This is a genomic window from Nocardia sp. NPDC023852, assembly GCF_040639505.1.
In the GTDB taxonomy this organism is placed as follows: domain Bacteria; phylum Actinomycetota; class Actinomycetes; order Mycobacteriales; family Mycobacteriaceae; genus Nocardia.
Window position 1 is genome coordinate 1 of record NZ_JBFAAB010000001.1, and the last position, 115,343, is coordinate 115,343.

Here is a 115,343-nt window from a genome sequence, read left to right on the forward strand (position 1 = left end):
ACACCGACCGCCACCGGTTTGGCTTTCATCCGCACCTGCGTGCCATACAACCGGCGCGGGATCTCGATCTCGTCCGCGACAGCGAGAGCCACCTCATCCTGAGGGCCTCGTCGGACCAGTTGTTCCAAGCGTGGATGCCGTAGGGCGGGAAGGAGTAGACGGCGTTGCCGCCACCCAACGTCGCCATCCGAACTTGGAACGCGCGGGTGTTCGCCAGCGCCAGCGCCTCCAACTCCATTCCGTTGAGGGTGTTGAAGCTCGGCCCGTCGGTGGCCGAGGGCAGACCGGACGCCGCGGCGATCCACAGGCGCGTGCCGTTGCGGACCAGGTTGGGCGCGAAGACGAACGGGTCCATGTGTAGCCACTGCGGACCCCAGGGCGGCGCCATCGAGTCGACGTTATAGCCGCCGGCGTCCATCATGGCCACGCGAATGGCCTCACGCATGCCCGGCGCGGAGTTGTTCAGGTAGCCGGAGAAAGAACCGGCGAAGCTGAACTGGTCCGGATGGTAGGCGGCCAGCGTCAGCGCGGCGCTGCCGCCCATGGACAAGCCGAAGGCGCCGTTGCGGTTCGGGTTGAACCCGAGCCGGTCGCGCAGGGCCCAGCGCAGATTGTTGGTCAGGAATGTTTCCCACTGGTACCGATAGCTCTTGCCCGGTCCGCCGGCGAACCCGTCGAGCCCGCCGGAGCCGGTGCTCGAGCCGGAGCCTGCCGGCACGCCGAAGAACTCGCTCGGCGCGTTCCAGTCGGCGTAGAAGCTCGACATGCCACCGACGGGCATGACCACGTTGATGTTCTGGCGGGCCAGCACCTCGGGGATGTTGGTCTCGATCTCCCAGCCGTTCAGGTTCTCCGGGGCCCGCAGGCCATCCAGTACATAGACAACGCGGTTGGTGTTGCCATCCGCGGCACGCAGGACCCGGGACTTGATCGGGCCCATGCCGGAATCGACCCAGAAGTCGAAGGCCGCCGGGTTGAACGCCGCCGATGCGGTGGCGCCGGTGCCCATGACGGTGGCGCCGAACGGCAGCAGCATCGCCGCTGCGATACCGACAGCCGACCGTCGCAGCCACGAACCTCTTGACCTATCGAGCCCGCGTCTCCCGCGCGCACTGTGCATCACACTCGACCCTTTCGCTCAGGCGGCCGGGTCGGCAAATTTCTAGCGATCCCCACCGGCCCCCTCATCGGACACCGAGATCTCGACGTCCACCAGGAACGGACGAAACGACCTCTGTGCATGTGCTTCGTGTATCAATCGGAAACGGATGCCTACATGTTGCTGGATAGTGATCCATGCCACAACTACCGACAGGTTTTCCGCTTCATATTCGTTGTAAACGGAGTCGCGGACGACTGCGGAATACGAAAACCGTCCGATACACAAGACACACCGGACGATCTTTCGCCAACCACCGACCGCCCCACACCGTCGGGTGCGCATCTTACGAGCACGTTGTCGGTCCGATTGTCGATCCCTCGACCACAAGCCGAAAGGGCTCCGGAACATAGGCCGGCGGTGCTGCGAAACCAGCACAGCGTCCTACGGCAGGTTCGCGGCCTGTCTGGGGCCGAGTGACGAAGCGCATGCACCGCAGGCGTAAGTCTCAGCGGCTCGACCAAGCCATAAAGGCCGGAACAACTGCGGATATACGAAAGACCGCCCCAGCCCACAAGGGCACAGGGCGGTCTTCACGGACGGCGCCGAACAACTCAGCCGATGTTGGCCGACAGATCCGGGATCATCCGGTACACCTCGTCGGCCCAGTAGTTCCAGTTGTGCACTCCGACGGCTGGGAAGTCGTAGGTGATGTTGCCCGCGCCAAGTGTCAGCATGCGGACCTGGAACGCACGGGTATTGGCCAGCGCCAGCGCCTCCAGACCCATCGCGTTGACCGTATTGAAGCTCAGGCCGTCCGCCGCGGTCGGCAGACCGCTACCCGCGGAGACCCACAGCCGGGTGTTGTTGGCCTTCAGCTGCGGCGCGAACACGAACGGATCCATCCGCAGCCACTGCGGACCCCACGGTGGCGCCATGGCGTCGATGTTGTAGCCACCCGCGTCCAGCATCGCCACGCGTAGCGCCTCGCGCATGCCCGGCGCGGAGATGTTCAGGTAGCCGGAGTACGAACCGGCATAACGGAATTGGTCGGGGTGGTAGGCGGCCAGCGTCAGTGCGGCGCTGCCGCCCATGGACAGGCCGAACACGCCGTTGCGGTTCGGGTTGAACCCGAGCCGGTCGCGCAGCGCCGAGCGCAGGTTGGTGGTGAGGAACGTCTCCCACTTGTAGGTACTGGCCTTGCCCGGCCCACCCACGGAACCGGTCAGCAGACCGGAGCCGGAGTTCGCCGAACCGGTCGACGAGGATCCCGCGCTGCCCAGACCGAAGAAGTCGCTCGGAGCGTTCCAGTCGGCGTAGAAACTGGAGGGGCCGCCGACCGGCATGACGACGTTGATGTTCCATTTGGTCAGCTCGCGTGCGACTTCGGTGTCGATCTCCCAGCCGCTGAGGTCGTTGCGCGCGCGCATGCCGTCCAGCGCGTACACGACGCGCCCGGTATTGCCGTCGGCCGCGCGGAAGATACGCGACTTGATCGGCCCCATCTCGGAATCGACCCAGAAGTCGAAGCCGTCCGGATTGAAGGCAGCGGACGCCGGAGCGGCAGGGCCTGCCACCGACACCCCGAGCGGTAGCAGAACAGCCAGGGACACCAGCATCGAACGCTTGAGCCAGGCCCCTGTTCTTCGAGTATTCAGACGTCCGATCACGCCTCGCATCAGTTTCGACCTTTCGTTATACGGCGACCGTGGCAGCCGTCCGCACGATGACCCGCCGATGCCCACGATCAGCGGACACCACAGCTAGGCGTACGCGCCACAGCCTATCGCGGCATCGATGCCTGGACGTTATCAAAACGAGATAAAGCGGCGCACACCACTTTATCGGATTCGTCCAATGGAACCGCCGGACCCACCGTGAATGGTGAGACTGTGTGGTCGGGATCAGCGTGGCGCGACGGGTTGGGGAAACGGATCGACCAGCCCACAGCGCTGAATCTCGTACTTCGGCACCCGGTCCATCCGGTATTCGGCAAATCGCACCGCATTGCGGAAATTGTGCCGGAAGCGCTCGAACGTGAGCGGGTCGCGGTAGGAGATCATCAGCGCCTGGGTGCCTGGGCAGCCCATCGCAGTGCGCGCCTGGGTCACCCACTTCTCGTCCAGATACCAGGGCATCCACGGCTTCCTGTCCACCATGCCGGTGTCCACGATGACCCAGTCCGGGTACAGGCTCTTGTCGTGCCCGATCCGGCCGTCGGTGAGCCGATCGGTGTGCGCGGCCAGCGGGTAGGCCAGGCCCATCGGATCGATCACCTGGACGTTCAGTGGGACGTTCATGCTGGTCATCCCGAGATTCAAGAAGTAGACCGAGTGGCCGACGCCGCCGACGGGGATGGGCTGCGGCGGTGGAGCGACATACCAGAACATGAAGGACGGCGAATTGAGCAGCAGCCCGCCGTTCGGGGTGGCCGCGATGTCGTCGACCATCGCGCGGATGCGTGGGTAATCCAGGTAATCCTCCGCCAGGATCGGATGGTCGTGACCGGTGTTGAGCACGTAGTAGACGCGCTCGTCGACGATGCCGGTCGAGGTGATCTTCGTGCCGGTCTTGATCGCGGTGGTGTTGGCGGCGAACAGCGCCCAGCCCGCGGTGCCCACGAGCGCGAACAGGACCACCGCGAAGGACCAGTCGGCGGCCGTCGCCGCGCGCAAGCCGCCTTCGGGCAGCCGGATGGGAATCACCGCGACCGGAAGCAACAGCAGGAACAGCTGCGGAAGCAGCATACGGCCGTGCATGAAGTCACCACCGACGCGCAGCGCGTAGAGGGTCAAGATGAATCCGCTGAACAGCACAAGAGTGACCACCGCGCCCGGCGAACGCAGCCGTTCCCTCACCCGCTGTACCGACCAACCACGCTCTTCGTCCGCGGCGTGCTCGGACGACGCCTTGATCCGCTGGGAACGGGCGCGCGCCGCGACCACCCCGCCGATCAGCAGCACCAGCAGCGGCATCCACAAGAAGTAAGGACCGACCAAATTCCAAAGATAGGTGAAGCCCTGACCCCACTTGGCGCCGCCCGCGTCCTTCGCGACCGCGGTGTTCGGATAGGGCAGGCCGTAGTAACCCATCCGCCAGATCTGGTAGCCCAGCGGAACCAGCCCGGCCACCGCGACGATCACCGCGCGCAGCATGATCGGGCGAATCCTGCTCTCCGGCATGGGCGCCAGGAAGATCATCAGCAACGCCAGCGCGCCGACGAGCGTCATCTCGGGACGGATCAGCGGCGCGAGCCCGGCGAGGAAGACCAGGCCGAGCAAACCTGGCAACCGAACCGATTTCGCCTGGCTCCACCGCATCAGCTGCCACCAGAGCAGGCCGATCCAGCAGATCACCAGGCCGCTCTCCAGGCCGGAGGTGACGTAGTCCCTGGCCGGGGGAAGCGCGATGTAGACGAGCACCCCCGCGGGCAGCAGCAAGCCGGAACCGGCCCCGCCCCACAAGCGGGACGACCCGACCATGGCGAACACCACCGCGGCCAGCGAGACCGTCAGTGCGACGCCGAGCACCACATACTCGAGTCGCGCCTGGGTCAGCCAGCTGAAGAACCAGACGAGGTAGGTCCATGCGGTACTGGTATTGGTTTCGACGCGCTCGCCCGCGTTGAAGACGGGGCCGTTGCCCGCGAGCAGATTGCGTACGGTCCGCAACACGATGAGACCGTCATCGGCGATCCAGCGCCGCTGCCAGCCGCCGACCGCGAAAAGGACAACGGTGAGGGCGATCCCACCGACGAACGTGAGCTTGGATAGACGTGCGAACCGCGATGCGGAGGGAGCGAGCTCATCGGCCGGCCCCTCCCCTGCGTATTCCGTTCGCTCCGCGACCAGCATCTCGTCAGGTGAGATAGACAGCGACACCTACCGCTCCGATCCAGGCGATTGCGAGGAACTGGAGGATACGGTCCCCCAGCGCGATCTCTTCGGGCTCACCGGCCTCGCCACCATCGACGTCGACCGCGTAACGCAGGATTGCGATGGTAAACGGAATCATCGAGATGGCGAACCATTCGGTGTGATTCTTGCCGTCCTGCTCGAACGCCCACAGCCCGTAGAACACCACCACCGCCGTCGCGGCCAGCGTCCAAATGAAGCGCAGATAGGTGGGGGTGTAGTACTCGAGCGACTTGCGGATCTTCGCGCCGGTGCCCAGCGCGATCTGCAGTTCGGCGTAGCGCTTGCCCGCCGCCATGAAGAGCGAACCGAAGGCCATGATCAGCAGGAACCACTGCGAGAGCGGGATGCTCGCCGCCGCGCCGCCGGCCACCGCGCGCAGCAGGAAGCCCGAGGACACGATGCAGATGTCCAGCACAGCTTGGTGCTTGAGGCCGAAGCAGTAGGCCAACTGGATCGCGATGTAAATAGTCATCACCACGGCCAGGTGCCACGAAGCCAGGAACGACCCCGCGATCGACCCGGCCAACAGCACCGCCGAGAGCAGGTAGGCCAGGTTCACCGGGACGATGCCCGCAGCGATCGGCCGGAACCGCTTGGTCGGGTGCGCCCGGTCGGCTTCCACGTCGAGCGCGTCGTTGACCAGATAGATGCCCGAGGCCGCCATACAGAACACCACGAAGGCGATGCCGACATGCGCGAGCACCTCCACCTCGGTAGCCGTGCCGGCGGCCAGCGGCGCGGCGAGCACCAGGACGTTCTTCACCCACTGCCGCGGCCGGACAGCCTTGAACAGACCACCGGCCAGCGTCTTGGGCGGACCCTTGACGACGGCCTCGGCTAGGTCGGCGCCGGTCGGCTCTTCACTCATGTCAACCAAAGCTCTTTCTTGTGCGGTCACTATCAAGTCTCTTTTCGGCGGCAAGCAGGGCAGCGGCAGACGCGGCACCAAGCGCGGAACCGGCGAGCACGTCGGAGGGATAGTGCACCCCGAGAACCACCCGGGACAGCAGCATCGGGGGGACGAGCACCGCAGGCAAGGGTAGCCCGGTCAATCGGCCGAGCAACACGGCCGCCGCCGTGGTTGAGGTCGCGTGCGAGGACGGGAAGCTCAGTTTGCTCGGAGTCCCCACGTTGACCTGCACCGACGGATCGTTCGGGCGAGGCCGCCGGACGATGCGCTTGATGACGATCGAGGCCGCGTGCGCACCGACCGCACCGACCGCGACCCCGGCCCACTGCCTACGCCGCGGCTTGTCCACCAGCCAGCCCGCGGCGGCGATGCCGACCCAACCGAGCGCGTGCTCACCGAAGTGCGACATGCCACGCGCTGCGGCAACCACCGCGGGCTTGCTGCCGAGGGTGGCCTGCACGGCGTTGATGACCGCGACCTCCGGCGGCGCCGGCTTGTCCGCCGCCGGTTCCGCGGAGATCGGGCCGCCGTGGCCGTTCGCACTCTGCTGTGGCCGGACCACCGCCGCGCCGTCGGCTGCGTTCGCTCCGAAGCTCACCGCTGTCCACCCTTCGTGTCGTCGCCGATGCCGAAGACCTTCTCCCAGGCCGCCGTGCTGGTCAGCTGCGGGTGTGCGGCACGGTAGCGCTGCTGCATCTCCGGGAAGCGAGCGGCCAGCTCTTTGCGCAGGCGCATTGCCTCCTTGAACAGGCCGAGCGCTTGGCGCGGATCGCGCTTGCGGTAGACCACGCCCCGGCCGTCCGCCGTGGTGACAGTGACGCCGTCGACCTGCGAGAGCAGGAACCAGCGCGCGTCCAGCGTCGGCACGTTCAGCTGCGGGGTCTCATGGTGTTCGGTGTGCGCCGAGCGGAAGTTGTGCACCACGCCTTTGGCCAGCCGGACCACCTTGGCGATCGGGTTGGCCGGCTCGCCGACCGCACCGACGCCGATGTGGCTGGCCAGTGGCAGTTCGGTGGAGGAAGGCAGGATCACCGCATCCGGGTACTGCTTGCGTAGTTCGTGCACCGCGCCGAGCGCGCTCGGCAGCAGCTGGAACAGCCGTTCAGGGCCCGCGAGGAAGTCGCGGATGGCCAGGTTCTGGATCGCAACCGTCGAATACTCCAGGCACAGTAAGTGTTTCAAGGTCGCCTTGATCGTGTTGACGACCATCCCGCGCCCGTTGCCAGGCAGATGCAACGAGGCGACCACCAACCGGTTACGCAGGTGGAAGTACGCCTGCCAGTCGATGGCGTCATCCTTGTCGCTCCAGGCCATGTGCCAGACGGCGGCGCCGGGCAGGGTGACGGTCGGGTACCCGGCGGCGCGGGCGCGCAGGCCGTACTCGGCGTCATCCCATTTCAGGAACAGCGGAAGGGGCTGGCCGAGTTCCTCCGCGACCCGGCGTGGGATGACGCAGGTCCACCAGCCGTTGAAGTCGACGTCGATGCGCCGGTGCAGCAGCTTGGAGTTGTCCCGGTCCTTGAGCGGGTACTTCGAGAAGTCGTGGTCGTACTCGACATTCGGCGCGGCGGTCCACATGAAGATGCCGCGGTCGACGACCTCGCCCATGACGTGCAGGTGCGAACGCTCCTGCAGGTTGAGCATCTGTCCGCCGACCAGCAACGGCGACTTCGCGAACCGGGCGAAGGCCAGTGCGCGCAGGATCGAGTCCGGCTCGATCTCGATGTCGTCGTCCATGTAGACGATGTACTCGGCGTCGGTGATCTTCAGTGCCTCGTACATGACCCTGCTGTAGCCCCCGGAACCGCCGAGGTTGGGCTGGTTGCAGATCGCCAGCCGATCACCGAGCGCCGCGGACGATTCCGCGAAGCCGGGCTCGTCGACCACCTTTTTGGTGCCCTGGTCCGGGATGATCACGGCCTTGATCTTCTCCAGCACCAGCGGGTCCGAGCCAAGGGCGGCAAGGGTTTTCACCGCGTCGGTGGGCCGGTTGAAGGTGGGCATGCCGACCGCGATGCTGCCTTCGCCTGGCGCCTCGACCGGCGCGTACCAGCCGCCGGACAGCAGCGTGACCGCCGTGTCGGTGGTGATGTCGAACCAGATCCAGCCGCCGTCCTCGAATGGGCCGAGGTCGGCCTCGAACTCGACGACAACCGAGTCGGTGCCCGCCTCGACCGCGAACTCCTTGCCCTGCACGTGGATTCGCGAGCCGTCGGCCTTGGACCGGTACACGTCCACGCGTCCGTGTCCGGCCAGTTCCAGCCGGAGCACGACCGAATCGAGGATGCTCCAGCGCCGCCAATAGCTCGCGGGCAGCGCGTTGAAGTAGGTGCAGAACGAGACCTCGGATTCCGCACCGATCGACAGCGATGTGCGGGTGGTGGCATGCGCGCGCCGGGCGTTGGTCGCCGACTCCTCGACGTAGAGGGTTCGCACGTCCAGCGGCTCACCCGGCCGGGGCAGGATGATGCGCTGCAGCAGCGAGGCCGCGCGGGTTTCGATGGTCATGTCTTCCAAGATGGATTGGGAGGTCATTCTGCTCCTGCATTGTTGCGGGATGCCCGCACCCGGACGGCTTCGGTGCGCAGGGATCGGTGCGTGCGGCTCATCGTCCGGTGACTCATCTGGCCTCCTGGTCGTCCACGAGCGGCGCTCCATCTTCCAGGTGCGGCCGCAGCACATTGTCGAACGTGCTCAGCGCGCTGCCGATCGCCATGTGCATGTCCAGGTACTGGTACGTGCCGAGGCGACCGCCGAAAACGACCTTCGCCGTCGCGGTCTCGTTCTTGGCCAGGTCGCGGTAAGCCAGCAGCTTGGCCCGGTCCTCAGGGGTGTTGATCGGGTAGTACGGTTCGTCACCGGTCTGCGCGAACCGCGAGTACTCCCGCATGATCACTGTCTTGTCGGTCGGGTAGTCGCGTTCGGGGTGGAAGTGGCGCGGCTCGATGACGCGGGTGTAGGGCACGTCCGCGTCGTTGTAGTTCATCACCGAGGTGCCCTGGAAGTCGCCGGTCGGCAGCACCTCGGTCTCGAAATCGATGGTGCGCCAGCCCAGCTCGCCCTCGCTGTAGTCGAAGTAGCGATCCAGCGGGCCGGTGTAGACGACCGGTGCCTCCGGGCTCTCGGCGCGCAACTGGTCACGCACCTCGAACCAGTCGGTATTCAGCCGCACCTCGATCAGCTCGGAGGCGGCCATGTTCTCCAGCCACTTCGTGTAACCCTCGCGGGGCAGGCCCTCGTAGCTGTCGTTGAAGTAGCGGTTGTCGAAGGTGTAGCGCACCGGGAGGCGGGTGATGTTGCCCGCGGGCAGTTCCTTCGGATCGGTCTGCCACTGCTTGGCGGTGTAGTCGCGCACGAACGCCTCGTACAGCGGGCGGCCGATGAGCGAGATGGCCTTCTCCTCGAGGTTCTGCGCGTCCTTGGTCTCGATCTCCGAGGCCTGCTCGGCGATCAGCTTGCGCGCCTCTTCCGGTGAGAAGTAGCGGCCGAAGAACTGGGAGACCAGACCGAGCCCCATCGGGAACTGGTAGGCCTGCCCCTTGTGCATCGCGAAGACGCGATGCTGGTACCCGGTGAACTCGGTGAACTGGGTGACGTAATCCCACACGCGCTTGTTGGAGGTGTGGAACAGGTGTGCGCCGTACTTGTGGATCTCGATCCCGGTTTCCGGATCCGGCTCGGAATACGCGTTACCGCCGATGTGATGGCGACGATCGATCACTAACACCCGTTTACCCAGCACCGTGGCGGCGCGTTCGGCAACGGTCAGCCCGAAGAATCCGGAGCCGACGACGATCAGATCGAACTGTGAGGCGGAATTGACGGAGTTACCCGGGGACGATGCGACGGTCACGGGAGCCCAGAGTATCGGAAGTCTCCGCCGCGTCCGGGTGGAGTCGGGTGCGGCACTGGGCTGCGCTGCTCCGGCGGACGGTTTCGCGCCGGGGACATCCGAACTTCGCCGGATGTTTGCCCAAACGGTACCAACCCGCCAGTGAGCGGCGGTTTACTACTCGCCCCAACTGATCGCACGTCGAGTTCGCTGCCGGTCCCGGATTCGAGCAGGGGCGCGATCATGCCACCAGCGCCGACCGGATCGCTATGGTCGGTTACGGGTGCGGATCGCGAAATTCGGCTCGCACGCCGCCACCGGACCGTAGGCCGGTGTGGGCAGCGGTGCCCGAAGACCCGGGGAATCGCGCTGACCAGGGCACGGACGACTGACCCAACCGTTCGTCGGTATCCACGGGCTGCGGTTCAGCGGACGGGTTCAGTCCGGGAAGCCGACGTCGAGCTCGACGTGGTCCCGCTCGGTGTACATCCGCCAGTAGTAGTCGCCCAGCTCGTCATGGCCCATCCTGGCGATCTCGACTGCTCCGGGAATCAGTTCCGGGTGCTCGTCGACGATCCGCTCCGCCTTGCTACCGCCGATCAGCACGCCGATATTGAGCAGCCCGACGTAGACGCCGGTGCCACGTAGTTCGACCTCGAGCTGGCGAATGTAGCCGCGCTGCGCGGCGAGGGCGATGCCGAAGTTGGACAGGTAAGGCAGCGGGCGGCGATCGGACACACCTGAGGAGAACAGGAGTGAACCCTGGCCCCTTTCGATCATGCTCGGGGCGAGCGCCCTGGTCATGAGGATCGGCGAGTGCAGCTTCAGCGCGATGGGAACAGCGAGATCGGGGACGTCCACGTCCAGCGTGGACGGGATGCGGTCGGTCATCTCGCCCGCCGCGCCGTGCATCGCGACCTCGATCGGGCCGAAGCTTGCCTCGATCTTCTCGATCGCGCATGCGATCTGCGCCGCGTCGGTGACGTCGGCGGGAAAGGCGGCGGCCTCGATACCCTCGGCTGTCAGCCTGTCCGCATGCCGCCGCGCCCGGTCGGGGTCGCGCCCGATGACGGCCACCCGGAACCCTTCGCGCCCGAATCTCCGCCCCGTACCGACGCCGAGACCGGGACCGCATCCGAAGATCGCAATGGTTTTGGACATTTCCACTCCCGATTAAGTTGAGACATAGTTCAAGTTTCCGAGCCACGGTAGCATTAACTTGAACGTATGCTCAACATATTTCGAGCAGCCGATTTGTAGGATCGGCCCGTGGACAAGCCGTTACGCAGCGACGCCCAGCGCAACCGGGACGCGCTCGTGACCGCCGCCCGCGCCGTCTTCGAGGAACGCGGCCTGGATGCGCCCCTGAAGGAGATCGCCGCCCGCGCGGGCGTCGCCATCGGCACGCTCTACAACCGTTTTCCCACCCGCGACGACCTCATCGCGGCCGCGGTGGAGGACCGGATCGAAGCCGGAAGCCGCATCGCCGAGGCGGCGTTGGCCATCGACGACCCGTGGGATTCGTTCGCCTACCTCGTCGAGCAGGTCTGCGCGCTGCAGGCGGACGACCGCCTGCTCGGCGAGCTCGCCGTTCGCGCTGCCCCCAGCCGCGCCATCGCAAAGGCGCAGGAACACGGCCACGGCCTGATGCGCCGGATCATCACCCGGGCACAGGAAGCCGGCGCACTACGCGCCGACTGGGTGCTCGAGGACATCGCCTTCATCACCTGGTCGCACACCCGAATCGTCGAGGCCACCACCCATATCGCTCCCGGGGCCTGGCGCCGCAACCTCGCCCTGATCCTCGATGGACTGCGCGCGGAAGCCGCCCACCCGCTGCCGGTCCCCCCGATCACGGAAGGCCAACTGATGCACGCGCTCGGACACGACCCCACCGGCGATGACCGATCGTAACGGCGGCCACGGTCGGGCACCGGTCGAAGCGGATGAGTCTGCCTGCGAGATGTCACCGATGCGGGCGAGGCCATGGCGGCGGCGGATGGTAGCTGCACTGCGGCGGGAAGCGAGGGCGCTTGCGGGGCGGCCGAGTTCGTCGCGAGCTCGCCGAAAGCGAGCCGATCCGGGTGCGGAATGGCCGACGGCCGGTACGCATCCTCTGCGTACCGGCCGTCGGCCAGGTGCGTTCTAGAGTTGCCGCTCGGCGTAGACCTTCATCGCGTCTCGCACGAACTCCGTGGTGCCTGCCCCGTGCACGTCGTAGTTGGCCGCGAATCGCGGGTCGGCGACGTACATCTCGCCGAGGCCGACGAAGGCCTCCTTGACCACCGGGCGACCCTGCCAGCCGATCCCGATCCAGTCGTGGTGGCGCTGGGCAATGGCTTGCACCTCGTCGCTGTCGGGCGCGAGCCCGGCGGCGTGCGCCCGGCCGTAGTCGGCGGCGATGTCGAGATGGGCCTGCTGGAACGCCTTCTTGTCCGTGTCGGAGATCGAGCGCCACCAGCGGTCTCCGCTCTCGTAGGCTTCCTTGCCCCAGCGTTCGATCACCTCGTCCTTGTATTCGGTGTGATCGAAGCCGTCGAAAACTTCTGCTGCCATGAGTTGTTCACCTCTTTCTGTCTTCTGCAGCGTGATGTGGACCGACTCGATCCGACGCCGGATCCGATCCTGTTCCTGCCGAAGCAGTTCCAGGTGTGTGCGCAACGCGGCAGCGGTATCCTGTTCGCCGGCAAGGACTTCGGCGATGACCGGAAGGCCGAGGCCGAGTTCCCGCAGCAGCAGGATGCGTTGCAACCGCACGAGGGAGCCCTGGTCGTAGTAGCGGTAGCCGTTGGCGCCGACCCGGCTGGGCGGCAGCAGCCCGAGCTGCCCGTAGTGGCGCAGCGTGCGACTCGTGGTACCGGCCGCCTTCGCCAAATCCTGAATGGACCATTCTCCGGTGTCCGTCGCCATGACCGTGTTCTCCCTTCTGCTCTCGTCGGTGCAATCAGCATGCAAGTTGACGCTACGTCAAGGTCAACCTCTATTCTTCGGATGTCAGCGATCACCCCGACCGGAAAGGCGCGGGTGTGGGCCGGCACCTTCAGGGCCCCGACTGTCTGGCCGAGCACGGTGTCGGCTAGCCGAACAAGTCCCCAGGCTTCGCAAGTTCGCTGGGAATTCGACGTGCTGCCCACGCGCCGCGGTGCTCCGGCGGCGCCGACGGGCACACCGCGGGCGCGCTGCTCGAGGTCGCCATGGTGACCTCGAGCGCGATCACCACCGGATCGACCGGCTCGAGGCCGAAGGCCCCGTCGAGCGCAGGCCGTGCACGCGGGACCGCAGGACAATCCGAGTCCCGCTCACCGACGCCGCCCGCAGCACTGGCGGACCCGCTGCGCACCCTCGCCTGCCGCTGGGGCAACACGCCGCCCTGACTTTCTTGCGATGAGTGGCACATCGCTGCGGCAAACGTCGAGAGACGCCTCCGTGATGTGCCACTCGTCCGCCAGGTGTCAGGGGTGGTGGGCGGGTCCGATGGAACTGGCGGGCGTCGGCCGCGCGGTACTCGGCGAAGCCGTGCCGTCAGGCGGAATCGCGCCACCTCGAATAACCGGACCACCGGGCTGGACCGGACCAGCAGGGGGCGAACCAGCAGGCGGCATCGAAGGAGTAGGTGGGACCGCACCAACCGGCGGAACCGCACCAACCGGCGGCACCCCACCAACCGGCGAACCCACGCCGTCGGGCGGCATCGCGGCACCTTGCGTAACCGAACCACCAGGCGGGGCCGAACCAGCAGGGGGCACACCGGCAGGCGACACCCGCCCAGCGGGTGGAACCGCACCAACCGGCGGAACCGCACCAACCGGCGGGACCGCACCGGTCGACGGCACCCCACCGGTCGGTGGAACCGAACCAGCAGGTGACGCAAGGGAGCCGGGCGGAACTTGGGTCCCGTCCGGGTCCGGCACCATCTGCAGCAATGTCGTGAAGTCGACCACCCGCGCGCCGAGCGTCGGCGTCGCGATGATGACGCCGTTGGTGTAGTGCCGGTAGGTTCCCGCCTGCTGCGGCAGGATCATCTCCGGTCCGATCGGCTGCCCGACCGCACTGTTCGCGCCGCCGATCCGCCGGTACTCGGCATCGATCATCGACTCGATGATCGGCGCTTGCGTGCGCGGCTCCTCGGGCGCGGCGGTGGCGAACAGGTCACTGGGCGCTGGGCCCACATCGAAGGTGGAGATGTCCGCGGGCTTCCCGCCATCGGGTGCGGCGGAGTACTCCGATCGAAGGATCCGCCCGTCGCGCAGCAGGACCATGCCCGCGGTGGCGGCCACTGCCGCGGTCGCCCGCGGATCCTCCTTCGCGGTGCCTGGATAGACCTGACAGTCGGTGGTGTCGCAGGTCTGCGCGTACGGATACCGCCGCTCGGCGAGGGTGTACGAGCGCGCCGCGATCGCCTGCGCCCGCAGCGCCTCGGCCGCGCCCTTGTCCGCCCAATCGGCCTGCACCTCGGCCGGGACAACGCCGAGCACATAGTCCTCGACATCCACCTGGTTGATCGTGCGGGCTTCGCCGTCCTCGGTGGCCACGCCGAGCGCGCCCCGATAGGCCGGCCCGCCACACAGCGTGAGATGTTCCGCGGCCGGGCGATTCGGACCGGCATCGACCGGATATGCCCACGGGTCGGCGGTCGCGGTCTGCCACAGCACGTCGCCGTCGCAGCCCATCGTCACGACCACGTTCGCGCGGCCGTCGGGCAGCGGGGTCAGATGCGCGGCCTGATCCGGCGCGAGTTCGCGGCCCGCCACCCGGAGACCGGCGTCGGCATAGACATCCAGCGAGGAGTCGTCCTGCTCCACTAGACGGACCCGGACGGCGTTGGGCGGTATGGCGCCCAGAGCGGCGCCGGGGTAGTAGTGCGCGAGGATTCTTTCCGCGCCCCACCCCTCGCGTGCGCTCTCGAAGGCGCCGACCTGGCTCATACCGCGTCCGTGGCCCGGTCCGGCCACGGTGCGGTAGGGCTCGTCGCCCCACCAGCCCCACAGGACGGACGCGATGCCCACCAGCACGGTCGCATTGGCGACCAACACAGGGCGCAGCGAGGAAATCTGTTGGGCACGGGCCCGCCGCCGTTGCCTCGATAGCGGGCGTTCGGCTTGCTCATTCCGGTTCCACGTTCGTCGCATCGGTGCACTCCCACTTTCCGGGACCGGTCGATTCGGCACCTGTCGGCATGTCGAACTAGCCGGTCGCAACACGAGAGCTACATTCGAGCAATCATAATCCTCAACCAGAGGTTTAGCGATGTGACAATTGTGGCTATTGTGATTGTTGATACGTCAGGAAGCAACTCTGATTCTGCTCATGATCATTGGTTCGACCTGATTGGAGACGCTCGTGCGGTACCGCAAACCGAAACGCTCCTACGTGCTCCCGGTTGTCACCACCCTGGCGGTAGCAGCGCCGCTCGGCGCGCTCACGCTCGGTGATTCGACCGAGTACCGCACCGCCACCGACGAGAACCTGGCCGCCGTGCCCGCCCAACTCGCCGAGGTCGTGCTCAACAACACGCCCGACATCGTGCTGCCGCTGCGCGAACTGACCGGACTCGACCTGCCTGATCTACATCTTTCCGATCTGCGCATGCTGCCGATTCCGTCGTCCATCCCGGTTCCGCAAGGACTCCCGCTACCGCCCGGCGTGCAGTTACCCGAAGAAATTCCACTACCCCATCTGAATTTCGGCCAAGCCTCCGGCCGGAATATTCCTTCGCGTCCGATGCCCAACAGTCAGAATTCGATTCCCGAACAGGCCCGGGAAGGCGTTCGTTTCATCGCCGATCCCAGCCAGCTGGAGCCGGGCACCACCCCTGACACCCCCGCGCTGTCACCCGGCGCCGTGCCGCCCGAACTGATGACTCAGCTCGGCGCTCAGGTGAAAGAACTTTCCAGAGACATCCCGTTCAGCATGGTCGCGCTCACCGCCAAAGAGTTGGGCAACACCAAGGCGACGATCCGCGCTCGGCAACCCGACGGCACCTGGGGCCCCTGGTACGACACCGAGCCGGTCGACACCCACCGCACCGACCGCTCCGGTAAGGGCGCCGTCGGCGGCACCGAGCCGATCTACGTGGGCAATACGAACGCTGTGCAGGTTCTGGTGACCCGCAAGCCGACCGAGCGGCAGACCCCCACACCCCTCACGCAGCCGGCCCGGCGTTCGGACGACTCGGCGCAGCAGTCCGCCGACGCGCTGACCGCCGTGCTCATAGATCCGGGGCGCGGCGCCATCGACAGCTCGCTCGACAATGTGTCCGCAGCGCTGCCCGGCAGCGGGCCGAACGTGATCACCCGTGCCCAATGGGGCGCCGACGAATCGATCCGCTGCGACGAGCCGACCTACGACGATGATCTCGGCGGCGTCACCGTCCACCACACCGCCGGTCGCAACGACTACAGCAAATCCGAGTCCGCGGGCATCGTCCGCGCGATCTACACCTACCACGCGAAAACGCTCGGCTGGTGCGACATCGGCTACAACGCGCTCATCGACAGGTACGGCCAGATCTTCGAGGGCCGCTTCGGTGGGCTCGACCGCCCAGTGCAAGGCGCACACGCGGGCGGGTTCAACGAGAACACCTCCGGTGTCGCGCTGATGGGCAACTACGAATCCGAGCAGCCCACGAACGAATCGCTCACTGCGATCGGCCAGTTCATCGGCTGGCGCACCAAAGTCGCGGGGCTGGATCCCAAGGGCTACACCACGATGTACTCGGAGGGCACCCAGTTCACCCCCTACGCGCAGGGTGAGGCCGTGCGGCTGCCGGTCGTCTTCGCGCACCGCGACGTGGGCAACACCAGCTGCCCCGGCGACGCGGCATACGCACTGATGGACCGGATCCGCGACCTCGCGGCCGGCACCCCGGGTACGTCCGGGCCGAACAACCAGATCCCGCCGCACAGCCACACCGATCTGGCGGCCCTCACCGCGCTGACCACCAAGTTGCTGAACATGGTGCAGGAGAACATCATCGCCAGGCACTGGTCGGCGACCGGTGGCCCGGACGGTCCGCTCGGCGTCGCGCAGTCGGACGTGCTCCCCGCGGCGCAGGGCCAGCAATACGCCAAATTCACCAACGGCTATGTCTACACCGCACCGAACGGGCGTGTCGTCGAGGTGCTCGGCGCCATCCTGGACCGTTTCCTCCAGCTCGGCGCCGACGCGGGCATCCTCGGTCTCCCGACGACGAACGCCTACCCGGTCCCGGACGGTCAGCGCGCCGACTTCCAGTACGGCTCACTGATTCTCAACCAGCCCACCGGCATCGTCACCACGGTCTGGAAGACCTACAACGACACCTACCAGCAGGAGATGAGCCGCAGCCGGAACGGTGCGGTGGCAGGTCCCGCTCCCGCAGGCATTCCGGCCGCGGACGTGGCCCGAGCCCGCACTGCCGCCGGGGGCGACCCTGCCTCCACAGTCGACGCAGCTCCGGATGGCAACGCGACTACGGGCGGTGGCCAGTCATTCGCCGGCCCCGCGTCGGCGCACGCAGGCACACCCGCCCCCAACCGTGCCGAAGCACCTGCCGGCTCAGTCCCGGACAACCAGGCCTCCGACAGCGCCCAGTCACCCGCAGGCCCCCCGCAGGCGCACGCGGGCACCCCCGCGCAGAACCGTGCCGAAGCACCCGTCGGCTCAACCCGGGATGTCCAGACACCCGCAGGCCCTGCGCCCGCTGCTATCGCCTCGGTGGGTACCCCGGCACCCGCTGGTGAGCACGCCCCGTCCTCATCCCCGGAGGGCTGAATACCGAACCCGTACAGCGCCACCCTCTTCGGAGCCCGCCGCCAACCAAGCGCGCGGGCTCCGAACACTTCTGCCACAACATCGACCGACCTCGAGAAGACCGTCCAGGTTCCGTCCCGCACGCCGACCATCGGAATATTCAGACCCACCAACGTTCGAGCACCCGGGCCACACCGTCGTCGGAGTTGGATTCGGCGACCTCGTCGGCGGCGGCGAGAGCTTCGGGGTGGGCGTTGCGCATCGCGACGCCGTGGCCCGCCATGGTGAGCATGGGGACGTCGTTGGGCATATCGCCGAATGCGATGATGGTGTCCGCCGCCACGCCGAGCCGCTGCGCGACCACCGCGAGACCCGAAGCCTTGCTGATGCCTGGTGCGGAGAGTTCGATGAGCCCGTGCTCGGTCGAGTAAGTGATGTCGGCGCGCTCCCCGATCAGCGGCGCGAGCACGGTACGCATGTCGGAGCTACGCGCACCCGGTAGGCGGACCAGCATCTTGATGGCGGGAGCGTCGATGACTTCCTCGCGGGCGACAGAAGTGTCGTCGGGATTGAGCCAGGCGTGCTCGTATTGCGGCGAGCTGACGAACTGCGGCGTCACCGCGTCGTGCGCGCTCGCACCGACCCGTTCGGCCGCGAGACCACAGCCGGGCAACGCCCGTTCGGCCAGGTCCGCCAGCCAGCCGAGCGTCGCCACGTCCAGTGTCATGCTGGCCAGCACCCGATCGGCGGCGCTGTCGTAGATCACCGCGCCGTTGCCGCACACGCACAGCGGCGCGTACCCCAGCCCGTCGACCACCGGGTCGATCCAGCGCGGCGGACGCCCGGTGGCGAGCACGAAAGGCACCCCGTCGGTGATCAGCGCGTCCACGGCCGCCCTGGTCCGCGCGGTGACCCGCTCATCGTGATCGATGAGCGTCCCGTCCACATCGGTGGCCACCATCTTCGGCTTGGGCAGGTGCAAGAGCGTCACCTATTCCATCCTGCCGGACGGCCCGGCCGCCCGGCTCACCGCCGGACCGATGCGGACATGCCCGAACACCGCGTGCCACACGCGTACGCACCCGCATCCTTATGATCGGGGGGCAATACCGACGCTGGCCCGCCAGCCGAAAGACCAGAGGACTGATGACCGGCTTCCTGCTACGACGCGCGCTCAACTATGTCGTGCTGTTGCTGCTGGCTTCGTTCCTGACGTTCAGCCTGGCGTCACTGACGTTCCGGCCCCTGGACAGTCTCGAACAACGCAACCCGCGACCGCCACAGGCAGTGATCGACGCCAAGGCCGAGGAGTTGCACCTCGACGATCCCATCCCGCAGCGCTACCTCACCTGGATCAAAGGCATCCCACACGGCGATTTCGGCAACACGCTGGCGGGCCAACCGGTGAGCGAGGAGCTGCCGCGGCGGGTCGCGGTGAGTCTGCGACTGCTGATCGTCGGTTCGCTGGTCGGCACGGTGCTCGGCGTCTTGATCGGCGCGGCGGGGGCGATCCGGCAATACAAGTTCAGCGACTACTTCACGACGGTGGTGTCGCTGCTCGTGCTGAGCACGCCGGTGTTCTTGCTCGCTACGCTGCTGAAATACGGTGCGCTGGAGATCAATTCGCTCACCGGCTCGCAGATCTTCCTCTATACCGGCGAGACATCGGCGAGCAGGATCGACGGTTTCTGGCCGCAGCTGCTCGACCGCGTCCAGCACCTGATTCTGCCCACGGCGGGCCTCGCCCTCGGCGGCATGGCCGGCTACAGCCGCTACCAGCGCAACGCCATGCTCGACGTACTGCAGAGCGATTTCATCCGCACCGCCCGCGCAAAGGGCCTGACCCGCAGCAAGGCGTTGTACAAGCACGGCCTGCGCACCGCCCTGATCCCGATGGCGACGCTGTTCGCCTACAGCCTCGGCGGCTTGATCACCGGCGCCACGTTCACCGAGAAGATCTTCGGCTGGCACGGCGTCGGCGAATGGCTGGTCGACTCGATCAATGCCCAGGACCTGTACGTAGTGGTGACGGTGACTGCGTTCGCCGGCCTGGTTGTGCTGGTGTCGGGCCTGCTCTCCGACATCGTGTACGCGATTCTCGACCCCAGGGTGCGTGTGTCGTGAGCGAGCGAACCATCAACACAGCACCGCCGGTCACGGTGGAGCCGAGCGCTAGCGAGGCGGAGTCGTGAGTGAGCGCAGCGAGCGAACCATCAACACAGCACCGCCGGTCACGGTGGAGCCGAGCGCTAGCGAGGCGGAGTCGTGACCGAAGCCGAAATCATCGTCCAAGGTGCGCCCGAGGTCACCGGTACCGGGCGGCGCAAGCTGGTCTGGCGACGTTTCCTGCGCAACAAGTCCGCCATCGCCGGCGCGTTGATACTGATCGCGCTGTTCGTCGCGAGCTTCGCGCTCCCGCCGTTCCTGACCTACGACTACCAGCAGTTGGACTACACAGCGCTGCTGAAACCGCCGAGCCTCGAGCACCCCTTCGGCACCACCCAGATCGGCCAGGACGTGCTCGCGCAGACCTTGCGTGGCCTGCAGAAGTCGCTGGTCATCGGTGTCTGCGTCGCCCTGTTCTCCACCGCCATCGCGGCCACCGCCGGCTCGGTGGCCGGGCTGCTCGGCGGCTGGACCGACCGCGCCATCATGTGGCTGGTCGACCTGCTGCTCGTGGTGCCGAGCTTCATCATCATCGCGCTGTTCGCGCCGCGCACCAAGGGCAGCGGATCCATTCTGCTGCTGATCGTCCTGTTGGCCTGCTTCGGCTGGATGATTTCCGCGCGCATCGTGCGCGGGCTGACGCTCAGCTTGCGTGACCGCGAATTCGTCAGGGCCGCACGGTACATGGGCGCACCGACCCGCACGGTGATCCTGAGCCACATCATCCCGAACATCGCCTCGATCCTGATCATCGACACCACGCTCACCGTCGGCTCGGCGATCATGGCCGAAACCGGGCTGAGCTTCCTCGGTTTCGGTGTGCAGCCGCCGGATGTGTCGCTCGGCTCGCTGATCGCGGCGGGCACCAAGTCGGCGCTGACCTATCCGTGGCTGTTCCTGTTCGCGGGTGGCCTGCTGATCGTCACGGTGCTGTGCGCGAACCTGGTCGGCGACGGCCTGCGCGACGCGTTCGATCCCGGAGCCAAGCGGGCTCGGTCGAAGAAGAAGGCGCACGCATGACCCATGCGAGAAAGGACACCGCATGACGGGCGCAGGCGCAACCGAGAAAGTCATGGGCGAGAAGAACTCGACGACACCGCTGCTGGAGATCACGGATCTGCACGTCTCCTTTCCCAGCGAGGAGGGCCGGATCGACGCGGTCCGCGGCGTCACCTACAACGTGTCCGACGGCGAGGTGCTGGCCGTCGTCGGTGAATCCGGTTCAGGTAAGTCGGTGTCCTCGCTGGCGGTGATGGGCCTGCTGCCTGAGCAGGCTCGCGTCAACGGCTCTATCCGGTTCCAGGGTCGCGAGCTGCTCGGGCTCGGCGACCGCCCGTTGTCCAAGCTGCGTGGTAGTGCCATCAGCATGGTTTTCCAGGACCCGCTGTCCGCGCTCACGCCGGTCTACCGGGTGGGAGATCAGATCGCGGAAGCTCTGCTGGCGCACGGCGCGATGGGCAAGGCCGAGGCCGCGAAGCGGGCGGTGGAGCTGCTCGACTTGGTCGGCATCCCCGACCCGGAGATGCGGGCAAAGGCATTCCCGCACGAGTTCTCCGGCGGCCAGCGCCAGCGCGTGGTCATCGCCATGGCGATCGCCAATGATCCGGCGCTGATCATCTGTGACGAGCCGACCACAGCGCTCGACGTGACGGTGCAGAAGCAGATCCTGAACCTGCTGCGCAAGGCGCGCGACATCACCGGAGCGGGCGTCATCATGATCACCCATGACATGGGTATCGCCGCCACCCTCGCCGACCGCGTCGCGGTGATGTACGCGGGCAAGATCGTCGAAACCGCCGCCACCACAGAGCTGTTCAGCGCACCACGGATGCCGTACACCGTGGGGCTGCTCGGCTCGATCCCACGCATGGATGGTCCCCCGCGCCGACCGCTGATTCCGATCGTCGGCGCGCCGCCCGCTATGCACGCGCTGCCGCCTGGCTGCTCGTTCGCGCCGCGCTGCCCGATCGCGATCGACGACTGCCTGGCCGCCGAACCGCCGCTGGAGAAGACCGACCCTGGGCATGCGGCCGCCTGCATCCGCACCGCCGAGGTCGGCACGGACGCGTTGTTCGAGGCCTACCGCAGTGAGGTCACCGAACCGGAGGCCGAGCCGGAGGCGGAATCGGAGGTGGTGCTGCGGGTTTCCAACCTGGTGAAGACCTTCCCGATCACCTCGGGCGTGGTGCTGCGCCGCCGCAAGGGCGAGATCAGGGCGGTCGATGGGATCAGCTTCGAAGTGCGGGCCGGTCGCACCCTTGCGCTGGTGGGTGAGTCCGGCTCCGGCAAATCCACCACACTCACCCAGATTCTCGATCTGATCCGCCCGCAGTCCGGGGCCATCGAGATCATGGGCAGCGACGTCGCGACGCTGAGCAAGGCGCGCAGGCGCGAGATCCGGAGGAAGATGCAGATCGTCTTCCAGGACCCCACCGCCTCGCTGGACCCACGCCTGCCGATCTTCGACGCCGTCGCCGAACCGTTGCGCATCGACGGCCGCCCGCGCACCGAGATCGCCCGCCGGGTACCGCAATTGCTGGAACAGGTCGGCCTGCGTTCCGAACATGCCGACCGCTACCCCGCCGACTTCTCCGGTGGGCAGAAGCAGCGCATCAGCATCGCCCGCGCCCTCGCGCTGGATCCGGAGCTGCTCGTGCTGGACGAGCCGGTGTCCTCGCTGGACGTGTCGATCCAGGCCGGTGTGCTGAACCTGTTGCGCGACTTGCAAGCCGAGCGCGCGTTGTCGTACCTGTTCGTCTCCCACGACCTGTCCGTGGTGCGCAACCTCGCGCACGAGATCGCCGTCATGTACCGCGGTCAGATCGTCGAATACGGCGCCGCGGAACAGATCTTCGCGAAGCCGAAGCACGAGTACACGCGGGCGCTGATCGACGCCGTGCCGGTTCCGGCCGTCAGCCGTTAGGGAGGAGAGCGCGATGCGGATCCGAACGAGCCGAGGCCGCACCCGGTCACGCGCGGTGCGCTGGGCGGTTCCCGTCGTCGCGTTCGGGCTCGTAGTCGCGGGCTGTGGCTCCGATAGCGGCGATTCGTCCGAGGGCCTTTCCGACGCGCTGGGCGCCACCAGCGACATCAATCCCCGGAACCCGGACGAGGTGCGCGAGGGCGGCAACCTACGGCTTACCATCACCACGTTCCCAGCGAACTGGAACACGCTGTCCAACGACGGGAACGACGGCGAGATCGCCGATATCGAGCGGCCTTTGGTTCCCCGCGCGTTCAGCACCGATGCCGCAGGGCAGCTGGCCGTCAACACCGACTACTTCACCGACGTCCAGCTGACCAGCACCGACCCGCAGCAAATCACCTACACCATCAACCCGAAGGCCGTGTGGTCCGACGGGACCCCGATCACCTGGGAGGACATCCGCTCCCAGGCCAGCGCGCTCAGCGGCGCCGACAAGCGCTTTCTGATCGCCATCACCAGCGGCTTCGACCGGGTCGAAAAAGTGGAACGCGGCATCGACGACCGGCAGGCGATCATCACCTTCAAGCAGCACTACGCGGAATGGCGCGGGCAATTCGCCGGAAACATGTCGCTGTTCCCCAAGTCGGTGACCGCCGACCCCGAGGCGTTCAACCACAGCCTGGTCGACAGTATGGGGCCGACCGCAGGCCCGTTCGTGATCCAGTCCACCGATCGGGCACAGGGCCGAATCGTGCTGGGCCGCAACCCGAAGTGGTGGGGCGACAAGCCGAAGCTCGACACCATCACCTACAGCGTGCTCGACCACGCGGCGTGGGTGGGCGCGCTGCAGAACAACGAACTCGACGCGGTGCGCCTGGCCACGATCGATGACGTGAAAACCGTCCGCAACACCTCGGGGCTGGCCATCCGCCGGGCACCGGGTAATCGCTGGCGCCACATCACATTCAACGGCGCTCCCGGCTCCATCCTCGCCGATCCGAAACTGCGCGTGGCGATCTCGAAGGCCATCGACCGCCAAGGCATCGCAATCGCCACCCAGAACGGGCTGGTGGAGAACCCCAAGCCGCTGAACAACCACATCTTCCTGCAGGGACAGGAGGGTTACCGAGACAACAGCCTCGGCTACGATCCGGCCGCGGCGGCGCGCGAGCTCGACGCCCTCGGCTGGAAACTCGACGGGGACGTCCGGGAGAAGGACGGCCGCAAGCTGGTCATCCGTGACGTCATGTACAACGACCCGACCTGGGTGCAGATCGCGCAGATCATCCAGCAGAACCTGGCCGGGATCGGGGTCGAGCTGGTGATCGACACCAAGCCCGGCGCCGGCTATTTCACCGATGTCATCCAGCCCGGCGACTTCGACGCCGCCCAGTTCGTCTTCATGGGCGACGCATTCCCACTGAGCAGCATCCCGCAGATCTACGGCTATCACCCCGACGACCTACAGGGCAATTACGGTCGCATCGGCTCGCCCGAACTGAACGCTTTGATCGACCGCACCCTCTCGGAGCTGGACCAGGCGCAGGCCATCCACCTGGCCAACCAGGTAGATCGGGCGGTCTTCGAGGAAGGTCACTCGCTACCGCTGACTCAATCCGAGGGAAACTTCGGCATCCGCGCCGACATCGCCAACTACGGGTCCCCGGGGCTCGCGTCCTACGACTACACCAAGATCGGTTTCCTGAAGTAGATACGCAGCAGCGCTGCGGGAAGGAGCGAACCATGCGGATTCGTTCACTGACGACACGGCTGGCGGTTGCCGTCGTCGCGGTCGGACTGGTGGCTGCCGGGTGTGGCTCGGATGACGAGGACGCACCCGCGGGCTCCTCCGCCTCGCTCGGCACCACGAACGACATCAACCCACGAGATGTCGGCGAGCTGCGCGACGGCGGCAATCTGCGACTGGCCATCACCTCGTTTCCCGCGAACTGGAACACCTTGTCCAACGACGGGAACGACGCCGAGATCGGCGGACTCGAGCGGCCGATGATGCCGCGCTCGTTCACCACCGATGCGGCGGGTGAGCTCTCGGTCAACACCGACTACTTCACCGACATCCAGCTGACCAACACGAATCCCCAACAGGTCACCTACACCATCAACCCGAAGGCCGTGTGGTCCGACGGCACTCCGATCACCTGGGAAGACATCCAGTCCCAGGCCAACGCACTCAGCGGCGTCGACAAGGCGTTCCTGATCGCCAACAACAGCGGCTTCGACCGGGTCGAAAAGGTGGAGCGCGGCGTCGACGACCGGCAGGCGATCATCACGTTCAAGCAGCACTTCGCCGAATGGCGCGGGCAATTCGCGGGCAATACGTTCCTTTTCCCCAAGTCCGTCACGGCTACGCCCGAAGCGTTCAACAAGAGCCTCGTCGACGGCATCACGTTGACCGCGGGACCGTTCCTCGTCCAGTCCACGGACCGGGCACAGGGACGAATCGTGCTGGGCCGCAACCCCAAGTGGTGGGGTGCGACCCCTAAGCTCGACACGATCACCTTCAGCGTGCTCGATTCCTCCGCTCAGCTCCCAGCACTGCAGAACAACGAGATCGACGCGGTCGGCCTCGGTACCCGCGACGACCTGAAGACCGCGAAGAACACGCCCGGCGTCGCGATCCGGCGGGCACCGGGCAACGCCTGGAACCACTTCACCTTCAACGGCGCACCGGGATCGATCCTGGCCGATCAGAAACTTCGCGTGGCCATTTCGAAGGCGATCGACCGGCAAGGCATCGTCACCGCCATCCAGAACGGCCTGGTCGAGAACCCGAAACCGCTGAACAACCATATCTACCTCCAGGGGCAGGTCGGATACCAGGACAACAGCCTCGGGTACGACCCGGCCGCAGCCGCCACGGAACTCGACGAATTGGGCTGGAAGCTCAATGGCGACGTCCGGGAGAAGGACGGCCGCAAGCTGGAGATTCGCGACGTCATGTACCAGGACGACACCTGGGTGCAGGTCGCGCAGATCATCCAGCAGAACCTCGCCGCGATCGGCGTCAAGCTGAATATCGAAACCAAGCCGAGCAAGGGTTACTTCACCGATGTGATCCAGCCCGGCAACTTCGACGTCGCGCAGTGGACCTGGGTGGGTGACCCGTTCCCGCTCGGAAGCCTCAACCAGATCTACGGATACAACCCGAACGATTTGCAGGGCAACTACGGCCGGATCGGATCGCCGGAACTGAACGCGCTGATCGAGCAGACGATGTCGGAACTCGACCCGAAGAAGGCGATCGAGCTAGCGAACCAGCTCGATCGCCGAGTGTTCGAGGAAGGTCACTCCCTGCCGCTGATGCAGTCGGCGGGCAACATCGGGGTGCGCGCCGACTTGGCGAACTACGGTGCGCCTGGCCTGGCGTCCTACGACTACACGAAAATCGGGTTCCTCGAATGATTCCTCGAACCACAGCTTTCGGTACACGCTTCGCTATCTCATGCATGGCGGCCGGATTGCTCCTGTCGGGCTGCTCCGACGACGGTGGTGTGCAACAAGCTTCGAGCGCGATCGGTGCGACCAACGACATCAACCCGAAGGACCGGGACGAGATTCGTGACGGCGGAAATCTCCGCCTCGCATTGACCGCCTTTCCGGCCACGTTCAACGCCCTGCACGTCGACGCGGATGGCGACGTGTCGGAGGTCGTCGGCTGGACTATGCCGGGAACGATCACGGCCGACGCCGCGGGCGAGCTCGAGGTTGATCACAACTACTTCACCGATGTCCAGCTCACCAACACCAGTCCGCAGCAGGTCACCTACACCATCAACCCGAAGGCGGTCTGGTCCGACGGGAGCCCGATCACCTGGGAAGACCTGCGCTCCCAAGCGGAAGCGCTGAGCGGTCGCGACAACGACTTCCAGGTTGCCGCGACCCAGGGCTACAGCCGCGTCGACAAAGTCGAGCGCGGCGTCGACGACCGACAGGCGGTTGTCACGTTCGGCAAGCACTATGCGGAATGGCAGGGTCTGTTCAATCCGCTGTATCCGAAGGCGTCGACGCAGTCGCCCAACGCCTTCGACACTGTCGACCGCGCTGGGCTTCCGGTGTCGTCAGGTCCGTTCGTGATCACGTCGGTCGACCGTGCGCAGCAGCGAATCGTGCTGAGCCGCAATCCGAAGTGGTGGGGTGACCCGCCCAAGCTGGATACCGTCACCTACAGCGTGCTCGACTACTCGGCGCGCTTGAACGCCTTGCAGAACAACGAGTTGGACGCCGTGTCGGTGTCGGGCATCGACGAGGTGAAGACCGCGACCAACTCGCCGGGAATCACGGTGCGGCGCTCGTCGGCCCCCAGGTTCTCGCATTTCACGTTCAACGGCGCACCAGGATCGATCCTGGCCGACCCCAAGCTCCGCATCGCGATCTCCAAAGCCATCGACCGGCAGGGCATCGCTACCGCAACTCAGAACGGGATCGTGCAGAATCCGAAGCCGCTGAACAACCACATCTACCTGGAAGGCCAGAAGGGCTACCAGGACAACGCCGAATCGGTGGCCTACGACCCGGACGAGGCCGCGCGCATGCTGGACGAACTCGGCTGGAAGCTCAACGGCGACGTCCGGGAGAAGGACGGCCGCAAGCTGCAGATCCGCGACGCTATGTACCAGCAGGACAGTTGGGTGCAGATGGCCCAGATCGCCCAGCAGAACCTGGCACAGGTCGGTGTCGAGCTGGTCGTACAGACCTACCCGGGCAACGGGCTGTTCACCGATGTCATTGATCCGGGCAATTTCGATATCGCCCAGTTCACCTGGTCCAAGAGCATCTTCCCGCTCGGTGCGCTGCCACAGATCTATGCCTACGATCCGGCGAACCCGCTGAGCAACAAGGGCCGGATCGGCACGCCCGAACTGAACGCGCTGATCGAGGAGATCATCTCCGAGCTCGATCCGGCGAAGGCCATCGAGCTGGCGAACAAGGCGGACCGGATGATCTTCCAGGAGGGGTTCTCGCTGCCCATCGTGCAATCCGCGGGCACCGAGGCAGTGCGGACCGGTCTCGCCAACTACGGCGCGTTCGGCCTCGCCTCCGCGGACTACACGAAAATCGGTTTCGTGAAGTGAGTTTCGGATCCGGCCACCCGTTGGCCTATCCGATCTCGGTGACGATCGGCGCTCTGGTGGTCTGTGCCGCCTGGGCGCCGTTCGCCACTCTGGACCAAGTGGCGGCGATCTCTTCCGTGGTTCTCGGCGTTATCGGATACACGGGGTACCGGCTCGGCGTCGCTCGGGGCCTGGTTCCGTTCTGGCGTTCGGGAACCGCACGAACTGTGCGAGTTACCCGCATCCGCCAGCAGCACCGCTTGCTCAGCCGGTCGTGGTTGCAGGTCGGGGGCACTGGTCGGCCACGCTGGCTCCCGGTCTACTTCGACCCGGCGCTGATCACCCTCACCGAAACCCAGGCCGAACTCACCGACCGCACGATTCACGTCGCCGAGCACCGCCTCTATCCCTCCGGGCGCATCCGTGATGTGGAACCACCCGGCCGCCTGATCGACAATCCCAGCCGTCCCGACCCCGAGGCACCTGCACTGGCCTCGGCCGCCACCCGGCTGCGCCGTCGCCTCTTGCTCGACGCGCAATCCACCGTCGCTGCCCCGTTCGCCGCACTCCTGTGGGTCTACCTCGACAATGGCGGCTTTCCCGCGTTCCTGGGCGCCACCGCGATAGCAGCCGCCACCACCATATGGCTGTCGGCTATCCGCGGCTCCGACCCCACGTGAGAGCCGGTACCACCGCGCAGCGTTCGTTCAGCAAGGCTAGCGGGCGGCCGAAATCGGCGGGGGCACGATTCCGTCTGTCGACTCGACGGTGACGTAACTGTCTTCATGTCCGGAAAACCACCCGCGCGAGCCGATGACCTCGCCCGACGAAGCGGAGCGGAAGCGGCGATTCATCGATTGGTGGCGGCGATGATGGAGTCCAGGGCGTGCTGTGCGCTGTTGAGCTCGTCGATGGCAGCGGAGATCCTGTCGCGTTCTCGGTGCAGATCGGCGAGCAGGTCCGGGCAGGCCGCGGCCAGCCCGTCGTCGGTGTCGATGGTGCAGGGCAGGACATGGGCGATGGTGGCAGTGTTGAGGCCTGCGGCCAGCAGAGTGCGGATGCGGTGGACCCGGTTGATATCGCTGGCGCGATAGCTTCGGTAACCGCTCGGCTCGCGAAGGGGGGCTAAAAGGCCCTGCTCCTCGTAGTACCGCAGCAGCCGTTGGCTGACGTTCGTTCGTTCCGACAATTCACCGATGCGCATCGTGGTTCTCCGACTTGACTCTCACATCCATGTGAAGGATTAGCGTAGCCGCATCAAGCCCTTCGCCGACGTCTCGGTGGGCAGCGATGAGGAGAGAAGACATCATGCGTGCACCTACGGGGATACCCGTGACCGTGGTAGGACGCGGCGTCCGAGCAGCGGCGCTGGCCGAAGCTCTGGCTATGGACAACGCGGTCACGTTCTGGGACGAGCACGAGGACGCCGCTCATCCGCGCTCGATTCTACGAGCGGATTCACTGCATGCAGCTCTCGACGGCGCGTCCCTGGTCGTCGTGTGCGTCGATGACTACGACGCTGCTGCTCGGATCCTCGGACGAGCCGAGCAGCACATCACATCCCGCGACTTGGTGAACGTGACCTCGGGCACCGGTGTGCAGGCCCGGCAACTGGCCGCCTGGGTGGGAGAACGTGGCGGCCGGTACCTCGACGGTGCACTGATGGCGCATCCCGAACATGTCGGCAAGCCGGAGACAGTGCTGGTGTACAGCGGTTCCGAAGAACTGTTCGCGCATCACGAACGACTGCTCGGGCAGCTGGGTAGCGCGACCTACCTGGGACCGGACCCCAGCACGGCGGCGCTCTACGACGTCGCGATGCTGAACTTCGCGTGGGCCACCCTGATCGGATACCTGTACAGCGCAGCATTGCTGCGCACGGCCGAGGTCCGTGCGACAACGACGACCCCACTGCTGAATCACTGGATGTCGACCACGATCGCGTCGGTCATCGCCGACTACGCCCAACAGATAGACAACGGTCGATATCCCGGCGACGAGGAATGGCTCGAACTCGACGCGCCCCTTATGGACCACCTCCTCCAAGCCGCCCAAGAGCGCGGCATCAACACTGAACTGCCCCAACTCATCAGGTCCCTCACGCACAGAGGCATCAAAGCCGGCCACGGCAAAGAAAGCTTCGCAAGCCTGATAGAGACCATCGCCAGCTCCTGAGAACCCGACGCGGCGAATTCCCACCCGCAGGCCTTGCCGACGCCCGATTACCGCTCGGAATTGGTCTGACCACTTGACCTCCTGACCAATAATGGCGCACAGTAGACGCATGGCGTTGCAACCTGTGGTCAAGCGGTCGGTGTCGGCGGATGTGTTCGAGCAGATCGCGGCCGATGTGCTCAGTGGGGAGTTGACGCCCGGTACGACGCTGCCCGGCGAGCGGCAGTTGGCGGAGTCGCTGGGGGTGTCGCGGCCCGCCGTGCGGGAGGCGCTGCAACGGCTGGCGGCGGCCGGTCTGGTGGTCGTGCGGCAGGGAGACGCTACGACCGTGCTGGATTATCGACGCGGGGCGGGGCTCGAGGTCCTGCCCCGGCTGCTTGTGCAGGCCGGCGAACTCGACCCCTCCGTAGCGCGGAGCATTCTGGAGGCTCGGCTGCATAACGGACCGAAGGTGGCGGAGTTGGCCGCGCGGCAGGCCGCCGTGACCGGGGCCGACGAGGTCGGGGCGCTCCTGAACGCTTCCGCCGAAGCACTTGCCGCCGAAGACGATCCGATCGCCCAGCAGCGGTATGCGATGGAGTTCTGGGATCACGTCGTGGACGCGGCGGATTCGATCGTGTTCCGGCTGATGTTCAACATGTTGCGCGCCGCCTATGAACCGGCGCTCGCGGCGCTGGCTCCGATCATGTCCGCCGAGGTGGGCAACGTCGAGGCATACCGCGAACTGGCCGTCGCCATCGTGGCGGGACGGCCGCAGAAGGCCGCCACCACTGCTCGCGCCCTGCTCGAGCCGGCGACCACCGCTCTGATCGAAGTCCTCGGCGGACCCTGATCACGCCCCACCTAGGAAGAACCATGACCAAATCCACAGCATCCGAACCGGATTCGGTGAACGAAGACGCGCGGGCGCAGGCGCGCCGGGACGAGCGGGCCCTGCGCCGCGGGCTCCCCCTCGGCGAAGCCTTCCGCGAATTTCTCCGCCATACCTCACCGTGGATGATCGGGACAGTCCTGGTCGGCGCCGTGATCGGCCGGATCGTCGTCGGCGACCGGCAGCCGACCGACCTGCTCGTGCCCGCGGTGATGCTGGCGGTCTTCCCGGTCTTCGAGTGGATCGTGCATGTCACCGTCTTGCATTGGCGACCGAGGCAGCTCGGCCCGATCCCGATCGATAGCGAGCTCGCCCGCAAACACCGCGAGCACCATGTCGATCCGCGTAATATTCCGCTGACATTCATTCCGACGAAGACACTGTCAGTACTGGTCATCGTGCTGATCGCCCTGGCCGCGTTCGCCTTCCCACGTCTGAGCCTGGGCCTGACCTTCCTGATCACCATCACACTGCTCGGCCTCGGTTACGAGTGGACGCACTACCTCATCCACACCGACTACAAGCCGAAAGGCTCGCTGTACCGGGCGGTATGGCGCAACCACCGCCACCACCACTACAAGAACGAGCACTACTGGTTCACGGTCACCACCTCCGGCACCGCCGACCGGTTGTTCGGCACCCACCCCGATCCATCCACCACCGAAACCTCCCCTACCGCCCGACATTTGCACTCTGCCTGACCCGGCCGATGTCCGCACTGCCCCGGACTGCGGTCGGCCCCTGACCGGCAGGGCACCGCGCCGAGCAGGTCCGGCTGATCATCGGGTCGGACATCCTGATCAGCGGCCACGTCGCGGGCCGACAAGGCGCGCTCGTCACCTACCCCGCACACCCCAGCCGACATCACCGGCCACGCCCCAGGGCAGCGTCCGGCCAGGAACGCCGCCAGCCGGCATCGGAACTTCAAGCCAGCAACGCGTCAGCGATGCCATTCGACAGGTGCTGAGCAAGATCGGCCGCACCGATACCACCGTCGGAAGCGAACCGTCGACTATGCCCAGATCGCGATCGAGGGCGGCTTCCTCCATGTCGAGCTATCGGAGTCGGCCCCGCAGGTCGTCTCGGCGCTTTTCGGTCGCCGCGGTCACCTACTGCTGACCGAGCCTGGTCCGCACGAACCCCCTCGTCGCGGACCGAACTTTTCGTTTGGACATCTCCCCTTGACAGACATATACCCTAGGGGGGTACCGTAGAAATAGCGGGGTAACGGCAACGACGAGGAGAACCACTGTGAGCACAACCACCCTGACCGTCACCGGGATGACGCATGGCCGCCGCGCCACCTCCGTCCCCGCCGAGATCGGCCGTATGCCCGCCGTCGCCGTGGGTCTCGCCGACAGCCGGGTGACCGTCGAGGGCACCAGTCCGGTCGAGCGCGGCGACCTCACCGCCGCCGTCCAGGCCGGCCACCCGGTCGCCGATTGAGCCCCGAACGGAGCATTCGATGAACGCAACCACGAAATTCGCCGGTTTCGCCCTCGGCCTTGCCGCGGTCTTCGGTATCGCCCTGGCGACCGGCGCGGCGATCGGCCCGGAGCCTGCCGAGCCCGCCCACGATTCGACCGCACATGAGGACGGGGCCGCGCCCCTCGGATCTCGCTCCGACGACGTACCTGGAGGAATGATGGCCACCGACCGCGGATACACCTTGCGGCTCGACACCACGCAGACCGCCGCGGCGCCGAATGTCCCGCTGCGCTTCCGCATTCTGAACCGGGACGGCGCACCCGTCACCCGCTACGTGCGAAGCCACGACAAAGACCTGCATCTGATCGTGGTCCGCAGGGACATGGTGGCCTTCCAGCATGTGCACCCCGTGCTCGACGGCAATGGAACCTGGAGCGTTCCCCTCGACCTCACCCGATCGGGCGACTACCGGGTGTTCGCGGACTTCACCCCGGAGGGCGGTGACAACCTGACCCTCGGCGCCGACCTGCGCGTCGCCGGCGGATACGACCCGCAACCGCTGCCCCCGGCGGCCATGACCAGCACGGTCGGCGGCTACACCGGGACGCTGGGCGGCAGCGTCATCCCCGGGCAGGCCTCGAAAGTCACCGTGTCGATGCACCGCGACGGCAAGCCGGTCACCGACCTGCAGCCCTATCTCGGGGCCTATGGCCACCTGGTAGCGCTGCGCGCCGCGGATCTCGCCTACCTGCATGTCCACCCCGACGGCCACCCTGGCGACAGCGTGACCGCGCCCGGGCCGACCATCACCTTCTCTGTCACGGCGCCGAGCGCGGGCGACTACCGACTGTTTCTAGACTTTCAACACGAGGATGTGGTCCGTACCGCCGAATTCACGCTGACCGTCGCGCCGCACGCCACCGCTCCGGCCGGCGAACCGGCGCACACCGGGCAGACCAACCCGCAGCCCGTACCGAGCGACCACGGCCACTGATGGGCACCACCTCACGTCACACAGAATGGAGCGCCCGATGACCACCGCGACACAACTACCCGCCACCGGGAGGGTCGAATTGGTGATCGGTGGCATGACCTGCGCGTCCTGCGCCAATCGCATCGAGAAGAAGCTGAACAAGCTCGACGGTGTCACCGCGACTGTGAACTACGCCACCGAGAAGGCGCGGGTCGATTTCACCGGCGATGTTGCGCCGGGCGACCTCATCGCTACCGTCGAGCAGGCCGGCTACACCGCGGCCCTACCCGCCGCGCCCGAACTGCGGGAAATCGCTGCCGAGGATGAACCCACCACAATGCTGCGCACTCGCCTGCTGGTCTCGCTGGCGCTGACGGTACCGGTGATCGCCATGGCGATGATCCCCGCGCTGCAGTTCACCAACTGGCAGTGGCTCTCGTTGACCCTCGCCGCGCCGGTCGTGGCATGGGGAGCGCTGCCGTTCCATCGCGCGGCGTGGACCAACCTGCGTCACGGCACCTCGACCATGGACACCCTTGTGTCGATGGGAACTCTCGCGGCGCTGGGCTGGTCGCTGTATGCGCTGTTCTGGGGCACGGCCGGAACTCCGGGCATGAGGCACCCGTTCGAATTCACCATCTCCCGCATGGACGGCACCGGGAGCATTTATCTGGAGGCCGCGGCGGGCGTCACCACCTTCATTCTGGCCGGACGTTTCTTCGAGGCACGCTCCAAGCGGCGCGCCGGTGCGGCGCTGCGCGCCCTGCTCGAGCTCGGCGCGAAAGAGGTCTCGGTGCTGCGCCGTGCGAGCGACGGGCCCACAGGAGGCAGCGAGCGCAACCACGCAGGGCCCCGGGAGCACGGCGACGGATACGCCGAGCAACGAATTCCGGTGGAACAGTTGGCCGTCGGCGATCGGTTCGTGGTCCGGCCCGGCGAGAAGATAGCCACCGATGGCGTCGTGCTGGAGGGGTCCTCGGCCGTGGACGCCTCGATGCTCACCGGTGAGTCGGTGCCGGTGGAGGTCGGTCTCGACGACGCCGTAGTCGGCGGCACCGTGAACGTCGGAGGGCGGCTGGTGGTACGCGCCAGCCGGATCGGCGGCGACACCCAACTCGCGCAGATGGCGAAGCTGGTCGAGGACGCCCAGACCGGAAAGGCACAGGCGCAGCGACTGGCCGACCGGATCTCCGGGATCTTCGTGCCGATCGTGATCGCGCTGTCGGTCGCGACACTCGGATTCTGGCTCGGCACCGGCGGTTCCGTAGCCGCGGCGTTCACCGCGGCGGTGGCCGTGCTGATCATCGCCTGCCCGTGCGCACTCGGGCTGGCCACCCCAACCGCGCTGATGGTCGGCACCGGACGCGGCGCGCAACTCGGCATCCTGATCAAAGGCCCCGAGGTGCTGGAATCGACCCGGCGGGTGGACACGGTGGTGCTGGACAAGACCGGCACCGTCACCACCGGCAAGATGACGCTGCTCGACGTCGTCACCGCCGAGGGCGAAAACCCCAACCGTGTCCTGGCATTGGCCGGGGCACTGGAGGATTCGTCCGAGCACCCCATCGCGCTCGCGATCGCCAAGGGCGCCCGCGAGCGCGTGGGCGAGCTGAAACCGGTCGAAGGCTTCGCCAACGTCGAGGGCCTCGGCGTGCAGGGGGTGGTGGACGGCCACGCCGTGGTCGTCGGCCGCACCCGCCTGCTGGCGGACTGGTCGATGCGGCTGGACGCCGACCTGGAACAGGCCATACGGGACGCCGAAGCCGCGGGCAAGACCGCCGTCGCGGTCGGCTGGGACGGTGCGGCGCGCGGTGTGCTCGTGGTCGCCGACGCGGTGAAACCGACCTCCGCGCAGGCGATCACCCAGCTGCGCGCGCTCGGCCTGACCCCGATCATGCTGACCGGCGACAACAAGGCAGCCGCCGAGGCCATCGCCGAACAGGTGGGCATCGACGAGGTGATCGCGGAGGTGCTGCCGCAAGACAAAGTGGATGCCGTCAAGCGGTTGCAAGCCGAGGGCAAGGTAGTCGCCATGGTCGGCGACGGCGTCAACGACGCCGCCGCCCTCGCCCAAGCCGATCTCGGTCTGGCCATGGGCACCGGCACCGACGTCGCCATCGAGGCGAGTGACCTGACCCTGGTCCGCGGCGACCTGCGCGCCGCCGCCGACGCGATTCGCCTCTCCCGGCGCACCCTCGGCACGATCAAGGGCAACCTGTTCTGGGCCTTCGCCTACAACGTGGCAGCGATCCCGCTGGCCATGGCGGGCCTGCTGAACCCGATGCTCGCCGGCGCCGCGATGGCGTTCTCCTCGGTCTTCGTCGTCAGCAACAGCCTGCGACTGCGGGCGTTCCGCTCCACCGCCCAGTAGCGAAAACACCGGACGGGACGGCACACGCAATGCCATCCCGTCCGGGCAGTCGCCAGAAGGTCTGCACGTCGGCGCACATCTACATGCGCATAACACCATGGGCCACAGTACCCGACGATCAGCCGGGGACGGTGGTCACCGCGACGAGCGAGGGCTGAAAGAGCAGCCCGTACACCTCGATCGACACGGCGCCGTTCGGCGTCTCGGTGGCCGACTGGGCGTGCTCGGTAATTCCTTGCCCGAGATAAGCTTTCGCCCCAGGCGACCAGGCCACCGCCATCTGACCGAGTGCGGGGCCGAGGTTCAGGCTCGCGATCGCGGTCGACTCGCCGTGGTCGAGATATACCTCGGTCCCACCGGGAAACGGATTCAATGCCACCGCGGAGGCGGTCGCGCCGCCGAACGCCGCGGCCGAACATCCCGCGGCCAGCGCGACCAAGACCGACATGATCCGACGATTCATCCGAATCCCCTTTGGCGTAAGCACACGACATCGGCCGTCCGGCCGGTCATGCCACCCTTGCCCAGCGCCATGCATTCAGCAATTCGATGTGACAACGGTCACAGCGATTGGCCTGAGTTCCCCACCGCGGTCACCTCCGCGCCGAACGCGCTCGCATGGTCGGTAGCCCATTCGGCGTACGTGCGGGCGCGACCAAGGATCTGGCGCACATCGTCGGTGACGATCGCGTTGCGTCCCGCGCGGACGTAGGCCTGACCCGCCAAGGCTCCGTCCGCGAATTCGGCGGACATTCCAGCCGTGAGCATGTGCTCGCGCGCCTCGGCCTCCGGTATATCGACGACCCGCACCGGATGTCCGACGACGGCGGCCAGAGTCGCGGCCAGGTCATGCGTGCTGCGCAGCTCCGGGCCGGTGAGCGTATAGACACGGCCCGCGTGTTCGGCGGACAGCAGCGCCTCGACGGCTACCCCGGCGACGTCGCGTGGGTCGATGAAGCCCTGTGTGGCCCGGCCGGTCATGTTCGGCACCGGGTTTCCGGAACGGATGGCTTGTGCCCAGCTCAGCGTGTTGGAGGCGAAAGAACTGGGGCGCAGAATGGTCCAGTCCACGCCGCTCTCGCGCGCGGCCTGCTCACCGGGCAGATGCCAGGTTCCGACTCGGCCGAGGCTCACATCGCCGGTGCCGATGGCGGAGAGCTTGACGATGCGGCCGATCCCCGCTTCGCGGGCCGTGGTGATCAAGGCGCGGTCGGCCTCGACGTACTCCGGGCCGAGCACTCCGACGACGAACGCGGCGTCGGCGCCTGTCATGGCCGTCGCGATGGACGCGAGGTCGGTGTAGTCGCCGCGCACGACCTCGACGCCCGCAGGGACCTCGGCGCGACCTGGGTCCCTGGTCACTGCTCGGACCTGCTCGCCACGGTCCGCCAGCTGGCGGATGATTTCACTGCCGATAGTGCCTGTCGCACCGGTGATCACGATCATGCGAACAACCGTGCTCCGCATACGCCCAGGTCTCTAGGAAATTTCGGCACACCCGGCCGGGTAGCGGACTGCTTAGAGTGGATTCGGTGACCGCCATGCCGCATCCGCCGCCCGTCGTGACGGCCGACCTCGTCGAGACGTTCGAGCTCGCGCCGGAGTCGTTGCGGCCATGGCTTACCGAACTCGCGTGGATGCCGACGGTGCTCGCCCTGTCCGAGCCGTTGGCGCACATTCCGCAGACGGCGACCACGATAGTGCTGTCCGCCGAGCACGACGGTCCGCGCGACGCGCTCGTCGTCGGGCCGCAGACCAAGGCGACCTACTGGCGGCCGAACAAGCCTGCGGGATGCGTCCGTCTGCGTCTGGCGCCCGGCGCCATTCGTTCGCTGCTCGGCGTGCCCGCCGCGGAACTTACCGATCGGACGATGCGGCTGGAAGATCTGCCCGGCCCCGCCGCCGACCTCTCCGCCGAACTGATCGAACTAGCGCCTGAGGAGGTTCTCCCGTACCTCGAGGACGAGTTGCCGCGCCGCATCGCCGACGACCCGGCACAGCGCGACCACCGCCATCTCCTAGCCGCCGCCGTGGCCTGGATCTCGGCCGACCAACCCGTCCCGGTGCCCGAGCTCGCCGCTCGGCTGTCGGTCAGCGAACGCCAACTCCGCAACCTGTTCGCCAGCGGAATCGGCGTCTCCCCCAAGCACTTCGCCCGCATCGATCGGGTACGTAAGGTCCTGTCCCATGCTGGAACTATCCCGTGGGCCGAATTGGCCGCCGCCAACGGTTACTACGACCAATCCCATATGTCAGCGGATTTCCGAACCCTGATGGGCGTCCCACCCACCATGTTCTTCCGCGGTTGCCTGCCCGCCCCGAGCCCATGCAGGCCACTGACGAAGCTCACGTAGAGCCCTGTCTTGGACGGAGCGGAAGAGTTACCTCGACTGCCGTGCGAGCACCTCTATTCAGAGCCATAGGCCTAGGATCACCAGCGGGTCGCGAGAAATCGACCCGAGCTCCGTGCGGACCCGGCTCAGCGGATGTCGTAAACCGGTTCCCGCGCCACCTCAGCTGACCTTACTACTGGGCCGCGTCCTTGCGCGCGGCCTTGGCTTCCGCTTCCGCGGCATCCATGGCGTCCGCCGCCTCCAGGCTAGGGGCGCTGCCGCCGAGCCGGGCCGGGACCCAGTACGCGCCCGGTTCGTGGATGTAGTCCTTCTGCAGATCCAGCAGCATGTCCTGCATGGTCGAGCGCAGCTCGGCGGTGAGTTCGGCGGCGGGCTCGTACGGCTGGATCGGCTCGCCCACCGTGATCGAGATGGGAGTGTTGGTGCGCCCGAGACGTTTTGGAAAACCTTTGGTCCAGACCCGTTGCGCGCCCCAGATGACGATCGGGATGATCGGCACCTCCGCCTCGATCGCCATGCGCGCCGCGCCGGACTTCAATTCCTTGATCTCGAAGCTGCGGCTGATGGTCGCCTCGGGATACACGCCGACCAGCTCGCCGCGGCGCAGATACTCGACCGCGGCCTGGTAGGAATCGGCGCCCGCGGATCGGTCCACCGGAATATGGTTGAGCGCCCGCATGATCGGACCGGAGATCTTGTTGTCGAAGACCTCCTTCTTCGCCATGAACCGGACGTAACGCTTGGGGGTGCGCGCCGGTAGGCCCGCATAGGTGAAGTCCAAGTAGCCGGTGTGGTTCACCGCCAGCACGGCACCGCCCCGCGCAGGGATGTGTTCATCCCCCTTGACGGTGAACTTCAGACCTTCGAGGAAGAAGACGGTTCGGGCCAGCCCGACGATCGTCCGGTAGACGGGTTCCACCATTCCGCTAGCGTAGTCGCTGCCTGTCCCCTCCGGCAGCGTGCCGCCACCGCGCGCCAGAGCGGAGACTGCGCGATCACCCAGACCACCCGCCTAGAGAAGAGGATCTTCGCAGTGGAACGTGCCCGACCGAAACCGCTTGCACACGAGTGGAAAACGCGGGATCGAGATCGGGCGGCAACGTCGCGACCCCGCTGCTCGGACGGGGTGGCCGCGACGTCGATCCAGTGCACGCAAGCCCGACCTCGGATGGCGCCTGCGCGCGGGGTACTGCTCGGCTGCTTGGCGCTGACCGGCGCTGTCCTGCTGACCGGCTGCGACTCGGCCGTCGGAATTCCGGACGACAGCGCGCCGAGGGTGACCGCGCACGGCACGACGCCGCCGGCCGTCGTTCCGATCGGCGCGCCACCGAGCACCTCGACACTGCCCCCGGTTCCCGCCGACGCTCCGCCCGTCGGCGCGGTCCCCGGACTGCCCGCCGCCGCGGCCGCCGTGCAGCGTTGGGCAGCCGACCTGACATCCGACACCATTGCCGAAACGCAAGCGAAATGCTGGACCATCGCGCCGCGGAACGTGGCCGATATGTACGAGAACCAGCAGGCCATCTTGACCGCCCTTGCCCAGCCCGGCACGTCGACCCAGGACATGGCCGTGTGGAAGAGCCCGACCACCACGGTCGCGGTGGACCGCACCGCTGTCGAGACCGGGTACGCCTGCCCCAGGGTCGCCATCGCGGGCGCGGACATCGAGTACAACGACGCCGATGCCAGGCACACCGTGCGCCGCTACCTGGCCAGGTTCGCCGGCGCCCCGCTCGACCCGGCCGACAAGGAAGGCGCCTACCCACTGATCTGCGCTGCGGCCCCGGCCACCTGGGATCCCACGGGCACCGGGCGCCCGGTCTCCGCGCCGCTGGCCGACAATCAGGGCAGGCTCACCGGGACCACCAAGTTCTCCGACCAGGAGATTCGCTCGGAGCAGTTGCGCACGAACTACATCGCGGTGCTGGTTCCGGTGACCGACTCCTCCGGCGTGACGCAGACCCGCACCTTCACTCTGCTGTCCGGTCCGGACGGCTACTGCATCGGCGACGTTTCGCCGTAACCACTACCCTGGTTGGCTGGTAACGGTCAGGAGGAGCAGCTAGTGCAGATCACCAGCGTCGGACACGCCGGATTCCACATCCGCACCGCAGCAGGGTCGATCCTTTGCGATCCCTGGGTCAACCCCGCGTACTTCGGTTCGTGGTTCCCGTTCCCCGACAACACCGAGCTGGACTGGGACGAGCTGGGCAATTGCGACTTCCTGTATGTCTCGCACCTGCACCGTGACCACTTCGACGCGGGGCACCTGGCGAAGTACGTCAACAAGGACGCGACCGTGTTGCTGCCGGACTACCCGGTGCCGGACCTGCGGCGGGAACTGGAGAAGCTCGGCTTTCACGAGTTCGTCGAGACCGAGGACTCGGTCAAGCACACGGTGGCCGGGCCGGGCGGCGAGCTGGACGTCATGATCATCGCGCTGCGCGCGCCGGCCGACGGGCCGATCGGCGATTCCGGACTTGTCGTCTCCGACGGCGAGACCACCTGCTTCAACATGAACGACGCCCGCCCCGTCGACATGGACGTACTACACGACGCGTTCGGTCACATCGATATCCACCTGCTGCAGTACTCGGGCGCCATCTGGTACCCGATGGTCTACGACATCCCCGCCCGCACCAAGTCGAACTTCGGCAAGCAGAAACGTCAGCGCGGCATGGACCGGGCGCGCAGCTACGTCGAACAGGTCGGCGCCACCTGGGTGGTGCCCTCGGCCGGCCCACCGGTGTTCCTGGACGACGAATTGCGCTACCTCAACGACGACCGCGGCGACGAGGGCAACATCTTCCCCGATCAGGTGGTCTTCCTGGAGCAGATGCGCATCCACGGCAACTCCGGGGGCATCCTGATGATCCCCGGTTCGGTCGCCGACGTGCACGGCGCCGAGCTGACGCTGACCCACCCGAGCGATCCCGCCGACATCTATGACAACAAAGCCGAATACATCGAGCGGATGGCGCAGCGGCATGCGTCGGACCTGGTGGTCGAGAAGGCGACCTGGGCCACCGGGGAGGGCCCGCTGCTGGAACCGCTGAAGAAGCTGTTCGAACCGATCATGGCGCAGAGCGATCTGATCTGCGACGGCATCGGCTACCCGGTTGGCTTGGTGATGGGCGAGGAAACCGTGGTGCTCGACTTCCCGAAGCGGGTGGTGCGCGGCCCGATCGAAGGCGAGGGCAAGTACCGCTACGGCTTCCGTATCGCACCGGAACTGGTGCATACGGTGCTGCGCGACAACGAGCCGGACTGGGTGAACACCATCTTCCTGTCCACCCGCTTCCAGGCCTGGCGCATCGGCGGATACAACGAATTCCTCTACACCTTCTTCAAATGCCTCACCGACGAGCGGATCGCCTACGCCGACGGCTGGTTCGCCGAAGCCCACGACGATTCCGCCTCCACCGAACTCGACGGCTGGGAAATCCAGCGACGCTGCCCGCATTTGAAGGCGGACCTGTCGAAATTCGGTGTGGTGGAGGGGAACACCCTGACCTGCAACCTGCACGGCTGGCAGTGGGATCTGGAGTCGGGACGGTGTAAGACGTCCAAGGGGCACGAACTGCGGTCGCGCAAACTGGCCTGAGCACACGGCGTGTCCGCCAGTTCCTCCGCACAACGCCTGCTCATCGTCCCTACCGCGCAGCCGCCCGCCCGCCGCAACGGCACGATCACCGGTACGGCGACCTCAGCACCACTGATCAGGATGTCGACCGAGTGGCGATGCCCACCGCGACGAGGGTCAGCGCGCAACCGATGATCGCGGTGACCGACAGTCCCGCGCTGGTCGGAGTGAGGACGTCGAGGACAAGTGAGGCCATCAGCTGCCCCGCCACGGAGGTGAGGCCGAGGAGCAGGACACCGATCCAGCGAACGGTCGACGCGGCAAGGGCGATGAAGGCGACGCCGATGAACCCACCGAGGTAAAGCCATGGCTGGGTGGGGAATTCGGCCGGACCGCTGGAGGTCGAGACCTCTGCGGCCTCGAGGATGAGCAGGGCGATCAGACCGACACAGAAGTTGACGATAGTCGCCGAGAACGGCCCACCGATCGCACCCACCTTGCCGTTTACTGCCTGCTGCCAGGCCAGACCGATCCCCGCGAGCGCGGGCAGCACGATCAGCAGCGCGGTCGGTGCGCCGCGCAGCGCATCGGGGACAGAGAGACCACCGGTGGCTCTGGTGTGGCCGAACCCGGCCACCAGCACCGCGAGCACGCCGAGCGACGCACCGACCAGGCGCACCGCCGTAACCGGCGTGCGGCCGCTCGGGCCGAGTCCGAGCCTGTCGACCACCAGGCTGCTGAGCAACTGCCCCGCGACGGTCGCCACGGTGAACGCGGTGACGCCGATGGCCGCGACAGTCAGACCCTGACACGCGACGAAGAACGCACCACACAAACCGCCGAGCAGCTGCCACGGCCGCAGCGCGCCGTCGGACAACGCCCGCCGCACCTGCCGCGCGCCGTCGCGCAGCCGTCCACTGAACGCGAATGCCACCGCGAGCACCAAGAACCCGATGCCGAAACTGAGGGTGGCTGCGGCAATCCCGTCGTGCAGCCGCGCACCGAGCGCACCGTTGATCCGTCCCTGCACCGCGACACCGGCGCCGATACCGAACCCGAAGAGCAGCCCGAGTCTCACCTGCGCGGTCATGCCCCGCACGCTACCGGGCGGATCCCCCGCTACGCCTGGCACACGACTGCGGCAAAACACGAGTAGCCGCTCGTAGCCGTAGAGGAGCAAACGCATGTTGCAGCATGTATCGGCGACAAAGGAAGCGAGCCACTGGCCTCGAGGGAATCAGCGAGGCAACGCCAACAGAATCAAGGCATCGGCACCCAGCCGTTGGCGCGAACCGAGTCGCCGTCGCCGAGTTCTCGGTCCGCGACGCCGGGGCCGACCCGGCCCTGGTGCTCGTTGAGGTCGCTGATCAGCTCGGACACCGGATGCGAGTCGCTGTAGTGGTAGCCCTGGGCGAGCGCGAAACCCAGCTCGGTGAGCACCGCGGCCTGGTATTCGGTCTCCACGCCCTCGGCGATCACCTGCAGGTCGAGCGCGCTGGACAGGGCAGCGATCACGCCGAGCAGTGGCGGCGCGGGCGAGTCCGAACGGATCGCGGCGACGAAGGACTGGTCGACCTTGAGGATGTCGCTGGGCAGGGTTGCCAGCCTGCTCAGCGAGGAGTATCCGGTGCCGAAGTCGTCGATGGCGATGCGCACGCCCCGCTCGCGCAAAGTATGCAGATTGGCGATCGCGGTTTGAGATTCGGCGGCCAGCTCGCTCTCGGTTACCTCGAGCACCAGCTGATCGGCGGGCCAGCCGGTGCCGGCGAGGATGTTCGCCACCCGGTCGGCGTAATCGGACTCGGCCAACTCGAGCCCGCTGACGTTCACATTCAGGGTCAGATCGAGCTGGGCGAAGGTCTCCTGCAGCCGCGCCGCGTCCGCGCATGCCCTGCGCAGCACCAGTTCGTCCAGGTCGGCGATAAGGTCATATTCCTCGGCGACCCGGATCAGACCCTCGGTGGTGACGTCCGGCTGCGCACTGGATGACCAGCGCAGCAGCGCCTCGACCCCGACCGCCTTGCCGCCGCCCTCGGTCAGGCTGACGATCGGTTGGTAGTGCACGTCGAGCGCGCCTCGGTCGATCGCCTCGCGCAGTTCCACCGCCAGCGGCAGCTGCCGGGAAGACTCCAGCACCGTCCGGTTGCGACCCGCCTGCTTGGCCCGGTACAGCCCCACATCCGCCCGGCTGACCAGCAGCGATCCGGACTCCCCCGGCTGCCAGGAGGTCACGCCCGCCGAACAGCCGGTGGTCACCGCCGCGCGGAGCTGTTCGGTGAGCAGGATCGCGGCTTGCTCGGTGGTGTTCGGTAGCAGCAGCGCGAACGCGTCGCCACCGTAGCGGGCCAGGCGCTGGCCCGGGGCGAGCAGTTTGGACCAGGTATCGCCGACCCGCTGCAGGACCGCGTCGCCCGCGCGGTGACCGAGATGATCATTGATCTTCTGGAACCGGTCCAGGTCGACCAGCACGAGCGCCAGGCCGTGCCCGTTCCGGGTGGCCTGCTCGATCGCGGTGTTGAGTGCCCGATCGAAGCCTCGGCGGTTGAGCAGGCCGGTGAGCACGTCGATGTCGGCCTCCGACGCCATCCTGGTCAGCACGCCGACGACCACGCCGACGCCGACGGTCACCCCCGCTGGTATCAGGCCCGACCACCAGGGAAGCGCGGGCATCACCGGCCGCGCCGGCAGCACCCACAGGCACAGGACGACCGCGAAAGCGATGTGAGAAGCCGCCTGGGACCAGGCGAAGAACAGCGCAGCGTCGCACGCGATGAACACATAGAACGCGGCGAGGCTGATCGCACCCACCGTGTTCGGGAACGAATGCACCGCGATCGTCACCAGCACCGTCGCGATGGCGACGTAGACGTGGTGAATCGTATGGGGCAGCCGCGGCCCCCACGCGAGCAGCGTGAGACCGAGCACCAGCGCTACCGCTGCCGCCCCACCTACCAGCGCCCGATTACCCTCGTCGCCAGGGGCGATCCCGGTGATCAGCAGACCCAGGATCCCACCCATGACGTAGAACGCCCCGGTGGTCCGAGCCATGACCATAGCTGTCGCCAGCGCAGACGCGGCCCGTACCCGGGTTCGGGTATCGCCGCGAGACCCGATTCCTCGCACAGGGAATAGCCTAGACACAACGGATCTCGGCGGTTGCCACATCCCGGGAATACGGTGCGGCGAACCGTTGGCTATTCACTGGAAGATCATTGCGCGCGCCTAGTTCGGCGGTCGCAACACATCGGTGCCGACGAACGGAACCAATGCCGCGGGAACCCGCACCGAGCCGTCGGCTTGCTGATGATTCTCCAGAATCGCCACGATCCAGCGAGTGGTCGCCAATGTACCGTTCAAAGTAGCTGCGATCTGCGGCTTTCCGTTCTCGTCGCGGTAGCGGACGGCGAGGCGGCGGGCCTGGAAGGTGGTGCAGTTGGAGGTCGAGGTGAGTTCCCGATAGGTCTGCTGGGTGGGCACCCATGCCTCGCAGTCGAACTTGCGCGCGGCCGAGCTGCCCAGATCACCGGCGGCGACGTCGATCACCCGATAGGGCACCTCGACGGCCGTGAGCATGTCCCGCTCCCACTCGAGCAGACGCTGATGCTCGGCGTCGGCCTGCTCCGGCGTGGTGAAGACGAACATCTCGACCTTGTCGAACTGGTGCACGCGGATGATGCCGCGGGTGTCCTTGCCGTAGCTGCCTGCCTCCCTCCGGAAGCATGACGACCAGCCCGCATACCGCTTGGCGCCGCCGCTCAAATCGAGGATCTCGTCGGCGTGGTAGCCGGCCAGCGGCACCTCCGAGGTACCGACGAGGTAGAGGTCCTCGTCCTCCAGGTGGTATACCTCGGCCGAATGCTTGCCGAGGAACCCCGTGCCCGCCATGATCTCCGGACGAACCAGCACCGGCGGGATCATCATGGTGAAGCCGTTGGTCACGGCCTTCCGCGCGGCCAGCTGCAGCAGCCCCAGTTGCAGCAGCGCGCCGTAGCCGGTGAGGAAGTAGAACCGCGCGCCGGAGACCTTGGCGCCGCGCTCCATGTCGATCAGGCCGAGCGACTCGCCGAGCTCCAGATGGTCCTTCGGCTCGAAGTCGAACTCCCTTGGCGTACCGACCGTTTCGAGCACGACGTAGTCGTCCTCGCCGCCCGGGGGGGCGCCCTCCTGCACCACGTTCGAGATGGCGCGGTGCGCGGCGTCCAGGTCGGCGTTGGCGGCGTGCTGCGCGGCCTCGGCCTCCTTGACCTTGACCGACATCTCCTGCGCCTGCGCGAGCAGCCCGGAGCGCTCTTCCTTACTCGCCTTCCCGATCAGCTTGCCCATCGCCTTGTGCTCGGCGCGCAGGTTGTCCGCGGTGGCCACCGCGGCGCGCCGCGCCGCGTCGGCCTCGAGCAGGGCGCCGACGAGGGCGGGGTCTTCGCCGCGGGCGCGCTGCGAGGCGCGGACCGCGTCGGGGTTGTCCCGCAGGAATCGGAGGTCGATCATGGGCCATCAGCCTAGTGGTCGCCGAGTTGCCGTTTCACGCCGATATCCCAGGATGTGAGCCAACGGCCCAGGATCGCGCGCATAGTTGGGTTGTGGGTACCCCTTTCGACGAGACAGCCATCGACAACGCGTTGGCCGACCTCTCCGCGGGCGAGAAGGCGTGGGCCGCGACCTCGCTGCGCCGTCGCCGCGAACTGCTCGACGAGATCCACGTCCGAACCGGCCGCTTCGCCGAGGACTGGGTACGTTCGGCATGCGCGATCAAGGGACTGGACGAGGACTCGCCGCTGGTCGGCGAGGAGTGGATGTCCGGCCCGCTCACCCTGTTGCAGGCCACCGCCGCGCTCTCGGCGACCCTCTCCGTGCTGGAGACCGGGAACAGCCCGCTGACCGGCATCACACTGCAGGAAGCGCCGGGTGGACGGGTCGCGGTGCCGATCCTGCCGCGGGGCGTCTACGACCGGCTCATGCTCAACGGCTTCCGCGGCGAAGTATGGCTGCGTCCCGGCGTCGACGCGGCGACCGCGCGCAAACGGGCCGGGCTCGCGCAGCTGGATCCCACCGCTACCGGCGGTATCGGCGCCGTCCTCGGCGCGGGCAACATCACCTCGATTCCGCCGCTCGACGCGCTCTACGAGTTGTACGCGCACAACCGGGTGGTCGCGCTGAAGCTGAACCCGATCACCGATCCGCTGTACACGGTGTTCGAAATGGTGTTCGCGCCGCTGCTCGAGCTGGGCGTGCTGCGGATTCTCACCGGAGGCGCGGCGGAGGGCAGCTACCTGGTACACCACGACGACGTCGCACACGTGCACATGACCGGGAGCGCGCACACACACGACGCGATCGTGTGGGGGCCGGGCCAGGAGGGGCTGGAGCGCAAGAAGGAGCACCGGCCGCTGCTGGACAAGCCGATCACCAGCGAGCTGGGCGGCGTCTCACCGACCATCGTGGTGCCCGGCGACTGGTCCGACGCCGACCTGCGCTACCAAGCCCAGCATGTAGCGACCCACCGGCTGCACAACAACGGCTACAACTGCGTCGCCGCGCAGGCGATCGTGCTCAGCGCGGACTGGGATCGCAAAGACAGGTTCCTCGCCGAGCTGCGCACCGCGATCGAGCGGGCGCCACAGCGCGCCGCGTACTACCCGGGCAGCGATGTGCGTGTCGCGGACGCGCTGGCGTCGTATCCGGATGCCAAGCGTTTCGGCCCCGGGGCGGGCCGGGTCCTGGTCGAGCAGCTACCGCACACCGACACGCCGCTGCTGCGCAACGAATACTTCTCTCCCGTGCTCGGCGTGGTCGAACTGCCTTACGCGGGCGGTGAGTTCCTGCACCGTGCGGTGGACTTCGCGAACACCGAGCTGACCGGAACGCTCGGCGCGAATGTCATCGCCCATCCGGCGACCATCCGCAGGCTCGGCATCGGTTTCGACCGCGCGATCGAGCGGCTGCGCTACGGTGCGATCGCGGTGAACACCTGGACCGGGCTTGCCTTCCTCGCGCCGCGCGCGGCATGGGGCGCCTTCCCCGGGCACACCCTGGACGACGTGCAGAGCGGAATCGGCGTGGTGCACAACGCTTTTCTCCTGGACGACGTGGAGCGCACGGTGGTGCGCGGTCCATTCCGGCCCGCGCCGCGCTCGCTGGTGCGCGGCGAGCCCAGCCTCTCGCCGAAGCCGCCGTGGTTCGTCGACAACGCCACCGCCGCGACGACCGGACGGAGGCTGACCGAGTTCTACGCGAGCGCGAACCCGGCCAGGCTGCCCGGGATCTTCCTGTCGGCGTTGCGCGGCTGACCCGACGCGCGGGCTCGTGTCGATCGGGCCAGGTCGTAGCACCAAGGCCCAGACACTGCCATGATGGATCGCGATGTCACCCGCACATGTGCCCCCGCAGAAGCTCAGGCGCGGCCCTTCGACGCGCGCCGAGGAGGTTCGCCGACTGTTCGATTCCGCGAAGGCCGCGGTGTCCGACGGCAACCTGCATCTGTCCGCGCCGACCCTGCGCTGGGGTCTGCTCGCGGTGGCTGCCGGCGCAGTGTTGGCTGCCCTGGTGACACTGTTCGTGACCGGCTTCGACAACGGGAAGGGCCTGGAGGCGCACAACCCGGGCTCGCCCGCGCAGACCGTGCTGGACAAGGAGTTCGGCACCGCCGCGACGGGTGACTGCCTGAGCTGGACCAGGAACGACCGATCCGACCTGGCCAAGGTGAACTGCTCGAGCAAGCACATGTTCGAGGTCGCGGCCGATATCGACATGAGCAGGTATCCGGGCAAGGAGTTCGGCCCCGGCTCACGGTTCCCGGACTCACTGCGGCTCACCGAACTGAAGGAAGAGCACTGTGTTCCGGCTGTGCAGGAGTACATGTCGGGGCACTTCGATCCGCGCGGCAAGTACATCGTGGGCCTGATGTATCCCAGCCCGGACGGCTGGCAGCACGGTGACCGCACGCTGCGCTGCGGACTGCAGGTAGCGGCCAGCGCGGGCACGCCACCCTCGGTCGGCCGCGCCGCCGAGCACGACCAGTCCAAGGTGTACGAGCCGGGCATGTGCCTCGGCATCAATCAGAACCTGCCGACCGATCCGGTGGATTGCGCGCAGCCACACGCCGTGGAGATCGTCTCCACCATCGACCTGGGCACGCGCTTCAACGGCGGACCACCGCCGAAGGAGGAGCAGGACAAGTTCGTCGAGGAGGAGTGCGCGCGGACCTCGACCGACTATCTCGGCGGCCCGGATGTGATCCGCAACAAGACACTGACTCTGTTCTTCGACTACATCGACGCCCGCAGCTGGATGGCGGGCAGCCGCAAGCTGGATTGCATGCTCGGAAAGGGTGCCGATCGGGAAGGCTTCGCGCCGATCACCGGTTCGGCCAAGGGAGACATCCTGATCAATGGCCAGGCACCGGTGCCGCCGCCGAACAACGGGCGCTCGACCCCCGCACCGCTGCCCGGCGCAGCTCCGCTGCCGCCGCAGTCCCAGCCGAGGTAGACCGGCGCCGATGTCGGTCTCGATGTCCGCGGACCGGTTCGAGGAACTGGTCGGTGACGCGCTCGATCTCATCCCGCCTGAGCTGACCCGCGCGATCGACAACGTGGTCGTGCTGATCGAATCGCGCGATCCGGAGGATCCACACCTGCTCGGGCTCTATCACGGCATCGCGCTCACCGAACGCGACAGCCATTACGGCGGAGCGCTTCCGGACACCGTGACGATCTACCGCGCGGCCATTCTGGACATCTGCGCCGACGAGTCGGAGGTGGTGCAACAGGTGGCGATCACTGTGATCCATGAAATCGCACACTATTTCGGGATTGACGAAGACCGTCTGCATGAGCTGGGATGGGGCTAGCCTTGACCGAGCTGGATGGCGTACCCGGAACGAGGGGTGTGTAATCAGCAGGGAGACTGGAAAGTAGGGGATTCGATGGAACCGATCGCGTTGCTGTCGCGTCCTATCACTCGTAGGGGGAATTCTCGTGGTTCCGCCCCATAACCACTAGAAGGAGTCGAGTCATGGTTGGACACGTACTGATCGCGCCCGAAGCCATTCTCGCCGCCGCAGCCGAACTCGACCTCGTTGCCGAACGACTGGCCGCAGCAGCAGCGATAACCGCGCCCGCGACACACGTGCTTCCCTCTGGCGCGGAGGAAGTCTCATTCCTCGGCGCCGGCCATTTCAACCAAGGGGCGATGTCCCACGACCGTGCGGTCGCGCAGGCCATTCTGGAATGCCACCACGCCGCGGCAACGCTGCGCATGCAGTTGGCCCAGCACCTCGCCGGTGATGTGGTGCGCGCCACAGGCATCAACGCCATCCAGGTGTAGTTCCGACACCGAGACCCGTCAGCAACACCTAGTCAGGGGAGAAGACAACATGGTTGCAGGAGTCACCGGGGTGATCTGGGCCGCCCGGCCGTCGGAGATCAATTCGGCCACCCTTCACGCGGGCGCGCACGCGATTCCGATTTCGGCGGCCGCCACCGCCTGGGGCGGGCTCACCGCCGCCTGGGTCGACGCGACAACGACCGTCGCCAGGGTAATGGCCGAGCTCGGCGTCGGTATGCAGGGCGTCAACGGTATCGCCGTGCTGAGCAAGCTCACGGGTTTCCTCGGCTGGTCCGAACAGCAGGGCGTCCAAGCTGCCGCGATGGGCGCGAAGGCAGCGGGGAATGTCATCGCATATACCGTCGCCGCGTTGGCGATGCCGAGCCCGCCGGAGATCGCGGCCGTCAACACCGCCCTGGCCGCCTCCGCGAACCCGCCGGGGGTATTGACCGGCGCCTTCGAGGCCGCGGAGGTCACCAGACACCTCATGGACATCCGTGCCGCGCTGGTCATGGAGACCTACGAGGCCGCGACAAGCGCCATGCTCGCCACCCCCGCCGAGTTCCTGCTGCCGCCGCCGATCGCCAGCGGCGCCGGAACGGCCAACCCTGGGCAGGCGGCAGACGCGGCGTTCGAGGTCCCGACTGATCCGATTCAAACCGCCATCGCCGCCACACAGGCATTCCTGAGCAACCCCGGCGTGGCGAGCGCTGCCACGCAGGCCGCCCAGGCTGTCGGTTCGATCGCCACCACCGGTGTTTCGACCGTCGGAAATGTCGCGGGCAGTGCGATAGCGGCGGCCACCAACACCGCGCCCGCCATGTCCGGCATCGCTCCGATGGCCATGGGCGCCGGTGTGGCTACCGCCGGTAGCGCCGCCGCGACACGCGCCGTATCGTTCTCCGGCACCGGGTCACCGGCGGGCATGAACAACGGCTCCCTCAAACTCCCGGAAGGCTGGGGCACGAACGGCACGATCGGCGGCGGCTCCCCCGCGCAGGAGACCGTCGCGGTCAACCGGGTCGACGCGGCGCCGGTCCGGGCGGCGAATACGGGCAACGGCAACCCCCTGCTGGGGAACCAGGCCCGTAGCGCCGAGGACGATGAGACCGAGCACAACGACCGGGACTACCTTCGGTCGACCGAGCACTTCAACGACGGTCGGTTCGCCGCCGATGGGGTCATCGGCGGCGGTGACTTCAGCGGGACGGCTAAGTGACCGTACTCGGTGCGGGCCATGGCCCATCGACGCTCGAGGCGGTCGTCCTGTCCCTCGACGAGATGCAGTTTCTCCTGGAGAAGCTGGAGATCGAGGTCCCGGTCGTGTTGAACGCGAGGGGACGCTACGACAACGTGACCGATCACAAGGCGGCGATGGACGCGGCCGCCGAGTCCCTCGTCCGGCGGGAGCTGCTCATCGATGATGTGGTGCACCTCGATCTGGAGGATCGGCTGCGCGCACTGAACCGGCCGCACTGGGTCATTGCGCTGCGGTTGATTGTCGATGGATACGTGAGCCGCTTCTGTCTGGCGAAGAGCGTCGACCTCTCGGTCGTCGCTCTTCGCGGGCAGGACTCCTACGTCATCGACGAGGCAGGGATCGATCTGCCTGGCACGGCGCTTGCGGCGCTCGGCTACGCCGAACCGCTCGAGCTCTACGGCATGAACGCTCCGACCGATCAGCTCGCCACGATCTTCGGAGACACCGGAGACGCCGCGGCCACCGCGGAACGACTGACGAAGGTCGGCAACCCTGCGCATGATGCGAGGACCTTGGCCGCCGCCCTGGTCGAGATCCACTCGTATGCCGAGATAGTCGGCGTGGTGTACGGCGACGGCACCCGGGATGTAACCGATAACCACATCGCCGTATTCAACACGCGCGCAGGACGATTCATCGCGACCGCGAGCAGGTCCGACGACGGCGTCAAATGGACCTCACTCAGCAGCGGAACCACCGCACGACTGCGCACGGCGCTGCAGGATCTGATCAACTCGCTGCCGGAACGCGAAGACTTCCCGAAGAACCCGACGCTTTCCTGACCGCGCCGTGCCTTAACCCATCGGATCGTCGGAAGTCGGCGCGACGTCGTAACCGAACGGCGGCGTGAAGCGGCCCCAGCGAATGCACTCCCACCCACCGTCGGGCATCGAGACCAGCTCGATGGTTTCGGTGTTGTCCAGGTGGTTGTTCGTCGTGAACGGTGGTTGCACACCGGCGAGTGTGCGGCCGACGAGTCGCATAGCGGCGCCGTGGCTGACCAGCAGCACATCGCCATCGCCCGATTCGGGCGTCAGATAGGTCTCCCGTAATCGCACGATCGCGGGCAGAAAGCGGTCCAGGACATCCTGGCCCGATTCCCCTCCTGGCACCCTCTGGGTGAGATCGCCGTCGTGCCAGGCACCGTAGATCCGCTGAAAGGTACGGTGCGCCTCTTCGCTGTGCTGTCCTTCCAGGTCACCGGCCTGCACCTCGTGCAGACCGTCGAGCACGGTGGCGGGCACACCGGTCGCCGCCTCGATGTAGTTCGCCGTCTGCCGTGCACGCAGCGCCGCCGAGCTGAACAGAACTTTCGGCGGATCGAGCAGCCCCTCCCCGAACGTCTTCGCCTGTGCGGCACCACGTTCGGTGAGCGGCAATCCTGGCACCCTGGTGTCGAGCAGCTTGGCGACATTCCCTTCGGTCTCTCCGTGCCGGACCAGGATCAACCTTCCGCTCATAGGTCCGCCACCCCCTTTCTCAGCTGAATCAACCACTCCGCCGCCGCTTCGTCCGATGGCGGCGGCGTGCCGGTCGTCGAGGTCGCCGCCCAGGACCCGAGGAACCGGATCAGTGCGGTGCGGTGCAACGCCTTGAGCGCCTCGGCCACCGCCGTGTCGTCGATATGCCCGACGCAGTCGAGATAGAAACGGTAGGTGCCCATGCCGGTTCGGGTCGGACGTGACTCGATTCTGGTCAGATCGATACCGCGGGTGGCGAACTCGGCGAATGCGCGCATCAGCGAACCGGGCTCGTTCGGCAGCTCGAGCACGATCGAGGTGCGGTCTGTTCCGGTGGGGGGCGGCGCCACCCTGGGTCGGGTGCACAGCACGAAACGTGTGATCGCCTGCTCGTGGTCGGCGACACCGGAGGCCAGCGCGACCAACCCTAGTCGTTTCCCCGCCAACGCCGTCGAGACGGCGGCATCCGCATTGCCCGCCACTACGTCTTCCGCGGCCGCGGCATTGGACGCCGACGTGTACAACCGGGCGTGCGGCAGGTGCCGTGCAACCCACAACCGCACCTGGGCGGCGGCCACGGGATACGCAGCGAGCGTACGCACGTCCTGTGTGGTCGTCCCCGGCTTGCCGAGAATCGTGAAGCTCACCTCGAGCTCGGTTTCGGCGATGATCTGCAGGCGCGAGCCTATCGCCAGAGAGTCGAGCGTTGCCGAGATCGAGCCCTCGACCGAGCTCTCGATCGGCACCACCGCCCCCTCGACGTCGCCGGAGCGGATCAGGTCCAGCGCGGCTCCCTGGCTGGGCGCGGCGACCCGCTCGACGGGCCCGTCGAAGGCCCCCGAGGATTCGAGTTCGGCGAGGGCCATCTCGGTGAAGGTTCCGGACGGCCCGAAGTACGCGATTCGCGGCACGGTTACGACAGTACTTGCGTGTTCGCCCGACCCTCCGCGGATTGCGCCGAGCATGCCACACGCGACAGATGTACAGCGACCGTGAGTGTGCGCTCAGCTGCCGGTCAGCACGCTCAACGCGCTGGTGACCTGGTCGGCGGCCTCGGTTTCGATGGCGAGCAGGACCGATCGGATGGCCTCGACGGCGGGCGGTTTCAGCGCGGTGAGGAATGCGACATCGGGGTTGCTCAGTGCGCCGCGGATGTCGTCACCGCACAGCGCTGCGGCCGTCGCGGCGACAATTGCCAGCGCTCGTTCGCCGGACGAAGTGCGTGCCACGAAGCCGCCGTCGGCGTGCGCCACGCCCGCGAGAAAGTCGGCGATCTCAGCGTCCGGCGCATCCAGTCCGAGGATTGGCGCGGTCGCGCCTGCGCCGACACCGCAGACCAAATCGTCGACCAGGCTGCGTCGCGCGGGCGCCGACAACCTCACCAGCACCGGTTCCCCCACCGCTTCCGTCCGCTCTGCCACGTCCTCACCGTAACAACCCGTCTCGAGGCGGCTCGTTCGCTCCGATCGGGTCGATCGGAACGCTTGCGAAATTCCACTCCACTGACTTAGCTTAGGGTAACCTAATCATCGTACCGCCCGACTACCGGAGGTTTGTATGCCGCGTCCCACCCCGACGACTGTCGCACCTTCTACCGCCGAGCGGGTACGCAGCGCATGTGCGCATGCCGAGCATGCGGTGTTGGCCATGCCGGGCATCGACACGACGCCGATCTCCGTGCACCACGTGCGCCAGTGCGGTGACGCCGTGATCGCGGTGCCGACCGCCTCGGTCGCGGCGGTCCTGGCGGGCAATTCGGGCGACAGCGGAGCGCCCGCGGTGCTAGAGCTGACCGATCACGCACCGCTGCCGCTACGCGAACCGGTGCGGGCATTGGTCTGGTTGCGCGGCTGGGTACGCGCGGTGCCCGCGCAGGCGCAACGCGCCTTGGCCGGCGAAGTGGCCAAGGAGAACCCGCATCCCGGCCTGCTCGACATCGGCCACGGCGCAAGCCTGCTGCGGCTGGTGATCGGCTCCGCCGTGGTGGCCGACTCGACCGGTGCGGAATCGGTGAGCAGCGACGAGCTACGCCTTGCCCAACCGGATCCGTTCTCCGCCATGGAATCCGCCTGGCTGCAGCACATGGACACCGACCACGCCGACGTCGTCGCCCAACTGGCCCGGCACCTGCCGCCCAGCCTCCAGCACGGCATCGTGCACCCGCTGGCCATCGACCGCTACGGCCTCACCCTGCGCGTCGAAGGATTGGACGGCGACCACGACTTCCGACTGCCGTTCAGCGCACCGGCCGACGACATCGAGGCGCTCAGTCGCGCCGTGCGGACCTTGGCCGGTTGCCCGTTCCTCAACGGCCTGCGCCGCATCTGACTCTCGTTTCACAGAGCCGTCCGCAACCAACCTCCCAGCCCCTGCCGCGGTTCGTCGACGCCTCGGGATCCGGGTGCGCGGGCGCATCGATCCCGATCCGAGTAATTCCGACGCTGACGCGCCGCGCACCCCACGCTCCGCGCGCAATAGATTCGACCCATGCGTGCGAAGTCCGGTGCCGAGTGGGACGAGACCGAGCCGACGGATCGGGAGCGGCTCGGGATCAAACTCGAGATCCTCGTAGTGCTGCTGGTCACATTCGGCCTGAGCGGGCTGAACGCCGCCCTCTCGCTGGTGGACAGTGCGCTCGCGCCAGGCGGTGTCCGCGGACGGACCGTCGCGCTGAATCCGTCGCGATCCACCCAGTCCACCATCGATCTGCTCTTCCAGCTGCTCAGCGTGCTGCGCCTGGCGGGGTGGGCGGCGCTCGGCCTGTATCTGCTGTGGCGCGGCGGCATGGGGCCGCGGATGATCGGCCTGGCGAACCGGATCCGGTGGCGCGCGGACGTGCTGCCCGGCATAGTGCTCGCCGCGATCATCGGGTTGCCAGGGCTCGCGCTGTATCTCGTCGCGCATGCCTTGGGCTTCAGCGTGACGATCGTGCCCGCCTCGCTCGACGACTACTGGTGGCGTTTGCCCGCGCTGATCCTGTCGGCCTGTGCAAACGCGGTCGCCGAGGAGGTCGTCGTGGTGGCGTTTCTGATCACCCGGCTGCGCAGGCTCGGCTGGTCGGCGAACTCCGCGTTGCTGGCCTCAGCCCTGCTGCGTGGCAGCTACCACCTGTACCAGGGTCTGGCCGGCGGGCTCGGAAACGTGGCGATGGGATTTGTCTTCGGGCGTTACTGGCAGCGCACGAACCGGCTGTGGCCGCTGGTGCTCGCGCACGCGACCATCGACACGATCGCCTATCTCGGCTATACCGTTCTGCGCGGCAATGTTTCGTGGCTTCCGTGACGCAACTGTTCCCTTTGTCACGCTAACGGCTGGGTTTCCCTCGCGAATTACGGAAGACAGCCTCCGCTTCGGGGCCGACACGCGCGGCACCCGAGGCCCTCCCGATAAGTAGAGTCTCAGTGATGAACGGCGACGACCCCCAGCGCAACGCGCGGATGCGCCGGGTGCCGCCGCCCGGTCGTCCCGGCGATCCCCCGATACGGCGCGGCGCGCCCGCCGCGGGGGACCAGCAACCACCGCGCATCGAGCCCACCCAGGTGCTGCGCCGCGACGGCGCCCCGGGTCCGTATCCGCCGCCGCTCGCCTATTCGCAGGTCACGCCGGAGCCGGTCCCGCCGCGAATGCCACCGCCGCCGCGCAAACCCCCGCAGGCACGCACGCATGCACCGACCCAGCGTCCGGTCCCGCACCACGAAGGCCCACCGCACGCCCCCACCCAGCGCCCGGTCCGGTACGGCGCTGGACCGCCGCACGCACCGACACAGCAGCCGCGGCCGTACCGCGAAGGTCCGCCGCCACCGCCTCCGCCACCACGCGGCGCGCGGCCGCCGAGAGCGCCGCGACCACGCCGCAAGCGCCACCCCTTCCGCTGGTTCCTGGCGTTGCTGCTGGCGCTCGTGCTCGCCGCGGTAGGAGCCGTCATCCAGCTGGACCGCTCGCTGAACCGGATCCCCGCCCTGGCGAACTACGCCGACCGAGTCGGCAACACACCTGGCACGAACTGGCTGCTGGTCGGCTCCGACGGACGCGGCGGCCTGAGCCCCGAGCAGGAGCAGGAGCTCGCCACCGGCGGCGAAGTCGGGCCGGAGCGCACCGACACGATCATGTTGGTGCATGTTTCCGAATCGGGTAAGACCACCCTGGTCAGCCTGCCGCGCGACTCCTACGTGAGCATCCCCGGCCAGGGCAAGGACAAACTCAACGCCGCGTTCGCGCTCGGCGGACCGGCGCTGCTCGTGCAGACCGTGGAGATCGCCACCGGCGTGCGCGTCGACCATTACGCGCAGATCGGCTTCGGCGGTTTCGCCAGCGTGGTCGACGCGCTCGGTGGCATCGACGTGTGCGTACCGAAGCCCATCGACGACCCGCTCGCGGGCATCGATCTGCAAGCGGGCTGCCAGCGGCTGAACGGACCCCAGGCGCTGGGCTTTGTGCGCAGCCGCGCCACCGCCCTCGCCGACCTGGACCGGATGAACAACCAGCGGATCTTCATGGCCGCCCTCCTGAAGAAGGCGACCAGCGGTGCCACCCTGGCCAACCCGTTCAAGCTCTGGCCGCTGGCCACCGATACCGCAAAGTCGTTGAAGGTCGACAACGGCGACCACATCTGGGACCTGGCGAGGCTCGGCTGGGCGCTGAAGGGCGAAACGGTCGCGACGGCGGTGCCGGTCGGCGGATTCGCCGACACCGATAGCGGCAACGTGCTGCTGTGGGACAAGGACAAGGCGAGTCGATTCTTCAACGCACTCGCCAAGGACCAGGCCGTCCCGGAGGATCTGCTGACGAGGTAGCGTCGGGGACATGACGGACACCGATGTCGCTGAGTCCTTTCCCGACGTACTGCGCGCACAGATCCGTCACGGGTTCACCGCCGCCCAGCAGTATCTCGCCGCCGCCGTGTACTTCGACTCGAACCGGTTGCCGCAGTTGGCCGGACACGGCTACGGCCGGTCGCGGGAGCACTACGCGCACGCCCTACGGATGGTGCAGTACCTGCTCGACCGTGACCTCTATGTGCAGATCGGCGGGTTGGACGAGGTCCGCTCGACCTTCGAAGACCCGCGCGCCGCAATAGCTTTCCTTCTGGAGGTCGAACAGACCCACAGTACCCAGATCAGCGACGTGGCCCGTGCGGCGCGCCTGTCCGGTGACTATCTCGGCGAGCGATTCATCCAGTGGTTCCTCGAAGAACAGGTGCGGAGCGTGGCCAGAACGACCACGCTGCTGACTGTCATCGATCGTGCCGCGGGTCAGTTGTTCGACGTCGAGGAGTTCATCGCCCGCGAGCTTCGAGCGCCGCAGCCCTTCGACGGCACGGCGCCGAAAATCGCAGGGGCAGCGAAGAATTAATTAGGCAACACTAGCCTCAATAAGGTTGCACTTGGATGACACGTGGCGTGACCAGCGCTAATGTCGCTGATATGTCCAGTCATCCGGAATCCCCCCGCAGCAAATTCCATGGCCTGCTGCACGACCAGATCCGGCACGAATTCAACGCCGAACATCAATACATTGCGATAGCGGTGTGGTTCGATAACGCGGATCTGCCCCAGTTGGCCAAGCGTTTCTACGCGCAGGCGGTCGAAGAACGCAACCACGCGATGATGATCGTGCAGTACTTCCTCGATCGGGATATCAGTATCGAGCTTTCCGGCGTCGACGCCGCCAAATCGCGCTTCGAGACTGCCCGCGAACCGATCGCGCTGGCCCTCGCCCAGGAGAAGACGGTCACCGACCAGATCATCCAGCTGGCGAGTACGGCCCGGGAAGAGGGCGACTACCTCGGCGAACAGTTCATGCAGTGGTTCCTGAAGGAACAGGTCGAAGAGGTCGCCAATATGACAACCCTGCTCACGATCGCTGATCGCGCGGGGTCGAACCTGTTCGACCTCGAAGAATTCATCGCCAGGGAAATGAGCGGCCCCAGTGATACCTCCGGTGCCCCTTCGACAGCGGGCGGCAGCGTCTGACCGCGTTTCCCAAAAGACTCCAGGCCCAGCTCTTCGCGAAGAGCTGGGCCTGTCGCCGCGTTATAGGTATGCCCTACCGAGAACTCATCGCACCGAACCGTGTGAGCAATGCGTCCATAGTTTCTTCACTTTCCGAATCGGTTCGGTGAGATTGGTCTTACCTCCCACCGACTTTCGGTAGTAGCGAGAACCGACTGAAACCGGGCGACAACTTCCCGGCTCAGCGCAGGGTGATCTGACGAGACCGCAGACCGTCGCGCGAACGCCGCTCGTCCGCCGTCAGCGGAGCATCCGTGGCCAGCGCCTCGGCCAGCCGAGCGCCGAACTCGATGGCCGGCTTCACCCACTCGTCGGCGTGCCGCTCACGATCCAGGTCGAACACCGGCACCAACAGCCCGTGCGTGCGGAACGAACCCGCGAACCGCGAGCCGTCACCGAGCTGCAGACCACCCGACGCGTGCAGGCGCGCCAAGGCCTTCATCAGGTTGTCTTCGTCCTCCGGCCGGACCCAGCGGATGTGGGCCTTCTCGCCCGCGTCCACCCACCAGGCCGCGCCGATCGCGTCCGCATCCAGCCCGAGCCGCGCCGACGGCATGATCGCCTGCTTGGCCTGCTCGATGGTCGCCGCGACCTGCGGGTCGGGATCGACGCCCTCGGGCACCCACCAGTCGAAGTCCTGGTGCACCGTGAGATCCAGCCCCACCCCGGGGTCGATCACGTCGGCCAACCTGGGACCGCCCGCCACGCTCTCCACGGAGGTCAGCGAGTCGCCGGGCTCGGCCGACTGCGTCCACAGGATCGCCGCGGCGAGATCGGCAGCCGGATCGGCTCCCTGGAACTGCACCTGCGCGCCGACGTAGCCGCTCGGCTGGTCGTCGGCCCGCACCAGCGCGGCCACCGCGCCGGGCAGCACGGTGGCGAGCACGACCGTGCGCTCGGCCGCGACCTCGGGCGACAGCGTCAGCTGCGCGGTCGCCGACGGAACGAACTCACGCAGCGCGACGAGATCGCACTCCGCGGCCAGGCCCTCGAACGGACGCGTGACGCCCTGCGCCGCCTGCTCCAGTGCCGCCCGCCTCTCCGCGAGACGCTGTGCCCGGTTTCCGCCGGGCTTAGGACTGTTGCGCTTGCTCTTACCCACGAGGGGTCAACCTACAGGGTGCTGTGTTGAATTGGCAGCGCCTGCGGCGCTGCGTGTTCGCGGCTGTGTTCTGGCCGCGCGACCGCCGCCGGCGACTGCGTCGCGAAGGGTCGGCCGCTCGGACACGAGCCGGGTCGCGAACCGACAATGCTCGGTCTCGCTCCGCTCGGAAGCGGGGGTTGGGCCGATGTGGCCCCGTTGGTGGGCACCGGGTGTTTTGCTGGTGGAGGTAGGTCGTGGTGCGGCGGCTGGTGACTCGTTTGCGGATACGTCGGTGGCTCGGACGTGAGTTGTCGCGGGCGATTCAAGAGTGGACACGGCAGCCACTCGGACACGAGCGGGCAATGCACAAGTCGGAAACGGGATGCCTTGTGTGATTGCGTGAGGCGCCAGCAGTCGGATCTGGAAGTGCGAGCGATCTTTCCGGTGGCCGGATGTAGCCGGTTCAGGCAGCGCTGAGCAGCGACTTCGTGCGGCCCGGGTGGTTGGTGGCGATCCAGCTGACGCCGAGGTCAGCGCACAGCTGGACGTCGCCGGGGTCGTCGACGGTCCAGCAGTAGGTGGCGCGGCCCGCGGCGGCGGCCTTGTCGACTAGTTCCGGGTGATCGCGCAAGGTCTTCACCGACGGGCCGACAGCGGTCGCGCCGACCGTCGTAGCGGCCGATCCACCCAGGTAGCGCGACGATTCGCCGAGCAGCACGGTGGGCAGCAGCGGCGCGGAGCGACGAATCCGCCAGACCGCGGTGGCCGCGAAGGACATGACCACGGCGCGAGAGTGGTCGGCCGAGGCGGGAGCGGCGATGCCGAATCGCTGGAGTTCGGCGAGCAGCTTGTTCTCCACCAGCGCCCCGTAGCGGACCGGGTGTTTGGTCTCGATGAACAACTTTGTCGGCCTACTGCGCCAGTCCAGCACCAAGCCGATCAGCTCGCTGAGGGTCAGCACCGTGGCGCGCTCGCCGTCGCCACCGAAGTCGAGCGCCTGGAGTTCGGCCAGGGTCATCTCGCTGACCAGTCCGGTGCCCGAGGAGGTCCGATCCACGGTGCGGTCGTGCACGCACACCAGGTGCCCGTCACGGGTCAGCCGGACGTCGCATTCGACGCCGTCGGCGCCCTCCTGGAGTGCCAGCTCGTAGGCGGCGAGCGTGTGCTCGGGGCGCGCCGCCGAGGCGCCTCGATGCGCGACGACGAACGGCGCGCGACTGCCCTGGCTCACTTGGCCACAACCTCCTGCTCACGGTCCACAGCATCGCGGTCCTCGTCCGCGGGCGCGGCGATCGCCTCGGCTCGCGCGGTGTCGGCTTCCCGGTCGCCGCCGCCGGGATGCACTGGCTCGATCACCGGCACGGCGGGATCGACCGCGATCAACCACCGACGCGCGATCCGGCCGCGACCGAGCAAATCATGCCCATCGATTGTTTGCAGCACCCACAACGTCAGCAACGCGACGCCGACGGCGACTGCGTCGGTGAACGCGGTGAACATCACCCCGTCCGCTTTGGCCTGCAGCGAATCCGCAGTTCGCCACAGCAATGCGGCCACCGTGACGATGCCGCCGAACACCCAGGTCACCCACCAGATCCGGACCGCGCGGACGGCGCGCGGATCACCGCGTCGCGCGACGAGCTCGGTGAGGAAGATCCCCGGCCACAGCAGGTTGACCACCGGAACGAGGCAACCGAGCGCGAGCGCTGGCCGTGAGCGCGGGTCGCGCCGGCCGGCCTCCGCGTAGGCCACTCGCCTCGTCTCGATCAGCCAGCCGAGCACGGCCACCGCCGTCACCAGCGCGAGCATGAGTGCGAGGACGGCGGAGCCGATGACGAACGCGTCGGAGCAGAACAGCACGGCGGGATGGATCAGGCGGGTCCGGTTGCGCAGCAGGATCAGATAGCGCACCAGCTCGGCCACCGTGGCGACGGCGAACACGACTGCGGTCGCGACCAGCAGCTTGGTCACCGAGTCCGTCAGCCGGCCGAACGGACGCGACGGTGCGGTAGTAGCCTGCGCCGGCGGGTCGATCAGCCCCCAGCGCGGGGGCTGCGCGTAGCGGGGCGTCTCCGTCCGAACCGCGGGGCGCGCGGACTGCACCCGGCGGGCGCGTTGGTCGGGTCTGCGCGCCACCCATCGGTAGTTACGCCGGTCGGCGGGAGCGTCGATCGGCGCGGGCGAGAGCAGCACGCCGCGGCAGCGCGGGCACCAGTGCATCGGTGCCCCTTGCACGGCCCAGCGCGCGCCGCAGCGCGCGCAAGGTTGCACCACCGTACTCACCGCGCACCTCGTTCTTTCGTCAGTAGATCTTCGCCTGCTGGTCGCCCTCCGCGACCAGCGGGCGTCCCGCGTGCTGCCACGCCACCATGCCACCGCGAACCTGGATAGCGTCGAAGCCGATGTGCGTGAGGTATTCGGCCACTTGGAGCGACCGGCCACCTTGCCTGCAAACAACGTAGAGATCGGCGTCGTACTCCAGCTCGTCGAGCCGGGCCGGCACGTCGACCATCGGGATGTGGATCGCGCCTGGCGCGTGCCCGAGCTGCCACTCGTCGTCCTCGCGGACGTCGAGCAGGATCGGTCGCGGAGTGTCAGCCGACGCGGGCACGCCGCAGTCGAAATCGGCAGGTACGTCTTCCACCGCGACCGACGGAACGTGGGGGCTCGTCACAGTTCCGATCCTGCCATGGGCGGCGGACTGCCGTGGAGTTCCGAGGCGGCGCAGGAGACTCGACGGCGACTCGCGACATCAGGTATGGTTTGCCCTTCGGAACATGACCGCGGCCCCACTGCCATGCAGGTTGCGCATAGTCGGTCGAAGTTATCCACATAATCCACAGCCTGATCCACAGGGTAACTATCGGGTAGAACACACCCACAGACTGTGGCTATCAAGCAACTGATCGGTTTTACTCGACCACCCGCCTCGGGGCCGCGGCTCCAGGTACATCGGGATGTGCCTGGCGAATCGAGTGATGCGAATGACCGATCCGGGACTCCCCTCCTGATCATCCCGGAGCGGCCATTCGTCACCCACCTCGGAACCTGCAGCGATGGAGGCTCCGATACCTACTTGGACGGGGCCGGGCCGCGTTCGGTTCCATGCACAACGCGAAACTGACGAAAAGATGAAATACCCGGCGCAGGCAGTGGCGGTCGGTAGCCTGAGGACATGGACGTGAGCAGGGGGCTACTCGGCGGAATGGACATAGGCGGAATGGACATAGGCGGCCTCAATGTCGCGTTATCCGAGGCAGCGTGCCTCGGCCTCGCGGTGGATCAGGCGGCCAATCGGCTACAACTCGACCTCGAGGTGCTGACGCTTCCGGAGAACGGAACGGCATCCGACGATTACCGGGTCCAGGTGGCATTCACCGGCGTGAGCCGGGTCGCCGCATCACTGCGAGTGCAGCACTGGGACGATATGGAACCTCGGGTGCTGCCGCTGCAACTGGACGGCCTCGGTGAGGCGATCCGAAGCTTCGGCGGCGGGCGGCTGCACGGTTGGGAATTCATCGACCTCGACGACAGCGGCTGGGCCCTGTGGAGTGAGCTGCTCAGCTTCGATACCGAGATCGACGATCACAGCTCCAGCCATGTGCTGGAGTTCTCCCAGGAAGAGGGCCTCGATCCGCGCGAACTCGACGTGCGGGTGTGGTTCGACGACCTCAGCATCCGCGATTCGCGGGGCACGCAGATCCCGCTGCCGGATTTCATCGAGGGCGGCGCACGCTGGTGGAAAGCGCACGACGCGGGCGACCCGCGGGCCACCCGCCCCGGCATCGCACCTCCGCTGTAACATCCGACGCCGAACCGCCCCTCCGGCCTGATCGCATGGGCGGTTTCGTTTCTCTGCTTCCGGAACGTCAGGCACCCAAGCCCACCGGGCAGCTCACGCCGGTGACATGGACCGGGCAGTATCCGCCCGGGTTCTTCGCCAGATACTGCTGGTGGTAGCCCTCGGCGTAGTAGAAGCCCGACAAGTCGGGCAGCGGCACGATCTCAGTGGTGATCTCGCCGTATCCGGACTCGGCCAGACGCTTGCCGAAAAACTCCTCGGTCGAGCGGGCTACCTCGGTCTGCTCGGCATCGAGAGTGAAGATGGCCGAACGGTATTGGGTACCGCGGTCGTTGCCCTGCCGCATGCCCTGGGTGGGATCGTGGTTCTCCCAGAAGTATTTGAGGGTGCCCGCGTAGTCGATCACCGCGGGATCGAACGCGACGAGCACAGATTCCGTGTGCCCCGTCCGCCCACTGCACACCTCTTCATAGGTGGGGTTCGGCGTGTACCCGCCGACATAACCGACCGCGGTCGTGTAGACCCCGTCGAGCTCCCAGAATCCCTTTTCCGCGCCCCAGAAGCAGCCCATGGCGACGACCGCGACCTGCATGTCTTTCGGAAACGGTGGGTGGATCGGGTGACCGTTCACAAAATGGGTATCCGGCACCGGAAGCGGTTCGGCCCGGCCGGGCAGCGCCCGCTCCGGGGTGACGAGGGCGGACTCGGGAAGTCTGACGCGCCCTACTAGTTCGTCGTACCACGACATGGTTCGATGCTACGCGTGCGGTTCCTGTGGTGCCGATGTTCATGGTGTGACGGTGGCGCGACCCGGGTGCTACCGGAATGCGGGGGCATCCGGCCAGGTTGGAACCGATCGGGTGTACGAATGATGGCTGGGTGTGCTCGGAAATCCGTGCACACCCAGCCCGACTAGGAAGGGACATCGTGGCTGAGTACACGCTGCCAGATCTGGACTACGACTACAGCGCCCTGGAGCCCCATATCTCCGGGCAGATCAACGAGATTCATCATTCCAAGCACCACGCCGCTTACGTCGCCGGTGTGAACACCGCGTTGGAGAAGTTGGAAGCGGCCCGTGAGGCAGGCGATCACGGCGCGATCTTCCTGCACGAGAAGAACCTCGCGTTCCATCTGGGTGGGCACGTCAACCACTCCATCTGGTGGAAGAACCTCTCCCCCAACGGCGGTGACAAGCCGGTCGGCGAGCTCGCCGCGGCGATCGACGACCAGTTCGGTTCGTTCGACAAGTTCCGCGCGCAGTTCGCCGCCGCGGCCAACGGTCTGCAGGGCTCCGGCTGGGCCGTACTCGGCTTCGATACCCTCGGCCAGAAGCTGTTGACCTTCCAGCTCTACGACCAGCAGGCCAACGTCCCGCTCGGCATCATCCCGCTGCTGCAGGTCGACATGTGGGAGCATGCCTTCTACCTGCAGTACAAGAACGTCAAGGCGGACTACGTCACCGCGTTCTGGAACGTCGTCAACTGGGCTGACGTCCAGGATCGCTTCGCCAAGGCGACCACTCAGGCCAAGGGCCTCATCTTCGGCTGAGCCGTTCGGCACCGGCGTCGGGTCCGCGAATCCACCGAGCCGCGCGGCTCGGGTTCGCGGACCCGTTCTGTGTCCACCGTCGCACCAGCGTTTGCGGAGCGCACTGCCCCGACTGCCGGCCGATAGGTTCGGCCGAGTACGGGTCGAATCCGTTCGGTGTGCAGCAAGATTGCCCCTCGGCCCGTCGCCGACCGTCCAATTGGCACTCTTTGGTACTTGTGTGCCAGGTGATTTGTGGTTCATATTCGGGAATCCACAGTAAAGACGACGGGCAGGGCCGCCCCCGGTGTCACGACGGGAGGCAGAAATGCGCACCAACGAACCGATCGGCATCACGCCGTTCCACTCGCGCGGCTCGCTGCGGGGTTTCATCATCTCAGGCCGCTGGCCGGACACCACCAAGGAATGGGCGCAGGTGCTCGTGCTGGCCGTGCGCGTGGCCACGCTACCAGGATTACTGACGACCTCGACGGTCTTCGGGGTGCGCGAGGAGCTGCCAGACGATCCGGCACCCGGCACGGTCGGACTGGTGCTGGCCGAAGGACCGGTGCTCGGCGCGGAGGCCGTGGAGCCCGGGCGGTTTGCCGAGCATGTGCCGCCCGCCCTCCTGATGCTGCATCCTCCGTCCGAAACCCGCCCGTCGCTGCCCGAGTGCATGGGCGTGGCATCCGGCTGCGTCCTGCTGCCCGGTGTGCCGCATCTCGGGCTGGAGCACCGCGCCGCTTGGGCCGAGACGGAGTCCGACGGCACAGTCACCTCGCTGGTCAGCCGGGTCGGTCTCGACCCGATCAGCGATCCCGACACCGCGGTTCTGGCTATGCTGCTGGCCGCGTGAGGGTAACCGAAACTCTCGCCGTGGATTGCCAAACTTATTGTGCGCATTGCGATTTCGATTACAACGACTTGGCAGCGCAACTTCGGCCGGGTAAGGTCGATGGAAGCGAAGGGGAGTAGCCCCCAATCACACAGTCGACATACTGACCCACTGTCCCGCCAGGGTCCGGGTCCGGTTGTGTGAACCGGCATCCGATCGGTGGGCGAGACCTTCGGCCTGGACAACCCTTTCATTGTCGGCCGGAGGAAGACCGAGAACTCCGCCCGACAGGCCGGAGACCCGGGAGCCGCCAACATGATCACCACGGTATTGCTGAGTATCGGCGTCGTCTTTCTCGCCGAACTGGGCGACAAATCCCAGCTGATGGCGCTGACGTTCGCGCTGCGCCATCGCTGGTGGGTGGTGCTCGGCGGCATCGCGACGGCCACCGCCGCGGTGCACCTGATCTCGGTCGGAATCGGATACTTCCTCGGCGCAGCGTTGCCTACAAGGGCCATCTCGCTGATCGCCGCGATCACGTTCCTCGGTGTCGGCTTGTGGACACTGCGTGAGCACTTCGGCGGCGCCACGAACGACGAACCCGAGCCGAAGACCCTGCGGACCAACACGGCACCATTCTTTGTGGTGCTCTCCGCGTTCCTGCTCGCCGAGCTGGGCGACCGGACCATGTTCGCCACCGCCGCGCTGGCCACCGACTACGACTGGGTCGGCGTGTGGCTCGGCTCGACCATCGGCATGGTCGCCGCCGACGCGCTCGCCATCGCGGTCGGCATCCTGGTCGGCAAGCATCTGCCGGAGCGTGCCATCGGCGTCGGGTCGGGCGTGCTGTTCCTCTACTTCGGCGCGGCGACCCTGCTCGGAGCGGCGGCACCGGCCGTGGACGGCCTGATCGTCGCGGCCGTGGCCATTGCCGTACCGGTGGTGGCCATCGGAGTGCTACTGATTCGCAGGGCGATCGCAGTCCAACAGTTCCGAGCTGGCGAACCAGGGACGATCACGAAGTCTGCGCAGGCCGCAGCCGATTGGTTGCCTGGGCAACGCGGTCGTTGACCTCGGTGACGAATGGTGTCAACAGTTCGATCTCAGCGGTGTCGTACCCGTCGAGATGTTCGCTGATCGCAGCGCCCAGGCCGGAGAACAGCGGCGCGACCGCGGCGCTGTTCTCGTCGAGCGCGACGAGAACGCGACGCCGGTCGTCAGGATCGCGTTCGCGCCGAACGTAACCTGCCCGTTCGAGTCGGTCGATCAGGGCGGTTACCGCGCCACCGCGGGTGATCCCGATGCGATCGGCCAGCCTGCCTGGAGTTTGCGGCCCATCGACGCCGAGAATACTGAGACAGCTGAGATCGGCTGGTCGGATCTGACCGATCCCGTCCCCGCACGACCGCTCGCGCGGGGACGGTATCACCGCCGAACATTCCCGTTCGCCAATAGTTTGCCAAGGGGACCCGATGGGAGTGAGCCATGCTGGGCCTCTCATGGAGAACCGGTTAGGGTGCCATTGACAAAGGGCCAACTGGCTGTCACGAACGAGAGGACCATCGTGGAGATTTCGGGTTCCGCCGCTATTGTCACCGGAGGTGCGTCCGGCCTCGGCGCCGCCACCGCCAAGCGTTTCGCCGAGCTCGGCGCCACCGTCTTCGGACTCGATGTGCCGCAGTCGATCGAGCGCGCCAGCGACAACGTGCCCGACGGGGTCACCCTGCTCCCGGCAGATGTGACCAGCAACGACGAAGTCGGCGCGGCGGTCGCGAAGGTCGTCGAGTCCGGCGCGCCGCTGCGCATCGTAGTCAACTGCGCCGGTGTCGGCTGGGCAGGCCGCATCTTGTCCAAGAACGGCCCGCACGACTTGGAACTGTTCCGCACGGTCATTACCGTGAACCTGCTCGGCACCTTCAACGTCATGCGGCTGGCCGCCGACGCGATCGCCAAGACCGACGCCGTCGACGAGTACGGCCAGCGCGGCGTCATCATCAACACCGCATCGGTCGCCGCGTTCGAGGGCCAGATCGGCCAGATCGCGTACTCGGCCTCCAAGGGCGGCGTGCACGGCATGACCGTTCCCGCCGCGCGCGACCTTGCCCAGTTCGGCATCCGCGTGAACACCATCGCCCCCGGCATCATCGACACCCCGATGCTCGCCGGCGTTACCGAGGAATACCGCAAGGGCCTCGAGGCAGGCGTTCCCTTTCCGTCGCGCCTCGGCCGCCCGGACGAGTACGCGCAGCTGTCGCAATACATCGTCGAACATGACTACCTGAACGGCGAGACCATCCGCATGGACGGCGCGCTGCGCATGGCCCCGCGGTAATTCCGCGCCGACGCGGTGACTGCGCGTGGTCCTTCCTGGGAACAGCCACGCGCAGTTGTCCTTTCAGCCCTCCGGCTTGTGCCCGATGCCGAGATACGCGGTGGTGGACAGCGGACAGTTCGGCTCGTAATTCGCCACGAGAAAGGCTTTCATCAACGTCGCGCGCTCCGCCCAGACCTCCGGCTCCACGCTGTGGCGCATGAGTTCCAGCGGCGCGCTGCTGCGCACCATCGTCTCCCACATCTCCTCGGGGCTACCGAAGGTGAGCGCGATCGAATGCCGCTGGATCGAGACGGCTTCGAACCCGGCGGCGCGCATCTCGGATTCGAATACCTGCGGGTTCTCCAGGCTCAGGAAATTGGGCTGAGGCTCGTGGATGTCCGGGTCGGCGGCGGCGAGGGCGCCGAACATCATCCGCATCAGCGGTGACTCCACGACCGGCGCCCAACTCGACACCACCGCTGTGCCGCCCGGCCGCAGCACCCGGTACAGCTCGGCGAACCCTTCGGGGCGCTCCGGGAAGAACATCAGCCCGAACATCGAGAATCCGGCGTCGAACCGGTCGCTGTCGAACGGCAGCGCCTGCCCGTCCCCCACCTGCGCCGAAATGTTCGTCAGCCCGGCGGCCGCCGCGTTTTTCGCGAGCCGTGCGATCATCGACTCGGAGAAATCGATAGCCTCGACCCATGCCACCTGGCGGGCTGCCAGCAGGCTGAGCGTGCCGGGTCCGGCGGCGACGTCCACAACCTGCGAAACCGGCGACAGCGAGGCGAACCCGAGCGCACGCGCGGAGAACGGTTGCATAACGGCGGGGGCGAACTCGGCGTATCCGTCGGCGACGAGATCCCATGGCTCGGCGACGGCAAGCGGGTTTCCGGACATGCTCTGACAATCCTTTCGATCGCCCACATCGTAACTGCGCCGCACCGATAGCAGATCCCCATTTCCGCGATATCACTGTGCGCGAAGGGAGCTCAACCGACCCAGGTGTGACACGTCGAGTGGCAAGCGGATATCCACCGCCAAAGGAGTACCGGGATGAGCGTCCGTGCCCAACGGTACGCACGGTGCCGCCGCGACCGACAACATGGCTACGAATGACTCCGGCGAGCATGCGACCGGGGGCCATCGTCGATGACCCCCGGTCGCAAGCGACTCAGAGCGTGCGGGTGAGCCGATCGGTGAGGATGTGCGCGAAGTGTGCCGGGTCCTTCAGCTCGCCGCCCTCGGCCAGTACCGCCGTGCCGTAGAGCAGTTCGGCGGTTTCGGCCAGGTCGGTCGCGGTGCCGGCGTCGGCCTCGTCCTTCTTCGCCGAGTAGGCGTCACGCAGGCCGGTAACCAACGGGTGGGTCGGGTTGAGCTCCAGAATCCGCTTCGACTCCGGCAGCGCCTGGCCTGAGGCGCGGTACATCCGCTCCAGCATCGGCGTGAAGTCGAAGACGTCGCCCACCAGGCAGGCGGGGGAGGTGGTGAGCCGGTTGGTCAGGCGGACCTCCTTCACATTCTCCTCCAATGCCTTGCCCAGCCAAGTGAGCACATCGGCGAATTCCTTGTCCTGCTGTTCGCGCAGCGCCTCGGAGGCCTTCTTCTCCTCCTCGGACTCCAGGTCGACCTCGCCTTTCGCGATGGACTGGAAGGCCTTGCCGTCGAACTCGGGCACCGAACCGACCCACATCTCGTCGACCGGGTCGATGAGGATCAGCACCTCGCGGCCCTTGGCCTTGAACGCCTCGATGTGCGGGGAACTCTCGATCTGCTGGCGGGACTCGCCGGTCATGTAGTAGATCGTGTCCTGGCCCTCGGGCATCCGCTCCAGATACTGCGCGAGCGTGGTCAGCTCGGTCTCGGAGTTCGTCGAGGCGAACGAGGAGACCTGCAGAATGGTGTCACGGTTGTCGAAGTCCGACAGCAGTCCCTCCTTGAGGACGCGGCCGAATTCCTTCCAGAAGGTCTGGTAGTTCGTCTGATCCTCGGCGCCCTGCAAGTCCTTGACCGTGGCGAGCACCTTCTTCACCAGCCGCTTGCGAATCATCTGGATTTGGCGGTCCTGCTGCAGGATCTCGCGCGAAACGTTCAGCGACAGGTCCTGCGCGTCGACCACACCCTTGACGAAGCGCAGGTACTCCGGCATCAGCTCTTCGCAGTTGTCCATGATGAACACCCGCTTGACGTAGAGCTGCACGCCACGCTTGTGCTCCCGGGTGAACAGGTCGAACGGCGCGTGCGACGGGAGGAACAGCAGCGCTTGGTATTCGAAGGTACCTTCGGCCTTGAGCGGGATGATCTCCAGTGGATCGTCCCAGGCGTGGCTGACGTGCTTGTAGAACTCCTTGTACTCCTCGTCGCTGACCTCGCTCTTCGGGCGGGTCCACAACGCCTTCATGGAGTTGAGGGTCTGCTCCTCGAGGATCGTCGTTTCTTTCGAATCCTCGCCTTCGCCCTCCTTGACCGTCCGCTCGACCTGCATACGGATCGGCCAGGCGATGAAGTCGGAGTACTTCTTGACGATCTCCCGGAGCTTCCACTCCTGGGTGTAGTCGAAGAGGTGGTCGTCCTCGTCGGCAGGCTTGAGGTGCAGCGACACCGCGGTGCCCGGTGGCGCTTCGTCCAGGGTTTCGATGGTGTAGGTCGAGCTGCCCGCGGCCGACTCCCAGCGTGTGCCCTCCGTCTCCCCCGCCCGCCGAGTGGTCAGGACGACCTTGTCGGCAACCATGAAGGTCGAGTAGAAGCCGATACCGAACTGGCCGATCAACTCCTCGGCCGCGGCCTCGGATTTGGCCTCGTTCAACTTCTTACGCAGCTCGGCGGTGCCCGATTTGGCGAGGGTGCCGATCAGGTCGACTACCTCGGCGCGCGACATACCGATGCCGTTGTCCCGCACGGTCAGGATCCGGTTGTCCTTGTCGACCTCCAGCTCAATGTGCAGGTCCGACGTGTCGACGTGCAGATCCTTGTCCTTGAAGGACTCCAGCCGCAGCTTGTCCAGCGCGTCGGAGGAGTTCGAGATCAGCTCCCGCAGGAAGGTGTCCTTGTTGGAGTAGACCGAATGGATCATCAGCTCTAGCAGCTGATGCGTCTCTGCCTGGAACTCGAGTTGTTCGACGTGCTCTGTCACGTCGCGATAGTACGACGATCGAAATCGGCGAGGCCAGGAACCTCCCCGTCGGCTCTGCGTGTCATCCATTCGCGCAGCACCTGGGTGGCCCGGACGTCGTCCTCGTTGTATTCCAGCAACCGGGTGCGCTGGGTGAGATCGGGCGCACCGTCGTAGCCGACGGCCAGCCGATACCAGCTCATCGACGCCTCCCCGCCCGCCTCCGGGTCACGCCAGGCGAATCCGGCGACCGGCGCGATCTTCTTGAGCCCCTTGCCGTTCGGGCAGATGAATTGGTCCGAGACGGCCTGGAACATGTCCACCCACTGCGGCCCGTCCACGAACGCGCGCACCTGGTCCACGGTGGGCACGCCGGGACGGCCCGCGAACCGGCGCGCCGACTCATACAGCCATTTGTCCTCGGCGGTGCGCGAATAGCAATAGGCGGCGAAGGTTTTCCCCGCCGCGGCGGCCTCGGCGCGCACCGTCATCAGCCAGGTCCAGAACTCGCCGAAGGAACGGCCCTCGTCGTCGGTGGGCAGCGGGTCCCAGGTGACGAACGGGCGGTACACCCCATCCAGCAGCGTTCCCCACAGGTAGGCGCCGTACTCCTGGAAGCTCTCCAGATCGACGTCCACCTCGACGTCGGCCCGCCGCACCCGCACCGACTCGACTCTGCGGACCAACGGCGCGCCGGCGATCCAGGCCCGCGCGGTGACCACCGCCTCGTCGAACGGGCCGTGCTGCCAGTCCTCGGGGTCCGGGCCGGCCCAGGCGGCGAGATCGTCGATCGTCTCGACACCGTGCCTGTGCAACACCTCGGCGCGCGAACCGGGCGCCACCAGGCTGACGTCGCGTCGTTCGATCAACCAGTCTTCGCAGCTCGGCCCCTCGATGCCGCGCTTCCACCACGGGCACTGCCTGCACTCGGGCACCTTCGACGGGACGGTCGGCAGCTCGCCACGCACCACGGCGATCCGGTCGGCGTAGCGCTGGTCGTAATCGGCCAGCAGCGGGCTGAGGTCGTGCACCAGGATGCGGTCGAAGTGGTAGCCGATTACGCCGCCGACCAGGGCGGGGCTGGCCAGACCGTGGCGCTGCAGCATCCGGTGGAGGTGGGCGAGGCGATGCTGGTCCCGGGGCTGCGGGCGCAGCTTGCGGTGCGGATCGGGTCGCGGATGCCAGTGATAAGGGTCCGACGTGGTCGGGTGGAAGTCGGCGGGCTCGGGCTGACGCGGGTCGGTCACCTTGTGGTTCACCACGATGATCGGGATGTACCCGCCGCGGTCGGGATCGCGCAGGAGGATCTCGGAGCCGCCGCGTCTGCCGGTGTCGAGTTCCTGCGGCAGCAGACCTCCCCAGATCCGCTGCGCCCCTGCCGCGCACGCGCGCAGCGTCGCCTCGGCGCGCTCGGCGGCGCGCAACCCGGGATCGATCACCACCCAGATATCGGGAGCGGCCGCGACCAGTGCGTCACGCACCCTGGTGCGGTGTAGGGTGGCTGCTTCCCTGCGCTGGCGAACACCCGGATCATCGGAAATCCCCACCAGCGCCTCGGGATGGTCGGCGTTCAGGTGCAGCCGATGTCTGCAGCCGATCAGCGCCCTGGCATCGATGAAGGCGCTCGGCGCGTCGGCGGGCCGACCGACGGTGGTGCCGTTGCGCTTGCGACCATCTCGGTCACCGATGTCCGAATCCACGCTTAGCAGTATGGTCCCTCCCCCCGACAACTCGGCGAATCGAGGGTCACGGCCCGCACTACCCTCATGGCTGTCACCATGGACCCGATAGGGTAACGGCAAACCGTGTGACATGGGCGGACGGCCTTCCCCGGCGTCGTACCGCCATGGCAAACCAGCATGACGGAGGGCCTTCGATGGGGTTGTTCACGAAGCGCAAGCGGCGGCCGAGCCGCAAGGCCGAGGCCAAGGCCCTGAAACACAAGGCCGCGATCGAGGCCAGGCTCGCCGCGAAGAACGACCGCAAGGCCCGCCGCGCCGAGGCGCGCACCCAACGCAAAGTCGCGAAAGCGCAGATCGCCACGTTCCAGGCGGAGGAGAAGGCCGCCCTGAAGGTGGCCGCCAAGGCTGAGCGCGATCCGTTCAGCGCGAGCCAGGTCAAGAAGTACCTCGGAGTGGCTCGCGTCCTCATCCCGGTGCTCGCCCCGCTCGCCTATCGTGGCGCGACGTTCCTGCGCGGCAGGCTCGACACCCGCCGCGCCCAGCAGCTCGGCATCGGCGTCGAGCAGCTCAGCGACTTCACCGGGCACGGCGCCAAGCTCCAAGCCAGGATCACGAATGCCGAAGCGGCGCTGGAGAAGATCACCCCGCGGGATGGCGAGAACGAGGCGGAGGCACGTAAGTTCGTCGCCACCGCTCGAGACCGCTTGGGCAGTCTGACCGCCGCCGTACGCACCACCGAGCAGCTGCCCACAGCGCGCCGCCGCGCCGTGCATGCGTCGATCGCGCACGAGCTGTCCGGGATCGAGGCCGACGTCCTGGCCCGCCTCGGCGTGCGCTGACCGCCGCCACGATGCGACCGCAACCGACCACCGGCCACCTGCGCGGCGGTCTGGTCGGTGCGCTTGTCTGTGTGCTCGCCGTGGCGGCGCATGGTGCCGCGGGCGGCGGTTTCCCCGGCTCGGCCGAGCTGACACTTGTTCTACTGATCGCCGCCGCCGCGGGGTCGACGGCGGGCTTGGTGTCGGCCCGCCGGAATCCGGTCGCCGTGGTCGGGCTGCTCGGGGCAGGTCAGCTGGCGAGCCATGCGGCGCTGTCTGGTCTGCTCGGGCACAACCACGCCGGGACCACGGAGTCCGCGCTGCCGACCGGCTGGATGCTTGTCGCGCACGCCATCGCGACGCTCGGCTGTGCGGCGCTGGTCGTCCTCGCCGAGGCGCTCTACACGGTCGCGAGCGCCGCGCTGCGCGCAATGCTCGCTTCGCCTCGGGCGCGAATCGTCGGCACTCCACACTGGTCGGATCCCGGTCTCCCCGCTTACCGCGTTCATCCGAACGGCTCGATCGGCCCCCGCGCGCCACCGGTTTCGGTCTGATTCCCGACCTCACTTTCCCTCGGATAGAAGGCTTTCCATGCATAGCTCGATTTGGCGCGCCGTCGGCACGACGGCAGCCGCCGCAGGTCTCGTCCTGCTCAACTGCGGAGCCGCCGCTGCGCACGTCACTGTGGATGTGCCCGGCGCCACCCAGGGCGGGTACACAGTGGCCACGTTCCGGGTGCCGACCGAATCGGACACCGCGAGCACCACGGCACTCACCGTTACCCTTCCCAACCTGAAATCCGCTCGGACCGAACCCATTCCGGGTTGGTCGGCCAAGGTGGAACGCAATGCAACAGCGGAGATCACCGCGATCACCTGGACCGCGGACCCAGGGGCTCCCGGCATCGCGCCAGGTCAGTTTCAGCGTTTCACGGTGTCCGTCGGCCCACTGCCCAAGCAGGATTCGGTCACCTTCCCCGCCAAGCAGACCTATTCCGACGGCAAGGTGGTCAGCTGGGATCAGCCGGTCGGCCCGGACGGCGACGAACCCGAACACCCGGCGCCGTCGGTCATCCTGGCCGCGGCGAAAGAAGACGCGGAAGACGGACACCAAGTGCACAGCGACACCGCGCACGCCGACGAGCACGACACCGACGACACCGCCCGCTGGCTCGGCGGCGCCGGCCTCGCGCTGGGCCTGCTCGGCGTCGCACTCGGGCTGGGCAACGTGATTCGTGGGCGGCGATCGTGACCCGCCGCTTGTTCGCTGCCGTCGTGGCGGGCCTGTTCCTGCTCGGATTCGGGGTCACCGCGACCGGAGTCGCCTCCGCACATTCGACGGCGACCGGAAGCGTCCCGGACGACAACGTGACCGTCGACAGCGGCCCGGCGCGGGTCAGCATCACCTTCAACGAGGAGCTGCAACCCAGCTTCCCGTCGCTCACCGTGGTCGGCCCGGACGGCAACCTGTGGTCCAAGGGCGATCCGGCCGTCGAGGGAAAGACGGTCAGCGTCACCGTGGGCGAACTGGGTCCGGTCGGCGAATACACCATCGGCTACCGGGTGACCTCCGCCGACGGCCATCCGGTCAGCGGCACACGGCACTTCACACTCAGCAAACCCGGCAACGGAACGCCGGGCCCCAAGGCGAACGCGAAGGCCGGCGACGGCGACGGCTCGGGCGGAATTCCGCTGTGGGTGTTCATCCTCGGCGCGATCGCGCTGTTCGGCGGTGGGCTGGCGTTCGCGCTGTTCGGCGGCAGGAGCCGGAACCCGAAACGGTGAGCGACAGGACGATCGGAGGCCCGGGTGGCGCGCGACGCGAGACCGCCCGGGCACCATGGTTCTCGGCGCTGCTTGTCGCCGTGTCCGGGCTGGTCGGCGTGGCGCTCGCCTGGGCACTGAACTCCCGGCAAACGCTGCCCGCGGAGGCTGTTGTGCGGGTGTTCGCCGACGGTGTCGGTGCCACCGTACTCGGGCTGGCCGCGCTACCCAGGGTGCAGCCGCGGCTGCTGACGCCGTGGCGGCTGCTCGCGGTGCTGGCCGGGATCTGGGCGGGCGCCGAATTCGCCGTGCTGGTCTTCGAGGCGGCCGAGGTGGTCGGCGTTCCGGCAACCGACCTCGCCGCAGGCGAGTTCCGCACCTACCTCGTCGATATCAGCGGCGGCCAGGTCGGAATCGCGATCCTGGTCGGCGTCGGTGTGGTGGCCTGCGGATCCGCGCTGGCCTTCCGGCGCCCCGGCTCCGCGTCGCCCGACCTGGTGCTGGTGTTCGCCGCGGTCGCGCTGGCGTTGCGGCCGATCACCGGACACATGTCTCAGCAGGCGTTCGGCTCGGTGCTTGCCGCGGTGCACGCGCTCGCGGCGGCGGCCTGGTTCGGGTTACTGATCGCGCTGGCGCTGGCCGTACGGACGCGCGGCGAATGGGCGGTCGCGCTGCCCAGGTATTCGGCGGTGGCGCTGCCCTTGGTGGCGACGGTGGCGGTGACCGGCCTGCTGAACGGGGTGGTTCGAGTCGGCGGGATCACGCCGTTCGTGACGACCGACTACGGCAGGATCTTGCTCGCGAAGACCTTGGTGCTGATCGGGTTGCTCGCGCTCGGCTGGTGGTGGCGGCGCACCTGGGTGCCGCGGGCCGCCGACCACCGGATGAATGCGGAGGCTTCGCTGCGCCGCGCGGTCGTCGAAGCCGTCATGATGGCGCTGGCCTTCGGGCTGGCCGCAACGCTGGCGGTCACCGCCTGATCGGATGACCGTTATCGAAGCCGGTTACTGTTCCGGCATGACCGTGAAGATCGCGGTACAAGACACGACGCACAACATGGTCACCCAGATCATGGACTTCCATCCCATGCGCCCGTAGCGCTGGCGTGCATGTCGGCGCCGGTTGCGCGAGCGCTGGCCAGGCCAGGATGCTGGACCCATGAGCGAGCGCAGCGAGGTGCAGGCATGACCGCGAAGCCCTCTTTCACTCAGCGCATCGGCTACATCTGTGGCCGCACGCTGCCGGACTCGATGTCGGAGTGGGTGCGTCAAGACCTGGTCGGACCCGGCGCGACGCGACGCTATCTGCTGCGCTTCCTGGTGCCGATCATCCCGGTCCTCATGCTGTTCCTGCTGTTGCCGGGCCCGCTGTGGATGGGCTTGGCGATGATGGCGCTCCTGTATCTGCCACTGATCTATTTCACCGTGGCACTGCTGTATGTCTATCGACGCCATCGGCTGATCAAGCACGGCCTCGACCCCGCGCTGGCAGACGCCGACGCCCGGAGCCGAGCCGAGCGCGAACACCTTGCTTACGAGCGCAGACACGGACGCGGATGAGCGGGAAACACAGCACACAACCTAGCGGTGCCTTACATCACAGGCATAGCCTAGAGGCATGAATACCCCCACGATAAGGCAGCGGGTCGCCTACGATCTGGGCCGCGAGCTCCCAGAGGAGCTGCACGAGTGGGTCATCCACGACCTCGTCGGACACGGGGCCATGGAGCGATATCTCGTCCGGTTTCTCGGGCCGGCCATCCCGTTCCTTGCCCTGGTACTGCTGTTTCCAGGGCCGATGCCGCTGAAGATCGGCTTGATCGTGATGATGATCGTCCCGCTGGTCGTCTTCACGGTCGCGCTCAGCTACGTCTGGCGCCGCTTCCGCCTCGTACAGCACGGATTGAGTGCGGATTTAGTGGACCACGGCAAGTTCACCGACCACGATCGGGACCTCTACCAACTGCGCTACGGACATCGATAGGGCGGAAATCACCGACCCGGAACGCGCGTACGGTGCACAACCACCACGGCGCGGGTTGTTCGCGCGGACAATCGGGGGCACTGTCTGAACCAGACTGACCCTACGCGTCCTACGACGGCAACCCTGGAATTCTCGAGCCCATAGCTGCTGGTCGCTCGACTGATTCGGACCATCGCTTCCGCCTGCATCAGGGGCCCACGAATACGCCGTGCCGCAGGCACGGCAAAATCGACACAGTGACCGAATCGCAGAAAGACGTCGCCACCGCAGACTTGGCCGATCAGATCGGCCCGGAGATCCGCAGCTGCGATACGCAGTTCCTCGAGTTCGGCGGACGCGAAGCGTTTTCCGGGCGGGTCACCACCATTCGCTGCTTCCAAGACAACTTGCTGGTCAAGCAGACGCTCGGCGAACCAGGAGAAGGCAAGGTGCTTGTGGTCGATGGCGGCGCGAGTGTGCACACCGCACTCGTCGGGGACATCATCGCGGGGCGCGGCGTCGAGAACGGCTGGGCAGGCGTCATCGTCAACGGCGCGGTCCGCGACTCCGCCATCCTGCGCACCCTCGACATCGGAATCAAGGCGCTGGGCACCAACCCGCGCAAGAGCACCCAGACCGGCAGCGGCGAACGGGACGTGCCGGTCGAATTCGGCGGTGTGACCTTCGTTCCAGGCGACATGCTCTACAGCGACCACGACGGCGTCGTCATACGCGCCGAAGACTGAGCCGATTCGCCGGGCCTCCAGGTCCATGCGGTAGTCACGCGAGCTGCCACCTCCGGGTATGTCGCTACGTGCAGGTCAGCCGGACACCCTGGCCTTGTGACCTGCGAGGGCAACGACGTCGCCGACGTGCAACTGCCGGCCGCGACGTAGCTCGACCTCGTCGTTCACCCGCACCAACCCGGCGGCGATCACCGTCTTGGCCTCCGAACCGGATTCGATCAGGTTGGCCAGCTTCAGAAACTGACCGAGCCGAATGACGTCGTCATCGATCGGCACATCGACTGGTTCTGACATGGGGTAAATACTTACTCCCCCACCCGGACTCACCAGAAACCGCCCTGCGCCTCCAGCGATCCGAGAGCAACATTCCACCGCGGCCGAGTCCGTGGCCCACACCCGAATCACCCGAACCCACAGCACGCCTCTGGTTACCCGGCGCGCATTCGACCAGGGCCAGTTGGCGGCCGAGACACGCAGCGGCGGTCGCTCGGACGCGCGCCACAAGGTGGACCGCGAACACGCCGCGCCGCAGGCGTGGCAAATTCAACACAGCAACGTACACACTGGTTCCGTGACCTCCACGCAAGCCCAGCAACACCTCAACACCGAACCACTCGCTGACAGACCTACGCCGCCGGTGCCGCATCGGGGACACGGAAGACTCGCCGAGGTGCCGCATATCGCGGGATTGACGCTCGGTGTGTTCGCTGTGCTGTGCTTTCTTTGGAGCCTTTCGCCCGGGCTGCGCTTTTTGACGCAGGTGCCGCGCCGTTACGTCGACAACTATTACTTCGACGCACCGGACACCAACCTGATGTGGGCGTTGGTCGTCGGTCTGATGGCGGGCGCGATCGCCAGCCGGAAACGAATCGCCTGGTGGTTGCTGCTCGGCTATATCGCGCTCTACGCGCTCGCCAACAGCATCGACTTCGCCGAACAGGGCAATATCAACGCCTTGGTCGCCATGGTGCTGCACATCGCGGTGATCGGTGTGCTCATCGCGGCGTGGCCGGAGTTCTACACCAAGGTGCGCCACGGTGCGGGCTGGAAGGCGCTCGGTGTGCTGGTCGGCGGACTGACGATCGGCTGCCTGCTCGGCTGGGGCCTGGTGGAGTTGTTCCCCGGCAGCTTGCCGCAGGGCCTGCAGCGGATCGGCTGGGCGGTCTATCGGGTGACCGCGGCGGTGTTGGTGGACAACGAGCACTTCGACGGCCATCCGCGCCCGTTCGTCAACTTCCTGCTCGGTCTGTTCGGCGCCATCGCGCTGCTGGCGGCGGTGCTCATCCTGCTGCGCTCACAGCGTGCGGCCAACGCGATGACCGGGACCGACGAGTCCGCGATCCGCGGGCTTCTGGAGCGCTCGGACGTGGAGGATTCGCTCGGTTACTTCGCAACCCGGCGCGACAAGGCGGTGGTATTCGCGCCGAGTGGCAAGGCGGCGGTGACCTACCGGGTGGAGCTGGGCGTCTGTCTGGCCAGCGGCGACCCGGTCGGTATCTGCGAGGCCTGGCCGCAGGCGATCGATGCCTGGCTGCGCCTGGCCGACCAATTCGGCTGGGCTCCCGCGGTGATGGGGGCGAGTGAATTCGGCGCGACGGCCTATCGGCGCGCGGGCCTTTCCGCGTTGCGCCTCGGCGACGAGGCAATCCTGGATACCAGGAACTTCTCGCTGGCGGGCCCCGACATGAAGCCGGTGCGTCAGGCCGCGAACCGGCTGCGCAAGCACGGCATCACAGTCCGCATCCGAAGGCATCGCGATATCCCGGCTGAGGAGTTCCCGGGGATCATCTCCCGCGCGGACGCCTGGCGCGATACCGAGACCGAGCGCGGGTTCTCCATGGCGCTCGGCAGGCTCGGCGATCCGCTGGATAGCGACTGCCTGCTGGTAGAGGCGGTCAACCCGCAGGATCGGGTGCTCGGCATGCTGTCGCTGGTGCCCTGGGGTCGCACCGGCGCCTCGCTCGAGTTGATGCGCCGCGACCCACAGAGCCCGAACGGCGTGATGGAGCTGATGATCTCGCAGCTCGCGCTGGCCTCCGAGCAGCATGGCATCACCAAGGTGTCGTTGAACTTCGCCGTGTTCCGCTCGGTGTTCGAGGAGGGAGGCCGGATCGGCGCAGGTCCCGTGCTGCGATTGTGGCGCGGCGTGCTGCTGTTCTTCTCCCGGTGGTGGCAACTGGAAGCGCTGTATCGGTCGAACGTCAAGTATCAGCCGCACTGGGTGCCCCGGTTCTTCCTGTTCGAGGAGCGCAGGCAGCTGCCGCGGGTCGCGGTGGCCAGCGCGCTGGCCGAGGGCTTCCTTCCTCGGTTCGGCAAGGACCCGGACACCGTGACACACACCGGTGTGCACAGCGCGGTACCCGCGACGATGACGGGTCTGCACGCGGACGGCAGCCCACCCGACATCGCCGTAGTCGAGGGCGAGGAGCAGCCTCCCCGCAGGCCCGAGCAGGTGCGTGTGCGTATGGAGAAGCTTGCGCGCCTTGCCGATTCCGGAGTCGAGGCCTACCCGGTCGCCTACCCCCCGACGCACACGGTTGCCGAGGCGCGGCGTTCCCCGCGGGGCACCACGGTCCGGGTCTGCGGCAGGCTGCTGCGCATCCGCGACTACGGCGGCGTGATCTTCGCCGTGGTGCGCGACTGGACCGACGATATCCAGCTGGTCATCGATCGTGACCGGGTCGGCGCCGAACGCAGCGCCGAGTTCGGCGAGTTCTTCGACCTCGGCGACCTGATCGAGGTGAGCGGTCAGATCGGGCGCAGCCGCCGCGGCGAGCTGTCGCTGCTGGCGGCGGATTGGCGGATGCTCGGCAAGTGCCTACATCCGTTGCCGGACAAGTGGAAAGGTCTGTCCGACCCCGAGGCCAGGGTGCGCCAGCGCTATGTCGACATGGCGATCAACACCGAGATCCGCGAGGTGCTCGCCAAGCGCAGCGCGGTGTTGCGCTCGCTGCGGGATTCGCTGAACTCCTGGGGATACCTCGAGGTGGAGACCCCGATCCTGCAGCAAGTGCACGGCGGCGCCAACGCGACGCCGTTCCTCACCCATATCAATGCCTACGACCTGGATCTGTACCTGCGGATCGCGCCCGAGCTGTACCTGAAGCGGCTGTGCGTCGGCGGTATAGAGAAGGTGTTCGAGATCGGACGGACCTTCCGCAACGAAGGCGTCGACTTCAGCCACAATCCCGAGTTCACCATCCTCGAAGCCTATGAGGCGCATAGCGACTACGAGCGCATGATGCATACCTGTCGTCAGCTGATCCAGAATGCCGCGCTCGCGGCCAACGGTGCGATGGTGGCATTGCGGCCCACTGACGAGGGCACGTTCGAGCAAGTGGACATCTCCGGCGAGTGGCAGGTGAAGACAGTGCACGGGGCGGTGTCCGAGGCGATCGGCGCGGAGATCACACCGGACACCGGCGTCGAGGAGTTGCGCGAGCTGTGCGACAAGGCAGACGTCCCCTATCAGCACGGCTGGGACGCGGGTCAGGTTGTGCTGGAGATGTACGAGCATCTGGTCGAATCGCATACCGAGGAGCCGACGTTCTACATCGACTTCCCCACCTCGGTGTCGCCGCTGACCAGGGCGCATCGCAGCATTCCAGGCGTCACCGAGCGATGGGACCTGGTCGCGTGGGGTGTCGAGCTCGGCACGGCCTATAGCGAGCTCACCGATCCGGTGGAGCAGCGGCGCAGGCTCACCGAGCAGTCGCTGCTCGCGGCCAACGGCGACCCGGAGGCGATGGAGCTGGACGAGGACTTCCTGCTGGCACTGGAACACGCGATGCCGCCCACCGGTGGCCTCGGGATGGGTGTCGACCGGATCGCCATGCTGATCACCGGACGCAGCATCCGCGAGACGCTACCGTTCCCCTTGGTGAAGCCGCGCTGACCTGAGTCGCCCTCGGTGCGGACTTCACATCGAACGAATCAGACAGCTAGGCTTGGAAATTCGGCTCCGCGAGGAGGCCGATACACCTCGAGGGGTTCGGATATGTACCTTGACCTGCTGGCCAACGCGACCTTGCTGGATCACACCGTGTGGACCGACCCGGATGTGTTGTTGAGTTCGGCAACGGAGTACGCCGCTAAAAAGAAGAAGAAAAGCGGCGGCGGGCTGATCTTCGGCGCGATCTGCTGCCTCCTTGTCATCGCGCTGATCATCGGCGGCGTCTACCTGTTGGCCCAGCGCAAGAAGAAAAACCAGTAGCCGCCAGGGACTGATCGACCCGAACGGCCCGGCACGCTTCCTGCGAACCGGGCCGCTCCGTCTGTGCTATCTGTCAGAGCGCAATGCGCTCGGACGCCACCTGTCGGTAGTCGACGACGGCACCCGCACCGTCGCCCGAGGCGCCACCGGCACCGCCCCTACTGCGCTCCACGGAAGCGTCCCCGCCTCGGTCGCGGTCGTCGTCGACATGCATTCAGTGCGCGAAGCGGTGACCGTGGGGACCATGAATATCTCCGGCGCCTTGCCGCCGCCGAACAGTGCGCGAGTTTGTTCCAGGTGCCCCCGCACTGCTTGGCGAACGGAGAGATGCCCGGCTCAGAGCCGGTCGATGTCGGTGAGATCGATGTCTATGTCGAACGGAACAGTAAGCCGGAGACGATCGTGATGAATTCCGGTAAGTGCGTAAGCCTTCGTCGCCGGGTCCAACTCGTACACGTAGACCGCCGGGCGGCCGTCGACGTTCTCGACCCGCCAGAAGTGGGCGATACCCGCTCGGGCATAGAGCTGCGGTTTGCGCTCCCGGTCGCGCGTGCGAGATTCCGCGGACACCACTTCCACTGCCGCGACGACGTCATCGCCCTGATACGAAGTCAGCTCCGGACCGCCGACGCGTTCGGCGTGGATCACGACGATATCCGGTTCCGGACGCTGGTCCCGCCCAAGTGTCACGGTCATTTCCCGGCGAACACGCAGATGTGCCGGGGCCAGGCGGCGAAGCGCGGAGTCCAGCAGGGTGATGACCAGCATGTGGAACTGCGCCTGCGGGCTCACGAAGACGAGACTCCCGTCGATCAGCTCGGTGTGCGGGGGAAGGTCGGGCAGGCGATCGAGATCCTCGGCGACGAATCCGCCCGGCGGCGGGCGCAGCCACTGCGGAAACGGCTCGACGGTCATGTCCTCGAGTATGTCAGCAAAGGCCAGGCGTATGGGCATACAGACCTGGATGGAAGCGGCAGCGGGCATGGGGCAGAGTGGGCGTGTGCAGTTGATCCTCGTTCGCCACGCCCAGCCGATCCGGATTCTGAACTCGGACGCGCCCGCCGATCCGGAACTGGCACCGGTGGGACTGGAGCAGGCCGAGCGGGTGCCTGCTGCGCTCGGTCACCATCGGATCTCTCGAGTGGTGAGCAGCCCCCAGCGCCGAGCTCGGGAAACGGCGGCACCGACCGCCGCGAAGCTAGGGCTCGATCTCGAGATCGTCGACGACCTCGCCGAATACGATCGTGACCTGCCCGCCTACATCCCGATCGAGGACGCGAAGGTCGAATTGCAGGACACGTACGAGCGGATCAAGTCCGGGCATTTGCCGTTGCAGATCGACGGCGAGGGGTTCAAGGCCCGGGTGCACGAGGCGATCATCCACATCGCCGCGACCACCGACCCGGCCGACACCGTGCTGGCCTTCGCGCACGGCGGCGTGATCAACGTGCTGCTGCAGGACATGCTCGGGCTGGAGCGGCCGCTGACCTTCCCGATCGATTACTGCTCGATCACGCGAATCCTCTTCTCTCGCACCGGGCGCCGGACCGCGGCCACCGTCAACGAGAACGGGCACGTGTGGGATCTGCTGCCGCGCAACATCGCGGCGCGAGCCTGAAACGCGCATTTCACAGTCGATTGCCAGGAGCGTCGCACCGGCGTCCCAGTGACGGAAACTTCTATGGGATCAGTGAGCCACTGAATCAGCGGCTCACGGTTCGAGAGAAAGGAATTCCGTGTCGCTCTCCAAAACCGCTACGCTGCGGCGTCTCACCCGGCTGGCCGCGGCTGGTGCGCTGATTGTCGTCCCGCTCGCCGGCCTCGCGGCGACGGCCTCCGCAGAAGCTCCCAACCCCGCGCCCGACGCGGTCCAGGTCCAGCCGGTGGACGCGCCGCAACAGGGCGCCGACATCGACGGTCGATTCCATCATCACGACTGGAATGGCCGGCGCGGGCCGGGCGACCACAATTGGCAAGACGACCAGCCCTGGCAGAGTGGCCCACCTGCGCCGCTGCAACAGTTCCAGCAGTTCTTGCCGTCGACCGGGTCGGGCTAGGCCGTCTCCCACCGAGAAACCGGCGGCCCACCTCCGAGTTCGGAGGTGGGCCGCCGGTTTCGTTCGTGGATCAGGCCATGCCCGCGATCCAGTTGTGCATCCAGGAGATAGCGCTCTGGCCGCCGCCCACCGAGTAGCTGCCGTAGAGGGTGTGCGCATGCGACTTGTAGAAGCGCTCGAGATCCTTCGCCCGCTGCTCGTTCGCCGAATCGGTCAGCTGCGACTGCAGGGCCGGGACACCGCCGAAGGCCATCAGGTCGCCGATGATGTTCCCCGCCTCGATCTGGTAGCGCCACAGGTTGGCCGGGTTGGCGTCCGACGCCTGGGCGAGGAAACCGGCGAACCGGGTGACGAAGTCATCGTTCGCGGTCGCGCAGTAGAGGTCGTCGAGTGCACAGATGGTGCGCGTGCGGTCACTGATCCAGCCGAAGCCGCCGACCCGGGGGCCGCCCGCGCCCGCGCCGGGCGCGACCGGGCCGACCTGAATATCGGTGGGCGAACGACGCGGGTCGGAGATCAGGCCGACGCCCGCGACGCGGTCCGGCGACACGACGCTGAGACCCGTACCGATCTCCGCCGCGAGATCACCAGCGGCGTCCGCGCCCTGGCTGTAGCCGACGAGCGCGATCTTCGTCGCGCCGCACCGCTGCGCCATGCCCGCGATCAGGCCGCGCGCGCTGTCGACCGCTTCCTTCTTCGAGTTGCCGTAAACCTCGCCCTCCCAGGGGAAGGCGGTCGCGGCGTAAGTCACGTAGTCGACATCTGTGGAGGACGGGAGACCCCTGGTGACGCCGGCCAGCATGCCGGGCTGCGGCGTCTTGTCGCGCCCGGTCTCCCAGGTGCCCGGGATCGCCACCACGTACAGGCTCGGGCATCCCGGGTCCGCGTTCACCGGACCGCTGCCGAAAACCAACCCGGACATCACTGCCGCGGACGCACCCAGAACCGCGACGACCTTTTTCAACTGCATACCGCTCCAGTCCAAACCTTGCCCTCGTTGACCTTCCCACCGAGTTGCCGCGTTCCATGCTGAACTCGACGGGTGTCGTTCCAGTGCACGCCGGGTGAATACAAGTCACCCAACTGTTATGACGTGCGCGACTCGACTCACATCCCAAGCTCGACGGCACGCCGCAGATAACAATAAAGCCACAACCGCCCCGACGCCATTCGGACACTCTGACACGATGCGTTTTTCCGTCATGGGGGCATCTTCGGACGGAAGCTTTCGAGCGCGTTGGTGGCCCGAGAACAAAGGCGCCTATGGACGAATTGTCCACAGGCGCCTTTGTTGCCGCTCCGGTAAGAGAGGACCTAGCGCTGGGCGACCATGGTCGGGGTAATCGGAGCCGGAAGGGCGGTTTCGCCTTCCAAGAACCGGTCGACGCCTGCGGCCGCGGCGCGGCCTTCCGCGATGGCCCAGACGATGAGGGACTGGCCGCGGCCGATGTCGCCCGCGACGAAAACGCCTGGGATGTTGGTCGCCCAGTTCTTGTCGCGCTGGACGTTGCCGCGCTGGTCGTAGCCGACGCCGAGATCGTTGAGCAGGCCCGGCTTCTCGGGGCCGACAAAGCCCATGGCGAGCAGGACCAGATCGGCCTCGAGGGTGAAGTCGGTGCCTTCGACCTTCTCGAATCGGCCGTTGACCATCGTGACCTCGTGTGCCTCCAGACCGGTCACCTTGCCGTCCACACCGACGAAACGCTCCGTGTTCACCGAGAACACCCGCTCGCCGCCCTCTTCGTGCGCGGACGAAACCCGGTACATGAGCGGATAGGTGGGCCATGGGGTCGAGGCGGCGCGCTCCTCGGGCGGACGCGGCATGATCTCGAACTGGTGCACGCTCGCGGCGCCCTGCCGGTGCGAGGTGCCCAGGCAGTCGGCACCGGTGTCGCCACCACCGATGATGACGACCTTCTTACCCTTCGCGTGGATGGGCGGCAGTCCATCGGCATCGGTGACATCGTCGCCGAGCTGCACCCGGTTGGACCAGGGCAGGAACTCCATCGCCTGGTGAATGCCGTCCAGGTCGCGACCGGGGATCGGCAGATCACGCGCCAGGGTGGCACCACCGGCCAGCACAATCGCATCGAACCGCTCACGCAGCTGCTCGGCGGTGATGTCGACGCCGACGTTCACGCCGGTCTTGAAGATCGTGCCCTCCGCCTCCATCTGAGCGAGACGGCGGTCGATGAAGCGCTTCTCCATCTTGAATTCCGGGATGCCGTAGCGCAGGAGACCACCGATGCGGTCCGCCCGCTCGAAAACGGTCACGGTGTGCCCGGCCCGGGTCAGCTGCTGCGCGGCGGCCAGACCGGCCGGACCGGAACCGACGACGGCGACCTTCTTGCCGGTGAGGCGGGTCGGATAGACCGGGGTCACCCAGCCTTCATCGAAGGCGTTCTCGATGATCTCGACCTCGACCTGCTTGATCGTGACCGGATCCTGGTTGATGCCGAGCACGCAGGATGCCTCGCACGGCGCGGGGCACAGCCGCCCGGTGAACTCCGGGAAGTTGTTCGTCGCGTGCAGCCGGTCGATGCCCTCCCGCCAGCGGCCCTTGTAGACCAGATCGTTCCACTCGGGGATCAGGTTCCCCAGCGGACAACCGTTATGACAGAACGGGATACCGCAGTCCATGCACCGGCTGGCCTGGGTTTGCAGGGTCTGGTGGGAGAAGTTCTCCTCGTAGACCTCTTTCCAGTCCAGCAGGCGCAACGGCACCGGCCGCCGCTTGGGCAGCTCCCGAGAGGTGTGCTTCATAAATCCCTGGGGATCAGCCACGAGCGGCCTCCGTATTCTCGCCTCTCAACATCGAACTCAGCTCACGAACGCGTCTCGCGTCAACCACGGGCCGCCTCCGTATTCTCGCCTCTCAACATCGAACTCAGCTCACGAACGCGTCTCGCGTCAGCCACGGGCCGCCTCCATAATCGCCTCGTCCACGTCCTTGCCGCTCTTCTCAGCTTCGGAGATGGCGAGCAAAACTTTCTTGTATTCGCGCGGCATGACCTTGACGAAATGGTTCACCTGCTGTGACCAATCGCTCAGAAGGCGGTCGGCCGCGGCGGAACCCGTCTGATCACGGTGCTGGGTGATGATGTCGTGCAGCCAGGTGAAATCGTCACCGGACAGCTGCTCGACCGCGTCGGCCTGCTCAGGGTTGAGCTTCGCCTCGAAGGTGCCGTTCGGGTCGAAGACGAACGCGACACCGCCGGACATACCGGCGCCGAAGTTGCGGCCGGTCGCACCGAGGATGACTACCCGACCTCCGGTCATGTATTCACAACCATGGTCTCCGACGCCCTCTACCACCGCGGTAGCGCCGGAGTTGCGCACGGCGAACCGCTCGCCGACCACACCGTTGATGAACGCCTGGCCGCTGGTGGCGCCGAACAGGATCACGTTGCCCGCGATGATGTTCTGCTCCGCGATGAACTCCGCGGGCGCGTTCAGCGACGGGCGCACCACGAGGTGGCCGCCGGAAAGCCCCTTGCCGACATAGTCGTTCGCGTCACCTTGCACTCGCAGCGTGATACCCGCGGGCACGAAGGCGCCGAAGCTGTTGCCAGCCGACCCCGTGAAAGTGATGTCGATGGTGTCGTCGGGCAGGCCCGCACCACCGTACAGTTTGGTCACCTCGTGGCCGAGCATGGTGCCGACGGTGCGGTTCACGTTCGTGATCTTGGTCTCGAACTTCACCGCCCGGCCGCGCTCCAACGCGTCCCTGCTCTGCGAGATCAGCTGCTGGTCCAGCGCCTTGTCCAGCCCGTGGTCCTGCGACTTGGTGCAGCGGCGATCCTGGGACATGAACGCTGTCTCGACGTCGTCGAGGATCGGCGACAGGTCCAGCTTGCTGGCCTTCCAGTGCTGCTTGGCCCTGGAGGTGTCGAGCAGGTCGACCCTGCCGATGGCCTCGGCCAGCGTGCGGAAGCCCAGCTGCGCAAGCAATTCGCGGACCTCTTCGGCGATGAACAGGAAGAAGTTCTCGACGAATTCCGGCTTACCGGTGAAGCGTTCCCGCAGCACCGGGTTCTGCGTCGCGACACCGACAGGGCAGGTGTCCAGGTGGCAGACGCGCATCATGATGCAACCTGAAACCACCAGCGGCGCGGTGGCGAAGCCGTACTCCTCGGCACCGAGCAGCGCGGCGATCATCACGTCGCGGCCGGTCTTCATCTGGCCGTCGACTTGCACAACGATCCGGTCGCGAAGTCCGTTGAGCAGCAACGTCTGCTGGGTCTCCGCCAGGCCGAGTTCCCAGGGACCGCCCGCGTGCTTGAGCGAAGTCAGCGGCGACGCGCCGGTGCCACCGTCGTGGCCCGAGATCAGCACGACGTCCGCATGCGCCTTGGAGACGCCCGCGGCGACGGTGCCTACACCCGGCTCCGCGACGAGTTTCACGTGAATCCGCGCCTGCGGGTTCGCGTTCTTCAGGTCGTGGATCAGCTGCGCCAGATCCTCGATCGAGTAGATGTCGTGGTGCGGAGGCGGCGAGATCAGCCCGACGCCCGGCGTGGAGTGCCGCACCTCGGCGACCCACGGGTACACCTTGTGCGCCGGAAGCTGTCCGCCCTCCCCGGGCTTCGCGCCCTGGGCCATCTTGATCTGGATGTCGGTGCAGTTGGTCAGGTAATGCGCGGTCACGCCGAAGCGACCGGAGGCCACCTGCTTGATCGCGCTGCGTCGCCAGTCGCCGTTCTCCTCCGGCTCGTAGCGGGCCGGCGACTCGCCGCCCTCACCCGAATTCGATCGTCCGCCCAAGCGGTTCATCGCGATCGCCAAGGTCTCGTGCGCCTCGGCCGAGATGGAGCCGTAGCTCATCGCACCGGTCGAGAACCGCTTCACGATTTCGGCGGCGGATTCGACCTCATCGATCGGGATCGGGCTGCGTGCCCGCTGCTTGAACTTGAACAGACCGCGCAGCGAGGCCAGCCGCTCGGACTGATCATCGACCAGCTTGGTGTAATCCTTGAAGATCGAGTACTGGCCGGAGCGAGTGGCGTGCTGCAGCTTGAACACCGTGTCCGGGTTGAACAGGTGGTATTCGCCCTCGCGCCGCCACTGGTATTCACCGCCGACCTCCAGCTCGCGGTGCGCACGCTCGTTGCGGTTCTCCAGGAACGCGACCCGGTGCCGCTCGGCGACGTCGGCCGCGAGGTCATCCAGGTCGACGCCGTTCAGGTGCGAGCGCAGGCCGGTGAAGTACTCGTCCACCAGTTCCTGCGACAGACCGATCACTTGGAACAGCTGCGCGCCGTTGTAGGAGGCCAGGGTGGAGATACCCATCTTGGACATCACCTTCAGCACGCCCTTGCCCGCGGCCTTGTTGTAGTTCGCGACCGCCTTGCGGTAGTCCGCGGCGAGGTCGCCGGTGCTGCCCGGCAACTCCAGTGCACCGCGTTCGAGCATGTCCTCGATGGTCTCGAAGGCCATGTACGGGTTGATCGCAGCGGCGCCGAAACCGACCAGGGTCGCCATGTGGTGGACCTCGCGGGCATCGCCGGCCTCCACGACAAGGCCGACCATCGTCCGCGTGCGTTCGCGTACCAGGTGGTGGTGCACCGAGGAGGTCAGCAGCAGCGACGGGATCGGCGCCAGCTTCTCGTTGGACTCGCGGTCGGACAGCACGATGATCCGCGCTCCGCCGTCGATGGCGGCCGACACCTGGGTGTTGATCGCCTCGAGCGCCTTACGTAGGCCCTTGCCACCCTTCTGCACGGGGTACAGGCCGCGTACGACCACCGAGCGCAGCTCGGGGTGCGAACCGTCGTCGTTGATGTGCACGAGCTTGGCCAGCTCGTCGTTGTCCAGGATCGGTCCCTCGAGGGCGATCTGCTTGCAGGATTCCGGTCCCGGGTGCAGCAGGTCTGCCTCCGGGCCGATGTTGCGATTCAGACTGGTGACGACCTCTTCCCGGATCGCGTCCAACGGCGGGTTGGTGACCTGCGCGAACAGCTGGGAGAAGTAGTCGAACAGCAGACGTGGGCGGGCGGAGAGCACCGCGATCGGGGTGTCGGTGCCCATCGAGCCCAGCGCTTCGAGGCCGGTCTTGGCCATCGGCGAGATCAGCAGATTCAGCTCCTCGGTGGTGTATCCGAAGATCTGCTGGCGGATCAGCACGCGGTCGTGCGACATGTGCACATGTGGGCGGTCGGGCAGGTCGGCGAGGCGGGATACACCCGCGTCCAGCCACTCCTGGTACGGGTGCTCGCCGGCAAGCTGGGACTTGATCTCCTCGTCGCCGACGATCCGGCCCTGTGCGGTATCGACCAAAAACATGCGGCCCGGCTGCAATCGAGCCTTCCGGACCACCTTCGACGGGTCGATGTCGAGCACGCCTACCTCGGAGGCCATCACGACCAGACCGTCATCGGTCACCCAGACGCGGCTCGGGCGAAGGCCGTTGCGGTCCAGCACGGCGCCGACGACCGTGCCGTCGGTGAAGCACACCGATGCGGGGCCATCCCATGGCTCCATCAGCATCGAGTGGTACTCGTAGAAGGCCCGCTGCTGCGGGTCCATGGTGTCGTTGCGTTCCCATGCCTCGGGAATCATCATTAGCACGGCATGGGGCAAGCCGCGGCCGCCGAGATGCAGCAGTTCCAGCACTTCGTCGAACCGGGCGGTATCGCTTGCCCCCGGGGTACAGACAGGGAACACCTTCTCCAGCCGGTTCTTGCCCGCGGAATCGATCCCGAAGACGTCGCTGCGCAACAGCGCTTCACGAGCGCGCATCCAGTTCTCGTTGCCGGTGACCGTGTTGATCTCGCCGTTGTGCGCCACCCTGCGGAACGGGTGTGCGAGCGGCCAGGAGGGGAAGGTGTTGGTGGAGAACCGGGAGTGCACGATGCCGAGGGCGCTCTCCACCCGGGAGTCCTGCAGGTCCAGGTAGAACGCGCGCAGCTGCGGAGTGGTGAACATGCCCTTGTAGACGAAAGTCTGCCCGGACAGGCTCGGGAAGTAGACCGATTCCTTGCCGACCGCGCCCTCACCAGCACCGGCCGACCCCAGCTCGTGTTCGACCCGCTTGCGCACGACGTAGGCGCGACGCTCCAGGTCCATCCCCGTCAACCGCTCGGCAGCGGTGGTCGGCGAGGCGATGAAGATCTGACGGAAGGTCGGCATGGCGTCCCGCGACAGTGCACCGAGCGAGGAGTCGTCGATCGGCACCTCACGCCAGCCGAGAACGACGAGGCCCTCTTCCTTGACGATCTTCTCGACACCGTAGGCGGCACGCGCGGCTTCGCGACGCGCCTGCGGCAGGAAGGCGATGCCGGAGGCGTAGGAGCCCTCCGGCGGCAACTCGAAGTCCACGATGGCGCGGAAGAAGCGGTCCGGAATCTGGAGCAGGATGCCCGCGCCGTCACCACTGTTGGGTTCGGCGCCCGCGGCACCACGATGCTCTAAGTTCAACAATGCCGTAATAGCCTTGTCGACGATGTCGCGGCTGCGTCGGCCGTGCATGTCGACGACGAATGCGACGCCGCAGGCGTCGTGCTCGTTCGCCGGGTCGTAGAGCCCGATGGGTCCAGGGGACCTGTGGCCAGGAAGTTGCGTCATGCCTCTGCCTTCAAGAAAGTCGGCCTTCGAAGAAAAACGGCCTTTCGTCGAACGCCTCCGTACAAGACTGCGCCCGTACGTTCCGAAGCCAGCCGCGCTGATGGTCTTCGGCGTGCAGTCAGGTCTGCAGTTGTTCCACCCGCTTCTGGGATGTAGTGGGTGCTCGTCGGTTACAGATCCCTAACAAGATCCTTACCTCCGCGCGAAGTCTCGCCCGCTACGCTGAGCACCGGCTAGGGCTTGCCCGAGCGGGCGATGTCGCCGGACATTCTGTGTTCGGCGTAAGAGCAAACGATAAGTCAGGTCCGGTGCCCAACCAACTTAGGTTGGGCTAATAACCCGGTCTAGCTGGGCTTCTTCAATTCGGTCCTCCACGTGTGCGCGTCGTCCAGTGTAAAGCAGCGAGTACCGCTTGATCGATCCCGTGGCACTCGATGCCAGCCTCGCTATACAGGCGCGCGAAAGCGGACCAAAACAAGCAAGAAGGTCAGGAACCCGCCCTCACCTGCATCGAAAAAGGTTTCCCCGACCCGGGGCGCGGCAAACCATCCGATGGCGACTAACTCGACGATCGGGTGGATGAGATATTTCCGACAGGGTGTGACATGCTGCAACCAATATCCGACCGTTCGGCCTCTTTTGCTACCTATGGTTTTTAGCACACTTTTAGCAAATGGCTCGGAGTGGAGTCGGTCACATCCGATCACGCACTGATCGACCCCCGTGCCACGTGGTGGGGAAACAACCTAGGCCGGGCAAAGCGAAGCCGCGGCCCGCGCCAGCGCGGCCTGGTGCAGCGCGTCGCTCCTGCCCGCGGCGAACACGCCGAAGACGCTGCGCGCCAACCGTTCCGCGCAGTCCGGCGCGGTCAGCTCGGCCCGATGCGCGGCCAACCGGTCGAGAATCTCGATGTTCACCCGGTCGATGATCGGGCGGACGGAGACGAGCTCGTCGGGTGTACTCGGCGCAGTGGCGGGGTCGAAGCGCCACCGCACCATAAGCCCACGCTGCACCACCTTGTTCGCTTCGATCTGCCCGGAGAACACCTGCCGCACCCAGTCCTGCGGCAAGTCGCGGCTATTGCCGAGCCGGGCCATCGCGTCGTAGACCTCGGCCTCGCGGGCCGGATCGTCGATAGTCGGCCCGATGCCACGTTCGTTCGCCGCCGCCCACTTCGCGGCGGCCACCGCGTCGGCAGTGTCCAGCCGCTCGACCACCAGCGCGACCAACCGGTCCATCGACTCTTCGCTTGGGGACGCGCTAGCGCTAGCGGGCCACACGAGCAGCGCCGCCGAGAGGATCGTCAGCACGACTCTGCGCATGTCGGGCCCTCCTGGGATCGCTCGGGCGGAAACGAATCACCGCGCCAGAGTAGGCGCAATCGCCCACCCACTCCGCGACGTGCAGCCACCTGTGAGCCTGGACACATCCGTCCGCCCCTCTCAGTATGTCGGACCTCGGGCTGTCACGCTGTCACAACGAATCCGTGACAGTTTCGCCGCGCCCGCGAAAGCGACTGGGACGTAGAGGATGTGCATTCCGATGACCGTCACCGGCTTGTTCACCTGGCTCGGCGGGGGTCTGAGCAGCGAAATCACCGACCGCCACGAGCGCGCCGGTTACGCCGTCACCGGCGCTGTGGTCCTGTGCTTCGCAGCGGTGTCCGGTGCGGTTACCGCCCTCGCCCTCGCCTCGACCGAAACCTGGCCGCTGTGGGCAGTCCTCCCGGTGGCCCTGGGGGTCGCGGCGCTTGCGGGCGCGGTCGCCCGGACCCTCGCGACCGCACGACCGAGCGGAGGACCGGATCGGCTCGGGCTGATCGCGCGGACCACGATCACGGTGGTAGCGGGCGGATTGATCGCTGAAGTGGCCGCGGTCGCACTCTTCGGCGCAACCGTCGACCGGCTGCTGGACGAGAAGGCCCAGCGATCGGTCGATTCGGCGCCGCTGGTCATCGCCGCGCGGATCGAACTGGACCGGGCGAAGGCCGACCGGACCGCGTTGGACCAGTCGATCACGAAGACGCAGGGCGATGTCGACCGCGCGCTGGTGATCGCACGCTGCGAGTACAATCCGACGGCGGAGTGCCCGCAGACCAGAATCACCGGCGTCCCCGGCCGCGGCCCCGCGGCGCAGACCGCCGACGACATGCTCGACGACGCCCGCAAGCAGCTCGCCGCGGCCCAGGGCCGGCTGGACGCGGTCGACCGGCGGGTCGCCGATGACGCGAACGCGGTCGCCAGCGCACGGGCCGTCGCCTTCGACGGCGCCGACCGCGGCCTCGGCGCCCGCTGGCAGGCGATGAACGACTACACGGTGCGCGACGCACTGCCGCTGCGCATTCTGACCATCGTGGCGTTGGTGATGCTTGCCCTGCTGCCGCTGGTGTTGCGCTGGTGGCGCGGCGAGACGTCGTTCGACCGGCACAACGCGGCGCGGACCGTGCACGACCCCGCCGAACGCGACGCCGACGCGGCCATCGGGGTCAGACAGGCAGAGGTGCGCGCCGAGGCCGAGACACTACGCGTGGAACAGCAACTCACCGCCGCCCGGCTCGCCGTCGAGGCGGACACGCCCATCGACCGGGAACAGCAGCGCTCCCGCATCGTCGCGGCTCTCGGCGGCATCGAGATCGGTATCACCGAACCGCCGAACCGCCCCGAACTTCCAGCCGCACCGGCTGACGATCGAAACCGCTCCGTGTCCGCAGAGCGAATCGCGACGCCCAACCTACCGGCCCCTACCACCGTGGCGGTGGTGCCCGCCGTGCCTGGGACCGGCGGCGGCCTCGAGCTCCCGCTGATCGGCACCGTGCCGTTCACCGACACCGCGGCGCGCTTCATCCGGCCGCTTGTTCCGTCGTTCGTCGCCACTGCGATCGACACCGCGACGCACCCACTGCGCACCGCGCGCCAGGCGTTCGAAGAGGTCGAGGAGATCACCTTCACCCTGCGCCGCACACGCAAGGTCACCGTCGACGGCCAGACCTCGCACCCACAGGCTGTGGGAGTTCCGATCGGCTACCAACCGCAGCCCGGCTCCCCCCAGGTCGCGCACGCCCAGCACATCGCCTCCACCGTCGTCGACGTCGACTTCCCCCCGCACGCTCCGCGCTACTCCCTTCCGCCGACCGGCGCCGCAGGCTACGGCCTGCCCACACGCCGCAGCGACGAGCTGACCGGACGGCGGGATGCCGAACTCGAGGTGAACCGCCGCGAACTCCCGCCCACTCGCTGATCCGTTTCGGCGCTGGCACCACGGTAGTCACGGCAGACCGTGACTCGACGGTGCACGCGAGCCCGGGGAGTCGAGTCGGAAAGGCGCCAAGATGAGCGGATCGACATGATCGGCGCTGCGGATGGCCTGCCGCCGATCGACCCTGCCCGGCTACCGGGCACGTTGTGGACCGCCTGCTCGAGCACTGACGGTTAGACTCGGCCCGTGCGACCAGCCGCCGACCCGGCCGGTGCCGTCGGGGCGGAAGCAGATCCGGTACCAGGGTCCTCTGAAGCGACGGTGCCGATCCGACCGCTGACCTTCCGCGAACTGCTAGATGTGCCGTTCGCGCTGATCCAGGCGAACATCCGCGCCCTGGCCGGGTTGAGCGTGGCAGGCCTGCTCGCCGCCGAGGCCGTGGTCGTCGCGGTGACCGCGGGTGGCTCCGCGCTGACCGACGGCTCGGACGCGGGTACCGCGTGGGCGGCGATCCTATCGACGGCGGCCTGTGCGTGGCTGCTGCGGTTCGTGCTGCGCGGGGCGACGGTGGCGATCGGCCTGGCGACCGTGACAGGGATGCCGATCGGCTGGCGCACCGCACTGGGCCGGTTCTGTGGAGCGTTCGGATCGCTTCTGAAGTTCCAGCTGTTGTTCACGCTGGTGGGAGTCGGCGTGATTGCGGTGTGCGGCATGCTGATCGTGACGCTGCCGCTGGCGTTGGTCTGGCTCGGCTGGCTGCGGGCCCGCCGCTGGGCCGCGGTACCGGTGCTGTTCGTAGAGCGCACCTCGCACCGCGATGCCGTCGCTCGTTCGAGACTGCTTGTCGAGGGCGCGGATTGGCCGACGGCGGGACTGTGGACAACCCAGCGTGCCTTGTTCGGGCTGCTCGCAGTGCCGCTGCTGGGCATCCCATGGTTTCTCGCGGACTTCTCCGGCACCCATCGGTGGCCGGTGATCGTGCTGAGCACCGGGGCCGTGCTGCTGCTCACCGCGTTCGGCGAGGTGGTCGAGGCATCTTCGCGCGTGGTGTGCTACATCGATCGCCGCTGCCGCAGAGAGGGATTGGACATCCGCATCCCCGGCATGGAGGCACAATGAGCGAAGGTGCGGACGCGAAGCGGCAGGTCGCGGTGATCAAGGGCACCGACGCGACGAATGACGAGGCACCCGACACCCCTCGACTCGGCCCCGCCGCCGACCATCGGGCCGCCGCCGAATCGGCGGCACAGCGCCGCGATTTCGACAGCGCGCTGCGTGAACGCTTCCGCGCGGTGTTGCGCGGTCTCGAACAGCGCGGCCTGCTGGAAGTGCGGCGCTCGCGGACGGCGCGGGAGACCGCCGACGACGTGACAACCGCGCTGCCACTCGAGGTCGCCACCGAATTCCACCCCGCCGCATATAGTTTCGACGAGGTGGTGTACGGCGGGCGCCGGGCGACCGAAGACGAATATCGCAGGCTCGAATACGCTGACCGGTTCTCCGCAGCCGCGCCGCCGCCCACACCGGAACCACCCGAGATCGACGCGATGAAGCATGCGCCCCGGACCAGGCGCCGACTGCCACCGCTGCCGAGTCTCTTGCGTGACCCCAGATTCTGGGCGGCCTTGGCCGCGACGGCCGCATTACTGCTGCTGCTCTACGGCACGCTGCAGTCTTGTGGGGCGCCGACGGCCCCGCCACCACCGAAGGCTCCCCCCGACCTGCCGGACGTTCCGCCGGATGGCTCGTACGGCGGCCCCGGCTCAGGCGCGGGTGACGACCCGATCTGGGAGCGGCTGCCCGCACCGGTCTTCTTCGGCGGCTTGCAGTTCCTCATCGCCGCCGCATCGGTGGTGTGGTGGCGGGCACGTCGACGGGGCGCACTGGTACGCGAGCCGCGCCCGGTCGAGGTCGCGGCAAACGAGCTGTTCGCCGGGCATGCCGCGTTGTACCGGCGATCGAAGGACCACGACCACGTCGCCGCGAAACTGCGCGCGGCTACCCTGCGTCGCATCCGGACACCGCTCGGCGTCACCGCCGACACTCCACCGGACCGAATCGTCGCCGGCATCGCCGCGCGCACTGGGGCCGACCCCAACCGCATCGCCGCCACGCTGTTCGGCCCGGTACCCGACACGGGAACCCTGCGGATAGTCGCCGCCCAACTCGAACTGATCGAATCGGAGGTCGGATGAGACACACTCGCGCAACGCTCATTCGACCAACGGGGTGCGGGAACACCCGAAGAACATTGGAGGTCGGATGACCAGCACTGAGACCAACCACACCCGGACGGCCGAGGAAGCGGGCGCCGCGTTCCATGCCCTGCGCGCCGAGATCGGTAAGGCGGTGGTCGGCAATGACAACGCGATCATGTACCTGGTGCTCGCGCTGCTGTGCCGCGGCCACGTCCTGCTCGAAGGTGTTCCCGGCGTTGCCAAGACGCTGCTGGTGCGGGCGCTGGCCACGGCGCTGGATCTGGAACACGCGCGCGTCCAGTTCACCCCGGACCTGATGCCCGGCGACGTCACAGGTTCGCAGATCTACGACCCGCACTCGGCGGAATTCACCTTTCGGCACGGTCCAGTGTTCACCAACCTGCTGCTTGCCGACGAGATCAACCGCACGCCACCGAAAACTCAGTCGGCTTTGCTGGAATCGATGGAGGAGCGGCAGGTCTCGGTGGACGGGAAGCCCCGGTCGCTGCCTGATCCTTTCGTAGTCGTCGCCACGCAGAATCCGATCGAGCAGGAGGGCACCTACCCGCTGCCGGAGGCGCAGCTGGATCGATTCCTGTTCAAGGTCGACGTCCACCTGCCCAGCCGCGACGACGAATTCCGCATCCTGCAGCGGCATGCCGCGGGCTTCGATCCGCGCGATCTGGTCGCCGCCGGGTTACGTCCGGTGGCGGGCCCGGCGCACATCGCCGCAGCGCGCGCCTCCGTCACGCACGTGACGATCACCCCCGAGGTCCTCGCGTACACCGTCGACGTGTGCCGGGCCACCCGCACCTCCCCAGCCGTGCAGCACGGTGCCTCGACCCGTGGCGCTACCGCGCTGATGGCCGCCTCTCGTGCATTCGCCTGGCTGAACGGCCGCGGGTTCGTCACGCCGGACGACGTGAAAGCCGTCGCGGTCGCTGTGCTCCGGCACCGCCTGCAGCTGCGGCCGGAGGCGGAGCTGGATGGGGTGACCACCGAGGGCGTGATGGCGGCGCTACTGCTGTCGGTTCCGGTTCCGGTGTAGCTGTGGTCGTCACCGGTCGGCTGGCCGCCGCGGCAGGAGTCGCGGCCCTCTTCGTCACCCTTGTGCTGCCGTCCTGGCTGACCGTCGTCGTGCTGACCTGCGCGCTGGCCGCGGCGCTGCTTCTCGATCTCGGCGCGGTGGGCCGAGCGCGGGATCTCGCGTTGGCCAGGGAACCCCTGACCGTGGTGCGGCTCGGACGCTCCGTCGAGGTGGAAATTGTCGCGGTGAACACAGGCGCGCGGGTGCTGCGCGGAACACTGTGGGACGACTGGCCCGACAGCGTGCATGCCCGGAACCGGACGCACCCGGTGTATCTTGCGCCGGGCACCCAGGTCCGGTTCCGCACCACGCTCAGCCCGACCTACCGCGGCGACCGGGTCGCGGGTCAGGTCACCGTGCGGCTGCTCGGCCCGCTCGGGCTGGCGGGCAGGCAGAGCAGGCACAGCGTGCCCGCACGAGTACGCGCGCTGCCCGCGTTTCGCAGTGAACGGCTGCTTCGTTCGAAAGTCAAGCGACTGCAGCATCTCGAAGGCCGCAACGTGGCCGACCTGCGCGGGCAGGGCACCGAGTTCGACTCGTTCCGCGAGTACGTGGCGGGTGACGACGTGCGCGCCATCGACTGGCGGGCCACCGCCCGCGCCACCGATGTGCTGGTCCGTACCTGGCGCCCGGAACGCAACCGGCACATGCTCATGCTGCTGGATACCGGGCGGATCAGCGCGGGCCGAGTCGGCGAAGGCACCCGGCTGGACGCCAGCATCGAGGCGGCTCTGCTGCTCGGCGGACTCGCGGCCGCCGCGGGCGACTCGGTGGACCTGCTCGCCTTCGACCGGCAGCCGCGCGCCGAGGTGCGCGGTGTCGGGGGAAAGGGCTTGCAGCTGAAGCTGATGCACGCGATGGCGGGGATCACCCCCGCCCTCGTCGACACCGACAGTTCCGGGCTGGTGCGCGCCGCGATCCAGCGGACGCGCCGCCGCAGCCTGGTCGTCTGGTTCACCGTTCTCGACGGCGCAGCGGTCGAGGAAAACCTGCTTCCAGTCTTGCCTGTTCTCACGCAGCGTCATCGGGTTCTCATCGTCTCGGTCACCGACCCGGATGTCGCCGCGGCCGCCGCCCGTCGTGACACCCTTGCCGACCTCTACGCCGCGGCCACCGCCGAATCCGTGCTCGCCGAACGCGCCTTGGTCCAGGAATCCCTGCGCCGCCGTGGGATCGCGGTCGTCGCCGCTCCTCCGGAGCGCCTGCCCGAGGCACTGGCGGACGAATACCTGGAGCTCAAACAGTCCGGCGCCATGTAGTGACCCCCACACCCTCTCGGCCATCCGACGGCAAGCCAGGGCATCCTGGCGCGAGCGCCGCGGAGCTGGTGCGGTTGGCCAGGAATTCGTTCCAGGCCTCCTGGACGCCGGTGCGGCTGGACGATTCCTGCGCGAGATCGACGTACGTCGCTGCGAACACTTGTACCTAACTCGTTCGCAGCGGTGGCGGCACCCGCAGCGGTGGCGACGGGAATGAGGGGAACATCGGCGGCGGCAGCACACGACGCTGCCGCTCGGCGACGATCGCGCCCAGAATCTGCAGCGGCGGATAACCGGTCGGCGGCACGACCCGCACTCGCTTGCACACCTCTGCCACGAGAGCTGTGCCCAAGTTGTGTTGTGCGGCGGGAGTCAGCGCGCGAAACCGCGTCAGATACTGCCGCACCGCCAGCGCCAGATCCTCCGGCAGCCCGGACAGGTCGAGCTGTGCACTCCAGCCGGTCAGCCACGGCGGCGCGACCGCGAGCGCGGGCGGAGGCAGCGCCCGCTGCGCGTGCACCACCACGGTGCCAGCAAGCACGTCGCCGACCCGCCGCGCGTTGGGCGAGCACATCGAGGTGAGCACCGCGATGGCGCCGAACCCGCCGAGCATCCAGAAGTCGACAGCTGCTCCGGCGAGGCCGCGGGTGAGCGCGTGTCGGAAGTCGATGGGTCCACCGTCCGCTCGCACCACGCGCAGTCCGAGCAGCAGCTTGCCCAGCGTCCGCCCGCGCCATGTGGTCTCACAGGCCACCGGGTAGCCGACCAGGACACCGACGATGGTGACCAGTACCGCCACGTCCAGCCAAGCCGAATCCACACCTGTGGGCAGCAGTACCGTCGCGATCACGAACATGAGGGCGCACCCGAGTGCGAACTGGACAACCACGTCGATCAGAAACGCGGTGGCCCTGGTGGGGATCCGCGCGATCGGCAGCTCCAGGGCCACCGCTTCGCCGGTAGTGAACTCAGCCATCTCGATAGCATTCTTCCGACCGGCGGTAGTGGGAGGCAACCGAATGGACGTGGACGCGTACAGCTTGGCGCACCGGCGGGCGTGGGAGCGGCTCGATTACCTGTCCAAGCGGAACAGGTTGACCGGCGCGGAGGCGGACGAGATCGTCATGCTCTACCGGCGCACGTCCCAGCAGCTGGCACGTTTGCAGTCGCACAGCCCTGATCCGGAGTTGATCGCCGGTCTGAGCGCGCTGCTGACCCGTGCGCGCGGCCGAGTGCTCGGGACGAGAGCGGACACCTGGCAGGAGGTCGGCCGCTTCTTCACCCATCGCTTCCCTGCGGCCCTGTACCGGGCGTGGCGGTGGTGGGTGGGCGTGGCCGCGGTGTTCCTGCTCGGGTCGGCGAGCCTGGCCGTCTGGGTAGACCGGTTCGATTCGGCGCGTACGGTTCTCGGCATTTCGGACGACACCGCGGACCTCACCGCGCCCGGCGGCGCGTTCGAGACGTACTACTCGGAGCATGCCCAGGGCGCGTTCGCCGCGCAGGTGTGGACGAACAATGCCTGGGTGACGGCGATGGCATTGTTCACGGGCGTGTTGATCCTCCCCGCCGTCTACCTGCTGTTCATGAACGCGCTGAATCTGGGCGTCACCGCGGGGTTGATGGCCGATGCGGGGCGGCTGGATTCGTTCTTCGTTTTCATCCTGCCGCACGGCACGCTGGAGCTGACGGCGGTGTTCGTCGCAGGCGGCGCCGGGCTGAAACTCGGTTGGACACTGATCGATCCGGGTCGGCTGAGCCGGGTGGAGGCGGTGGCCCGGCAGGGCCGGGCGACGGCGACGGTGGCGCTCGGGCTGGTTGGCGTGTTGCTGGTGTGTGGCTTCATCGAGGGTTTCGTGACGCCGAGCCCGCTGCCCGCGCCGATCCGCCTCGCGATCGGGTTCACCGCCGAGGCGTTGTTCCTGGTCTACGTGTTCGGGGTCGGGCGCAGCGTGGTTTTGAATCAGGTCGGCTACACCATGGACCAGCCGAGCGACTTGCCTGCGATTAACCCCTAGCGAACAATCAGCACACCACAAGTGGACATGGTCGGCCAATCGGCAGCAGCGTAAGGTCACGGATCGGTTTCGACATCCCCCATTGAGTTCCGCTGGCCGCAGCGAGTCGGGCTCGAGCTGCGGCCAGCGTTACCGTCAACTCTACACAACCGTTATCCCTACGCAACCCTCCCCGCCGAGGTCAAGCGTATAAAGCAGCAGGCCAGCAAACGCCGACGGCGCCTCATCATTCCGCTAGCCAGCTAACCCGAGGCGTTAGCAGTGGCCACCGCCCTGGCAAGCAGATCACGCTCCGACGAAACCGTCGATACGCCTCCCGCGGGCAGGCCAAGAGGGTGTATCAGTCTTTTTCCAGAGCATTAGCTATCCCGGTTGAATAGACATGTCTATGGTAGACGTTTTGCAACTTTACCTGGGCATTCACCCGTGGAAGGTGCCGATTGCTGAGTGTTATTTCAATAAAAGCGACTCAAGGTTTGTTTAACGCTCAATAAACAAGATGCATACTCGGCGAAACATGCCGTTGCCATGCTTGCGTCTTGTCAAGATCAAGAATAACCGGATGCGAAAGGGTCCCTGCGCAGCCACTCGAACCGGGTGCATCAGCACCTCGACCGCAACCATAATCATGGATGTGATCTTCGCCTCACTGCCTCTTCGCGACGGGAAGAGCCCCGCGAAATCGACACTGCCGCACAGCGTCACGAGGCCAACGTCACACCTTGCCAATGCGCCGAAGCGTGCTGACAAACCTCGTTCGACTCTGTCGGCGAATGCGCCCGCTCATACCCCGCCCGCCTGTGCTTACGGCGATGCGTTCACCCACCCGGTTCGGCACCGTCCACAGCTGTGCACGCAGACAACTCCACCGCTGTGCACAACGAACCACCACCCTGGTGCATCAATCGGCGGTGCCGCGATCGGCCGTGTGATATCCACAGCCCCCAACTCCTCCGCCATCCCCAGGCGCAATAGAGGCATCAACAATCATGATCCACACCCATCCCCAAGCTGGTGAATACTTCACCCGCCAGGTCAGATGCAGAACCAGAGCCGCGAACAAGTCTCCGCGGTTTCGTTCGCCTGCAGCGTCGTTGCGAACTCCCGGCACTGAATCCCGAAGCCACACACAGAGTTATCCACAGCCCAGACTGCCAGTCGGCCGAGGTCGCACCGTCGGTATCCCGGACAAGTCGACCGATCGACGAAGGCCGGCCATCCCGAGAGCACTCACAGCGTCATCCACAGCGTCGACATGGCCGGCGCGCTCGGCAGCAGCGCCAGCGTGCAGGCCGCGAGGATGGTCGAAGGTAGACGCATCGTGGTCCTCCTTCGGCTCACTGCCTCCGAGTGGTCACGCCGAAAACCGTATCGACATCCGAATCGGCTGATCGGGCGTAGCACCGGCCACATCGATACGATGGCGCCATGAACGGCGTCCGGGCCCGCGTGCTGTCCAGCCTCGCCGGTCAGCTCGGTAACCCGCATGGCGTCCTCGGCAAGGGCGTCGCCTTGGCACTGAACCGCGGCAACAAGCGCGCCATCGCGGGCGCGGTCGAGGCCACCGCCGTCGCAACGGGCGGAAGGGCTGCCGATATCGGATTCGGCGGGGGCGCAGGGCTTTCACTCCTGCTGAAACGCGTCGGCGACACGGGTGTGGTGCACGGCGTCGAGATCTCGCACGACATGCTGGCCCGTGCTCGCTCCGGCTACGCGGCCGACATCGGCTCTGGCCGACTGCGACTCGACGAAGGTTCGCTCACTGCGCTGCCGCTCGCGGACGACAGCCTCGACGCCGCGATCACGGTCAACACCATCTACTTCGTGGCGGACCTGACCGCGGCCTGTGTCGAACTCGCCAGGGTGGTCCGACCCGGCGGCCGTCTGGTGATCGGGATCGGCGATCCGGACGCGATGGCGAAGCTGCCATTCACACCCTACGGCTTCACCCTTCGTCCGGTGCCGGACGTACTCGCGGCACTGGAGCAGGCCGACTGCGTAGTCGAGCACCGACAGTTGGCGCATCTGCCGATCCCGCACCATCTTCTCGTCGCCACGCCCGCATAGCTCCCGCTCCCTACATCAGCGCACCGCCGTCGACCCGGATCTCCGTTCCGGTCATATAGCGTCCGTCGTCGGAGGCCACCATGGCGACCACCCCGGCGATGTCTTCCGGACTGCCGAGCGCCCCGCCATCGAGCCAGCCGGTCATCCGGGAAAACAGCTGCGGATCGAAACCCTCTGGCTGATCGCGGATGGACTTCGTGGTGATGCCGCTCGTGATACCCGCGGGAACGATGTTCACCGCGCGCAACCCCTGCTTCGCGTACTCCAGCGCGATCGCATGGGTGAAAGCGTTCACGCCGCCCTTGGACGCCGCGTAAGACGCGAGGTAGGGCGCCGCGCTGAAGGCCGCGGTCGAGGAGATGTTGACCACTACCCCGTGCCCGGTGTCCAGCAGTGCAGGCAGCGCGGCCTGGGTCATCAAGAAGGTCCCGGTGAGGTTCACCGTGATCACCTGATTCCACACCTCGAGCGGCATCTCGTGGGTGCGCGCAGGCCGCAGGATGCCCGCACCGTTCACCAGCACATCGAGGCCGCCGAGGAATTTCAGCGCCTCCCCGGTGGCCGATCCGACCGACTCCGGGTCGGCGACGTTCACCTCGACCGTTCGCAATCGCTCGGTGGCATCGCCTGCCTTAGCCGTGGTGGCCGCGAGGCCCGACACGTCGATGTCGGCGGCGACCAATTGTGCCCCCTCATCGAGCAGCCTCAGGGCGATGCCCTGACCGATGCCGGAACCCGCTCCAGTCACCACCACACGGCGGCCGTCATATCTGCGCATGCCAAAAATTAGAACAGGTTCTCATTGTGAGTCAAGCCACTTCCGTCGCCGGCGACCGTCAGGTCAGCCCTCACTCCTGTGCGATTCGCAGGACCATTGCAGCCATCGCGGCACCGTAGGCATGACCGGTCGACTGGTGGGTAATTCGAGGTGCGTAACTGCCACCCCGTCCGACAGGGTCACAGCGCTAGCCGCGATGGTGGCGACGCAGTTGGCACCGCCTTCGGCCTCGAGTCGAGGGTGACCGTACCGAGAGCGAGGAGGTTGAGCGCCGAGGGTCCCACCCGCGCGTCACCGATCAGACACCGACTATCGTTACGCTATCTGATGGCACGTTAGATGACGGGAAGGTAGCTATGGCGAACGCGAGGATGCTCGGTACCATGCGTCGAGCGGGGGCCGCGATGCTGGTCGGAGGCACGCTGGTGACGCTGGCAATCGTCTCGCCCGAACCTGTCGTGGCCGTCACCGCAGACCGTTATTCGCACGACCCTGCGGATCGGCGCGGCTACGGCGTGGGAGAGCGCGGCACGAGCAGCAATCACGGCGCGTACAGAGGCCGCAACGAAAGACCCTGTCAGTACACCCCCGAGGGGGTTTGCACCGGAGGGCGCTGACAATAGCAACGCGAAGTGGTTGTCGCGCCCGAGGCTTCACCCTCCCGTCCATCTGCCCCACCGGCCTGCGCCGGGGTGCGGGCGGCGTGGTCGTCACCGAAGCAGGTGCTGGTGAGGAGAAGATCGAGGTGCGGTTACCGGCTTGGTCCATCACCTGCAGGGGGCTGTCGGCGTCCTGGGTGGGCCGGCCGGACATGCCGTCGGGCGGGACCTGGCCTGCGGCTTCGGCCCCGGCTGCGAAGAAGTCGGTCACAAATTGCGTGTGGACGATCATCTGCGGCGCAGAAAGGCCCTGTGGGTGGTTGTCGACTTTTACGGCAGGTATCAGTGGATGATTGTCGGCGGCGCGCCATCAACAAGCCGTGTTGACAAGAAAGGCCGCAAACCAGAGAAACCCTCTGACCTGCGGCCCTTTCGCACTACACTGTGGGCGAAGGGGGACTTGAACCCCCACGTCCCGAAGGACACTGGCACCTGAAGCCAGCGCGTCTGCCATTCCGCCACTCGCCCGAGCGACTGGGAGACAGTATCACGCCCCTATGCCGGACATGAAATCCCCATTTCAGAGCCCTGACATGGAGGCTCGGCGGGCACGGGAACCCGGGGTCGTCGCCAATAGTTACAGGTGTGGACGATCGTGGATATCATGCAATGAACGTGGTCGATGAGCGACACGCCATACTCGCGTGTCGTTGTTACGAATCAGGAAAGAGACGCTCACCGAAAGGAGGCCGAGATGGGCATCGTTTCGCGGTTCGAGCGTCGCCTGCAGGGCGCCGTCGGGGATGTCTTCGCCAGAGTGTTCGGCGGCAATGTCGTACCCCAGGAGGTGGAAGCGGCGCTGCAACGCGAGGCAGCCGATCACGTCCAGGATCTCGGCGGCGGTCATCTCCTGGCGCCGAACAGTTATGTGATCACGATCAACTCCTCGGATCACCAGCAACTGGATGCCGATCACGACCTCACCACCCGCGCGTTCGCCAAACATCTACAGGATTACATCCGCGAGCAAGGCTGGCAGACCTACGGCGAAGTACACGTGGCGTTCGAGGCATCACCTACGCTGCACACCGGACAGTTCAGGGCAAGTGGCCGCGTCGATCCGGACGCCGGGCACAGAGCCACAGCGGCTCGCGGCCCCGAATCACCGCCACAACGACCTGCAACCCCGCAACCAGGAGCTGGCCCCATGACGCAGAACTCAGGCTACGACCCGAGCCGTGAGCCCGCGGAGTCCGATCCACGCAACCGCGGGTACGCCCCACCGCCTGCTGGTCGCGGCGGTCCGCAGAACGGCGCGTACCGCGACGACTACGGCCGCGGCGGCGCGTACGCAGCGGATTACCCAGCGCCGGACGCCCAGCAGGGGTACGGCGACTACCAGAACGGCTACGACTACCAGCAGGGCGAGCGCGGCGGCTACGGCCAGCAGGGGTACGGCGATCCGGGGTACGGCCAGCCGGGCTACAACGACCGCGGCTACGGCCAGCAACAGGGCTACGCCGAACCCGGCTACGCCGAACCCGGCTACGGCCAGCCGGGCTACAACGAACCCGGCTACGGCCAGCAACAAGGCTATGCCGAACCCGGCTACGGCCAGCCGGGCTACAACGAACCCGGCTACGGCCAGCAACAAGGCTACGCCGAACCCGGCTACAGCCAGCAAGGCCAGGGCTACGGCCAGCCGGGTTACGCCGAACCCGGCTACGGCGACCAAGCCTACGGCGATCAGGGCGGCTACGGCCAGGATGATCAAGGCGGCTACGGCCAGGCCTACTCGCAGCAGCCGGGCTACGGCGCGCAGCAGGGCTACGGCGGCGGCCAGGGTTACGGCGCCGCTCCGGCAGCCGGTTCCGGCTACTCCGCGACCCTGCAGCTCGACGACGGAAGTGGCCGGACTTACCAGCTGCGGGAAGGCAGCAACATCATCGGCCGCGGCCAGGACGCGCACTTCCGGCTGCCGGACACCGGTGTCTCGCGCAGGCACATCGAGGTGCGTTGGGACGGCCAAACCGCGATGTTGTCCGATCTCGGCTCCACCAACGGCACCCTGGTCAACGGTTCCCCCGTGCAGGATTGGCAACTCGCCGACGGCGATGTCATCCGCGCCGGGCACTCCGAGATCCTGATCCGTATCCTCTGATCCCGTAAGCTCGCGGTGCAGGTCACGACATGGCTCTCGAGGATTCGTCGGTCGTATCGTGATCGAAATCGACCGACGGCCCTATGATGCTGCCAACACACGCGCGGCGCCGATACCGGGGCCGGCAAGACCAGCAGGCTGGTGGGGGTGGTCGAACCGCACCTACGGCACCGACATACACGGTCGAACAGGAGGTGGAGCGCCGTGCAGGGACTGATCCTGCAACTGACCCGGGCGGGGTTCCTTCTGCTGTTGTGGTTGTTCGTGTGGGCTGTGCTGCGCACATTGCGCAGCGACATCTACGCGGCATCCGGCATTCGGATACAGCCCAGGGCCGCACGCGGTTCCGCGGTGCTGCCCTCCTTCAGCCGGGGCCAGAAGGGCGCCAAATTTCTTGTGGTGACTCAAGGTTCACTCGCCGGCACCCGTATTTCGCTCGGCACCCAACCGGTGCTGATCGGACGTGCGGACGATTCCACGCTGGTACTCACCGATGACTACGCCTCGACCAGACACGCGCGGCTATCTCCGCGTGGTGACGACTGGTACGTCGAAGATCTCGGCTCGACGAACGGCACCTACCTCGATCGCGCGAAAGTCACCACCGCGGTCCGAGTTCCGCTCGGCACGCCCGTCCGTGTCGGTAAAACAGTGATCGAGCTCCGATCGTGACACTCGTTCTCCGCTACGCAGCGCGCAGCGACCGCGGTCTCGTCCGTGGCAACAACGAAGACTCCGTGTATGCCGGAGCGCGACTGCTCGCACTCGCCGACGGCATGGGCGGCCACGCCGCGGGAGAAGTTGCCTCTCAGTTGATGATCGCCGCGCTCGCCCACCTCGACGACGACGAACCAGGCGACGATCTGCTCGGCAAACTCGACGCGGCGACCCGAGAGGGCAACGCGGCCATCGCCGACCAGGTCGAGGAAGAGCCCGAGCTCGACGGCATGGGCACCACGCTGACGGCAATCCTGTTCGCGGGCAAGAAACTCGGCCTCGTGCACATCGGCGACTCGCGCGCCTACATGCTGCGTGGCGGTGAGCTCACCCAGATCACCAGGGACGACACATTCGTCCAGTCCCTGGTCGACGAGGGCAGGATCACACCCGAGCAGGCGCACACGCACCCGCAGCGTTCGCTGATCATGCGCGCGCTCACCGGCAACGAGATCGAGCCGACGCTGATCATGCGCGAGGCACGTTCCGGGGACCGCTATCTGCTGTGCTCCGACGGCCTCTCCGACGTGGTCAGCGACGAGACCATCGCGAACACCATGCGCGAGGGCACGACCGACGAATGTGCCGACCGGCTCATCGAACTCGCGTTGCGCAGCGGTGGTCCCGACAACGTGACCGTGGTCGTGGCCGACGTCATAGATCTGGACTACGGGCAGAGCCACCCGATCGTGGCGGGCGCCGCATCCGGCGTCGACGACGACGCACCGCCGCCGAACACGGCCGCCGGCCGCGCCTCCGCGCTGCGTCCGCCGCGCGCCGCGCCGCGCAGAGCCACCGCCACGCCGGAGCCTCCCCCGAAAGGGAAGTCACACCGGCTGCGCTGGATCGTGCTCGCGGCGGCGCTGGTCGTTGCCGTCTGTATCGGGCTTTTGGTCGGCTACAAGATGATTCGCAGCAATTACTACGTCGGCGCCGACGATGGTTCGGTGGTGATCCTGCGCGGGTTGCCTGGCTCGATACTCGGCTACTCGATTCACGACGTGAACCTGGTCGGCTGTGTGACCCGCAGCGGTGAACTCACCCTGGCCGAGCATCGCGACGACCTGCCGTCCTCCTGCAAGCCGCTTCAGGTCGGCGATCTGAAACAGACCGGCCGCGATCAGGTGGACAAGGGGTTGCCGCCGGGTTCGCTGGACAAGGCCAAGGACTCGATGACCTATCTCGCGCAGCGAGAACTGTTACCGCCTTGCCCGGCCAAGGGATCGGTGCCGCAGCCGGGGGTCATTCCGCCCACCGAGCCCGCGCCGCCGGGGCCCGCCGGTGTGCCGCCCGCCCCGACCACCGCACCCGCACCCGCACCCGCACCCGCACCCGCACCCGCACCCGCACCCGCACCCGCCGAGGGTGACACCAGGGGCACCGAGATCAAAACGCCGACGAAGTCGGAGGCTCCTGCCTCGCCGTCGAGCACGTCGTCGAACCCCCAGACCGCGGGGGAGAACTGCCGGGTGACGGACTGATGTCCGCACCGTCACCGCCGTCCGCGGGGGCCTTTCCCAGTCCCCCGGGCGGATTCGCTCCCGCGCCTCCGCCCAGCACCAGACGCAATGCCGAACTGTTGCTGCTTGCCGGGGCGGCAGGGATCACTACAGCCTCTCTGTTTCTGGTCGAGGCCAGTCAGGAGCAGTCGATCACCTGGGAGATCGCCAAGTACGGTCTGGCGTATCTTGCGTTGTTCGGTGTCGCGCATCTGGCCGTGCGGCGATTCGCGCCGTTCGCCGACCCGCTGTTGCTGCCGATCGTCGCGCTACTCAACGGCCTCGGCCTCGTGCTGATCCATCGGCTCGACCTCGCCGACGAGCAGACCGCCGCCTACAACTCATGGGCGGTTCCCTCTCCCGACGCCAACCAGCAGATTCTATGGACCGCGTTGGGCACGGCCGGGTTCATCGTGCTGCTGATCGCGCTGCGCGACTATCGAACGCTGGCTCGCTACAGCTACACACTCGGCCTCATCGGACTTGTCGCACTGGCCATTCCGGCCATCCTGCCCAGCAGGTTCTCGGAGACCAACGGCGCGAAGATCTGGATCCGCCTGCCCGGGTTCAGCATGCAGCCAGGTGAGTTCGCCAAGATCCTTCTGATCGTCTTCTTCGCGTCCGTGCTGGTCGCCAAGCGCGATTTGTTCACCGCCGCCGGGCGCCATGTGCTCGGAATGGAGTTCCCCCGTGCCCGCGACCTCGGCCCGATCCTGGTGGTCTGGCTCGTCTGCATCGGCGTGCTCGTGTTCGAGAAGGACCTCGGCACCTCGCTGTTGATCTTCGGCACCGTCCTGGTGATGTTGTACATCGCCACCGAGCGGGTCGGCTGGCTGATCATCGGAGGCGGGCTGCTCGCGCTCGGCTTTTTCTTCGCCTACCAGTTGTTCGGTCATGTCCGGGTCCGGGTGGAAACCTGGCTACACCCGTTCGACGACTACAACAACACCGGCTACCAGATCTCGCAGTCGCTGTTCGGCCTGGCCACCGGCGGCCTCGCGGGCACCGGGCTCGGGAGCGGCAGGCCCAACCAGGTGCCTTTCGCCAAGACCGACTTCATCGTCACCACGATCGGCGAGGAACTCGGGCTGATCGGGCTCGCCGCGGTGCTCATGCTGTTCCTGGTGTTCGTGGTACGCGGCCTTCGCACGGCGCTCGCGGTGCGCGACAGCTTCGGCAAGCTGCTCGCGGCCGGCCTGTCGTTCACCATCGCGATCCAACTGTTCGTAGTGGTCGGCGGCGTCACCAAGCTGATTCCACTGACCGGTCTCACCACGCCGTTCATGTCCTACGGCGGCTCCTCGCTGCTCGCCAACTACGCGCTACTCGCGTTGCTGATCAAAGTGTCGGACGCCGCCCGGGCGCCTGCCCCGGTGCGCAAGAAGGAACCAGCACCGATCGCCGACGCGCAGACCGAGCTGCTGCGCCGCGACGCGGCACGACCGGAAGCGGGGCCCGCGACGTGAACACTCCGCTACGCCGAGTCGCGGTCGCGGTGATGCTGATGATCGTCGCACTGCTGCTGAACGCCACCTATGTTCAGGTGATCAAGGCCGACGATTACCGCAACGATCCGCGCAACTCGCGGGTGCTGCTCGACGAGTATTCCCGCCAGCGCGGGCAGATCTCCGCGGGCGGCACTGTGCTGGCCAGTTCGGTCGCCACCGACGACCGCTACAAATACCTGCGCACCTACCCGACCGACCCCGAGGCGTTCGCGCCGGCCACCGGCTTCTACTCGATGCAGTACGGCAGCACGGGACTGGAGCGGGCCGAGGACGCGCTGCTGAACGGGTCCGACAGTCAGCTGTTCGGCAGCCGTCTCGTCGACCTCGTGTCCGGCCGGGATCCACGCGGTGGCAACGTGCTCACCACGCTCGACCCGGTGATGCAGCAGGTCGCCTACAACCAGCTGACCAGCAAGGGTTACACCGGCTCAGTGGTGGCGATCGAGCCGAGTACCGGCAAGATTCTCACCATGGTGTCCACGCCGAGCTACGACCCGAACGTGCTCTCTGGGCACGACGGCGCGCGCGGGACCGAGGCGTGGGAAAACCTGAGCTCGGATCCGCACCATCCGATGTTGAATCGGGCTATCTCGCAGACCTACCCGCCCGGCTCCACGTTCAAGGTGGTGGTCACCGCCGCCGCGCTGGCCAATCGCACCGCCACCCCGGAGGACCAGTTCACCGCGGCGCCGAATATCACGCTGCCCGGCACCACTACCACGCTGGAGAACTACAACGGCTCCACCTGCGGGCCCAACCCGACCGCCTCGCTCTACGACGCGTTCCGGCTGTCCTGCAACACCGCGTTCGCCGAACTCGGAGTCAAGGTGGGCGCCGCGAACCTCAAGGATGAAGCGGCCGCTTTCGGCATCGGCCCGCACCGCGGCATCCCGATGCCGGTAGCGGAGAGCACCGTCGGCACGATCTCGGACGACGCCGCGCTGGCCCAGAGCAGCATCGGCCAGCGGGACGTGGCGTTGACCCCGCTGGACAACGCGGTCGTCGCGGCGACCATCGCCAACGGCGGCGTCCGGATGGAGCCCTACCTGGTCGATCAGCTACAAGGCCCGGACCTGAGCGAGCTCTCCAAGACCAAGCCGGTCTCGGTCGGGCAGGCGGTCAGCGCCCAGGTAGCGTCGACCGTGACCAACCTGATGATTGCGTCGGAGAACAACACCGCCGGAGGTGGCCAGTCCCGCTATCAGATCGCGTCCAAGACCGGCACCGCCGAACACGGGTCCAACCCGCGCAAAACACCGCCGCACGCTTGGTACATCGCGTTCGCCCCCGCACAGAACCCGAAGATCGCCATCGCGGTGATCGTGGAAGACGGCGGGGATCGGGCGCTTGCCGCGACGGGCGGCTCGGTGGCCGCGCCGGTGGCCCGCGCGGTCCTGGACGCGGGTCTTCGAGGGGGCTGAACGATATGGATGTGCGAGTGAAGGTACGGGGACCTCGATGCTGAACAACGGTGCGATGATCGCCGACCGGTACCGGCTGCAAAGACTGATCGCGACCGGCGGCATGGGCCAGGTCTGGGAAGCCCTGGACACCAGGCTGGACCGCCGGGTCGCGGTCAAGGTGCTCAAGTCGGAGTTCTCCACCGACCCGACGTTCCGGCAACGATTCCGCACCGAGGCGAAGACCACCGCCCAGCTGAATCACCCCGGTATCGCCGGTATCTATGACTACGGCGAGACCATCGACCCGCAGGGCAGCGAAACTGCCTACTTGGTGATGGAATTGGTCCAGGGCGAGCCACTGAACACGGTGCTCAACCGGCTCGGCAGACTGTCGGTGGCCCAAGGCTTGGACATGCTGGAGCAGACCGGGCGCGCGCTGGAGGTGGCGCACCGCGCAGGTGTGGTGCACCGCGACGTGAAACCGGGCAACATCCTGGTGACACCTACCGGCCAGGTGAAGATCACCGACTTCGGCATCGCTAAGGCGGTAGACGCTTCCCCGGTGACCAAGACCGGCATGGTGATGGGCACCGCCCAGTACATCGCGCCCGAGCAGGCGGTCGGCGAGGACGCCACCGCGGCAAGCGACGTGTATTCGCTCGGCGTGGTCGGCTACGAGGCGCTGGCCGGGCAGCGGCCCTTCCTCGGCGACGGCGCGATCACGGTGGCGATGAAGCATGTTCGGGAGACTCCGCCGCCGATGCCGTCCGATCTGCCCGGCAACGTCCGCGAGCTGATCGAGATCACCATGGCCAAGGAGCCAGGGCGCCGCTATGCCCGCGGCGGCGAGTTCGCCGACGCGGTCGCCGCAGTTCGCGCGGGCCGCCGCCCGCCGCCGCCGAGCGGCTCTCATCCCGCCACGCCCATCACCGGAGCCACTCGGGTGCTGCCGCCGGGGCCCACCGCTGTCATTCCCTCCACAGCACGTGATTTCGACGGTGCAACGGTGCGCTACTCGACACCTGCGGCTGGGGCGATCGGCGCGGCCGGCCATGCAGGTGCGGCGGCCGGGGCGCCGGCGACTGTGATGAGCCAGGGCACCGGCGGCAGTACCCGGCCTCCTGGTGACGACAAGCGATTCACCGCGACGCAGAAGTGGTTCGCCGGGCTCGGCATCGGCGCAGTCCTGGTCGGTGCCCTCACGCTCTACCTGCTGTTCGGTGGTGACACCAATCCGAATTCGACGCCGTCGCCGACCACGACGACGGTGCCGAGCCCGAAGCCGGTGCCGCCGTTGGTCACCACGACCACCCCCAAACCCGCACCGCCGCCGGTGGTCACGACCGCCCCCGAACCGACAACCACCGAGCCACCGACTACGACCCCGGAGCAGACGACGACCACGCCGCCGAGCACCACGGCACCGAGCACGACGAAGCCGACCACGACCGCGCCGACCACCACCACGCGGGCACGAATTCCGCCCTTCGACTTACCATTTCCGGAGATTCCTGGTGCCCGAGTACCCTCGGTCACTCTCAGCGCGCCCGCTACTCCTTTGCAAGGACAACCATGACGACCCCGAAGAATCTCTCCTCCCGCTACGAGCTGGGTGAGATCATCGGGTTCGGCGGAATGTCCGAGGTGCACAAGGCGCGCGATCTCCGGTTGAGCCGAGACGTGGCGATCAAGGTGCTGCGCGCCGACTTGGCGCGCGATCCCACGTTCTACCTGCGGTTCAAGCGCGAGGCGCAGAACGCCGCCGCGCTCAACCACCCGGCTATCGTCGCGGTCTACGACACTGGCGAGGCCGAGGTGGACGGCGGTCCGCTGCCGTACATCGTGATGGAGTACGTGGACGGTGACACGCTGCGCGACATCGTCCGCGGCAAGGGCCCGCTGCCGCCGCGTCGCGCGATGGAAGTTGTCGCCGATGTCTGTGCCGCATTGGATTTCAGCCACAAGGCCGGAATCGTGCACCGCGACATGAAACCCGCGAACATCATGATCAACCGGGCCGGCGCCGTGAAAGTGATGGACTTCGGAATCGCCCGTGCGATCGCCGACAGCTCCAACCCGATGACGCAGACCGCCGCGGTCATCGGGACAGCACAGTATCTTTCGCCGGAACAGGCCCGCGGCGAGACGGTGGACGCGCGTTCGGACGTCTACTCCGTCGGCTGCGTCTTGTTCGAAATACTCACCGGGGAACCGCCTTTCACCGGCGACTCGCCAGTCGCGGTCGCCTACCAGCATGTCCGGGAGGACCCGCGGCTGCCCTCGCACGTGTACTCGAGCGTGCCACGCGAACTCGACTCCGTCGTGCTCAAAGCGATGAGCAAAAACCCGGCCAACCGATACCAGACCGCGGCCGAGATGCGCGCCGATCTGATCCGGGTGCTCGGCGGCCAGAAGCCGAGCGCCCCGATGGTGATGACCGACGAGGACCGCACCACCATCATGGGTGCGGACGAGCCCCCGCCGCGCAGCTACCGCACCATCGAGCGCAACGACGACACCGCAGAGCAGGATCCGGCCGATCATTCCAATCAACGCCGCACCGCCTACATCGCGATCGGTGCCGCCGCCGCGATCGCTGTGGTGTTCGCGCTGTTCTGGGTGTTGCTCGGCCCGGGAAGCAGACCGGACCAGGTAGCCGTTCCCGACATGTCGAACAAATCCTCCCAGCAGGCGCAGGACGCGCTGCAGAAGCTCGGGTTCACGGTCGCGATCCAGCAGAAGCCGGACAGCAAGGTCGCGACGGGCAATGTGATCGCCACACAGCCGCTCGGCGGCTCGCGGATCGACAAGGGCAGCACCATCACAATCCAGGTCTCCACCGGTCCGGCGCAGGTTCAGGTGCCGAAGCTGACGGGCCTGTCGCAGCAGCAAGCCGAACAGGAACTCAACGCCAAGG

At 67.0% G+C, this 115,343-nt stretch carries 99 protein-coding genes and 1 tRNA gene (1 of these 100 running past the window's edge); 60 read left to right on the forward strand and 40 right to left on the reverse strand.

Going from position 1 to position 115,343, the window contains the following annotated elements:
* Positions 1-25: 25 nt before the first annotated feature.
* From AB0H00_RS00005 to AB0H00_RS00040, 8 genes are all read right to left on the reverse strand, one after another.
* A complete protein-coding gene (locus AB0H00_RS00005) occupies positions 26-1,120 on the reverse strand; it encodes an alpha/beta hydrolase family protein (protein ID WP_357260284.1) in 1,095 nt (364 codons plus the stop codon).
* Between the two features lie 593 nt (positions 1,121-1,713).
* The gene (locus AB0H00_RS00010; RefSeq protein ID WP_357258307.1) at positions 1,714-2,778 is read right to left on the reverse strand and encodes an alpha/beta hydrolase family protein; all 1,065 of its coding nucleotides are present in this window, start codon (positions 2,776-2,778) and stop codon (positions 1,714-1,716) included.
* A 225-nt stretch (positions 2,779-3,003) separates the two neighbouring features.
* On the reverse strand, positions 3,004-4,953 hold the full coding sequence (gene zomB / locus AB0H00_RS00015) for a flagellar motor control protein ZomB (protein WP_357260287.1): 1,950 nt from the start codon (positions 4,951-4,953) through the stop codon (positions 3,004-3,006).
* Between the two features lie 4 nt (positions 4,954-4,957).
* A complete protein-coding gene (locus AB0H00_RS00020) occupies positions 4,958-5,884 on the reverse strand; it encodes a decaprenyl-phosphate phosphoribosyltransferase (RefSeq protein WP_357258310.1) in 927 nt (308 codons plus the stop codon).
* A 1-nt stretch (position 5,885) separates the two neighbouring features.
* Positions 5,886-6,446 carry a phosphatase PAP2 family protein gene (locus AB0H00_RS00025; RefSeq protein WP_357260290.1) on the reverse strand — a complete coding sequence of 187 codons (561 nt, stop codon included), beginning with the start codon at positions 6,444-6,446 and terminating at the stop codon, positions 5,886-5,888.
* 74 nt (positions 6,447-6,520) lie between these two features.
* Positions 6,521-8,461 carry a glycosyltransferase gene (locus AB0H00_RS00030; RefSeq protein ID WP_357258313.1) on the reverse strand — a complete coding sequence of 647 codons (1,941 nt, stop codon included), beginning with the start codon at positions 8,459-8,461 and terminating at the stop codon, positions 6,521-6,523.
* Between the two features lie 85 nt (positions 8,462-8,546).
* Complete coding sequence (gene glf / locus AB0H00_RS00035; protein ID WP_357258316.1) at positions 8,547-9,779, reverse strand: UDP-galactopyranose mutase; 1,233 nt, start codon at positions 9,777-9,779, stop codon at positions 8,547-8,549.
* A 417-nt stretch (positions 9,780-10,196) separates the two neighbouring features.
* A complete protein-coding gene (locus AB0H00_RS00040) occupies positions 10,197-10,919 on the reverse strand; it encodes an SDR family oxidoreductase (RefSeq protein ID WP_357258319.1) in 723 nt (240 codons plus the stop codon).
* Between the two features lie 108 nt (positions 10,920-11,027).
* Here AB0H00_RS00040 and AB0H00_RS00045 point away from each other — a divergent pair, with 108 nt between their 5' ends.
* Positions 11,028-11,672, forward strand: a complete 645-nt coding sequence (locus tag AB0H00_RS00045; protein ID WP_357258322.1) for a helix-turn-helix domain-containing protein — start codon at positions 11,028-11,030, stop codon at positions 11,670-11,672.
* 231 nt (positions 11,673-11,903) lie between these two features.
* Here AB0H00_RS00045 and AB0H00_RS00050 read toward each other — a convergent pair whose 3' ends face one another.
* The 3 genes from AB0H00_RS00050 to AB0H00_RS00060 form a co-directional block, all read right to left on the reverse strand.
* A complete protein-coding gene (locus AB0H00_RS00050; RefSeq protein ID WP_357258325.1) occupies positions 11,904-12,668 on the reverse strand; it encodes a MerR family transcriptional regulator in 765 nt (254 codons plus the stop codon).
* A 166-nt stretch (positions 12,669-12,834) separates the two neighbouring features.
* Positions 12,835-13,122, reverse strand: coding sequence for a hypothetical protein (locus AB0H00_RS00055; RefSeq protein WP_357258328.1), 288 nt, complete (start codon positions 13,120-13,122; stop codon positions 12,835-12,837).
* Between the two features lie 88 nt (positions 13,123-13,210).
* Positions 13,211-14,887: a SpoIID/LytB domain-containing protein gene (locus tag AB0H00_RS00060; RefSeq protein ID WP_357258331.1), complete on the reverse strand. Its 1,677-nt coding sequence runs from the start codon at positions 14,885-14,887 to the stop codon at positions 13,211-13,213.
* Positions 14,888-15,098: 211 nt separating this feature from the next.
* Here AB0H00_RS00060 and AB0H00_RS00065 point away from each other — a divergent pair, with 211 nt between their 5' ends.
* Complete coding sequence (locus AB0H00_RS00065) at positions 15,099-17,510, forward strand: N-acetylmuramoyl-L-alanine amidase (protein WP_357258334.1); 2,412 nt, start codon at positions 15,099-15,101, stop codon at positions 17,508-17,510.
* A 139-nt stretch (positions 17,511-17,649) separates the two neighbouring features.
* Here AB0H00_RS00065 and AB0H00_RS00070 read toward each other — a convergent pair whose 3' ends face one another.
* Complete coding sequence (locus tag AB0H00_RS00070; protein ID WP_357260293.1) at positions 17,650-18,471, reverse strand: HAD family hydrolase; 822 nt, start codon at positions 18,469-18,471, stop codon at positions 17,650-17,652.
* 164 nt (positions 18,472-18,635) lie between these two features.
* Between AB0H00_RS00070 and AB0H00_RS00075 the strand changes: the two genes are divergently transcribed.
* The 7 genes from AB0H00_RS00075 to AB0H00_RS00105 all read left to right on the forward strand — a co-directional run bounded on the left by AB0H00_RS00075 (position 18,636) and on the right by AB0H00_RS00105 (position 28,333).
* Positions 18,636-19,613, forward strand: a complete 978-nt coding sequence (locus AB0H00_RS00075) for an ABC transporter permease (protein WP_357258337.1) — start codon at positions 18,636-18,638, stop codon at positions 19,611-19,613.
* A 141-nt stretch (positions 19,614-19,754) separates the two neighbouring features.
* Positions 19,755-20,675, forward strand: a complete 921-nt coding sequence (locus AB0H00_RS00080) for an ABC transporter permease (protein ID WP_357258340.1) — start codon at positions 19,755-19,757, stop codon at positions 20,673-20,675.
* 22 nt (positions 20,676-20,697) lie between these two features.
* Positions 20,698-22,578: an ABC transporter ATP-binding protein gene (locus AB0H00_RS00085; protein WP_357258343.1), complete on the forward strand. Its 1,881-nt coding sequence runs from the start codon at positions 20,698-20,700 to the stop codon at positions 22,576-22,578.
* A 13-nt stretch (positions 22,579-22,591) separates the two neighbouring features.
* The gene (locus AB0H00_RS00090) at positions 22,592-24,292 is read left to right on the forward strand and encodes an ABC transporter family substrate-binding protein (RefSeq protein WP_357258345.1); all 1,701 of its coding nucleotides are present in this window, start codon (positions 22,592-22,594) and stop codon (positions 24,290-24,292) included.
* Between the two features lie 32 nt (positions 24,293-24,324).
* Positions 24,325-26,004, forward strand: a complete 1,680-nt coding sequence (locus AB0H00_RS00095; RefSeq protein ID WP_357258348.1) for an ABC transporter family substrate-binding protein — start codon at positions 24,325-24,327, stop codon at positions 26,002-26,004.
* A 44-nt stretch (positions 26,005-26,048) separates the two neighbouring features.
* A complete protein-coding gene (locus AB0H00_RS00100; protein ID WP_357258351.1) occupies positions 26,049-27,674 on the forward strand; it encodes an ABC transporter family substrate-binding protein in 1,626 nt (541 codons plus the stop codon).
* On the forward strand, positions 27,671-28,333 hold the full coding sequence (locus AB0H00_RS00105; protein WP_357258354.1) for a hypothetical protein: 663 nt from the start codon (positions 27,671-27,673) through the stop codon (positions 28,331-28,333). The genes AB0H00_RS00100 and AB0H00_RS00105 overlap by 4 nt, the downstream gene beginning before the upstream one ends.
* 170 nt (positions 28,334-28,503) lie before the next feature.
* On the opposite strand, the gene AB0H00_RS00110 is transcribed toward AB0H00_RS00105, so the two are convergent.
* The gene (locus AB0H00_RS00110; protein ID WP_357258357.1) at positions 28,504-28,857 is read right to left on the reverse strand and encodes a MerR family transcriptional regulator; all 354 of its coding nucleotides are present in this window, start codon (positions 28,855-28,857) and stop codon (positions 28,504-28,506) included.
* Between the two features lie 104 nt (positions 28,858-28,961).
* Here AB0H00_RS00110 and AB0H00_RS00115 point away from each other — a divergent pair, with 104 nt between their 5' ends.
* From AB0H00_RS00115 to AB0H00_RS00140, 6 genes are all read left to right on the forward strand, one after another.
* Positions 28,962-29,828 carry an NAD(P)-dependent oxidoreductase gene (locus tag AB0H00_RS00115; protein ID WP_357258359.1) on the forward strand — a complete coding sequence of 289 codons (867 nt, stop codon included), beginning with the start codon at positions 28,962-28,964 and terminating at the stop codon, positions 29,826-29,828.
* A 109-nt stretch (positions 29,829-29,937) separates the two neighbouring features.
* A complete protein-coding gene (locus AB0H00_RS00120) occupies positions 29,938-30,660 on the forward strand; it encodes a FadR/GntR family transcriptional regulator (RefSeq protein ID WP_357258362.1) in 723 nt (240 codons plus the stop codon).
* Between the two features lie 23 nt (positions 30,661-30,683).
* Complete coding sequence (locus AB0H00_RS00125) at positions 30,684-31,400, forward strand: sterol desaturase family protein (protein ID WP_357258365.1); 717 nt, start codon at positions 30,684-30,686, stop codon at positions 31,398-31,400.
* A 550-nt stretch (positions 31,401-31,950) separates the two neighbouring features.
* Positions 31,951-32,145, forward strand: a complete 195-nt coding sequence (locus AB0H00_RS00130) for a cation-transporting ATPase (protein WP_357258368.1) — start codon at positions 31,951-31,953, stop codon at positions 32,143-32,145.
* Positions 32,146-32,164: 19 nt separating this feature from the next.
* Positions 32,165-33,121: a hypothetical protein gene (locus AB0H00_RS00135; protein ID WP_357258371.1), complete on the forward strand. Its 957-nt coding sequence runs from the start codon at positions 32,165-32,167 to the stop codon at positions 33,119-33,121.
* Between the two features lie 37 nt (positions 33,122-33,158).
* The gene (locus AB0H00_RS00140) at positions 33,159-35,471 is read left to right on the forward strand and encodes a heavy metal translocating P-type ATPase (RefSeq protein WP_357258374.1); all 2,313 of its coding nucleotides are present in this window, start codon (positions 33,159-33,161) and stop codon (positions 35,469-35,471) included.
* Positions 35,472-35,589: 118 nt separating this feature from the next.
* Here the strand turns inward: AB0H00_RS00140 and AB0H00_RS00145 are convergent, their stop codons facing one another.
* Positions 35,590-35,934, reverse strand: a complete 345-nt coding sequence (locus tag AB0H00_RS00145; RefSeq protein ID WP_357258377.1) for a hypothetical protein — start codon at positions 35,932-35,934, stop codon at positions 35,590-35,592.
* A gap of 98 nt (positions 35,935-36,032) precedes the next feature.
* Positions 36,033-36,917: an NAD(P)H-binding protein gene (locus AB0H00_RS00150; RefSeq protein WP_357258380.1), complete on the reverse strand. Its 885-nt coding sequence runs from the start codon at positions 36,915-36,917 to the stop codon at positions 36,033-36,035.
* Positions 36,918-37,012: 95 nt separating this feature from the next.
* Between AB0H00_RS00150 and AB0H00_RS00155 the strand changes: the two genes are divergently transcribed.
* Positions 37,013-37,825 (forward strand): helix-turn-helix domain-containing protein, encoded by an 813-nt coding sequence (locus tag AB0H00_RS00155; protein ID WP_357260296.1) that lies wholly within the window; start codon positions 37,013-37,015, stop codon positions 37,823-37,825.
* Positions 37,826-37,997: 172 nt separating this feature from the next.
* On the opposite strand, the gene AB0H00_RS00160 is transcribed toward AB0H00_RS00155, so the two are convergent.
* Positions 37,998-38,744: a lysophospholipid acyltransferase family protein gene (locus AB0H00_RS00160; RefSeq protein WP_357260299.1), complete on the reverse strand. Its 747-nt coding sequence runs from the start codon at positions 38,742-38,744 to the stop codon at positions 37,998-38,000.
* A gap of 249 nt (positions 38,745-38,993) precedes the next feature.
* On the opposite strand from AB0H00_RS00160, the gene AB0H00_RS00165 reads away from it, so the two are divergent.
* Entirely contained in the window at positions 38,994-39,848 is an 855-nt protein-coding gene (locus tag AB0H00_RS00165; RefSeq protein ID WP_357258382.1) for a hypothetical protein, read from the forward strand.
* Positions 39,849-39,890: 42 nt separating this feature from the next.
* Positions 39,891-41,429, forward strand: a complete 1,539-nt coding sequence (locus AB0H00_RS00170) for an MBL fold metallo-hydrolase (RefSeq protein WP_357258385.1) — start codon at positions 39,891-39,893, stop codon at positions 41,427-41,429.
* Between the two features lie 115 nt (positions 41,430-41,544).
* On the opposite strand, the gene AB0H00_RS00175 is transcribed toward AB0H00_RS00170, so the two are convergent.
* From AB0H00_RS00175 to serS, 3 genes are all read right to left on the reverse strand, one after another.
* On the reverse strand, positions 41,545-42,498 hold the full coding sequence (locus AB0H00_RS00175; protein WP_357258388.1) for a DMT family transporter: 954 nt from the start codon (positions 42,496-42,498) through the stop codon (positions 41,545-41,547).
* Between the two features lie 170 nt (positions 42,499-42,668).
* Positions 42,669-44,456: a bifunctional diguanylate cyclase/phosphodiesterase gene (locus AB0H00_RS00180; RefSeq protein WP_357258391.1), complete on the reverse strand. Its 1,788-nt coding sequence runs from the start codon at positions 44,454-44,456 to the stop codon at positions 42,669-42,671.
* Between the two features lie 174 nt (positions 44,457-44,630).
* Positions 44,631-45,893 (reverse strand): serine--tRNA ligase, encoded by a 1,263-nt coding sequence (gene serS / locus AB0H00_RS00185; protein ID WP_357258394.1) that lies wholly within the window; start codon positions 45,891-45,893, stop codon positions 44,631-44,633.
* A gap of 92 nt (positions 45,894-45,985) precedes the next feature.
* On the opposite strand from serS, the gene AB0H00_RS00190 reads away from it, so the two are divergent.
* The 6 genes from AB0H00_RS00190 to AB0H00_RS00215 all read left to right on the forward strand — a co-directional run bounded on the left by AB0H00_RS00190 (position 45,986) and on the right by AB0H00_RS00215 (position 51,770).
* A complete protein-coding gene (locus AB0H00_RS00190; RefSeq protein ID WP_357258397.1) occupies positions 45,986-47,692 on the forward strand; it encodes an aldehyde dehydrogenase family protein in 1,707 nt (568 codons plus the stop codon).
* A gap of 73 nt (positions 47,693-47,765) precedes the next feature.
* Positions 47,766-48,890: a septum formation family protein gene (locus AB0H00_RS00195; protein WP_357258399.1), complete on the forward strand. Its 1,125-nt coding sequence runs from the start codon at positions 47,766-47,768 to the stop codon at positions 48,888-48,890.
* A gap of 10 nt (positions 48,891-48,900) precedes the next feature.
* Complete coding sequence (locus AB0H00_RS00200; RefSeq protein WP_357258402.1) at positions 48,901-49,251, forward strand: metallopeptidase family protein; 351 nt, start codon at positions 48,901-48,903, stop codon at positions 49,249-49,251.
* Between the two features lie 164 nt (positions 49,252-49,415).
* The gene (locus tag AB0H00_RS00205) at positions 49,416-49,727 is read left to right on the forward strand and encodes a PE domain-containing protein (protein ID WP_357258405.1); all 312 of its coding nucleotides are present in this window, start codon (positions 49,416-49,418) and stop codon (positions 49,725-49,727) included.
* 49 nt (positions 49,728-49,776) lie between these two features.
* Positions 49,777-50,946, forward strand: a complete 1,170-nt coding sequence (locus AB0H00_RS00210; RefSeq protein ID WP_357258408.1) for a PPE family protein — start codon at positions 49,777-49,779, stop codon at positions 50,944-50,946.
* Positions 50,943-51,770: an ESX secretion-associated protein EspG gene (locus tag AB0H00_RS00215; RefSeq protein WP_357258411.1), complete on the forward strand. Its 828-nt coding sequence runs from the start codon at positions 50,943-50,945 to the stop codon at positions 51,768-51,770. Before AB0H00_RS00210 ends, AB0H00_RS00215 begins: the two co-directional genes overlap by 4 nt.
* Positions 51,771-51,782: 12 nt before the next feature.
* Here AB0H00_RS00215 and AB0H00_RS00220 read toward each other — a convergent pair whose 3' ends face one another.
* The 3 genes from AB0H00_RS00220 to AB0H00_RS00230 all read right to left on the reverse strand — a co-directional run bounded on the left by AB0H00_RS00220 (position 51,783) and on the right by AB0H00_RS00230 (position 53,869).
* A complete protein-coding gene (locus tag AB0H00_RS00220; RefSeq protein WP_357258414.1) occupies positions 51,783-52,448 on the reverse strand; it encodes a histidine phosphatase family protein in 666 nt (221 codons plus the stop codon).
* Complete coding sequence (gene pheA, locus AB0H00_RS00225) at positions 52,445-53,359, reverse strand: prephenate dehydratase (protein ID WP_357258417.1); 915 nt, start codon at positions 53,357-53,359, stop codon at positions 52,445-52,447. Before pheA ends, AB0H00_RS00220 begins: the two co-directional genes overlap by 4 nt.
* Before the next feature lie 93 nt (positions 53,360-53,452).
* Entirely contained in the window at positions 53,453-53,869 is a 417-nt protein-coding gene (locus tag AB0H00_RS00230; RefSeq protein ID WP_357258420.1) for a hypothetical protein, read from the reverse strand.
* A gap of 136 nt (positions 53,870-54,005) precedes the next feature.
* On the opposite strand from AB0H00_RS00230, the gene AB0H00_RS00235 reads away from it, so the two are divergent.
* The 5 genes from AB0H00_RS00235 to AB0H00_RS00255 all read left to right on the forward strand — a co-directional run bounded on the left by AB0H00_RS00235 (position 54,006) and on the right by AB0H00_RS00255 (position 58,420).
* Positions 54,006-54,776 carry a DUF2470 domain-containing protein gene (locus AB0H00_RS00235; protein ID WP_357258423.1) on the forward strand — a complete coding sequence of 257 codons (771 nt, stop codon included), beginning with the start codon at positions 54,006-54,008 and terminating at the stop codon, positions 54,774-54,776.
* Positions 54,777-54,935: 159 nt separating this feature from the next.
* Positions 54,936-55,730 carry a CPBP family intramembrane glutamic endopeptidase gene (locus tag AB0H00_RS00240; RefSeq protein WP_357258425.1) on the forward strand — a complete coding sequence of 265 codons (795 nt, stop codon included), beginning with the start codon at positions 54,936-54,938 and terminating at the stop codon, positions 55,728-55,730.
* A gap of 122 nt (positions 55,731-55,852) precedes the next feature.
* Positions 55,853-57,241 (forward strand): LCP family protein, encoded by a 1,389-nt coding sequence (locus AB0H00_RS00245; RefSeq protein WP_357258427.1) that lies wholly within the window; start codon positions 55,853-55,855, stop codon positions 57,239-57,241.
* Positions 57,242-57,251: 10 nt separating this feature from the next.
* A complete protein-coding gene (locus tag AB0H00_RS00250; RefSeq protein WP_357258430.1) occupies positions 57,252-57,800 on the forward strand; it encodes a ferritin-like domain-containing protein in 549 nt (182 codons plus the stop codon).
* A gap of 71 nt (positions 57,801-57,871) precedes the next feature.
* The gene (locus AB0H00_RS00255; protein ID WP_357258433.1) at positions 57,872-58,420 is read left to right on the forward strand and encodes a ferritin; all 549 of its coding nucleotides are present in this window, start codon (positions 57,872-57,874) and stop codon (positions 58,418-58,420) included.
* A gap of 220 nt (positions 58,421-58,640) precedes the next feature.
* Here the strand turns inward: AB0H00_RS00255 and AB0H00_RS00260 are convergent, their stop codons facing one another.
* The 4 genes from AB0H00_RS00260 to AB0H00_RS00275 form a co-directional block, all read right to left on the reverse strand.
* The gene (locus AB0H00_RS00260; protein ID WP_357258435.1) at positions 58,641-59,561 is read right to left on the reverse strand and encodes a DUF5926 family protein; all 921 of its coding nucleotides are present in this window, start codon (positions 59,559-59,561) and stop codon (positions 58,641-58,643) included.
* Positions 59,562-60,006: 445 nt separating this feature from the next.
* Positions 60,007-60,774: a glycerophosphodiester phosphodiesterase gene (locus AB0H00_RS00265; RefSeq protein ID WP_357258438.1), complete on the reverse strand. Its 768-nt coding sequence runs from the start codon at positions 60,772-60,774 to the stop codon at positions 60,007-60,009.
* Positions 60,771-61,826, reverse strand: coding sequence for a DUF4328 domain-containing protein (locus AB0H00_RS00270; RefSeq protein ID WP_357258441.1), 1,056 nt, complete (start codon positions 61,824-61,826; stop codon positions 60,771-60,773). Before AB0H00_RS00270 ends, AB0H00_RS00265 begins: the two co-directional genes overlap by 4 nt.
* A gap of 19 nt (positions 61,827-61,845) precedes the next feature.
* Positions 61,846-62,217, reverse strand: a complete 372-nt coding sequence (locus AB0H00_RS00275; RefSeq protein ID WP_357258443.1) for a rhodanese-like domain-containing protein — start codon at positions 62,215-62,217, stop codon at positions 61,846-61,848.
* Between the two features lie 501 nt (positions 62,218-62,718).
* On the opposite strand from AB0H00_RS00275, the gene AB0H00_RS00280 reads away from it, so the two are divergent.
* The gene (locus tag AB0H00_RS00280) at positions 62,719-63,345 is read left to right on the forward strand and encodes a hypothetical protein (RefSeq protein WP_357258446.1); all 627 of its coding nucleotides are present in this window, start codon (positions 62,719-62,721) and stop codon (positions 63,343-63,345) included.
* A 67-nt stretch (positions 63,346-63,412) separates the two neighbouring features.
* On the opposite strand, the gene msrA is transcribed toward AB0H00_RS00280, so the two are convergent.
* Positions 63,413-64,093 (reverse strand): peptide-methionine (S)-S-oxide reductase MsrA, encoded by a 681-nt coding sequence (gene msrA / locus AB0H00_RS00285; protein ID WP_357258449.1) that lies wholly within the window; start codon positions 64,091-64,093, stop codon positions 63,413-63,415.
* Between the two features lie 179 nt (positions 64,094-64,272).
* On the opposite strand from msrA, the gene AB0H00_RS00290 reads away from it, so the two are divergent.
* The 3 genes from AB0H00_RS00290 (at position 64,273) to AB0H00_RS00300 (ending at position 66,781) form a co-directional block, all read left to right on the forward strand.
* On the forward strand, positions 64,273-64,896 hold the full coding sequence (locus tag AB0H00_RS00290) for a superoxide dismutase (RefSeq protein WP_357258452.1): 624 nt from the start codon (positions 64,273-64,275) through the stop codon (positions 64,894-64,896).
* 307 nt (positions 64,897-65,203) lie between these two features.
* Positions 65,204-65,731, forward strand: a complete 528-nt coding sequence (locus AB0H00_RS00295; RefSeq protein ID WP_357258454.1) for a peptidase — start codon at positions 65,204-65,206, stop codon at positions 65,729-65,731.
* Between the two features lie 294 nt (positions 65,732-66,025).
* The gene (locus AB0H00_RS00300; RefSeq protein ID WP_357260302.1) at positions 66,026-66,781 is read left to right on the forward strand and encodes a TMEM165/GDT1 family protein; all 756 of its coding nucleotides are present in this window, start codon (positions 66,026-66,028) and stop codon (positions 66,779-66,781) included.
* On the opposite strand, the gene AB0H00_RS00305 is transcribed toward AB0H00_RS00300, so the two are convergent.
* Complete coding sequence (locus AB0H00_RS00305; RefSeq protein ID WP_357258457.1) at positions 66,726-67,139, reverse strand: MarR family transcriptional regulator; 414 nt, start codon at positions 67,137-67,139, stop codon at positions 66,726-66,728. The two genes, AB0H00_RS00300 and AB0H00_RS00305, sit on opposite strands and share 56 nt — an antisense overlap.
* Positions 67,140-67,274: 135 nt before the next feature.
* On the opposite strand from AB0H00_RS00305, the gene AB0H00_RS00310 reads away from it, so the two are divergent.
* Positions 67,275-68,042, forward strand: a complete 768-nt coding sequence (locus tag AB0H00_RS00310) for an SDR family NAD(P)-dependent oxidoreductase (RefSeq protein WP_357260305.1) — start codon at positions 67,275-67,277, stop codon at positions 68,040-68,042.
* A 63-nt stretch (positions 68,043-68,105) separates the two neighbouring features.
* Here the strand turns inward: AB0H00_RS00310 and AB0H00_RS00315 are convergent, their stop codons facing one another.
* The 3 genes from AB0H00_RS00315 to AB0H00_RS00325 all read right to left on the reverse strand — a co-directional run bounded on the left by AB0H00_RS00315 (position 68,106) and on the right by AB0H00_RS00325 (position 72,752).
* Positions 68,106-68,924, reverse strand: coding sequence for a methyltransferase domain-containing protein (locus tag AB0H00_RS00315; protein WP_357258460.1), 819 nt, complete (start codon positions 68,922-68,924; stop codon positions 68,106-68,108).
* A 274-nt stretch (positions 68,925-69,198) separates the two neighbouring features.
* Positions 69,199-71,157: a molecular chaperone HtpG gene (gene htpG, locus AB0H00_RS00320; RefSeq protein WP_357258463.1), complete on the reverse strand. Its 1,959-nt coding sequence runs from the start codon at positions 71,155-71,157 to the stop codon at positions 69,199-69,201.
* A complete protein-coding gene (locus tag AB0H00_RS00325; protein WP_357260308.1) occupies positions 71,154-72,752 on the reverse strand; it encodes a TM0106 family RecB-like putative nuclease in 1,599 nt (532 codons plus the stop codon). Before AB0H00_RS00325 ends, htpG begins: the two co-directional genes overlap by 4 nt.
* A 260-nt stretch (positions 72,753-73,012) precedes the next feature.
* Between AB0H00_RS00325 and AB0H00_RS00330 the strand changes: the two genes are divergently transcribed.
* The 8 genes from AB0H00_RS00330 to rraA all read left to right on the forward strand — a co-directional run bounded on the left by AB0H00_RS00330 (position 73,013) and on the right by rraA (position 78,107).
* Positions 73,013-73,657: a DUF6474 family protein gene (locus tag AB0H00_RS00330; protein WP_357258465.1), complete on the forward strand. Its 645-nt coding sequence runs from the start codon at positions 73,013-73,015 to the stop codon at positions 73,655-73,657.
* 11 nt (positions 73,658-73,668) lie between these two features.
* Positions 73,669-74,190: a hypothetical protein gene (locus AB0H00_RS00335; protein ID WP_357258468.1), complete on the forward strand. Its 522-nt coding sequence runs from the start codon at positions 73,669-73,671 to the stop codon at positions 74,188-74,190.
* Positions 74,191-74,227: 37 nt separating this feature from the next.
* The gene (locus tag AB0H00_RS00340; protein ID WP_357258471.1) at positions 74,228-74,887 is read left to right on the forward strand and encodes a YcnI family protein; all 660 of its coding nucleotides are present in this window, start codon (positions 74,228-74,230) and stop codon (positions 74,885-74,887) included.
* 38 nt (positions 74,888-74,925) lie between these two features.
* Complete coding sequence (locus tag AB0H00_RS00345; RefSeq protein ID WP_357260311.1) at positions 74,926-75,420, forward strand: copper resistance CopC family protein; 495 nt, start codon at positions 74,926-74,928, stop codon at positions 75,418-75,420.
* A gap of 68 nt (positions 75,421-75,488) precedes the next feature.
* On the forward strand, positions 75,489-76,379 hold the full coding sequence (locus AB0H00_RS00350; protein ID WP_357260314.1) for a CopD family protein: 891 nt from the start codon (positions 75,489-75,491) through the stop codon (positions 76,377-76,379).
* A gap of 204 nt (positions 76,380-76,583) precedes the next feature.
* Positions 76,584-76,958 carry a DUF5313 family protein gene (locus AB0H00_RS00355; protein ID WP_357258474.1) on the forward strand — a complete coding sequence of 125 codons (375 nt, stop codon included), beginning with the start codon at positions 76,584-76,586 and terminating at the stop codon, positions 76,956-76,958.
* A 58-nt stretch (positions 76,959-77,016) separates the two neighbouring features.
* A complete protein-coding gene (locus tag AB0H00_RS00360; protein WP_357258476.1) occupies positions 77,017-77,382 on the forward strand; it encodes a DUF5313 family protein in 366 nt (121 codons plus the stop codon).
* A 236-nt stretch (positions 77,383-77,618) separates the two neighbouring features.
* Positions 77,619-78,107, forward strand: a complete 489-nt coding sequence (gene rraA / locus AB0H00_RS00365; protein ID WP_357258478.1) for a ribonuclease E activity regulator RraA — start codon at positions 77,619-77,621, stop codon at positions 78,105-78,107.
* Between the two features lie 75 nt (positions 78,108-78,182).
* On the opposite strand, the gene AB0H00_RS00370 is transcribed toward rraA, so the two are convergent.
* Positions 78,183-78,401, reverse strand: coding sequence for an RNA-binding S4 domain-containing protein (locus tag AB0H00_RS00370; RefSeq protein ID WP_040772585.1), 219 nt, complete (start codon positions 78,399-78,401; stop codon positions 78,183-78,185).
* A 277-nt stretch (positions 78,402-78,678) separates the two neighbouring features.
* On the opposite strand from AB0H00_RS00370, the gene lysX reads away from it, so the two are divergent.
* Positions 78,679-82,002 carry a bifunctional lysylphosphatidylglycerol synthetase/lysine--tRNA ligase LysX gene (lysX, locus tag AB0H00_RS00375; protein WP_357258481.1) on the forward strand — a complete coding sequence of 1,108 codons (3,324 nt, stop codon included), beginning with the start codon at positions 78,679-78,681 and terminating at the stop codon, positions 82,000-82,002.
* Between the two features lie 102 nt (positions 82,003-82,104).
* Entirely contained in the window at positions 82,105-82,320 is a 216-nt protein-coding gene (locus AB0H00_RS00380) for a hypothetical protein (protein ID WP_357258484.1), read from the forward strand.
* 336 nt (positions 82,321-82,656) lie between these two features.
* Here AB0H00_RS00380 and AB0H00_RS00385 read toward each other — a convergent pair whose 3' ends face one another.
* On the reverse strand, positions 82,657-83,235 hold the full coding sequence (locus AB0H00_RS00385; protein WP_357258487.1) for a Uma2 family endonuclease: 579 nt from the start codon (positions 83,233-83,235) through the stop codon (positions 82,657-82,659).
* 85 nt (positions 83,236-83,320) lie between these two features.
* On the opposite strand from AB0H00_RS00385, the gene AB0H00_RS00390 reads away from it, so the two are divergent.
* Together AB0H00_RS00390 and AB0H00_RS00395 are read left to right on the forward strand one after the other, a co-directional pair.
* Positions 83,321-83,938 carry a histidine phosphatase family protein gene (locus AB0H00_RS00390; RefSeq protein WP_357260317.1) on the forward strand — a complete coding sequence of 206 codons (618 nt, stop codon included), beginning with the start codon at positions 83,321-83,323 and terminating at the stop codon, positions 83,936-83,938.
* A gap of 118 nt (positions 83,939-84,056) precedes the next feature.
* Positions 84,057-84,377: a hypothetical protein gene (locus tag AB0H00_RS00395; RefSeq protein ID WP_357258490.1), complete on the forward strand. Its 321-nt coding sequence runs from the start codon at positions 84,057-84,059 to the stop codon at positions 84,375-84,377.
* 70 nt (positions 84,378-84,447) lie between these two features.
* Here the strand turns inward: AB0H00_RS00395 and AB0H00_RS00400 are convergent, their stop codons facing one another.
* From AB0H00_RS00400 to aroQ, 4 genes are all read right to left on the reverse strand, one after another.
* Entirely contained in the window at positions 84,448-85,347 is a 900-nt protein-coding gene (locus AB0H00_RS00400; protein WP_357258493.1) for a cutinase family protein, read from the reverse strand.
* A gap of 344 nt (positions 85,348-85,691) precedes the next feature.
* Positions 85,692-87,161: a glutamate synthase subunit beta gene (locus tag AB0H00_RS00405; protein ID WP_357258496.1), complete on the reverse strand. Its 1,470-nt coding sequence runs from the start codon at positions 87,159-87,161 to the stop codon at positions 85,692-85,694.
* A 126-nt stretch (positions 87,162-87,287) separates the two neighbouring features.
* The gene (gltB, locus tag AB0H00_RS00410) at positions 87,288-91,940 is read right to left on the reverse strand and encodes a glutamate synthase large subunit (RefSeq protein ID WP_357258499.1); all 4,653 of its coding nucleotides are present in this window, start codon (positions 91,938-91,940) and stop codon (positions 87,288-87,290) included.
* Positions 91,941-92,686: 746 nt separating this feature from the next.
* Positions 92,687-93,262, reverse strand: a complete 576-nt coding sequence (gene aroQ / locus AB0H00_RS00415) for a gamma subclass chorismate mutase AroQ (RefSeq protein ID WP_357258502.1) — start codon at positions 93,260-93,262, stop codon at positions 92,687-92,689.
* 220 nt (positions 93,263-93,482) lie between these two features.
* On the opposite strand from aroQ, the gene AB0H00_RS00420 reads away from it, so the two are divergent.
* The 5 genes from AB0H00_RS00420 (at position 93,483) to AB0H00_RS00440 (ending at position 99,679) form a co-directional block, all read left to right on the forward strand.
* Positions 93,483-95,177, forward strand: a complete 1,695-nt coding sequence (locus AB0H00_RS00420) for a DUF4407 domain-containing protein (protein ID WP_357258505.1) — start codon at positions 93,483-93,485, stop codon at positions 95,175-95,177.
* A 204-nt stretch (positions 95,178-95,381) separates the two neighbouring features.
* Positions 95,382-96,254, forward strand: a complete 873-nt coding sequence (locus tag AB0H00_RS00425) for a hypothetical protein (RefSeq protein ID WP_357258508.1) — start codon at positions 95,382-95,384, stop codon at positions 96,252-96,254.
* Entirely contained in the window at positions 96,251-97,330 is a 1,080-nt protein-coding gene (locus tag AB0H00_RS00430) for a DUF4129 domain-containing protein (protein ID WP_357258511.1), read from the forward strand. Before AB0H00_RS00425 ends, AB0H00_RS00430 begins: the two co-directional genes overlap by 4 nt.
* A gap of 67 nt (positions 97,331-97,397) precedes the next feature.
* Positions 97,398-98,381 (forward strand): MoxR family ATPase, encoded by a 984-nt coding sequence (locus tag AB0H00_RS00435; protein ID WP_357258514.1) that lies wholly within the window; start codon positions 97,398-97,400, stop codon positions 98,379-98,381.
* 2 nt (positions 98,382-98,383) lie between these two features.
* Positions 98,384-99,679, forward strand: a complete 1,296-nt coding sequence (locus AB0H00_RS00440) for a DUF58 domain-containing protein (RefSeq protein ID WP_357258517.1) — start codon at positions 98,384-98,386, stop codon at positions 99,677-99,679.
* A gap of 166 nt (positions 99,680-99,845) precedes the next feature.
* On the opposite strand, the gene AB0H00_RS00445 is transcribed toward AB0H00_RS00440, so the two are convergent.
* Positions 99,846-100,655 (reverse strand): RDD family protein, encoded by an 810-nt coding sequence (locus tag AB0H00_RS00445; protein WP_357258520.1) that lies wholly within the window; start codon positions 100,653-100,655, stop codon positions 99,846-99,848.
* Positions 100,656-100,698: 43 nt separating this feature from the next.
* Here AB0H00_RS00445 and AB0H00_RS00450 point away from each other — a divergent pair, with 43 nt between their 5' ends.
* Entirely contained in the window at positions 100,699-101,694 is a 996-nt protein-coding gene (locus AB0H00_RS00450; RefSeq protein WP_357258523.1) for a stage II sporulation protein M, read from the forward strand.
* 1,428 nt (positions 101,695-103,122) lie between these two features.
* A complete protein-coding gene (locus AB0H00_RS00455) occupies positions 103,123-103,761 on the forward strand; it encodes a methyltransferase domain-containing protein (protein ID WP_357258525.1) in 639 nt (212 codons plus the stop codon).
* Between the two features lie 10 nt (positions 103,762-103,771).
* Here the strand turns inward: AB0H00_RS00455 and AB0H00_RS00460 are convergent, their stop codons facing one another.
* Both AB0H00_RS00460 and AB0H00_RS00465 read right to left on the reverse strand, forming a co-directional pair.
* Positions 103,772-104,539, reverse strand: coding sequence for an SDR family NAD(P)-dependent oxidoreductase (locus AB0H00_RS00460; protein WP_357258528.1), 768 nt, complete (start codon positions 104,537-104,539; stop codon positions 103,772-103,774).
* Positions 104,540-105,583: 1,044 nt separating this feature from the next.
* Positions 105,584-105,666, reverse strand: a tRNA-Leu gene (locus AB0H00_RS00465).
* Between the two features lie 226 nt (positions 105,667-105,892).
* Here AB0H00_RS00465 and AB0H00_RS00470 point away from each other — a divergent pair.
* The 7 genes from AB0H00_RS00470 to pknB form a co-directional block, all read left to right on the forward strand.
* A complete protein-coding gene (locus AB0H00_RS00470; RefSeq protein WP_357258531.1) occupies positions 105,893-107,299 on the forward strand; it encodes an FhaA domain-containing protein in 1,407 nt (468 codons plus the stop codon).
* A gap of 204 nt (positions 107,300-107,503) precedes the next feature.
* A complete protein-coding gene (locus AB0H00_RS00475) occupies positions 107,504-107,971 on the forward strand; it encodes an FHA domain-containing protein (protein ID WP_014980860.1) in 468 nt (155 codons plus the stop codon).
* Positions 107,968-109,497, forward strand: coding sequence for a PP2C family serine/threonine-protein phosphatase (locus tag AB0H00_RS00480; RefSeq protein ID WP_357258534.1), 1,530 nt, complete (start codon positions 107,968-107,970; stop codon positions 109,495-109,497). Before AB0H00_RS00475 ends, AB0H00_RS00480 begins: the two co-directional genes overlap by 4 nt.
* A complete protein-coding gene (locus tag AB0H00_RS00485; protein WP_357258537.1) occupies positions 109,497-110,981 on the forward strand; it encodes an FtsW/RodA/SpoVE family cell cycle protein in 1,485 nt (494 codons plus the stop codon). Before AB0H00_RS00480 ends, AB0H00_RS00485 begins: the two co-directional genes overlap by 1 nt.
* Entirely contained in the window at positions 110,978-112,444 is a 1,467-nt protein-coding gene (locus AB0H00_RS00490) for a penicillin-binding protein 2 (RefSeq protein WP_357258540.1), read from the forward strand. The genes AB0H00_RS00485 and AB0H00_RS00490 overlap by 4 nt, the downstream gene beginning before the upstream one ends.
* A 37-nt stretch (positions 112,445-112,481) precedes the next feature.
* Entirely contained in the window at positions 112,482-114,002 is a 1,521-nt protein-coding gene (locus tag AB0H00_RS00495) for a protein kinase (RefSeq protein ID WP_357258543.1), read from the forward strand.
* Positions 113,999-115,343, forward strand: partial view of a Stk1 family PASTA domain-containing Ser/Thr kinase gene (gene pknB / locus AB0H00_RS00500; protein WP_357258546.1) — the 5' portion only. The gene runs 557 nt beyond the window's last position; 1,345 of the gene's 1,902 nt are visible here — the first part of the coding sequence; its start codon is at positions 113,999-114,001; its stop codon lies off the right edge, out of view. The genes AB0H00_RS00495 and pknB overlap by 4 nt, the downstream gene beginning before the upstream one ends.

Bases quoted from the DNA above. Each gene is read 5' to 3' on its own strand.
- AB0H00_RS00005 (WP_357260284.1), bottom strand. From the start codon at position 1,120: ATGCACAGTGCGCGCGGGAGACGCGGGCTCGATAGGTCAAGAGGTTCG.
- AB0H00_RS00010 (WP_357258307.1), bottom strand. From the start codon at position 2,778: ATGCGAGGCGTGATCGGACGTCTGAATACTCGAAGAACAGGGGCCTGG.
- zomB (WP_357260287.1), bottom strand. From the start codon at position 4,953: ATGCTGGTCGCGGAGCGAACGGAATACGCAGGGGAGGGGCCGGCCGAT.
- AB0H00_RS00020 (WP_357258310.1), bottom strand. From the start codon at position 5,884: ATGAGTGAAGAGCCGACCGGCGCCGACCTAGCCGAGGCCGTCGTCAAG.
- AB0H00_RS00030 (WP_357258313.1), bottom strand. From the start codon at position 8,461: ATGACCTCCCAATCCATCTTGGAAGACATGACCATCGAAACCCGCGCG.
- AB0H00_RS00040 (WP_357258319.1), bottom strand. From the start codon at position 10,919: ATGTCCAAAACCATTGCGATCTTCGGATGCGGTCCCGGTCTCGGCGTC.
- AB0H00_RS00050 (WP_357258325.1), bottom strand. From the start codon at position 12,668: ATGGCGACGGACACCGGAGAATGGTCCATTCAGGATTTGGCGAAGGCG.
- AB0H00_RS00060 (WP_357258331.1), bottom strand. From the start codon at position 14,887: ATGCGACGAACGTGGAACCGGAATGAGCAAGCCGAACGCCCGCTATCG.
- AB0H00_RS00075 (WP_357258337.1), top strand. From the start codon at position 18,636: ATGACCGGCTTCCTGCTACGACGCGCGCTCAACTATGTCGTGCTGTTG.
- AB0H00_RS00085 (WP_357258343.1), top strand. From the start codon at position 20,698: ATGACGGGCGCAGGCGCAACCGAGAAAGTCATGGGCGAGAAGAACTCG.
- AB0H00_RS00090 (WP_357258345.1), top strand. From the start codon at position 22,592: ATGCGGATCCGAACGAGCCGAGGCCGCACCCGGTCACGCGCGGTGCGC.
- AB0H00_RS00095 (WP_357258348.1), top strand. From the start codon at position 24,325: ATGCGGATTCGTTCACTGACGACACGGCTGGCGGTTGCCGTCGTCGCG.
- AB0H00_RS00100 (WP_357258351.1), top strand. From the start codon at position 26,049: ATGGCGGCCGGATTGCTCCTGTCGGGCTGCTCCGACGACGGTGGTGTG.
- AB0H00_RS00110 (WP_357258357.1), bottom strand. From the start codon at position 28,857: ATGCGCATCGGTGAATTGTCGGAACGAACGAACGTCAGCCAACGGCTG.
- AB0H00_RS00115 (WP_357258359.1), top strand. From the start codon at position 28,962: ATGCGTGCACCTACGGGGATACCCGTGACCGTGGTAGGACGCGGCGTC.
- AB0H00_RS00120 (WP_357258362.1), top strand. From the start codon at position 29,938: ATGGCGTTGCAACCTGTGGTCAAGCGGTCGGTGTCGGCGGATGTGTTC.
- AB0H00_RS00125 (WP_357258365.1), top strand. From the start codon at position 30,684: ATGACCAAATCCACAGCATCCGAACCGGATTCGGTGAACGAAGACGCG.
- AB0H00_RS00135 (WP_357258371.1), top strand. From the start codon at position 32,165: ATGAACGCAACCACGAAATTCGCCGGTTTCGCCCTCGGCCTTGCCGCG.
- AB0H00_RS00140 (WP_357258374.1), top strand. From the start codon at position 33,159: ATGACCACCGCGACACAACTACCCGCCACCGGGAGGGTCGAATTGGTG.
- AB0H00_RS00145 (WP_357258377.1), bottom strand. From the start codon at position 35,934: ATGAATCGTCGGATCATGTCGGTCTTGGTCGCGCTGGCCGCGGGATGT.
- AB0H00_RS00150 (WP_357258380.1), bottom strand. From the start codon at position 36,917: ATGATCGTGATCACCGGTGCGACAGGCACTATCGGCAGTGAAATCATC.
- AB0H00_RS00155 (WP_357260296.1), top strand. From the start codon at position 37,013: ATGCCGCATCCGCCGCCCGTCGTGACGGCCGACCTCGTCGAGACGTTC.
- AB0H00_RS00165 (WP_357258382.1), top strand. From the start codon at position 38,994: ATGGCGCCTGCGCGCGGGGTACTGCTCGGCTGCTTGGCGCTGACCGGC.
- AB0H00_RS00175 (WP_357258388.1), bottom strand. From the start codon at position 42,498: ATGACCGCGCAGGTGAGACTCGGGCTGCTCTTCGGGTTCGGTATCGGC.
- AB0H00_RS00180 (WP_357258391.1), bottom strand. From the start codon at position 44,456: ATGGCTCGGACCACCGGGGCGTTCTACGTCATGGGTGGGATCCTGGGT.
- serS (WP_357258394.1), bottom strand. From the start codon at position 45,893: ATGATCGACCTCCGATTCCTGCGGGACAACCCCGACGCGGTCCGCGCC.
- AB0H00_RS00195 (WP_357258399.1), top strand. From the start codon at position 47,766: ATGTCACCCGCACATGTGCCCCCGCAGAAGCTCAGGCGCGGCCCTTCG.
- AB0H00_RS00200 (WP_357258402.1), top strand. From the start codon at position 48,901: ATGTCGGTCTCGATGTCCGCGGACCGGTTCGAGGAACTGGTCGGTGAC.
- AB0H00_RS00205 (WP_357258405.1), top strand. From the start codon at position 49,416: ATGGTTGGACACGTACTGATCGCGCCCGAAGCCATTCTCGCCGCCGCA.
- AB0H00_RS00210 (WP_357258408.1), top strand. From the start codon at position 49,777: ATGGTTGCAGGAGTCACCGGGGTGATCTGGGCCGCCCGGCCGTCGGAG.
- AB0H00_RS00220 (WP_357258414.1), bottom strand. From the start codon at position 52,448: ATGAGCGGAAGGTTGATCCTGGTCCGGCACGGAGAGACCGAAGGGAAT.
- AB0H00_RS00235 (WP_357258423.1), top strand. From the start codon at position 54,006: ATGCCGCGTCCCACCCCGACGACTGTCGCACCTTCTACCGCCGAGCGG.
- AB0H00_RS00240 (WP_357258425.1), top strand. From the start codon at position 54,936: ATGCGTGCGAAGTCCGGTGCCGAGTGGGACGAGACCGAGCCGACGGAT.
- AB0H00_RS00245 (WP_357258427.1), top strand. From the start codon at position 55,853: ATGAACGGCGACGACCCCCAGCGCAACGCGCGGATGCGCCGGGTGCCG.
- AB0H00_RS00250 (WP_357258430.1), top strand. From the start codon at position 57,252: ATGACGGACACCGATGTCGCTGAGTCCTTTCCCGACGTACTGCGCGCA.
- AB0H00_RS00255 (WP_357258433.1), top strand. From the start codon at position 57,872: ATGTCCAGTCATCCGGAATCCCCCCGCAGCAAATTCCATGGCCTGCTG.
- AB0H00_RS00280 (WP_357258446.1), top strand. From the start codon at position 62,719: ATGGACGTGAGCAGGGGGCTACTCGGCGGAATGGACATAGGCGGAATG.
- msrA (WP_357258449.1), bottom strand. From the start codon at position 64,093: ATGTCGTGGTACGACGAACTAGTAGGGCGCGTCAGACTTCCCGAGTCC.
- AB0H00_RS00295 (WP_357258454.1), top strand. From the start codon at position 65,204: ATGCGCACCAACGAACCGATCGGCATCACGCCGTTCCACTCGCGCGGC.
- AB0H00_RS00300 (WP_357260302.1), top strand. From the start codon at position 66,026: ATGATCACCACGGTATTGCTGAGTATCGGCGTCGTCTTTCTCGCCGAA.
- AB0H00_RS00315 (WP_357258460.1), bottom strand. From the start codon at position 68,924: ATGTCCGGAAACCCGCTTGCCGTCGCCGAGCCATGGGATCTCGTCGCC.
- AB0H00_RS00330 (WP_357258465.1), top strand. From the start codon at position 73,013: ATGGGGTTGTTCACGAAGCGCAAGCGGCGGCCGAGCCGCAAGGCCGAG.
- AB0H00_RS00335 (WP_357258468.1), top strand. From the start codon at position 73,669: ATGCGACCGCAACCGACCACCGGCCACCTGCGCGGCGGTCTGGTCGGT.
- AB0H00_RS00340 (WP_357258471.1), top strand. From the start codon at position 74,228: ATGCATAGCTCGATTTGGCGCGCCGTCGGCACGACGGCAGCCGCCGCA.
- AB0H00_RS00355 (WP_357258474.1), top strand. From the start codon at position 76,584: ATGACCGCGAAGCCCTCTTTCACTCAGCGCATCGGCTACATCTGTGGC.
- AB0H00_RS00360 (WP_357258476.1), top strand. From the start codon at position 77,017: ATGAATACCCCCACGATAAGGCAGCGGGTCGCCTACGATCTGGGCCGC.
- AB0H00_RS00370 (WP_040772585.1), bottom strand. From the start codon at position 78,401: ATGTCAGAACCAGTCGATGTGCCGATCGATGACGACGTCATTCGGCTC.
- AB0H00_RS00380 (WP_357258484.1), top strand. From the start codon at position 82,105: ATGTACCTTGACCTGCTGGCCAACGCGACCTTGCTGGATCACACCGTG.
- AB0H00_RS00385 (WP_357258487.1), bottom strand. From the start codon at position 83,235: ATGACCGTCGAGCCGTTTCCGCAGTGGCTGCGCCCGCCGCCGGGCGGA.
- AB0H00_RS00400 (WP_357258493.1), bottom strand. From the start codon at position 85,347: ATGCAGTTGAAAAAGGTCGTCGCGGTTCTGGGTGCGTCCGCGGCAGTG.
- gltB (WP_357258499.1), bottom strand. From the start codon at position 91,940: ATGACGCAACTTCCTGGCCACAGGTCCCCTGGACCCATCGGGCTCTAC.
- aroQ (WP_357258502.1), bottom strand. From the start codon at position 93,262: ATGCGCAGAGTCGTGCTGACGATCCTCTCGGCGGCGCTGCTCGTGTGG.
- AB0H00_RS00420 (WP_357258505.1), top strand. From the start codon at position 93,483: ATGACCGTCACCGGCTTGTTCACCTGGCTCGGCGGGGGTCTGAGCAGC.
- AB0H00_RS00430 (WP_357258511.1), top strand. From the start codon at position 96,251: ATGAGCGAAGGTGCGGACGCGAAGCGGCAGGTCGCGGTGATCAAGGGC.
- AB0H00_RS00435 (WP_357258514.1), top strand. From the start codon at position 97,398: ATGACCAGCACTGAGACCAACCACACCCGGACGGCCGAGGAAGCGGGC.
- AB0H00_RS00445 (WP_357258520.1), bottom strand. From the start codon at position 100,655: ATGGCTGAGTTCACTACCGGCGAAGCGGTGGCCCTGGAGCTGCCGATC.
- AB0H00_RS00450 (WP_357258523.1), top strand. From the start codon at position 100,699: ATGGACGTGGACGCGTACAGCTTGGCGCACCGGCGGGCGTGGGAGCGG.
- AB0H00_RS00455 (WP_357258525.1), top strand. From the start codon at position 103,123: ATGAACGGCGTCCGGGCCCGCGTGCTGTCCAGCCTCGCCGGTCAGCTC.
- AB0H00_RS00460 (WP_357258528.1), bottom strand. From the start codon at position 104,539: ATGCGCAGATATGACGGCCGCCGTGTGGTGGTGACTGGAGCGGGTTCC.
- AB0H00_RS00470 (WP_357258531.1), top strand. From the start codon at position 105,893: ATGGGCATCGTTTCGCGGTTCGAGCGTCGCCTGCAGGGCGCCGTCGGG.
- AB0H00_RS00485 (WP_357258537.1), top strand. From the start codon at position 109,497: ATGTCCGCACCGTCACCGCCGTCCGCGGGGGCCTTTCCCAGTCCCCCG.
- AB0H00_RS00495 (WP_357258543.1), top strand. From the start codon at position 112,482: ATGCTGAACAACGGTGCGATGATCGCCGACCGGTACCGGCTGCAAAGA.